The organism is Massilia rhizosphaerae, assembly GCF_016093545.1.
Lineage (GTDB): Bacteria > Pseudomonadota > Gammaproteobacteria > Burkholderiales > Burkholderiaceae_D > Telluria > Telluria rhizosphaerae.
Genome location: NZ_JADKYX010000007.1, coordinates 173,014 through 282,375, shown reverse-complemented (window position 1 = coordinate 282,375; position 109,362 = coordinate 173,014). Strand labels below are relative to the sequence as shown.

The 109,362-nt window shown below is 65.7% G+C and carries 87 protein-coding genes, 2 tRNA genes, 1 other RNA gene and 2 pseudogenes (1 of these 92 only partly in view); 61 read left to right on the top strand and 31 right to left on the bottom strand.

Going from position 1 to position 109,362, the window contains the following annotated elements; translation table 11 throughout:
* The 6 genes from ISF28_RS13400 to ISF28_RS13375 all read left to right on the top strand — a co-directional run.
* The coding region (locus ISF28_RS13400) for an RHS repeat-associated core domain-containing protein (RefSeq protein ID WP_198117673.1) at nucleotides 1–2,244 on the top strand (2,244 nt) is incomplete at its 5' end.
* Nucleotides 2,241–2,516: a hypothetical protein gene (locus ISF28_RS13395; protein ID WP_198117672.1), complete on the top strand. Its 276-nt coding sequence runs from the start codon at nucleotides 2,241–2,243 to the stop codon at nucleotides 2,514–2,516. The genes ISF28_RS13400 and ISF28_RS13395, both read left to right, overlap by 4 nt.
* Before the next feature lie 282 nt (nucleotides 2,517–2,798).
* On the top strand, nucleotides 2,799–3,626 hold the full coding sequence (locus ISF28_RS13390; RefSeq protein WP_198117671.1) for a hypothetical protein: 828 nt from the start codon (nucleotides 2,799–2,801) through the stop codon (nucleotides 3,624–3,626).
* Between the two features lie 132 nt (nucleotides 3,627–3,758).
* Nucleotides 3,759–3,840, top strand: a tRNA-Lys gene (locus ISF28_RS13385).
* Between the two features lie 798 nt (nucleotides 3,841–4,638).
* Nucleotides 4,639–6,513, top strand: a complete 1,875-nt coding sequence (locus ISF28_RS13380) for a LodA/GoxA family CTQ-dependent oxidase (RefSeq protein WP_198117670.1) — start codon at nucleotides 4,639–4,641, stop codon at nucleotides 6,511–6,513.
* Nucleotides 6,510–7,688: an NAD(P)/FAD-dependent oxidoreductase gene (locus ISF28_RS13375; protein WP_198117669.1), complete on the top strand. Its 1,179-nt coding sequence runs from the start codon at nucleotides 6,510–6,512 to the stop codon at nucleotides 7,686–7,688. Before ISF28_RS13380 ends, ISF28_RS13375 begins: the two co-directional genes overlap by 4 nt.
* Nucleotides 7,689–7,748: 60 nt before the next feature.
* Here the strand turns inward: ISF28_RS13375 and ISF28_RS13370 are convergent, their stop codons facing one another.
* From ISF28_RS13370 to ISF28_RS13360, 3 genes are all read right to left on the bottom strand, one after another.
* Nucleotides 7,749–9,329, bottom strand: coding sequence for a family 16 glycosylhydrolase (locus tag ISF28_RS13370; RefSeq protein WP_198117668.1), 1,581 nt, complete (start codon nucleotides 9,327–9,329; stop codon nucleotides 7,749–7,751).
* Between the two features lie 189 nt (nucleotides 9,330–9,518).
* On the bottom strand, nucleotides 9,519–12,194 hold the full coding sequence (locus ISF28_RS13365; protein ID WP_198117667.1) for a bifunctional diguanylate cyclase/phosphodiesterase: 2,676 nt from the start codon (nucleotides 12,192–12,194) through the stop codon (nucleotides 9,519–9,521).
* A gap of 199 nt (nucleotides 12,195–12,393) precedes the next feature.
* The gene (locus ISF28_RS13360; RefSeq protein WP_198117666.1) at nucleotides 12,394–13,320 is read right to left on the bottom strand and encodes a diguanylate cyclase; all 927 of its coding nucleotides are present in this window, start codon (nucleotides 13,318–13,320) and stop codon (nucleotides 12,394–12,396) included.
* 211 nt (nucleotides 13,321–13,531) lie between these two features.
* On the opposite strand from ISF28_RS13360, the gene ISF28_RS13355 reads away from it, so the two are divergent.
* The 8 genes from ISF28_RS13355 to ISF28_RS13320 all read left to right on the top strand — a co-directional run bounded on the left by ISF28_RS13355 (nucleotide 13,532) and on the right by ISF28_RS13320 (nucleotide 21,719).
* Nucleotides 13,532–13,607: transfer RNA gene (locus ISF28_RS13355), tRNA-Lys, on the top strand.
* 187 nt (nucleotides 13,608–13,794) lie between these two features.
* Nucleotides 13,795–14,313 (top strand): periplasmic heavy metal sensor, encoded by a 519-nt coding sequence (locus tag ISF28_RS13350; protein ID WP_198117665.1) that lies wholly within the window; start codon nucleotides 13,795–13,797, stop codon nucleotides 14,311–14,313.
* 14 nt (nucleotides 14,314–14,327) lie between these two features.
* Nucleotides 14,328–15,041 carry a winged helix-turn-helix domain-containing protein gene (locus ISF28_RS13345; protein ID WP_198117664.1) on the top strand — a complete coding sequence of 238 codons (714 nt, stop codon included), beginning with the start codon at nucleotides 14,328–14,330 and terminating at the stop codon, nucleotides 15,039–15,041.
* On the top strand, nucleotides 15,034–16,044 hold the full coding sequence (locus ISF28_RS13340; RefSeq protein ID WP_198117663.1) for a HAMP domain-containing sensor histidine kinase: 1,011 nt from the start codon (nucleotides 15,034–15,036) through the stop codon (nucleotides 16,042–16,044). The genes ISF28_RS13345 and ISF28_RS13340 overlap by 8 nt, the downstream gene beginning before the upstream one ends.
* 105 nt (nucleotides 16,045–16,149) lie before the next feature.
* Nucleotides 16,150–16,881: a hypothetical protein gene (locus tag ISF28_RS13335; RefSeq protein ID WP_198117662.1), complete on the top strand. Its 732-nt coding sequence runs from the start codon at nucleotides 16,150–16,152 to the stop codon at nucleotides 16,879–16,881.
* A 159-nt stretch (nucleotides 16,882–17,040) separates the two neighbouring features.
* Nucleotides 17,041–19,068, top strand: a complete 2,028-nt coding sequence (locus ISF28_RS13330; RefSeq protein WP_198117661.1) for a TonB-dependent receptor plug domain-containing protein — start codon at nucleotides 17,041–17,043, stop codon at nucleotides 19,066–19,068.
* A gap of 2 nt (nucleotides 19,069–19,070) precedes the next feature.
* On the top strand, nucleotides 19,071–19,619 hold the full coding sequence (locus tag ISF28_RS13325) for a YfiR family protein (RefSeq protein WP_229519062.1): 549 nt from the start codon (nucleotides 19,071–19,073) through the stop codon (nucleotides 19,617–19,619).
* A gap of 27 nt (nucleotides 19,620–19,646) precedes the next feature.
* Nucleotides 19,647–21,719, top strand: a complete 2,073-nt coding sequence (locus ISF28_RS13320) for a putative bifunctional diguanylate cyclase/phosphodiesterase (RefSeq protein ID WP_198117660.1) — start codon at nucleotides 19,647–19,649, stop codon at nucleotides 21,717–21,719.
* Nucleotides 21,720–21,723: 4 nt separating this feature from the next.
* Here ISF28_RS13320 and ISF28_RS13315 read toward each other — a convergent pair whose 3' ends face one another.
* A complete protein-coding gene (locus ISF28_RS13315) occupies nucleotides 21,724–22,404 on the bottom strand; it encodes a cyclomaltodextrinase C-terminal domain-containing protein (RefSeq protein ID WP_198117659.1) in 681 nt (226 codons plus the stop codon).
* Between the two features lie 111 nt (nucleotides 22,405–22,515).
* Nucleotides 22,516–22,704, bottom strand: a pseudogene (locus ISF28_RS13310) (transposase); the annotation flags it as partial.
* On the opposite strand from ISF28_RS13310, the gene ISF28_RS13305 reads away from it, so the two are divergent.
* Nucleotides 22,705–23,949 (top strand): RNA-guided endonuclease InsQ/TnpB family protein, encoded by a 1,245-nt coding sequence (locus tag ISF28_RS13305; protein ID WP_198117658.1) that lies wholly within the window; start codon nucleotides 22,705–22,707, stop codon nucleotides 23,947–23,949.
* Here ISF28_RS13305 and ISF28_RS13300 read toward each other — a convergent pair.
* Nucleotides 23,946–25,088 carry an alpha-amylase family glycosyl hydrolase gene (locus ISF28_RS13300; protein WP_198117657.1) on the bottom strand — a complete coding sequence of 381 codons (1,143 nt, stop codon included), beginning with the start codon at nucleotides 25,086–25,088 and terminating at the stop codon, nucleotides 23,946–23,948. The two genes, ISF28_RS13305 and ISF28_RS13300, sit on opposite strands and share 4 nt — an antisense overlap.
* A gap of 126 nt (nucleotides 25,089–25,214) precedes the next feature.
* Here ISF28_RS13300 and ISF28_RS13295 point away from each other — a divergent pair, with 126 nt between their 5' ends.
* Nucleotides 25,215–25,829 (top strand): IMPACT family protein, encoded by a 615-nt coding sequence (locus ISF28_RS13295; RefSeq protein ID WP_198117656.1) that lies wholly within the window; start codon nucleotides 25,215–25,217, stop codon nucleotides 25,827–25,829.
* 142 nt (nucleotides 25,830–25,971) lie between these two features.
* Entirely contained in the window at nucleotides 25,972–27,141 is a 1,170-nt protein-coding gene (locus ISF28_RS13290; protein ID WP_198117655.1) for an MFS transporter, read from the top strand.
* A 22-nt stretch (nucleotides 27,142–27,163) separates the two neighbouring features.
* On the opposite strand, the gene ISF28_RS13285 is transcribed toward ISF28_RS13290, so the two are convergent.
* Nucleotides 27,164–28,114 carry a choice-of-anchor A family protein gene (locus ISF28_RS13285; protein ID WP_198117691.1) on the bottom strand — a complete coding sequence of 317 codons (951 nt, stop codon included), beginning with the start codon at nucleotides 28,112–28,114 and terminating at the stop codon, nucleotides 27,164–27,166.
* Nucleotides 28,115–28,321: 207 nt separating this feature from the next.
* Here ISF28_RS13285 and ISF28_RS13280 point away from each other — a divergent pair, with 207 nt between their 5' ends.
* From ISF28_RS13280 to ISF28_RS13265, 4 genes are read left to right on the top strand one after another with little or no spacing between them, the layout of a single operon-like run.
* The gene (locus tag ISF28_RS13280) at nucleotides 28,322–29,098 is read left to right on the top strand and encodes an isocitrate lyase/PEP mutase family protein (protein ID WP_198117654.1); all 777 of its coding nucleotides are present in this window, start codon (nucleotides 28,322–28,324) and stop codon (nucleotides 29,096–29,098) included.
* Nucleotides 29,095–30,276 carry a DUF4331 family protein gene (locus tag ISF28_RS13275; protein WP_198117653.1) on the top strand — a complete coding sequence of 394 codons (1,182 nt, stop codon included), beginning with the start codon at nucleotides 29,095–29,097 and terminating at the stop codon, nucleotides 30,274–30,276. Before ISF28_RS13280 ends, ISF28_RS13275 begins: the two co-directional genes overlap by 4 nt.
* Nucleotides 30,273–31,064, top strand: a complete 792-nt coding sequence (locus ISF28_RS13270; RefSeq protein WP_198117652.1) for a DUF4198 domain-containing protein — start codon at nucleotides 30,273–30,275, stop codon at nucleotides 31,062–31,064. Before ISF28_RS13275 ends, ISF28_RS13270 begins: the two co-directional genes overlap by 4 nt.
* Nucleotides 31,065–31,112: 48 nt before the next feature.
* Nucleotides 31,113–31,925, top strand: coding sequence for a helix-turn-helix domain-containing protein (locus ISF28_RS13265; protein ID WP_198117651.1), 813 nt, complete (start codon nucleotides 31,113–31,115; stop codon nucleotides 31,923–31,925).
* Nucleotides 31,926–31,929: 4 nt separating this feature from the next.
* Here the strand turns inward: ISF28_RS13265 and ISF28_RS13260 are convergent, their stop codons facing one another.
* The 7 genes from ISF28_RS13260 to ISF28_RS13230 all read right to left on the bottom strand — a co-directional run bounded on the left by ISF28_RS13260 (nucleotide 31,930) and on the right by ISF28_RS13230 (nucleotide 41,084).
* Nucleotides 31,930–32,766: an HDOD domain-containing protein gene (locus ISF28_RS13260; protein WP_198117650.1), complete on the bottom strand. Its 837-nt coding sequence runs from the start codon at nucleotides 32,764–32,766 to the stop codon at nucleotides 31,930–31,932.
* A 127-nt stretch (nucleotides 32,767–32,893) separates the two neighbouring features.
* Entirely contained in the window at nucleotides 32,894–33,979 is a 1,086-nt protein-coding gene (locus tag ISF28_RS30510) for a BON domain-containing protein (protein ID WP_229519061.1), read from the bottom strand.
* 118 nt (nucleotides 33,980–34,097) lie between these two features.
* Nucleotides 34,098–34,796, bottom strand: a complete 699-nt coding sequence (locus ISF28_RS13250) for an NUDIX hydrolase (protein ID WP_198117649.1) — start codon at nucleotides 34,794–34,796, stop codon at nucleotides 34,098–34,100.
* A 160-nt stretch (nucleotides 34,797–34,956) separates the two neighbouring features.
* Complete coding sequence (locus tag ISF28_RS13245; protein WP_198117648.1) at nucleotides 34,957–36,681, bottom strand: DUF8614 domain-containing protein; 1,725 nt, start codon at nucleotides 36,679–36,681, stop codon at nucleotides 34,957–34,959.
* A gap of 95 nt (nucleotides 36,682–36,776) precedes the next feature.
* Nucleotides 36,777–38,273: an efflux transporter outer membrane subunit gene (locus tag ISF28_RS13240; protein WP_198117647.1), complete on the bottom strand. Its 1,497-nt coding sequence runs from the start codon at nucleotides 38,271–38,273 to the stop codon at nucleotides 36,777–36,779.
* A 24-nt stretch (nucleotides 38,274–38,297) separates the two neighbouring features.
* Entirely contained in the window at nucleotides 38,298–39,899 is a 1,602-nt protein-coding gene (locus ISF28_RS13235; RefSeq protein ID WP_198117646.1) for a DHA2 family efflux MFS transporter permease subunit, read from the bottom strand.
* Between the two features lie 12 nt (nucleotides 39,900–39,911).
* Nucleotides 39,912–41,084: an HlyD family secretion protein gene (locus tag ISF28_RS13230; protein WP_198117645.1), complete on the bottom strand. Its 1,173-nt coding sequence runs from the start codon at nucleotides 41,082–41,084 to the stop codon at nucleotides 39,912–39,914.
* A gap of 112 nt (nucleotides 41,085–41,196) precedes the next feature.
* On the opposite strand from ISF28_RS13230, the gene ISF28_RS13225 reads away from it, so the two are divergent.
* From ISF28_RS13225 to ISF28_RS13195, 7 genes are all read left to right on the top strand, one after another.
* The gene (locus ISF28_RS13225) at nucleotides 41,197–41,862 is read left to right on the top strand and encodes a TetR/AcrR family transcriptional regulator (RefSeq protein WP_229519060.1); all 666 of its coding nucleotides are present in this window, start codon (nucleotides 41,197–41,199) and stop codon (nucleotides 41,860–41,862) included.
* Between the two features lie 125 nt (nucleotides 41,863–41,987).
* Nucleotides 41,988–42,173 carry a hypothetical protein gene (locus tag ISF28_RS13220; protein WP_198117644.1) on the top strand — a complete coding sequence of 62 codons (186 nt, stop codon included), beginning with the start codon at nucleotides 41,988–41,990 and terminating at the stop codon, nucleotides 42,171–42,173.
* 119 nt (nucleotides 42,174–42,292) lie between these two features.
* Entirely contained in the window at nucleotides 42,293–43,402 is a 1,110-nt protein-coding gene (locus ISF28_RS13215) for a sensor histidine kinase (protein ID WP_198117643.1), read from the top strand.
* A gap of 31 nt (nucleotides 43,403–43,433) precedes the next feature.
* A complete protein-coding gene (locus ISF28_RS13210; protein WP_370663430.1) occupies nucleotides 43,434–44,222 on the top strand; it encodes a LytR/AlgR family response regulator transcription factor in 789 nt (262 codons plus the stop codon).
* A 263-nt stretch (nucleotides 44,223–44,485) separates the two neighbouring features.
* Nucleotides 44,486–46,720 carry an NADP-dependent isocitrate dehydrogenase gene (locus tag ISF28_RS13205; RefSeq protein WP_198117642.1) on the top strand — a complete coding sequence of 745 codons (2,235 nt, stop codon included), beginning with the start codon at nucleotides 44,486–44,488 and terminating at the stop codon, nucleotides 46,718–46,720.
* 289 nt (nucleotides 46,721–47,009) lie between these two features.
* Entirely contained in the window at nucleotides 47,010–47,552 is a 543-nt protein-coding gene (locus tag ISF28_RS13200) for a PEP-CTERM sorting domain-containing protein (RefSeq protein ID WP_198117641.1), read from the top strand.
* Between the two features lie 24 nt (nucleotides 47,553–47,576).
* Nucleotides 47,577–51,140: a pectinesterase family protein gene (locus ISF28_RS13195; protein WP_198117640.1), complete on the top strand. Its 3,564-nt coding sequence runs from the start codon at nucleotides 47,577–47,579 to the stop codon at nucleotides 51,138–51,140.
* A gap of 46 nt (nucleotides 51,141–51,186) precedes the next feature.
* Here ISF28_RS13195 and ISF28_RS13190 read toward each other — a convergent pair whose 3' ends face one another.
* Nucleotides 51,187–52,773 (bottom strand): DUF4139 domain-containing protein, encoded by a 1,587-nt coding sequence (locus ISF28_RS13190; RefSeq protein WP_198117639.1) that lies wholly within the window; start codon nucleotides 52,771–52,773, stop codon nucleotides 51,187–51,189.
* A gap of 197 nt (nucleotides 52,774–52,970) precedes the next feature.
* Between ISF28_RS13190 and aqpZ the strand changes: the two genes are divergently transcribed.
* Complete coding sequence (aqpZ, locus tag ISF28_RS13185) at nucleotides 52,971–53,699, top strand: aquaporin Z (protein WP_198117638.1); 729 nt, start codon at nucleotides 52,971–52,973, stop codon at nucleotides 53,697–53,699.
* Between the two features lies 1 nt (nucleotide 53,700).
* Here aqpZ and ISF28_RS30505 read toward each other — a convergent pair.
* The 3 genes and pseudogenes from ISF28_RS30505 to ISF28_RS13165 form a co-directional block, all read right to left on the bottom strand.
* Nucleotides 53,701–54,909, bottom strand: a pseudogene (locus ISF28_RS30505) (metal-dependent hydrolase family protein).
* A 31-nt stretch (nucleotides 54,910–54,940) separates the two neighbouring features.
* Complete coding sequence (locus ISF28_RS13170; protein WP_198117635.1) at nucleotides 54,941–55,588, bottom strand: CCXG family PEP-CTERM protein; 648 nt, start codon at nucleotides 55,586–55,588, stop codon at nucleotides 54,941–54,943.
* Between the two features lie 126 nt (nucleotides 55,589–55,714).
* Nucleotides 55,715–56,596: an NAD(P)-dependent oxidoreductase gene (locus tag ISF28_RS13165; protein ID WP_198117634.1), complete on the bottom strand. Its 882-nt coding sequence runs from the start codon at nucleotides 56,594–56,596 to the stop codon at nucleotides 55,715–55,717.
* Nucleotides 56,597–56,974: 378 nt separating this feature from the next.
* On the opposite strand from ISF28_RS13165, the gene ISF28_RS13160 reads away from it, so the two are divergent.
* The 15 genes from ISF28_RS13160 (at nucleotide 56,975) to ISF28_RS13090 (ending at nucleotide 75,551) form a co-directional block, all read left to right on the top strand.
* Complete coding sequence (locus tag ISF28_RS13160) at nucleotides 56,975–59,389, top strand: discoidin domain-containing protein (protein WP_229519058.1); 2,415 nt, start codon at nucleotides 56,975–56,977, stop codon at nucleotides 59,387–59,389.
* Between the two features lie 166 nt (nucleotides 59,390–59,555).
* The gene (locus ISF28_RS13155; protein WP_198117632.1) at nucleotides 59,556–59,813 is read left to right on the top strand and encodes a hypothetical protein; all 258 of its coding nucleotides are present in this window, start codon (nucleotides 59,556–59,558) and stop codon (nucleotides 59,811–59,813) included.
* 577 nt (nucleotides 59,814–60,390) lie between these two features.
* Nucleotides 60,391–62,844, top strand: coding sequence for a discoidin domain-containing protein (locus tag ISF28_RS13150; protein WP_229519057.1), 2,454 nt, complete (start codon nucleotides 60,391–60,393; stop codon nucleotides 62,842–62,844).
* Nucleotides 62,845–63,134: 290 nt separating this feature from the next.
* Nucleotides 63,135–63,629, top strand: a complete 495-nt coding sequence (locus ISF28_RS13145; RefSeq protein ID WP_198117630.1) for an Hcp family type VI secretion system effector — start codon at nucleotides 63,135–63,137, stop codon at nucleotides 63,627–63,629.
* 12 nt (nucleotides 63,630–63,641) lie between these two features.
* Nucleotides 63,642–64,022, top strand: a complete 381-nt coding sequence (locus tag ISF28_RS13140) for a CHAP domain-containing protein (protein ID WP_198117629.1) — start codon at nucleotides 63,642–63,644, stop codon at nucleotides 64,020–64,022.
* The gene (locus ISF28_RS13135; RefSeq protein WP_198117628.1) at nucleotides 64,003–64,521 is read left to right on the top strand and encodes a DUF3828 domain-containing protein; all 519 of its coding nucleotides are present in this window, start codon (nucleotides 64,003–64,005) and stop codon (nucleotides 64,519–64,521) included. Before ISF28_RS13140 ends, ISF28_RS13135 begins: the two co-directional genes overlap by 20 nt.
* 250 nt (nucleotides 64,522–64,771) lie before the next feature.
* A complete protein-coding gene (nosZ, locus tag ISF28_RS13130) occupies nucleotides 64,772–66,703 on the top strand; it encodes a TAT-dependent nitrous-oxide reductase (protein WP_198117627.1) in 1,932 nt (643 codons plus the stop codon).
* A gap of 99 nt (nucleotides 66,704–66,802) precedes the next feature.
* Nucleotides 66,803–69,028, top strand: a complete 2,226-nt coding sequence (locus tag ISF28_RS13125) for a 4Fe-4S binding protein (protein WP_198117626.1) — start codon at nucleotides 66,803–66,805, stop codon at nucleotides 69,026–69,028.
* Nucleotides 69,025–70,305, top strand: coding sequence for a nitrous oxide reductase family maturation protein NosD (locus tag ISF28_RS13120; protein WP_198117625.1), 1,281 nt, complete (start codon nucleotides 69,025–69,027; stop codon nucleotides 70,303–70,305). Before ISF28_RS13125 ends, ISF28_RS13120 begins: the two co-directional genes overlap by 4 nt.
* Complete coding sequence (locus tag ISF28_RS13115) at nucleotides 70,295–71,224, top strand: ABC transporter ATP-binding protein (RefSeq protein ID WP_198117624.1); 930 nt, start codon at nucleotides 70,295–70,297, stop codon at nucleotides 71,222–71,224. The genes ISF28_RS13120 and ISF28_RS13115 overlap by 11 nt, the downstream gene beginning before the upstream one ends.
* Nucleotides 71,208–72,032: an ABC transporter permease gene (locus tag ISF28_RS13110; protein WP_198117623.1), complete on the top strand. Its 825-nt coding sequence runs from the start codon at nucleotides 71,208–71,210 to the stop codon at nucleotides 72,030–72,032. Before ISF28_RS13115 ends, ISF28_RS13110 begins: the two co-directional genes overlap by 17 nt.
* On the top strand, nucleotides 72,029–72,514 hold the full coding sequence (locus ISF28_RS13105) for a nitrous oxide reductase accessory protein NosL (RefSeq protein WP_198117622.1): 486 nt from the start codon (nucleotides 72,029–72,031) through the stop codon (nucleotides 72,512–72,514). The genes ISF28_RS13110 and ISF28_RS13105 overlap by 4 nt, the downstream gene beginning before the upstream one ends.
* Nucleotides 72,515–72,559: 45 nt before the next feature.
* Nucleotides 72,560–73,048 (top strand): c-type cytochrome, encoded by a 489-nt coding sequence (locus ISF28_RS13100; RefSeq protein WP_198117621.1) that lies wholly within the window; start codon nucleotides 72,560–72,562, stop codon nucleotides 73,046–73,048.
* Nucleotides 73,049–73,054: 6 nt separating this feature from the next.
* A complete protein-coding gene (locus tag ISF28_RS13095; RefSeq protein WP_229519056.1) occupies nucleotides 73,055–74,080 on the top strand; it encodes an FAD:protein FMN transferase in 1,026 nt (341 codons plus the stop codon).
* Nucleotides 74,081–74,519: 439 nt separating this feature from the next.
* Nucleotides 74,520–75,551, top strand: coding sequence for a S41 family peptidase (locus tag ISF28_RS13090; RefSeq protein ID WP_198117620.1), 1,032 nt, complete (start codon nucleotides 74,520–74,522; stop codon nucleotides 75,549–75,551).
* Nucleotides 75,552–75,617: 66 nt separating this feature from the next.
* Here the strand turns inward: ISF28_RS13090 and lpdA are convergent, their stop codons facing one another.
* The 3 genes from lpdA to aceE all read right to left on the bottom strand — a co-directional run bounded on the left by lpdA (nucleotide 75,618) and on the right by aceE (nucleotide 81,542).
* On the bottom strand, nucleotides 75,618–77,423 hold the full coding sequence (gene lpdA / locus ISF28_RS13085) for a dihydrolipoyl dehydrogenase (protein WP_198117619.1): 1,806 nt from the start codon (nucleotides 77,421–77,423) through the stop codon (nucleotides 75,618–75,620).
* 9 nt (nucleotides 77,424–77,432) lie between these two features.
* Nucleotides 77,433–78,770 (bottom strand): dihydrolipoyllysine-residue acetyltransferase, encoded by a 1,338-nt coding sequence (gene aceF, locus ISF28_RS13080; RefSeq protein ID WP_198117618.1) that lies wholly within the window; start codon nucleotides 78,768–78,770, stop codon nucleotides 77,433–77,435.
* A gap of 75 nt (nucleotides 78,771–78,845) precedes the next feature.
* Entirely contained in the window at nucleotides 78,846–81,542 is a 2,697-nt protein-coding gene (aceE, locus tag ISF28_RS13075; RefSeq protein WP_198117617.1) for a pyruvate dehydrogenase (acetyl-transferring), homodimeric type, read from the bottom strand.
* A 315-nt stretch (nucleotides 81,543–81,857) separates the two neighbouring features.
* On the opposite strand from aceE, the gene folD reads away from it, so the two are divergent.
* From folD to ISF28_RS13045, 6 genes are all read left to right on the top strand, one after another.
* Nucleotides 81,858–82,715 carry a bifunctional methylenetetrahydrofolate dehydrogenase/methenyltetrahydrofolate cyclohydrolase FolD gene (gene folD / locus ISF28_RS13070; protein WP_198117616.1) on the top strand — a complete coding sequence of 286 codons (858 nt, stop codon included), beginning with the start codon at nucleotides 81,858–81,860 and terminating at the stop codon, nucleotides 82,713–82,715.
* A gap of 151 nt (nucleotides 82,716–82,866) precedes the next feature.
* Complete coding sequence (locus ISF28_RS13065) at nucleotides 82,867–84,969, top strand: M3 family metallopeptidase (RefSeq protein WP_198117615.1); 2,103 nt, start codon at nucleotides 82,867–82,869, stop codon at nucleotides 84,967–84,969.
* Between the two features lie 10 nt (nucleotides 84,970–84,979).
* Nucleotides 84,980–85,654: a glutaredoxin family protein gene (locus ISF28_RS13060; protein WP_229519055.1), complete on the top strand. Its 675-nt coding sequence runs from the start codon at nucleotides 84,980–84,982 to the stop codon at nucleotides 85,652–85,654.
* An 8-nt stretch (nucleotides 85,655–85,662) separates the two neighbouring features.
* The gene (locus ISF28_RS13055; RefSeq protein ID WP_198117685.1) at nucleotides 85,663–86,088 is read left to right on the top strand and encodes a DNA polymerase III subunit chi; all 426 of its coding nucleotides are present in this window, start codon (nucleotides 85,663–85,665) and stop codon (nucleotides 86,086–86,088) included.
* Nucleotides 86,085–86,453, top strand: a complete 369-nt coding sequence (locus ISF28_RS13050; RefSeq protein ID WP_198117614.1) for a DUF2486 family protein — start codon at nucleotides 86,085–86,087, stop codon at nucleotides 86,451–86,453. The genes ISF28_RS13055 and ISF28_RS13050 overlap by 4 nt, the downstream gene beginning before the upstream one ends.
* A 158-nt stretch (nucleotides 86,454–86,611) precedes the next feature.
* On the top strand, nucleotides 86,612–87,748 hold the full coding sequence (locus ISF28_RS13045) for a branched-chain amino acid ABC transporter substrate-binding protein (protein ID WP_198117613.1): 1,137 nt from the start codon (nucleotides 86,612–86,614) through the stop codon (nucleotides 87,746–87,748).
* Between the two features lie 76 nt (nucleotides 87,749–87,824).
* On the opposite strand, the gene ISF28_RS13040 is transcribed toward ISF28_RS13045, so the two are convergent.
* Entirely contained in the window at nucleotides 87,825–88,139 is a 315-nt protein-coding gene (locus tag ISF28_RS13040; RefSeq protein ID WP_198117612.1) for a c-type cytochrome, read from the bottom strand.
* A gap of 174 nt (nucleotides 88,140–88,313) precedes the next feature.
* Here ISF28_RS13040 and ISF28_RS13035 point away from each other — a divergent pair, with 174 nt between their 5' ends.
* Nucleotides 88,314–88,538, top strand: a complete 225-nt coding sequence (locus tag ISF28_RS13035) for a TIGR04438 family Trp-rich protein (protein ID WP_198117611.1) — start codon at nucleotides 88,314–88,316, stop codon at nucleotides 88,536–88,538.
* Nucleotides 88,539–88,800: 262 nt separating this feature from the next.
* Here ISF28_RS13035 and ilvD read toward each other — a convergent pair whose 3' ends face one another.
* Nucleotides 88,801–90,486, bottom strand: a complete 1,686-nt coding sequence (gene ilvD, locus ISF28_RS13030; protein WP_198117610.1) for a dihydroxy-acid dehydratase — start codon at nucleotides 90,484–90,486, stop codon at nucleotides 88,801–88,803.
* 124 nt (nucleotides 90,487–90,610) lie between these two features.
* Here ilvD and ISF28_RS13025 point away from each other — a divergent pair, with 124 nt between their 5' ends.
* Together ISF28_RS13025 and lgt are read left to right on the top strand one after the other, a co-directional pair.
* On the top strand, nucleotides 90,611–91,498 hold the full coding sequence (locus ISF28_RS13025) for a LysR family transcriptional regulator (protein WP_198117609.1): 888 nt from the start codon (nucleotides 90,611–90,613) through the stop codon (nucleotides 91,496–91,498).
* A 1-nt stretch (nucleotide 91,499) separates the two neighbouring features.
* The gene (gene lgt, locus ISF28_RS13020; RefSeq protein WP_198117608.1) at nucleotides 91,500–92,315 is read left to right on the top strand and encodes a prolipoprotein diacylglyceryl transferase; all 816 of its coding nucleotides are present in this window, start codon (nucleotides 91,500–91,502) and stop codon (nucleotides 92,313–92,315) included.
* A gap of 82 nt (nucleotides 92,316–92,397) precedes the next feature.
* Here the strand turns inward: lgt and ISF28_RS13015 are convergent, their stop codons facing one another.
* From ISF28_RS13015 to ISF28_RS13000, 4 genes are all read right to left on the bottom strand, one after another.
* Complete coding sequence (locus tag ISF28_RS13015) at nucleotides 92,398–92,859, bottom strand: EVE domain-containing protein (RefSeq protein WP_198117607.1); 462 nt, start codon at nucleotides 92,857–92,859, stop codon at nucleotides 92,398–92,400.
* A 70-nt stretch (nucleotides 92,860–92,929) separates the two neighbouring features.
* A non-coding RNA gene (gene ssrS, locus ISF28_RS13010) (6S RNA) lies at nucleotides 92,930–93,110 on the bottom strand.
* A 44-nt stretch (nucleotides 93,111–93,154) separates the two neighbouring features.
* Nucleotides 93,155–93,466, bottom strand: a complete 312-nt coding sequence (locus ISF28_RS13005) for a cell division protein ZapA (RefSeq protein WP_198117606.1) — start codon at nucleotides 93,464–93,466, stop codon at nucleotides 93,155–93,157.
* On the bottom strand, nucleotides 93,463–93,690 hold the full coding sequence (locus ISF28_RS13000) for a hypothetical protein (protein ID WP_198117605.1): 228 nt from the start codon (nucleotides 93,688–93,690) through the stop codon (nucleotides 93,463–93,465). Before ISF28_RS13000 ends, ISF28_RS13005 begins: the two co-directional genes overlap by 4 nt.
* A 366-nt stretch (nucleotides 93,691–94,056) precedes the next feature.
* On the opposite strand from ISF28_RS13000, the gene groES reads away from it, so the two are divergent.
* The 5 genes from groES (at nucleotide 94,057) to ISF28_RS12975 (ending at nucleotide 98,220) form a co-directional block, all read left to right on the top strand.
* Nucleotides 94,057–94,347 carry a co-chaperone GroES gene (gene groES, locus ISF28_RS12995; protein WP_056130611.1) on the top strand — a complete coding sequence of 97 codons (291 nt, stop codon included), beginning with the start codon at nucleotides 94,057–94,059 and terminating at the stop codon, nucleotides 94,345–94,347.
* A gap of 40 nt (nucleotides 94,348–94,387) precedes the next feature.
* The gene (gene groL / locus ISF28_RS12990; RefSeq protein ID WP_198117604.1) at nucleotides 94,388–96,034 is read left to right on the top strand and encodes a chaperonin GroEL; all 1,647 of its coding nucleotides are present in this window, start codon (nucleotides 94,388–94,390) and stop codon (nucleotides 96,032–96,034) included.
* 113 nt (nucleotides 96,035–96,147) lie between these two features.
* Nucleotides 96,148–96,564, top strand: coding sequence for a hypothetical protein (locus tag ISF28_RS12985; RefSeq protein WP_198117603.1), 417 nt, complete (start codon nucleotides 96,148–96,150; stop codon nucleotides 96,562–96,564).
* A gap of 149 nt (nucleotides 96,565–96,713) precedes the next feature.
* Complete coding sequence (locus tag ISF28_RS12980; protein ID WP_198117602.1) at nucleotides 96,714–97,163, top strand: hypothetical protein; 450 nt, start codon at nucleotides 96,714–96,716, stop codon at nucleotides 97,161–97,163.
* Between the two features lie 61 nt (nucleotides 97,164–97,224).
* Nucleotides 97,225–98,220: a hypothetical protein gene (locus ISF28_RS12975; protein WP_198117601.1), complete on the top strand. Its 996-nt coding sequence runs from the start codon at nucleotides 97,225–97,227 to the stop codon at nucleotides 98,218–98,220.
* Nucleotides 98,221–98,328: 108 nt separating this feature from the next.
* Here ISF28_RS12975 and ISF28_RS12970 read toward each other — a convergent pair whose 3' ends face one another.
* Complete coding sequence (locus ISF28_RS12970) at nucleotides 98,329–99,159, bottom strand: AraC family transcriptional regulator (RefSeq protein WP_198117600.1); 831 nt, start codon at nucleotides 99,157–99,159, stop codon at nucleotides 98,329–98,331.
* An 84-nt stretch (nucleotides 99,160–99,243) separates the two neighbouring features.
* On the opposite strand from ISF28_RS12970, the gene ISF28_RS12965 reads away from it, so the two are divergent.
* The gene (locus ISF28_RS12965) at nucleotides 99,244–100,455 is read left to right on the top strand and encodes an MFS transporter (protein WP_198117599.1); all 1,212 of its coding nucleotides are present in this window, start codon (nucleotides 99,244–99,246) and stop codon (nucleotides 100,453–100,455) included.
* A 75-nt stretch (nucleotides 100,456–100,530) separates the two neighbouring features.
* Here ISF28_RS12965 and glk read toward each other — a convergent pair whose 3' ends face one another.
* Both glk and ISF28_RS12955 read right to left on the bottom strand, forming a co-directional pair.
* Nucleotides 100,531–102,405: a glucokinase gene (gene glk, locus ISF28_RS12960; RefSeq protein ID WP_198117598.1), complete on the bottom strand. Its 1,875-nt coding sequence runs from the start codon at nucleotides 102,403–102,405 to the stop codon at nucleotides 100,531–100,533.
* A 1-nt stretch (nucleotide 102,406) separates the two neighbouring features.
* On the bottom strand, nucleotides 102,407–104,035 hold the full coding sequence (locus ISF28_RS12955) for an alpha-amylase family glycosyl hydrolase (protein ID WP_198117597.1): 1,629 nt from the start codon (nucleotides 104,033–104,035) through the stop codon (nucleotides 102,407–102,409).
* Nucleotides 104,036–104,240: 205 nt separating this feature from the next.
* Between ISF28_RS12955 and ISF28_RS12950 the strand changes: the two genes are divergently transcribed.
* A complete protein-coding gene (locus tag ISF28_RS12950; RefSeq protein ID WP_198117596.1) occupies nucleotides 104,241–106,964 on the top strand; it encodes an alpha-1,6-glucosidase domain-containing protein in 2,724 nt (907 codons plus the stop codon).
* A 7-nt stretch (nucleotides 106,965–106,971) separates the two neighbouring features.
* Here the strand turns inward: ISF28_RS12950 and ISF28_RS30890 are convergent, their stop codons facing one another.
* Nucleotides 106,972–107,097: a hypothetical protein gene (locus ISF28_RS30890; protein ID WP_267876952.1), complete on the bottom strand. Its 126-nt coding sequence runs from the start codon at nucleotides 107,095–107,097 to the stop codon at nucleotides 106,972–106,974.
* Between the two features lie 138 nt (nucleotides 107,098–107,235).
* Here ISF28_RS30890 and ISF28_RS12945 point away from each other — a divergent pair, with 138 nt between their 5' ends.
* Nucleotides 107,236–109,362 carry the 5' portion of a DUF4214 domain-containing protein gene (locus ISF28_RS12945; RefSeq protein ID WP_198117595.1) on the top strand. It continues 177 nt past the right edge of the window, so only the first 2,127 of its 2,304 coding nucleotides appear in the window; its start codon is at nucleotides 107,236–107,238; its stop codon lies beyond the right edge, outside the window.

Here is a 109,362-nt window from a genome sequence, read left to right as displayed (position 1 = left end):
CTGATCGCGAAGCGTATCGACGCCGTTGGACACAGTCTGCGCTATCAGTGGGACGCGCTCGGCCGCCTGTCCGCGCTGGAAAACGAAAACGGCAGCGTCTACCGTTTCCAGTACGACCCGGTCGGCCGCCTGCTGCAGGAACAGGGCTTCGACGGCAAGGTCACCGAATACCGCTACGACGAAGCCAGCGGCGTGCTGGCAGAAACCGTCGAAGCCGGCGTGATCACCCGGCTCGACTTCGACCCCATGGGCCGCCTCGTCCAACGCCGGGCCGCAGCCCCCGGCCAGCCAGAGCAAATCGAAACCTTCGCCTACAACGCCAACGGCCAATTGGCCGAAGCGAAGAACGAACACGCCAGGTTGCAATGGTTCTACGACGTTGCCGGCAACCTGGTGCGCGAGCTCCAGCACTACCAGGGTCCATTCCACCCCGACAAACGCACTGCGGTCTGGCACCACCACTACGACGAACTCAACCAGCGCACCGGCACCACCCGTCCCGACGGCCACCGCATCGACTGGCTGACCTACGGCGCCGGCCACGTGCACGGGCTGCTGCTCGACGGGCAAGACCTTGTCTCCTTCGAGCGCGACGCGCTGTACCAGGAAATCGGCCGCACCCAGGCCAACGGCCTGCTGCAAACGATGAAGTACGACCCGCTTGGGCGCCTGGTCGAACAGCAGCTCGGTGCCACCGCGCAGGCCGGCCGGAAAGACCGGCCTCCCTACCCCGACCCGTACCGTTCCGGCGTACAGGCCGGCATGCAACCCGAGATCCTGCGGCGCTACCGCTACGACGCATCCGGCCAGTTGACCAGCCTCGAAGACAGCCGGCGCGGCCTTGTCGAATACCGCTACGACCCGGTCGGACGGCTGCTGGCGGCAAACAGCGCATTGGGTCATGAAACCTTCGCCTTCGACCCGGCCGGCAACATCCAGGCAGCCGATACCGCGCAGCAGGAGCCGATCACCCGTCGCGCCCCGCTGCCGAAACTGCTGGACAATCTGCTCAAGGAATATGCCGGTGTCCGCTACCGCTACGACGAACGCGGCAACCTCGTGGAACGTACACAGAACGGTCTTCGGGCCGAGTATGCATGGGATGCGTTCAACCGGATGACCCGCGCCACGACCGATCATGGCGTCACCACCTTTGCCTACGATCCGCTGGGGCGGCGCATTGCCAAGCACAGCCAGGCGGTGGAGGGCACCGTCTTCCGGGAGACGACCCGGACCATGTACGGTTGGGACGGCGACACGCTGGCGTTGGAAAGCAGCGTGCGCAAGGGCCATGCGGCCAGCGAACGGACGGTGCACTATGTGTACGAGCGCGACAGCTTCGTGCCGCTGGTGCAGGCCAGCCGAAGTCAGGCGCTTCGGCTGGCGCCCACCACCGATGTGAAAGCGCTGATGGCGGGCAACGACGGCAAGTACGATATTGCGCTCGATCCGCTGTGGAGCGGTGAGTACGAGCAGGAAGCCGAGCCGTTCGGTAAGGATGAGATCGCCTTCTATCAATGCGATCATCTGGGTACGCCGCAGGAGTTGACCGACCATGAAGGCAAGGTCGCGTGGTCGGCGCAGTACAAGGCGTGGGGGCAGGCGAAGGAGGCGATCAGCGAGGCGGCGCGCAAGGCCGGGATACGGAATCCGATACGGTTTCAGGGGCAGTATTTTGATGACGAGACGGGGCTGCACTACAACCGGTATCGGTATTACGATCCCGATACAGCAAGGTACCTCACCCGAGACCCAATTGGGCTCAATGGCGGTGAGAATCTCTATAAGTACGCGCCTAATCCAACGGGATGGATGGACCCGCTGGGGCTTACCACATGCCTAGGAATTCCGATAAAAAATAACTCTGCAAGAAGCCTTTTGAAAGCACGAGGACTTTCAAAAACGCAGCAGCAGGAGGTAGTAAACAGCTTTGACGGTCAAATTTATGCTTCTCACGGTCGCGCCGGTGAGCAGTTTATAATTACTGAATCCGCCCCAGGAGCAGCGTCAGGAGTATTTGTGACACGATGCTCGGCTGGAACAACACCTGCGGAAAGACGTCAAAGACTTGCGCTTCCACCAAGCAATACAGCAGAAGTTGAAAGTCCTGTTGCCCTAGCTCGGGATCAAATGCTACTTGAAGGAAAAGTGGCACCTCAGCCACTGTGGGGATCTGACAAAACCGGAGGGGGCTGGCAAGTCGTAACCGCTGGGGGCAAATACACAGGAGCAGTCAAACGATGACGACATTTTCAGAATTAATTGCCAGCATCGCCTCCGATTTACGTCAAGGAGGATTTATTAAAGATGCTGATGAGTTGCAGCACCTTGCTGATTTGGCGTTAGACCAAACTTTGTTGGCGGATGCGCGTAACGAAGCTCTTAAGCAGATAGAGATGCGTTGCCACGTGAAGTGGCTTGGAGATTTTTACTTACCTCATTTATCGCAAAAAGATTGGTGGGGTAGGCTTGAAAAACTTAGTAGGACAACCAAGAAGTATGTGCAATCCATTTGATAGCTCCATGGGCAGCATGTGGATGAGGAAACAGGGCACTATTACAACCGGTATTGGCATTACGATCGGGACGGCGCACGCTACAAGGCCGGGATACGGAACCCGATACGGTTCCAAGGGCAGTACTTTGATGATGAGGCATGGCTGCATTACAATCGGCATCGGCAAAATTTCCTCACGGCGATACAACATTTTTTCGCTTGCTGAACGCAGAAGCGGTCGCGAGCGTGCGAAGACCGCCGAGAAATACAACGTCAACCCCATAAGAATGCCAGAGCAAACATGAAACGATATCGCATCCTCTCCTTTGATTTTGATTCCCGAGCGAGAAGCTTCGACCCCATCCCGGACAACTGGGATGAGAAGGTCAAAGAAGCGCACCTCAAGAACCGCGAGAATACCGTCCTGGGACTATCGAGCCAATATGGGGAACGGGATTTAGACCATAAGGTGAAGAATTTTGCGGACCTTGGTGCGAAGCCGATTTCGCTAGCGGCGTTCCACAACCGGTTTCTGGAGCAGATAAGGAACGCTTACGTGGTGGGAAGCTACTATCCCGCGTTGACGGGTGCATGCGCCCTCGGCGAGCGAATACTGAATCACATGGTATTGCTGCTCAGAGACCATCACAAAGGTTCACAGGAGTACAAAAAGCTGTATCGCAAGGATTCGTTCGACCAATGGCCAGTAGCGATTGACGCCTTGGCGTCGTGGGACGAATTACTTCCCGAGGCGGCGACAAAGTTCAGGGAACTAAACGAGATGCGGAACCGGGCAATACACTTCAATCCGGAAACCGATCACAACGACAAGGATCTCGCATTAAAAGCAATACATGTGCTGCAAGACATCGTCAGTGCCCAGTTCTCGGCGTTTGGGAGCCAACCTTGGTATTTCTGCATTCCCGGCGAGATGTATGTGAAGAAAAATTGGGAAGAAAAGCCGTTCGTGAAACACATAGTCATTCCAAACGGCGCGCTCGTCGGACCAAGACACGAAATAACAAGTGCCGTTCCTCAATTCGTCATAAATGATAGGCATGAGTATCCAAACGCGGAAATCACCGACGAGGAGTTCACCGCGCTGCGCGAAAAACGCCTTCCAAAGTAAGCGAACCTGCAGTTTTCGCATCCTCCCGAACCAGCGACAGTGGGAAATAATATCGACAAGAAAGCTGCTCTCATGGGGCAAAATCCACCGAAGAATAGAAGAAAATATTATCCAGTAATTTGATCCAGAGTGAGGACACATGCGGCTTGTGGGCCGCTAGCATCGCGGACTTTTAATCCGTTGGTCGCTGGTTCGAGCCCAGCACGGCCTACCAGATACATGCAAAAAGCCCGCGCATTTCGGTGCGTGGGCTTTTTGTTTTCTGCTCGCGCTCCGGTCGCTTCGGAAAGTTTCCGGTCTTGCCCGGTCCACATCCTGAATCGTCGAATACGTGGCGTTCCCGATGCGAGGAAAATACGCGCTTTTGTTTTCGAATTTTTCGCATGAATTAAGGTCTTGCCGATAGCCTCCAAATAGCTTGCGGCATCATCGACAAAGATAGCTGCGCTCTCATCTGCCGCAAGGAAGTCAGCAACGCTCTGCGCATTAAATCGTCTTAGTTTAAACAGGAAGGATTAATATTCACCTCGTTAGACACAAGCTGATCATGCATGATGTCGCTGTAATGCTGGCATCATCTTGACTCCGACTCGCCGCATACCGTTATACACATTTTCTACCATTAAAATCAATGGGTTGCAGACGATTGTTCGATGTCTCCTCTGACATGGTGGCGAGTGAATAATTATTTATTTTGAAACAAACATCTGTTGTTTGCCTAATTGTCAGGAGAGTCCTCATAAAAATCGCCACTCCGGAGCGAGGTGGCGCGGAGCGGAAAAATGTATATACGATATGGCCTCGGTCTGGCCTCTTGCATTCCTTCCCGTTTTTCTCCCATGCACAGAGAAAAATGGTACAGTAAGTAACACAAAGAAACATTTCCCTTGGGAAACCGCAAAAACGGACAAGCACTCGGGCTAAAAACTGGATTTCCTTCGGCGCATGCCGATGAAACGAGGCCAATTGCCATAATTGTCCGAACAACACCACCATCTTGAAAGGGGCCGTCTTGAGCAGTGAAAGCAAATTTGCCGAGCAGATCGCATACGCGAAAATTCATCCGTCGATTGGCATCGCGCGGGTGGGAAATTCCCGGAAAGAGGACGGATTCTACATCGGGCCCCAAGTGGTCGATCCGCTGCCGAAGCCCGGGAATTTTTATCGTGATGGTACTGGAGCGCTTAAACGCGAAGTGGCAGAGTTCCGCATCTATGGTTACGACGCCCAGGGGCGCGTAGTGTGCGAGCTGGACATGCAAGAAGGCGTCGAGATTACATGGACGGTCGAGCTGGCCAATCACAAATCGGCGTGGTACAACTTCGAGCTGGCACTGGACATCCCCGAAGCGGCGACCGCGACGCCCTCCACGCGCCGCAATGCGAACGTGCCGTTGCCCGAGCGTGGCGCGTTGTCGATCCAACCCGGTCCCCGCAGCATCAGTGAGCCACGCGCGTCCGGCCAGCAGTACCACTTCGACGGCGGCAGCTTCCTGGGCATTCCGGTTCCGCTGGGCGAGTTGCGCACCGATCCGCGCGGTCGCTTGTGGGTATTTGGCGGACACGGCAAGTCGGCGTCGATCGACGGCAGCACGCCCACCACGTTCGCAAACAACGATGGCTGGTATGACGATACCAGCGACGGTCCGGTGACGGCCAGCGTGCGGCTGGGCGGACGTGAACTGCGGGTAGCGCCGGCATGGGTGGTCGTGGCGCCGCCGAACTACGGACCGCAACAAAAGTCGGTGCGCACGATGTACGCCTTGATGACCGATGTCGCCATCCAGTCCGGACAACTGCCGGTACCGACACGGCCTTCGTTCAAGAACGATCTGCTGCCCATCTTCAAGGCGATGTGCGACCTTCAGTGGATGAACGCCGGCTTCGCGGCGGGCTTCGGCTATGGCATGCCCCAGTATTTCCTGGCGCCGGACTATTTGCGCAAGCTCTCGCAAGAGGGTAATACGTACGCGCAACTGCGCAGAACGGTCGCCAACGCGTTCCGTAACCCGCAGTACGAGGATGCATCGATGAAGCCCTGGCCCTGGATCTACGGCGATGCGATGAATGTGCCGATGCCGCCGATCCCGCGGGCCATGAATACGCTGACCACCACGCAGTTGGCGATGCTGGCGCGTTGGGCGGAGGGCGAGTTCATCGCCGATTACGATCCCGACGCCGGTTTCGACGGCACCCGGGACATCGCCGATGTGCCGCTGGCGGAACAACCGGCCATGCTCGATCGCGCCGCGCTCGAGTTCTGCCTGGCCGATGCATTCCATCCCGGCTGCGAGATGACCTGGCCGGTGCGCCACGCCTCGATGTACAGTGAGCCCTATCGCTGGCGCCACCGCGCCAAGGACGATCCCGAGCCGGACTACGGCAAGACGCTCACCCCGGCCGAGGCGAACTCCTTCAACGGGCCGTTGTACGGGCAGTTCCCCGGGTCGATCACGCGCTGGATGGCGATCCCTTGGCAAACCGACAGCGCAAGCTGCCGGTCGGGCTATGACCCGCAGTACGACCCCTACCTGCCTACCTTCTGGCCGGCGCGCGTGCCGAACCAGGTGCTGAGTGTCGAGAACTACAACAAGGTGATGGACACGGAACTGCCGCGCGCGGATCGGCTGGCGGCCTTCAACGAACGGATGGACTGGGACCGGACGCTGGGTGCCGGGTATCAGCAGCAATTGCAGGCCATGGTGGATCATTTCGACCGCCAAGGAATCGTCGAGGTGCGCGAAGGCATCCCCGACGACCCGGACTTTCCGCCGCTGATGCAGGTCGAGGATCGCGGCGGCCAGCCGATGTCCGCGGCCGAGCGCAAGGCCACCGACAGTCAGATGCGCCAGGTCGCGCGCCGCGGTACGCCGAAGCCTTCGAAGTGAGCGCGCGCCCGCCTGGCCACTCGACGGCGGAGTGGGATGCGATCATCGTGGGCGCCGGGCCGGCCGGCTCGGCGTTGGCCCGGCGCCTGCGGCCCAGGTATCGGGTATTGCTGCTGGACCGGCCGCAAGCGAGAGCGGCCGGCGCCGCACGCATCGGCGAGTCGCTGCCGGGCGCCGCCCGCGTGCTGTTGCAACGCCTGGGAATCTACGACCGTTTCCTGGCCCAAGGGCATGCGGAACGGGGCGCGTCGGTGTCGCAGTGGGACCAGGACACGCCGACGTGGTTCGATCCCGTTCGCGATCCCCATGGCTTGGGATGGCACCTCGATCGAGTACGTTTCGATGCGGATCTGCGCGCGGCCGCCGTGGCGGCCGGTGCGGCGTTGGTCGACCAGGTCCGGCACCTGAAGGTGTCGGCGATGGGCGGGCGGTGGCGGGTCGATCTGGCCTGTCTTGGACAGGCCGGTGCGGCCCCATCCGTTCGAACGTACGAGGCGCCAGTGCTGGTCGATGCCACCGGCCGGAGCATGACGGCCGCCAGGCAACTCGGGCTGGTACGGCACGGCCAGGACCGGTTGATCTGCCTTTACGCGCACCTCCCCCCGGACGAGCGCGATGAAGACCAGGCCACCCGCATCTGCGCCGACACCAACGGCTGGTGGTATAGCGCGCGCGTGCCGTCCGGGAAACGGGTGCTGGCATTTCACCTCGATGGCGACGATGCCGAACTAAAATCACTGCGCGATCCGGCACGGCTGCTGGCCAAATCGCACCGCCATCCGCTGTTCGCCGGGATCCGACCGGCAACGATGGATTTTCCGGTGCGCGCGCAGCCGGCCGGGGGAGGCGGTCTGGATCCCGACGCGCTGGCCGCGCTGCCTGAAGGTTTTTTCGCGATCGGCGATGCGATGCTGGCCTTCGACCCGATTGCATCCCAGGGGCTTTTCAACGCCTTGGCCACGGCCGAGAGCGCCGCCCATGCGATAGAGCGCTACATCGATGGCGTCGACGATGCACGCGTCCGCTACCTTGAGGAAATGCGCGCGGTAGCTGCCCGGTATCACCAGCATCTTGGCGAGACCTATGCGGCAGTGACCCGCTATTCCCAGGAGCGGTTTTGGCGGCGGCGGACCTCGTGGCGTGCCGGCGCCGGCGAAATCGCATCGCCGATATAGCGACTTCAGCGAAAACGCCAGCCCTCGGACTGGCGTTTTGCTTTTCAGACGAGCACGCGCTTACTTGGCGTAGATCGCCTCGTTGTCGAGATAATAGGTGTCGCCCGTGTACGAGTTCGGATTGAACATCAGCACGATCTGGTTGACGGCGGTGTCGGCCGTTTCGCCGTCGATGCGATCGTTCATCAGGAATTTGAGACGCTGCCATCCATTCTGAACCGTCGTCGTCGCCAGGTATTTCGAATGGCGCCCGGATGGATAGTTGGATGCGGTCGCCACCTTGTTATTCTCGAGCTGGAGCAAGATCGGCGTCCCGACCGGCGCCGCGCTGTACACGTCCAGATAGAACGCCTTCTCGCCACGCACGAACGGTCCCGCATCCGGAATCGCCGTCGTGGTGGCCGTGATCAGATCGTACTGCTGGGCGCTGCTGCGCACGTATTGGCCGACGGTCGTGGACGAATTCACCGCGTCCGGCGCCGGATTCGCCGCGCTCCGGTTGAACGTGCCGGTCACCGTCGTGTAGGCCTGGTTGTGGATGGTCTCGAAGTCGTCCAGCACGAGCGACTTGGTCAGCACCGGCGACACGGTCACGTTGACCGTCTTGGTGAAGGTGCCGCAGCTGTTCTTGACGGTCAGGTTGACCGGACCGCTCGTCGTGCCCCAGTTCACCGTCAGCGCGTTGCCGGTCGACGTCTGGCCCGTCGGCGCGGTCCAGCTGTAGGTCGATCCGCCGGCACTGTCGTCCGCCACGCTGTAGGTCGCCGTGCTATTCGGCTCGACGATGTATTTGCCCGAGATCGACGGTTGCGGCACCGCATACACGTGCACATAGTCGACCTGCATCGTTTGCGGCAACACCGTGGTGTCCACCGTTCCGCCGAAATTGCCCCCAACCGCCAGGTTCAGGATGAGATAGTACTGGTAGTTCTCAAACGTCCAGTCGGCGGGATTGGCGAGATCGAATGGCGTCTTGGTCGCATACAGCAGGTCGTCCACATACCAGCTGATCCGGTTCGCGCTCCACTCGACGGCGTAGACGTGGAAATCGTTCGCCCAGGTGTCCGGCTGCTTGAGGATCTGGCTGGTCTGAAATTGGGCGTTGGAACTCGAGGATCCATAGTGGATCGAACCGAGTTGATACATGGATTTCTGCCCGGTCGCTTCCTGGATGTCGATCTCGCCGCTGGTCGGCCACGCCACCGAGGTATTCGGCAGCATCCAGAACGCGGGCCACATGCCGTGTCCGCCGGGGATCTTGATGCGGGCTTCGAAACGGCCATGCGTCCACTGTCCTCCGCCGGGACGGTTCAGCGTACGCAACCGTGCCGACGTATAGGATTTCGAGCCGACCCGCTGCTTTTTCGCGGTAATGGTGAGCAAGCCGTTCGCGACGGTCGCATTGGCCGTCTGGTACGACTGCAATTCGTTGTTGCCCCACCCGCACAAGCCGTAGCTGCAACCGTCGCCGGTCTGGAATTCCCATTTGTTGGTGTCGACCGCCGTGCCGTTGAATTCATCGGCAAAGACGGGCGTCGTACTGGGGCATTGCTGCGCGGTTGCGGCACCGGCCGCCAATGCCAATGCCAATGCCAAGGCGAGTGGGCACGCCGGGGGCGTGGACGATAAACGTTTGTGCATGTCGAGTCTCCGAATGTAATTATTGGTATGTCGTCCGAACGCGCGCGATGCGGCGCTCGGCACGTCGACCACGGCGCCCATCGCACCGGGCCGACGGCGGAATTGGAAACGATTCCAATCCAGCTCGCTCATGGTGAACTGAAGCGTTGCCGGTGTCAACGGAAATCACGCATGCCTTGCCGGCGGCTGTTACGAATCCTGCGCCTCCATCAGCACGAAATTGCGCGCCACCGGCTGCGACTGCGCCGGCGGCATCGCCTTCGAGATCAGGTAGCCCTGGATCTCGTCGCAATCGAGCGCGCGCAGCATGTCGACCTGCTCCATCGTCTCGACGCCTTCGGCGACGACCCGCATCGCGAGCGCGCGCGCCATCGTCACGATCGCCCTGACGATCACCACGCCGCCTTCCGTCTTGCCGAGCTGGACGATGAAGGCGCGGTCGATCTTGAGGCCGTCGAAATTGAGCTTGTACAGCTGCGACAGCGACGAATAGCCGGTGCCGAAATCGTCCAGCAGCACCTTGATGCCGGTCTGGCGGATCGCCTGGATGGCGCCGACGACCGACGTCGTTTCGTTCATCACGGACGACTCGGTCAGCTCGACTTCGACCAGGCGCGGATCGACCTCGTGAAGTTCCAGTGCCCGGCGCAGCGTCTGCGCGACGTCGGTATCGTTGAACTGGCGCGGCGAGATATTGATCGACACGGGCACCAGCTTGTCGCCGTTCTTCGCCCACAGCGCCAGCTGGGCGCAGACCTTGTCGATCACGAGGTCGCCCAGTTTCAATACCAGTCCCGTTTCCTCGACGAGGGGGACGAACTCGGCGGGCGAAACGACGCCCCGCGTCGGGTGGATCCAGCGCACGAGCGCCTCCAGGCTGGTGATCGATCCGTCCGCCAGGTTCACGCGCGGCTCGTAGTACATCACGAACTGGTCGTCCGCCAGCGCATGGCGCAGTTCGCGGATGCGTTCGAGGCGGGCCTTCAACTGGTCGTGGAACTTGCCGTCGAAGAAGCGATAGGTGCCGCGTTCGTGCGTCTTCGCGGAATACATCGCGACGTCCGCATTCTGCAGCAGCACGCGCGGCTCCTTGCCGTCGGTCGGGAACAGGCTGATGCCGATCGAGGCGCCCACCACGTATTCGCCATACGACATGCGGATGGTGCGGCGGAAGGCGCGCTGGATGCGCTCGCTCGCCTGGGCCGCATCGAAGGCGTCGGCAATGTCCTCGATGACGATCACGAATTCGTCGCCGCCGAACCGCGTCACGCAATCCTGGGGCCGGACCGCTTCCTTGAGGCGGCACGCCGCCGTGCGCAGGAGCTCGTCGCCGGCGGCGTGGCCCCAGGTGTCGTTGATCGCCTTGAAGCCGTCCAGGTCGATGAACAGCAAGGCGAACATCGTGTCCTCCCGCTCGGCCCGCGCGATGGCGTCGCGCAGATGGCCTTCCACCCAGTAGCGGTTGGGCAGGCGGGTGAGCGGGTCTTCGTTGCTGCGCCGGATCAGCTCTTCTTCGTGGGCGCGTTCTTCCGTGACGTCGCGGGCCGAGACGGCCAGGTTGTCGCCGTAGCGGAACATTTTCAGCTGCACCCACTTGGCCGGAAAACTTTCCTGCGGGCGTCCCAGCGTCACTTCGTTGTAGCCGGTTTCCATGGCACGCCGCAGGCTCTCCATGCGCACTTCCAGGGTGTGGCCTTCGTACAGGTCGGCCAGCCTCTTGCCGATCAGGTCGCAGCGGTCGCGCGCCACCAGTTCGGCGGCGCGCCGGTTGCAGTCGATCACCTCGAAGTCCTCGAGCGCGCCCCGCTCGTCCCGCTGCGGACGCAGCATGTAGAAGCCTTCGTTGCTGGCCTCGGTGGCCATCCGGTACGTGTCGCGGATCACGCGCAGGTCGCGGTCGCGGCGTGCCAGGCGCAGCGAATTGCTCATCGCCAGCAGCGTGAACAGCAGCACCGTCACCGTCCCCAGCCACGCGCTGCCGATCCACGCGCTGCGCATCGCATACCACGGCGCGAGGGCGGCTTCGTAGTCGAGTCCCACCACCGCGCTCACGCCGTGCTGGTCGACATGCTGCCAGCCGACGTAGCGCGGCCGGCCGTCGCCGAACCACACTTTCCCGTCGGCCAGTGTGCTGCCGGACGACAGCCGCAGCGGCGGCGCATGGACGAAGGCCGTCCGGCGGATGGTGCCCGCCGGTCCCTCCGACCGCAGCGCGCGCGTGCGCCCGTCGTCGCCGACGATGGCCAACAGGCCGTTCTGGCGGAACACGGCTTGCGCATCGCCCATGGTGAAGTAGGCGGGATCGACCTCGATGACGACCGCGGCCGCGAACCTGCCGTCCCGGTCCGACAATTCCCACGCGAAGAGCAGCCGGTGTTTCGGGCCGCCGCGTCCCTTGATCGGCACCTCGTCCAGGAAAAAATAGACCGGCAAGCCGCTGCGCACCCGGGGCAGGATGTAGGCCGCCGCGGCAGTCGACATCGTTGTCGGCGCACTGGACGTCAGTACCCGGCCCTGACCGTCGATCAGCGCCACGAGCAGGCGCGATGGGTCGAGGAACAGCCCTTGCTCGTCCGCATAGCCCAGGTGGACGTCGCCCTGCCTGGATTCCCAGTCGTATTTCACGAACCGCGCGGTCTGTTCGACCGTGTCGAGCTCACGCATGATCTGCTCGGCATAGCCGCTGGCGAGGGTGTGGGCGTCCTGCAGCGTCCTGAGTTCGAGCCGCCTGCGCTCCGTGTCCAGTTGCTGGAACAGGAAGAACCAGCCGAGTCCCAGCACGATCAGCGCGCCGGCCGGCCAGACCAGCAGGCGCCGGAGCTGCTGCTTCCAGAACGCAGGGATGCCGTCTTGCCCGCGACGCATCGTCGCAACGCGTTCTCGCAAGTACGTCATGAGTCTGCGAACCATGCCTCGCCCCTGTCTGACCACCCTCCAATTGGAAAGTACTGCTGGTTCCGGAAAAATTCAACTTCCGTCCGTACAGGCGCGTGCAGAAACTTATCGTGCTATGGCGATTCCGGGAACGACAACGCGGGCCCCGTGAGTCCGATGTGCTGGCCGCTTACGCCTTCACATCGCCGTCTATCACGACGCGGTTGCGGCCGCCATGTTTTGCCGCATACAAGGCCTTGTCCGCAGCCTCGATCAATGCGGGAACCTCGTGCAGGCGTTCGCGATCAAAGCTTGCGACACCGATGCTCAGCGTGACCATGGGCCAGTGCGCCGCCGGTGCGTGCGGCAGCGCCAGCCCCGCCACGTGTTCGCGGATCGCGTTCGCGTGCAGCCGGGCCTGCTCGAGCGACGTGTCGGGCAGGATCGCCGCGAATTCCTCGCCGCCATAGCGCGCCGCCACGTCGGCCGGGCGCTTGAGCTTGGCGGCCAGGGCCTGGGCCACCGTGGCCAGGCAGGTGTCGCCCTGCTGGTGGCCGAAGTGGTCGTTGTAGGCCTTGAAGGAGTCGATGTCGATCAGGAGCAGCGACAGCTCGCTCTTCATGCGTTGCGCGCGGCGCAGTTCGCGGTCCAGCGCGACGTCGAAGTAGCGGCGGTTGGCGATGCCGGTGAGGCCGTCGACGTAGGAGCGGGCGCGCAGCGATTCCGCGTGGTCGAGCAGGCGCTTTTCGCGCTCGACGGTCCCGCTGACGTCACGGATCTCGATCATGCAGTAACGCTGCTCGCCTTCGCGGAACGGCGTCACCGTCACGGCCTGGTCGATGCGCGGCCCGTCGAAACTGCCCGCCTCGCGCAGCGGGAATGGGGCCCGGCTTTCCGTTTGCGGGATGGCCGTGCTCGTGTCATCGGTCAGTGCCGCCAGCACGGCCGCTTCGACGCGCGAACCGCGCAGTTCGGGGAAGACCTCGAACAGCGAGCGCTCGCGCACGCGCGCGGCGGCGCGGGCGGAACGGGGCACCATCCAGCCGTTCCAGAGCACGATGTTGTGGTGGGCGTCGAGCACGATGATCCCGCTGTTGACGAGATTCAGTGCACGCATGGACAGATCAGTGGCGGTATCGGAGTCGGTCGGGATCACGGCACGTTTTAGTATCTGATAATCAATTGATCATACCGTAATTCAACAGCAATGGCGGGATTTCCGCAGGCCCACGTACGCCCGACATCTGCCCGCGTCTGCGAACAATTGTTGCCAATTTTCACGAAAGCACTTGGCTGTGCGCTGCTGAGCCGCTATAATGCGGGCCGTCGGGTCGTTAGCTCAGTTGGTAGAGCAGCGGACTTTTAATCCGTTGGTCGCAGGTTCGAGCCCCGCACGGCCTACCAGTATTACCAGGAAGCCCACGCATTTCGGTGCGTGGGCTTTTTGCTTTTCTGCGGGGCTCATCCGCCCTTACGAATCCGCTTTACATTTCCGCTTTACATTTCCGCTTTACATTTCTTTACGCGCCGCACACAGAGCGGCAATCCGGCAACCTTAGAGTGAGAACCTCCACTCACAGAAAGGTTCCCGATGAACACGCACAACGACAACCAGCCCGGCGACACCACCGTTCCCGCAGCACACCCCGGACGGCGCTGGCTGATCGCCGCCGCGCTGGCCGTGGCGGCCGGCGCCGCCAGTATCAGCCTCGCGAACGCGCTCCCCGCACTGCCCGGCCACCACGGCCACGCCGAACTCATGGCGATGGACCCGGCGGCCATGGACGCGCATATCGATGCGATGGTCGAACGGTTCGCGGCCGACGCGAGCCCGGACCAGAAGGCACGCGTGGCGGCGATCGCCAAGGCCGCGCTGGCGGACTTGCGGCCGACGCACGAACAGTTCCGCCAGGCGCACGCCCGCGCGCATGCCCTCCTGACGGCGCCGGTGATCGACCGCGTCGCGCTCGAACAGCTGCGCGTCGAACAGATGCAGCGGATGGACCTCATGAGCCGGCGCGCGCTGACCGCCATGGAAGACGCCGCCGAGGTGCTCACGCCCGAGCAGCGGGTCAAGTTCGCCGAGCACATGAAGGCCCACATGCAGTAAGGTATGATGCCCGCATGGTCCAGCAAGTCCTGATGATCGAAGACGACGAGCGCCTGGCCGGCATGGTCGCGACCTATCTCGCGCCGCACGGTTTCGAGGTGCGGCATGCCGCCAGCGCGCAGGCAGGCATCGCCGTGCTGGAGGCGGACGGCGACGCCGTCGCGCTCGTCCTGCTCGACCTGATGCTGCCGGATGCCGACGGCCTCGACGTGTGCCGTCGGATCCGCACGCTCGCCCCGCCGCTGCGCGCGATCCCGATCGTGATGCTGACGGCGAAAGGCGATCCGTTCGACCGCGTCGTCGGTCTCGAAATCGGGGCCGACGACTACCTGCCCAAGCCGTTCGAACCGCGCGAGCTGCTGGCGCGGCTGCGCGCGGTGCTGCGCCGTCCGCCGCTGGCGGCGGAGCCGGCGTCGCGCGTGCTGCGTTTCGGCCGTCTCGACATCGACCTGGGCGCGCGCGTCGCGCGGCTCGACGGCACGGCGCGCGCGCTGACCGCCTACCAGTTCGACCTGCTGGTCGCGCTGGCGGAACGGGCCGGCCGCGTGCTGTCGCGCGAGCAGCTCCTCGACGCCGTCAAGGGCGAAGCATTCGATCCGTTCGACCGCTCGATCGACGTCCATATCGGCCGCCTGCGCGCCGCGCTCGAGGACGACGTGAAGCAGCCGCGCCGCATCATCACCGTCCGCGGCGTCGGCTACGTGTTCGCCAAGGTGCACGATGCGTGAGGTGGCCCCGGGGCAGCGCCTGTTCGTACGCTTCTATTTCGCGTTGCTGGCCAGCCTGGTCACGGCCGCCCTGCTGTTCGGTCTCGCCCACCTGCGCTTCGATCCGGCCCGCGCGGGCCTGGCGATCGTCGGCCCGCGCATGCACGCGCTGGGCTTCGTCGTGCTGCTCGTCGCGATCGCGCTGGCCGTCGCGGCGGGCGCCTACCCTGTCGTGCGCCGGCTGACGCGCCGCCTCGAACGGCTGCAGCGCAGCGTGGAAGCGTGGGGCGACGGACAGCTCGCGACGCGCGTGGCGGTGGAAGGCGAGGACGAGGTGGCGCGGCTCGCGGCCAGCTTCAACGACGCGGCGGCACGCATCGAGGCGCTGGTCGGCGCGCAGAAGTCGCTGCTGGCCAATGCGTCGCACGAACTGCGCTCTCCCCTCGCGCGCATCCGCATGGCCGCCGAATTGATGGCGGAGCAGGCGGCGCCCGCCATCGGCGCCGAGCTGCGGCGCAACGTCGCCGAGCTCGATCAACTGATCGACGAGGTGCTGCTCGCCAGCCGCCTCGACGCCGTCGACGTCGCCATGCAACCACCCGAGGAAGTCGACCTGACCGGCCTGCTGGCCGAGGAATGCGCGCGCGTGGGCGCGGCGCTGCAGGCGGGCGCGCACACGGCGATGGGCGACCCGAAGCTGCTGCGGCGCATGGTGCGCAACCTCCTCGAAAACGCGGTGCGCTACGGCGCCGGCTCCGCCGTCGAAGCGCGCCTGGCCACCGCCGGCGACGGCGCGTTGTGGCTCGACGTCTGCGACGGCGGGCCCGGGGTTCCGGCGCCCGAACGCGAGCGCGTCTTCGAGCCGTTCTACCGGATCGCCGGCGCGAGCGAAACGGCCGGCGGCGTCGGCCTCGGCCTGTCGCTGGTGCGCCAGATCGCGCGCCGTCACGGGGGCGATGCGCACTGCCTGCCGAACGGCGCGCGCGGCTGCTGCTTCCGCGTGACGCTGCCGCGGATGCGCTGAACTTTACACATCTTTACGGAGCCGACATGCGGGCGACAAGCCCGTCCCCGACAGTGGATGCCGCACGCGAACCGCCGTGCGGTTACTCACTGAAAGGATGCACGCATGACTGCCCGTCAAGAACAAGAATCCGATTCCACCGCGCGCTGCGCGGGCATTACCATCGCCCTGTCCGCGCTCGCATCGATCGCCGCCGTGGCGCTCGACTCGTCGGCCAGCGGAAGCGACCCGCTGGCCATCCTGCAAAGCATGGTGAGCCTGCGCGGATCGCACCAACTCGTGCACATCGTGGCGATGGCCTGCATCGGCGGCCTGATGTTCGGCTTTACCGTGCTGTCGCAACGCCTCGACCTACGGCGCGCGCCGGTGCTGGCCGGCCTGATCGCCTACGCCGCCGGCAGCATGCTGATGCTGGTCGCGACCACCATCGACGGTTTCATCAGCACCGACGTGGCGGCGCTGTTCGCCACGAAATCGCCGGAGGCGGTGCGGGTCGGCTACTGGATGATCCAGGCGCTGGCGGGCGTCGCGCTGACGGACATCGCGCGCGTGGCGTGGGTCTGCCAATCGCTGGCGGCGGTCGCGTGGTCGCTGGCCATGGTGCGCGATGCCGGACCTGCGCGCAATGCCGGGCTGGCCGGGCTGGCGACCGGCGTACTGCCCGGCGTGGCCGTCGTCGCCGCCGGCGCGCACATGACGGAGACGGTGGTCGTCGGCATCCTGCTGGTGCAGGCGATCTGGAACCTCATCGCCGCCGCCTGGCTGTTACGTGGCGCCAAGCCTGGGAAACACGCTTTCCGCGTCGACACCCCTTCCGCTCGAACGTTACCCAATTAAGTTCATTCGACAATTAATTGGTTCTTGTCAACAAATGCACGTCTGCAGGTCCTTACACTAGGCGGCTCGGGCACACTGTTAACGCAAAACAATGTTCCCGTAACAATCCTGCGCATCCGTCCGCACCGCAGGCAAGCTGCTTCCCGTCAAGGACCTGTCATGTTGTCGAACAAGGTAACGCCGCTGTCCCGTCACCTGTCGCGCGCACTCGGCCTGCTGGCCGCCGGGCTCCAGGCCGGCGCACTGGCGCAGCAGAGTCCCGACCTGAACGCCATGCCGCTCGAGCAATTGCTCAATCTCGATGTCGTCACGGCGTCGAAGATTCCGCAAAAGATCAGCGAAGCGCCGTCGTCCGTGTGGGTCATCACGGCGGAAGACATCCGCCTGCGCGGCTACCGCACCCTGACGGACGTGCTGCAAAGCGTGCCCGGCATGACGGTATCCTATGACCGCAACTACAATTACGCGAACATCCGCGGCCTGGGCACGCCGGGCGACCTGAACACGCGGTTGCTGATCCTGATCGATGGCCGGCGGCTGAACGACGTCGTCTACGACCAGGGCGCCATCGGCACCGAATTCCCCATCGACCTCGCCCTGATCGAGCGCGTCGAATTCGTGCCCGGCCCCGGTTCCGCGATCTATGGCAGCAGCGCGTTCTTCGGCGTCGTGAACGTGATCACGAAAAGCGGCGGGGCAGTCCAGGGGACGACCACCAGCGAGGGCCGGTTCTCGAACGGCGGCCGCGAGGAACGCGCCGCATACGGCCGCGGTACGCCGGGCGGCGTCGAGCTGCTGCTCGGCGCCTCCGCGTACGACAACCCGGGGCGCAACCTGTACTTTCCCGAATTCGACGACGCGGCCAGCAACCACGGTGTCGCCGTCGGTCTCGACTACGATCGCTACCACCGGCTGTTCGCCAAGCTGGGCGCGGGCGGCTTCGTCGCGGAAGCCTATGTCAGCAGCCGCACGAAGGGCATCCCGACCGCATCCTACGGCCAGCAGTTCAACGATCCGCGCCCGTGGACGCTGGACCAATACGCGGGCGCCGCCCTGTCCTGGCACCGCGCCGTCTCCGACACGCTCGACGTGTTCGCCGGCGTGAACGTCGCCCGCTACCGCTACCGGAGCGTCAACGTGACCGAGCCGCCCGCGCAGGGCACGACCAGGAACGTCGACACGGCCGAGAGCCTCGCCAGCGGCGCGGAGGTGCGCATCATCAGCAGCGCCGTGTCGGGCCACAAGATCATCGCCGGCGCGGAATACGTGCGCGACAGCAAGCGCGAGATGGGGAACTACGACCTCGATCCGTACGCCCTCCACCTCGACGTGGCCCATCCCAAGCGGCAGGCGGCGGCCTACCTGCAGGACGAGATACGGGTCGGCCAAAGCGTCATCCTGAACACGGGCGTGCGCCACGACGTCGATTCCGAAGGCGGCGCCACGACGAACCCGCGCGTGGCCCTGCTCTACAAGACGGCGCGCCAGGTGACGCTCAAGGCGCTGTACGGCACCGCCTTCCGCTCCGCCAACGCCTACGAGCGCTATTACACGTTCGACTACAAGGCGAACCCCACGCTGCGCTCCGAGCGCATCAAGACCTATGAGCTGATCGCCGACTACTTCCCGACCGACCGCTTCCGCGCCACCGCCTCGGTGTTCCAGTACCGCATGCGCGACATGCTGGCGCTGGCCACGGACCCGAACACCGGATTCCTGGTGTTCTCGAACATCGACGCGGCGCGCGCCACGGGCGTGGAACTGGAGGCGGAATGGCTGCGCGAGGACGGCAGCGCGCTCACGGGCAGCGCAAACGTGCAGTCGGCGCGCAACGACGCGAACGGTGCCTGGCTGCCCAATTCGCCGCGCCGGCTGCTCAAGCTGAACTACGCGTTGCCGCCGCTCGGCGAGCATCTGCGCGCCGCCGCCGCGTACCGCTTCACGAGCCGGCGCCGCACGGTGCTGGGGGGCGAGGTCGGCGGGTTCGGCGTCGTCGACCTGAATCTCGTGGGCACCATGATCGGCTCGCACGTGGAGGTGTCCGCCGGCGTGTTCAATCTCCTCGACAAGCGCTATGCCGATTCCGCGAGCGAGGAACACTTCGACAACAGCACGCCGCCGCGCCACCTGAACGCCATCGGGCAGGACGGGCGCAGTTGGCGTGTCGTGGCGACGGTCAAATTCTGACGATGATGCCCGCCCGCCTCGCGCGCCTGCGCCGGTTCGTGCCCCTCCTGCCCCTGTGCTGCGCGCTGCTGGCGGCGGCCGTCCACATGCAGGCGCAGGCGCAGGCGGCCGACGAATACGCGGCCAAGGCCGCGTTCATCTACAACATCGCGCAGTTCAGCAGCCTGCCGAACATGAACGGCGTCGCGCGCCTGTGCGTGCTGGGGCGCGACCCGTTCGGCAGCGCGCTGGCCGCGCTGGAAGGCAAGCCGCTGGGGAACGCGCGCCTGACGGTCCTCTATCCGCGTTCGGGGCCGGAAGCGCTGATGCAATGCCACATCCTGTACATCAGCGCCTCCGAAGCCGACGACATGGCGGCGCTCGCCGAGGGCGCGCGCAAGGCCGGCGTGATGACGATCGCCGATACGCGCGGGGCGGCGCGCAAGGGCGTGATGCTGGAACTGTATCTGGACGACAGGCGCATCGCCTTCGAATTCAACGGCACCGCCGCGCGCGGCGCCGGCGTCGCGGTCAGCTCGAAAGTATTGCGGCTGGCGCGCGCCATTTATTGACACGAACGGCCATGGCGGACGGAAAGCATGGAACGACTCATCGAATGGATCAACCGGCAAGCACTGAGCACCAAGCTCAAATGGACCTATCTCGTCACCAGCGGCGGCGTCATGTTCCTGTCGACGCTGTTCCTGATCGGGATCCAGCTGTACTTCTTCACGGCCGCGCTGATCCGGCAGACGCAATCGCAGGCGACGATGGTGGCCGAGAACCTGACGGCGGCCATGGCCTTTACCGACGCCGAAGCGGCCGGCGACATCCTGTCCGCCCTGCGCCTGGCGCCGGACGTGCAATCCGCCGTCGCCTACGACGCCCAGGGCAAGCGCTTCGTCAACTTCACGCGTGACCCCGACACGCGGACCGCCGCGCGCGATCCGCATGCACCCGACACGGTGCTGGATTATCGCGGCATCCAGGTCACGCGCCCGATCCAGGTCGGCAACCGGCGCCTCGGCACGCTCGTCGTGCAAAGCAGCGTGACGAGCGTGTACCAGCAGCTCGCGCTGTACCTGGCGCTGGCGCTGCCCGTGATGCTGGCCCTGCTCAGCCTGTCGTACTTCGCGCTGTCGCGCCTGCAGCGCTACTTCACCGCGCCGATCCTCGCGCTGTCGGCGGTGAGCCAGCAGATCTCGCGCCAGGGCGATTATTCGCTGCGCGCCGAGGTCCCGCCGGCGGCCGACATCGGCCTGCTGGCCCACACGTTCAACGGCATGCTCGACCGCATCCAGAAGCGCGAACGGGAACTGGAAGCGGAGATCAACGAGCGCAAGCGCATCGAGATCAAGCTCGACCGGCTGGCGCATTACGATCCCGTCACCCAGCTCACCAACCGCCACTTCTTCAACGAGCGGCTGGAAGCCGTCATCGCGCGCTCGCGCAAGTTCGAGGAGCGCACGATCCTGATGTTCATCGACCTGGACAACTTCAAGACCGTCAACGACACGCTCGGCCACGACATCGGCGACGAGCTGCTGCGCCTCGTGTCGCGCCGGTTGTCGGAGACGCTGCGCTTCGGCGACGTCCTGTCGCGCATCGGCGGCGACGAATTCGGGATCATCATCGAGAACGTGGGGCAGACCGGCGTGGCGTCGAAGATCGCGGAAAAATGCCTGGCCAAGCTGGCCGACCCGATCCACATCCACGGCCACGACATCCACATCGGCGCGTCCATCGGCATCAGCATCTATCCGGACGACGCGACCGACATGCACGCGCTGCTCAAATACGCCGACACGGCCATGTACTACGCCAAGAACGGCGGCAAGAACGCCTGGCGCATGTTCACGCCCAGCATGCGCGACGACGCGCACAAGCGCTTCAAGCTCGACACCAACCTGCGGCGCGCGCTGGAGCGCGACGAATTCGTGCTGCACTACCAGCCGCAGGTCGACCTCAGGAGCGGCGACATCGTCGGCGTCGAAGCGCTGATCCGCTGGGTCCATCCGCAACTGGGCATGGTCAGCCCGAGCGACTTCATTCCCGTCGCCGAGGACACGGGCATGATCGTGCCGATCGGCGAATGGGTGCTGCGCGAAGCGTGCCGCGACCTGAAACACTGGCGCGACCAGGGCCACCTGCTGCGCGTGGCCGTCAACCTGTCGGGCCGCCAGCTCAAGGAAAGCGCCCTCGTCGTCACGGTACTGGCGACCTTGCGCGAGGTCGGCGTCGATCCGGAATGGCTCGAGCTGGAACTGACGGAGAGCATGCTGATGGACGCCTCCACCGACATCCTCGATCGCCTGCACGCGCTGACGGATGCCGGCATCCAGCTTGCGATCGACGACTTCGGCACGGGGTATTCGTCGATGAGTTACCTGAAGACGTTCCCCGTGCGCGCCCTGAAGGTGGACAAGAGCTTCGTGCGCGGCCTGCCGCAGAATCCGGAGGACGCGGCCATCACGCGCGCCATCATCGCGATGGCGCGCAGCTTGCGGATGGAGATCGTGGCCGAGGGCATCGAGACGCAGGAGCAAAGCGACTTCCTGCGCGCGAACGGCTGCGACAAGTCGCAGGGTTATCTGTACGGCCGCCCCTGCCCGGCCGCGCAGATCGGCGAGATGCTGGGCGAGGCGCGCACGCGCGCCTGCGCCGTCGACTGAAGCGCTACCACGCGATCACGGCCGACGTCAGCGCCGGCAGCGCCAGCGGCGCGCGCAGGTCGACGGTGGCGCCGGTCAGCACGTTCCTGCCCTGGCGCGCACCCTTGATCATGCCGGCAAAGCGCGCCAGGTCCAGCCGCGTGGCCGCGCGATTCTTGTTCAGGACGACCATCACCGTCTGCTTGCCGTCGTGGCGGAAGTAGACGTAGTGGCCGTCGCTGGGGATGTAGTGGGTCAGCTTGCCGTACTTGACGGCGGAGCTGGTCTTGCGCCAGTTGAACAGCGTGCGCACGAGGTGCTGCATGTCGCGCTGGGCCTCCGACAGGCCGGCGCCCGTGAACGCATTGACCTTGTCGCCCGCCCAGCCGCCCGGCATGTCGGCGCGCAGCACGCCGTCGTTGCGCTCCTTCGGCCCCTGGATCAGCATTTCCGTCCCGTAGAACATCTGCGGGATGCCGCGCGTCGTCGCCATCAGGATCAGGTCCGTCTTCAACAGGTCGACGTTGCCGTCCAGTTGCGCCAGCGCGCGCGGGCGGTCGTGGTTGTCCGGGAAGACCATCAGTTTCAGCGGGTCGGCGTACAGGAAGTCGGCCGCGATGGTGTCATAGATCCTGATGAGGCCCTGGCCGCTCTCTTCCGGCGCCGTCAACGCCTTGGGAGCGACGTCGACGAGCGGGAAGTCCATCACGGACGGCAGGCCGGAACGATAGCCGTCGCGGTTGACCTGGTGCGCGACAAGCCTCGGCCTTCAGGCCGGGGAAGAATGGCGCGGATGCCGTAGGCGTCCTTTGGGCGGTCAGTGTGGCGTCTGCTGTTGCTCGATGTACTGGCGGATGATCTCGATGGGCGCACCGCCGCAGCTACCGGCGAAGTAGGACGGCGACCACAGCGCACCGCACCACAGCTTCTTGCGGATGCTCGGGTGGTTCTTCTTGCGGATCATTCGGCTGGAAACGGCCTTCATAGACCAAAGTATACTGAGGACATGCAACGGCTCCAAGCCTTCAAGTACGAACTGATGCCGACTGGTGAGCAGCGGCGCGACATGCGCCGCTGCGCCGGATCGTGCCGTTTCGTATTCAACAAGGCGCTGGCGGTGCAGAAGGAACGCTACGAGCGGGGCGAGAAGAAGCTCGGCTACGCGGGGCTATGCAAGCTGCTCACCGAGTGGCGCAACGGCACGGAAACGCCGTGGCTCAAAGATGCTCCGACGCATCCTCTGCAACAGACGCTCAAGGACCTGGAACGGGCCTACGCCAACTTCTTCGCCAAGCGGGCCGACTTCCCGCGCTTCAAGAAGAAGGGACAAGGCGACAGCTTCCGCTATCCCGATCCAAAACAGATCAAGCTCGATCATGGCAACAGCCGCATCTTCCTGCCCAAGCTGGGCTGGCTGCGCTACCGCAACAGCCGGGACGTGCTTGGCACCGTGAAGAACGTTACCGTCAGCCAGTGCGGCGGCAAGTGGTTCATCGCGATCCAGACCGAAAGGGAGGTCGAACAACCCATCCCACGAGGCGAAGCGGTCGGTATCGACATGGGCGTGGCCCGCTTCGCCACGCTTTCCGATGGCACGTTCTACGCGCCACTCAACAGTTTTAAGCGGCATGGGACTGCATTGCGCAAGGCGCAGCAGTCCATGAGTCGCAAGACCAAGTTCAGCAGCAACTGGAAGAAGGCGAAAGCCAAAGTCCAACGTATCCACGCCCGCATCGGCAACACCCGCCGCGACTACCTGCACAAGGCCACGACCACGATCAGCAAAAACCACGCGATGGTGTGTATCGAGGACTTGCAGGTGCGGAATATGTCCAAGTCGGCGGCAGGCACGGCGGATGCGCCGGGAAGAAGCGTTCGGGCCAAGTCCGGCCTGAACAAATCCATCCTCGACCAAGGCTGGTTCGAGTTCCGGCGTCAGCTCGATTACAAGTTGGCATGGAACGGCGGACATCTCATCGCCGTCCCGCCGCGGAACACGAGCCGCACCTGCCCTTGCTGTGGTTACGTGTCGGCGGACAACCGCCAGACACAAGCACGGTTCGAGTGTGTGGACTGCGGCTTCGAGGAAAACGCCGATGTCGTCGGCGCGATCAATGTTTTAAGGGCGGGACACGCCCGGTTAGCCTGTGAAGTGAGCGGTGCGGTAAAGCCGCCAGCAGCAGGAGCCCACCGAAGCGACTCATCCCGGCTCGATGTCGCGGTGAGCGCCGTAGGAATCCCCCGACTTTAGGCGGGGGAGGATGTCAAGACGCCCTTCTGCCAATACGCGACCATGTACGGGCTGTCGTCCATTTCCTCGCCGACGACGTTCAGGTGCGGGTATTCCGCAAACACGGCGCGGTTCCAGTCGTTCAGGAAGGCCGGGTCGGCATACGAATACGTGTCTTCGCGGATGCCGGACAGGTTGGCGTACTCGATCCACCACAGAGTGTTCTGGATCAGGTAGCGGGCCACCAGCTTGTTCTTCTGGTTCACGTCCGGCATCGACGCGTCGAACCAGCCGTCGAAAAAGCCCGCCTTGTCTTCCGGCGCCGCGTGGATGTCCTGCGCCACCGTGTGCTGGTTGTTCGTCTTGACGAACGTCTTGCCGTGGTTGATCCAGTCGGACGACGGCATGTCATGCATCCACCAATGTCCCGTGCCGATGTGGTTCAGCACGACGTCGTGGATGACGCCGATGCCGCGCGCATTCGCCGCCGCCACGAAGTTGCGGTAGTCCTCGTTGCTGCCGAAGCGCGGATCGACCTTGTAGTAATCGGTCAGCGCATAGCCGTGGTACGAGTACGCCGCCTGGTTGTTTTCCAATAGCGGCGTGGGCCAGACCATCGTGAACCCGAGGTCGTGGATGTAGTCGAGCTGCGCCCGCATGCCCGCCAGGTCGCCGCCATGGCGCTTCGTCGGGACGCTGCGGTCGCTCCGTTCGCGCATCCCGGCGTCGTCGTTGGCCGGATCGCCGTTGGAAAAGCGGTCGGGTACGATCAGGTAGATGGCGTCGCCGGAATCGAAGCCGCGGCGCTCGGCCGACCCTTTGCGCCGCGCCTCCAGCCGATACGGGTAACTGGTGACGACCTCCTTGCCGCGCTTGAATTGCAGCTGGACCTGGCCGGGCCGGGCGGTCGCGCCGATCTTCAGGTTCACGAACAGGAAATTCGGATTGTCCGTGCGCTCGACGCCGGCGATGCGCACGCCGGGATAAGCCAGCGCCGGCTCCAGTTCGGCGATCTTTTCGCCGTGCACCATCACCTGCAGGTCGGACCACTTCATGCCCACCCACCAGTTGGGCGGTTCCACGTGCTCGATCGCGTACGGCGCGGCCCCCGCCCACATGGCGGGCAGCCAGGCCGAGATGGCCAATATCCATGTCTTCATGATGTCCCCTGAGTACTTTGTAGTAAAGTAACATCATGAATCGCCAAATTCAAGCGTATCCGGCCGGCAAATGTAGTTTTACTTCTACATGCGATCTGCGCGGAAATACAGTAAGCTGTACGCCCCATGCCGCAGACCATCCTCACCCCCGTCCATCACGAACTGATCATCAAGAAGAGCCGCTTCATCGCCTGCGTCCAGCCGATGCCGGACCGGGCCGGCGCCCAGAAAATCGTCGCGGGACTCAAGGCCGCGCATCCGGGTGCGGCCCACGTATGCTGGGCGCTGCTGGCGGGCGGGCAATCGGCGGCCGTCGACGACGGCGAGCCCAGCGGCACGGCCGGACGGCCCATGCTGGACGTGCTGCGCCACCAGGACCTGGAAGGCGTACTGGCGACCGTCGTGCGCTATTTCGGCGGCATCAAGCTGGGCGCGGGCGGCCTCGTTCGCGCCTACACGGACAGCGTGGCCCAGGCGCTGCTGGCCGCGCAGAAAATCCCCATCATCCGCCAACGCCACCTGCGCTGCGAAGCGCCCTACCCGCTCGAGGGCCTGATCCGGCGCGAACTGGAGGCGGCCGGCGCGACGCTGGACGCCGTCCAGCACGCGGATGCCGTCTCGTTCGCCTTCCACCTGCCGGACGACAAGGCTGCGCCGCTCATCGCCCGCCTGAACGAGTCGGGCAACGGCCGCATCCGCTGGATCGCGGACGACGAGGACCCGCAAGCGGACTCGGCCTGATAACGCTATCATCCGGAGCTATACCGGACATCACGACTCGAAAGCGGACTCGCCCGCCGTGTGTCGCCATAATGGCCGGTTTCCCGCATTCCCCGCGCGACCATTGCGAGCGCGCGGGTCGTCATTACAAAGCGACAAGACAATGATCAAGAAGAGCCTGGCTCCCCTGGCCCTGGGCGGTTTCGGTATCGGCATGACGGAATTCGTCATGATGGGCATCCTGCCCGACATCGCGACCGGCCTGCACATCTCCATTCCCCAAGCGGGCTATCTGATTTCGGCGTACGCGGTCGGCGTCGTCGTGGGCGCGCCCACGCTCGTCAGCATGCTGGCGCACCGTCCGCCGCGCAGCGTGCTGATCTGGTTCATGCTGATGTTCACGGCGTTCAACGCGCTGTCCGCGTTCGCGCCGAATTTCCAGACGATGCTGCTGTTCCGCTTCCTGGCAGGCCTGCCGCACGGCGCCTTCTTCGGCGTCGGCGCCGTCGTGGCCACCCGGCTGGCCGACAAGGGCAAGGAAGCGGCCGCGCTCGCCAGCATGTTTTCCGGCCTCACCATCGCCAACGTGCTCGGCGTGCCGGCCGGGACCTGGCTCGGCCACAACATGAGCTGGCGCTTCGTGTTCCTGATCGTGGCCGCCATCGGCCTCGCGACGATGATCATGCTGCACAAGCTGGTGCCGTATTTCGAAGCGGCGCCGGGCGCCGGCCTGCGCCAGGACCTCAGGATCTTCCGCAAGCCGAGCCTATGGCTGGCGCTGGGCATCACGTCGATCGGCACGGGCGGCTTCTTCGCCTGGCTCAGCTACATCGCGCCGCTGCTGACGGACGTCACGCACTTCCACGCCAACACCATCCCGCTGATCATGACCGCGGTGGGCGTCGGCATGACGGTCGGCGTGCACGCCGGCGGCAAGCTGGCGGACCGCGTGCCGCCCCTCACCGCCATCATCGTCCTGTTGACGACGATGGTCGCCCTGCTGTGCATGAACGCCCTGCTGGCGTGGTCGCAACCGGTCATGATGGTGCTGGCGTTCGCCGTCGGCGCGAATGCGCTGGCGCTCGGTCCGCCGATCCAGATGCTGTTGATCGACCACTCGCGCGAGGCGGAGATGCTGGGCTCGTCGCTGGGCCAGTCCGGCTTCAATATCGGCAATGCGACGGGCGCCTTCCTCGGCGGGATTCCGCTGACATTGGGATTTTCGTATGCGTCGCCGCAGTGGGTGGCGGCGGGACTCGCGCTGTCCGGCGTCGTGCTGGCGCTCGCGATGCGCGCGCACGGGCGCCGCGCCGCGATCGCGGTGCCGGCGTAACGCGGCCGCTGCCGGCCGTCCTTCAGGCCCGGCGGTGCCGCCTTCTGGCCACGCCGGCCGCGGCCAATCCCGCCAGCATCAGCGCGACGCTGCCCGGCTCCGGCACGTGCCCCGACGGGGTGTCCCCACCGGTATCCAGCTTCATCCCGGCGATGTCGACCGGGTTGAAATAGTGATTCGCATTGACCTGCACCGTCGACGACCAGGTGTCGACGATCACGTCGCCGTTGATGACGCCCCAGTTCGCGGTCTGCGTCGCGTGCGGCGCCAGCACGCTGCCGATCACGCCGCGTACGTCGACGCTCGTCGCCTCGTAAAAGTTGAACAGCACGTTGTAGCCGGACAGCGGCTCGAAGCTGATGCCGCCGTTGTTGAAGGTCCCGGCCTGGCCGCTCACGTTGAACACGAGCGTCTGGCCCGGCACCAGCTGTTCCAGGGTCCAGCTGCTGGAATTCGCGAACAGGTCCGACGACACGTCGAAGACGTCGACGCCGCCCTGCCCGCCGCCCGTCACCTTGACGCCGCTCCACAGGCGCGTCACCGCGCCCGTCGGGTCGAGGTGCGACAGCGCATCGGCCACGCCCTTGTAATAACCGGCCGCGGCGGCGAAATCGACGGGATTCTGCGTCGACATGGCCGGCGTCGCGGCCCAGGTCAGCGCGCTCGTGCCGCCCACATAGGCCTTGCCGTTCTCGATCGAACCGCCTTGCAACGTCAGGTTGCCGCCCGCGACGAGCGCATAACCGTCGGCACCGAACGCATCCTTGTCGTTGTGATTGATCGAATAACTGGAAATCGTGACGTTGCCGCCGGCCACGACGGCGCCCTCGACGTCGCTCGACGTCGCGCTGACGTCGTGGATCGCGTACAGGTTGGCGCCGCCGACCGGTGCCATCAGGTTCAGCACGGCCGCGTGGGCGGTACCGCCACCAAGGACGGCGAGAGCGAGGACGATGGGCCGGACAGCGCGCATGATATTTCTCAAGTGAAATTATTGATGCAATACAGTATCATTGTTATTGACTGTTCCTCAAGGAGTTTTTCTTCTAAACGGTAGCAAGCATGGCGGGCATTCTGCACAATCCATGACCTCCGAGATCAATTCTTCATGATCTCGCGGGTGATTGAGCCCGCCCCGCCGAATCGCGACACTGTGGCCTCCACCAACGCAGGAGTCCCCATGTCCACTCAAACGTCCACTCAAATCGTCAAAGCCCACGCCTTGCGCGCGCTGCATGCGCCGGGCGCGCCGCTGGTCCTGTTCAATTGCTGGGATGCCGGCAGCGCCCGCGCCATCGCGGCCGGCGGCGCGCGGGCGATCGCCACGGCCAGCTGGGCCGTCGCCGCGGCCAACGGCTACGCGGACGGCGAGCAACTGCCGCGCGACCTGGCCATCGCCAACATCGGCCGCATCGCGCGCGCCGTCGACCTGCCCGTGACGGCCGACCTGGAACGCGGCTACGGCGCCACGCCGGATGACGTGGCCGACACCGTCACGCAAGCCGTCCGCGCCGGCGCCGTCGGTTGCAACCTGGAAGACGGCGACGATGCCGGCGGCCTGCGTCCCGCCATCGACCAGGCCGCGCGCCTGCAAGCGGCGCGCGCGGCGGCCGAGCGGCTCGACGTTCCGCTCTTCATCAACGCCCGCACGGACGGCTTCCTGCTGGCCGCGCCGGACGCGCACACCGACGCCCTGCTCGACGCGACGCTGGAACGCGCCCGCCTGTACGCCGCCCACGGCGCCGACGGCTTGTTCGTGCCCGGCCTCGTCGACGCGGCGCTGATCGAACGGCTCGTGCACGCGTCGCCGCTGCCCGTCAACCTGATGGCCGCCGCCGGCACGCCGCCGCTGGCGACGCTGCGCGCACTCGGCGTCGCGCGCCTGAGCCACGGTCCCGGCCCGTACCTGCAGGCGATGCGCGCGCTGGAAGACGCCGCGCGCGGAGCGGCGGCGTGAAGCGCGCACGGCTCGCGCTCGCGCTCGCGGCGGCCCTGCTGGCCCCGGCCGCGCCCGCATCCGACCATCTCGATTCGCCGCAGGTCATCGCCGACCCGCGCGTGGACATCGGCGACATCTACGCCTGGACCTCGGCCGACGGCCGCCGGCTCAACCTCGTGATGACCATCGTCGGCCACGTGTTCGACAAGGACGCCGAATACGCCTTCCACGTCGACAGCGGCCCGCGCTTTCCCGACACCACCGCGCGCACGGACATCGTCTGCCGATTCGCGTCGATGACGCAGGCCGATTGCCTGATCGGCCGCGACGAAACGATCCAGGGCGACCCGGGCCGCCCCGCCGGCCTGAAAAGCGCGAGCGGCCGCAGCGTGCTGTTCGCCGGCCTGCGCGACGACCCGTTCTTCAACAACGTGAAGGGTTCGCGCGCCGCGTTCGACCTGGCCGCGGCCACGCTCAAGCAAGGCGTGCCGCGCGACGCCGCGGGCTGTCCCGCGTACACGCCGGCGCAGACGGCCGCCATCCTCGACCGCTGGCGCCACACGGACGGCGGCCCGGCCCGCAACTTCCTCGCGGGCTGGACGCCGGCATCCATCGTGCTGTCGGTCGACCTGTCGCTCCTCGACCGCGGCGGCCCCGTGCTGGCCGTGTGGGCCGACACGACCGTCGACGACGTCCGCATCGACCGCATGGGCCGGCCGCTGACGGGCAACGGCCTGCTCGCCCACCTGGGCAGCGACGAGGAAGCGGATGCGTACAAGCTCGCCTACAACGCGGCGACGCCCGAGACGGCGGCGCAGTTCGTGCCCGTCATCGCGCGCTCGCTCGCGCTGTACGACGGCTACGACGGCCATTGCGGCAATCAGTTGATGGTCGATCATGCCGCACCGCCGGCGCAGCGCTACATGCCGCTGGCGCGGTTGCTGGCCGACGACCGGTTGTGGGTCAACAGCGCATCGGCCACGTGCACCCAGCTGTTCGGCGTGGAGATGGCCGCGCTGCCGGGCGGCGCGCGCTGGCGCGACGACTGCGGCGGCCGCACCCTGCACTACGACGCCGTGAACGTCTACCGCTCGCTGCTCGCCGGCGGCACGAACGATGCCGTCACGGACGGTGTGCGCACGGACGACCGCCAGCATTCGGACACCGTGTTCCCGTTCCTCGCCGCGCCCCGATGATCGCGCGCCTGTTGACGGTTGCCGCGCTGTGCCTGCCGCTGTGGGCCGGCGCCCACGATTTCTGGGTGAATCCGGACCGCTTCGTCGTCGCCGTCGGCGCCAGCACGGCATTGCGCATGCAGGTCGGCCACGGCGACGCGCGCCGGACGTCGCCGATCCCGTCGCGCCGCATCCTGCGCTTCGCGGCGTGGACGCCGGGTGGCGACGTCATCGACCTGCGCGGCGACGGCAAGCTGGCGCCGGCGGAGGCTGGGCTGCACCTGCTGGCGCTGGAAACGGACGCGAACGCGCAAAGCCACCTCCCCGCCGGCCGCTTCAACGCCTACGTGAAGGACGAAGGCCTGTGGCCGGCGGCGGCCGAGCGGGACAAGCGCGGAACAAAGGGCCAGGATGCCATCGAGCGCTACCGGCGCGTGGCGAAAGCCCTCGTGCAGGCCGGCGAACCCGGCGAAGGCAGCCAGGACCTGGCGACGAAGCGCGTCGGCCTGCCGCTGGAAATCGTGCTGGCGCGGCCGCTGTCCGATCCGGACGGCGGCGACACGCTGGCCGCGCAGGTCTTGTTCCAGGGCCGTCCGCTGGCGCGCGCGCTGGTGAAACTCACGGACCTCGACCACGACGCGCAACCCGCCGCCGCGCGGACCACGGACGGCGCCGGGCGGGTCGTGTTCCGCCGGCCGCCGCCGGGTCACTGGCTGCTGAACGTCGTGTGGACGACGCCCCTGTCCGGCGACGACGGCATCGATTTCGACACCGTCTTCTCGAGCCTGAGTTTCGCCGTCCCGCCATGACCTCCGACGTCATGGCCGTGCGGATCGCGGCCGGGTTATCATCGGCCCATGGCACCTCTCGACCTCGCCCCCGTCCCCGTCCCCGTCGGCCTTCTCCTGCGCGAATGGCGGGCCGCGCGCCGTCTCAGCCAGCTCGACCTGTCGCTGGACGCGAACATCTCCGCGCGCCACCTGAGCTGCATCGAAACGGGCAAGGCCCAGCCCAGCAGGACTCTCCTGATGCGCCTCGCCGACGTGCTGGACATGCCGCTGCGCGAACGCAACGCGCTGCTGCGCGCGGGCGGCTATGCGCCGAGCTATCCGGAGAGCGGCCTCGATACGCCGGCGCTGGGCCGGATCAACCAGGCCATCGCCTTCATCCTCGAGCAGCAGGAACCGTATCCCGCCTTCCTCATGAACCGGCACTGGGATATCCTGGCCGCGAACAAGGCCGCGCAGCGCGTCAACGATTTCCTGCTCGACGGCCGGCCCGGCAAGCATGCGAACATGCTGCGCACGGTGTTCGATCCGGAGGACCTGCGCGGCCGCATGACGAACTGGGACGATGTGGGGAGCACGCTGATCGGACACCTGCACGCGCTGGTCGCAGGGTCGCCGACGGACACGAAGGCGCGCGCGCTGCTCGACGAAATCCTGGCGTATCCCGACGTGCCGCCGCGCTGGCGGCTGCGCAACCTGGACACGCCGCCCGCGCCGCTGCTGACGACGGAATTCAGCCACCGCGGCGTGGCACTCAGCTTCTTTTCGACGATCACGACGTTCGGCACGCCGCGCGACATCACCGTCGACGAGCTGCACATCGAATCGTGCTTCCCGATGGACGAGGCGACGGCGCGGTTCTGCCGCGAACTCGGCGCGTGAACGGTCAGACGAGCAGCGCGCCGCCCATCGAGGCGCTGATCTCGGCCGCTTCGTCGATCATGCGATTGAGGCTGTCCTCGTCGAGCAGGTAGTCGAGCGCGCTCTCGCTGTGTTCGGGCAGCGGCGCGCGCGCCGTGCCGAGCGGCGACGGCACGCTGGCGTACAGGTTGGCCAGCAACAGGGTATCGAGCAAGGTGGCGGGGGGCATGTGCAGCCAGGCGCCGCGCAGTTCGAAGATCGCGTCGGCGACGGGCTCGGGCAGCGCCAGCTTGCGCGCCACTTCGCGCGTCACGACGTCCTCGCACAGCTCGGCCCATTTTTCCGGATCGTCGTCGAGCAGCCCCGGGAAACCGTCGGCGCGCGACAGCAGGTAGAAGCCGCCGACTTCGTGGACGATGCCGGCGAACATCGCCGTGTCCGGATTGACGAAGGTGACGCGGCGCGCGAACACATGGGCCAGCGCGGCCACCTGCACCGTGTGTTCCCATAGCTGCTCGGCCTTGGCGCGCAGGTCCGGGTCTTCGATGCGGGCGCCGAACTGGCGCACGACGAGACTGGCGACGAGCATCTGCAGGTTGCGGTAGCCGACCCGCGTCACGGCCGAGCGCACATTGGTGATCGGCTTGCCGCCCGTGTTGAACGTCGAAGAATTGGCCAGCGCGACCGTGCGCGCGGCCAGCTGCGGCTCGCCCAGCACGAGGCGGATCGCATCCTCCAGGTGGCAATCGGGATCGTTCAGCGCGTGTTGCAGGCGCAGCACGGCGTTCACGCTGGTGGGAAAGGAAATCTCACCGCGCGCGGCTTGGGCGGCGATGGTTCCGAAGGCTTCGAGTCTGTTCACGGCCGCGATTATACCGTGCCCTATCTACCGTCGAAGCAAAACCCGGCGGCTTCGCAACGACCTGTGGTAGATCAGCAAAAGCGACGGCCGGTCCCAAACCCGGCCGCCGACGGGCACACAGCGGTGCTTATTTGACCTTGATGGCGCTCCTGACGCGGGTCACGCCCTCGACGCCCTTCGCGACTTTCACGGCCTTGTCGGCCTGTTCCTTCGAGTTCACGAAGCCGCTCAGCATCACGACGCCCTTCTCCGTCTCGACGTGGATGCCGAGCGAATCCAGGTTCGGCTCCTTCACGAGGCCGGCTTTCACCTTGGTGGTGATAGCGGTGTCGGACGCAGCGATGCGCGTGCGGCCGGCGGCGTCGTGGGTCTTGTCGGCCGTCTCGTCGCCGGCGCGGTCCATCGCGTTGTCGGTCTTCTGGGCAACGGTCGAACCGGCCTGCTTCGTCTTGTCGACGGCGGCGTGCGCGACTTCCCGCGTCTTTTCAGCAACTGTCACGGCCGCGGCCTTCACTTTGTCGGCGGCGGTCGCGGCAGTGTCGCGCGTCTTTGATGCAACGTTTTCGGTCGCGTTCGCGGTGCGGTTGGCCGCATCGGCGGCGTTGTCGCGCACGGCCGACGGCTTCGTCTCGACCAGGCAGCCGGTTTTCGCATCGGCCCCCATCCGGGCGCATTTGTCGACCGCGGCGGCCTTGGCCGGGTCGCGCGTGTCGGTGCCGGTCACGAGACCGCCGGAAGCCGTGCTGCCGCCGCCGCTGGCGCCGGTCGCGCCGCCGGCGCTGGCACCCGTGGCCGTCCGCTCGTCGCGCTCGGCCTTGGCGTCGGCCAGCGCGGCCGTGTGCACGGATTTGGCGTTGTCCATGCAGCTGTCCTTGTCGGCGCCGCTCCTGGCGTCGCATTTCGCCTTGGCAAGGTCGTATTCGGCGTCGGCGACGTTGACGCGCGCGTGGGCGCGGCTGGCGGCCGTGTTGTGGTACTTGGACAGCACGTCGGCTTCGGTGCGGGTGCGCGCGAGCCGGGCTTCAGCCATGCAGACGTCCTTGTCGTTGCCGCTTTTCGCGTCGCATTTCGCTGCTGCCGCCCGGTATTCCGACTCCGCCTTGTGCGTGAGAGTACGGTAAGTGGCCGGATCGTGGTTCAGTGCCGCGGTCGGTGCCGCGGCAAAGCTCGCGCCTGCAGCCGTCGCGAGCAAGGTCGCAATCAGCGTTTTCATGGTCTTGTCCCTTGTGTCGTTTGTTGTGACAGCCAGATTTAACGCCCGCACGACCGCGACCTCTGTGCGGCACCGTACGCTTGTCGGACAAACCATGGCCGGGCTCACCGGCGCTCGCTCAATCGTCGCTGAGCAGGCCTTCGCGCCACAGCGGCGCCACGTCCTCGAACGGCTTGCCGCCCGCGCCGAACCGGGCGCCGTCGCGTGCCAGGCGCACCCAGGCGCGGGTGTCGTGGCCGTTGTGCGCGACCGGCTGGTCCTGCCTGAGTTTTTCCAGCCAGGCATAGATGCGGCCGTAGTCGGCCGGGTGGCGGTCGTGGATCCAGGCCAGCGCGACGAGGTCGGCATAACCTTCCTCGCGGCGGGTCTCGCGCATCGCCTTCGACGCCGCCAGCAGCGATGGATCGTCGGCCGTTTCCTCGCCCGTCTCGACGAAGCCAGCCGGCAACGCATGCCAGGCGCCTTGCGCATAGCGCCAGCAATGGGCGAACTCGTGGGCGGCCATGGCCTCGATCAATTCGCCCTGCTGGGCGGCCGGCACGCCTTCCAGCTGGCGCTCGGCGTCGGGATTGCCGCGCAGCGACAGCACGAGCTTGCAGCGGCCGCCGGCGAAGCCCATCGCCATCGGCACGTCGTTCGGGCCGGCCTGCGGCTGCACGACGATGTCGACGGGCAATTTCAGGCCGCGCGCATAGTCGAGGACGGGAAGCGCGGCGCCCAGCCAGCGCTGCTCCAGCGGGGTGAGGTCGGCGGCGGCGGCCGGGACGGCCTGGGCGGCCGCGCACAGGAAGGTGGCGGCGATGAGGACTTTGGACATGGAGAGCTTCCCGCTAGGATATTTAAAATTCCTAACGGCAATTTTAGCCTTCGCTCAACCCTCGTGGCCGGCAATATTTTCGTGGATGTCCAAAAGCGTAATGTTGCCGGAAAAGCTCGTCGCCCATGGCGGGACGGCGCGCTTTTCCGGAACCGGCCGGTCAGCGTTGCGCCGGCACCAGCCTGGTCGCCGTCACAAACGCGGGACGGATGTCGTTCGGCACCGCCTTCATCTTGTCCAGCGCCTTCTGCACGTCGGGACGGATGACGACGTAGCGCTTCATGAGATCCTGCGCGCGGGCGTAGTCGCCGGTCGCCTCGATCGTCAGGAATTCGCGGTCGAGGTCCGCCACCGCGCCCTTGATCTTGGCAAAGTCGACGGAGAACGTGCCGTCGCCGTGCGACACGAAGCCGCCCTTGTCGAGCAGGTAGTTCATCTGGATCGCCATGCCGCGCGCGTGCGAATCCGTCAGGCCGAAGTGCAGGGTGCGGAACGCGGACGCGAGGTAGGTGTCGTACAGCTTGCGCTCGGCCGCCTCGCCCTGCCCCAGCGAATCCTTCAGCTCACCCTTGTCCATCATGTACGCGAGCGCCCACAGGCCGGTGACGTCGGCCTTCGCTTCCTCGATGGTCGAGTAGGTGTCCTTCAGGTCCTGGCGCGGCGTGGACGGGCGGCCGTCGCGCGTCGTCGCGTGCGGGCCCAGGCCGTGCATGATCTCGTGCGCGAGGATGTGCGTGAAGAAGGAATCGAAATCGAGGTTCTTCTGGTCGGCGGGGCGCAGCACGAGCTTCGAGATCGGGGTCAGGGTCGCCTCGAACTTGGCTTCCTGGACGTTCTTCAGCATCACGCGCTTCGAGCCGCGCTGGCGGATGATGCGCTCGTCGTTCGGCAGGTTGTAGGCGGCCGTCTGCACGCCCATATTGCCGTCGCCGGCGCCATAGACCTGGTTCACGACGACCATCGGCGCGATCGCCCCGACCTTAGGATTGCGGTATTTCGGATCGAGCGGCAGGTTGTTTTCCAGCTCCTGCATATGCTTGCCGAAGAAGTTCAGCTTGGCCGTTTCCTTCTGGTCGCGCACGTTCACGTACGCCTCGAACGCGGCCTTGTAGCCGAACAGTTCGTCGTTATACGTCTCGTACGGGCCGATCGTGACGTCGACCGGGGAATCCAGGTCCATCCACGCGAAATCGGAGGCGAGGTAGTCGTTCGACAGGAAGGCGTCGGCGCGCAGGTTCAGGAATTTTTTCAGCGACGCGTTGTCGGTGGCGCTGGCCGCGTCCTTCAGCAGCTTGGCCAGCTTCTGCAGCTCGGCGCGGTATTCGTCGGAGTACTTCACGATCGTGAATTTGCCGGCCCGCTTGTCATCCTTGTCCTTGCGGATCACGGTGAAGAACCACCGCGCCTGTTCCTTCTCGGCCGGCGGCAAGCCGTTCATCCACGTCTCGAGTTCCTGCTTGCTCGCCCCTTCCGGGTAAAAATTCGCGCCGGGCGGTTTCGTGGCCGGGATCCGGATGCCCGCATACTCGGCGGGCATGAAGGACTGGTTGCCGTCGATGATCGACCACGGTCCCTTGTTCAGCCAAAAGTAGTCGCGGCGCGCACGGCCCAGCGGCGTCGTGTCCTTTTGCAGCGCGGCCCACAGCGCCTCGTTGCCGGACCAGCGCTGGCGCAGCTGCAGGACGTCGACGATTTTCGCCGCTTCGATCAGCTTGGCGATGGCGACACGGTCGCCGGCGGACAGCTTGGCCGTATCGGCCGTCAGGTCGACCGGGGCGAAACGCCTGGCCATCGCCTGCAGCTCGGGCGCGGTGGCGGGGGCGGCATGGACGGTGGCGCACAGGGTCGCTGCGGCCAGGGCCAGGGGGGCGAGAAGATGCTTCATTGAGGTCCCTTGTGAGGTTTGCAATCCCGCGATTGTAATCCTGTTCAGGGACGAAGAGGCCGGTGCCGCCGAAGGATGGCGGCGCCGGCGGGCGCTCAGCGCGACGCCTGGGCGACCGTCGCCTCCGGCGCCGCCTGCTGCCAGCCGCCGCCCAGCGCGCGCGCGACCGACACCGCGGCCAGCAGGCGCTGCGTGCGGATCTGCGCGGCGGCGCGGTCGGCGGCCAGCGCGGAACGCTGGGCGTCGGTGACGTCCAGGTAGGTCGACACGCCGCGGTCGTAGCGCGCCTGCGCCACCTGCACGGCGCGCGCCGCGGCCTGCTGCGCCTGGACCTGCACGTCGCCCTGCCGCTTGCGCTGCTGGACGTCCGACAGCGCATCTTCCACGTCGCGCAGCGCCGTCAGCAGGCGCGCCTCGTGGTTGGCGACGGCTTCGTCGTAGCGGGCCTTGGCGACGTTGACGTTGGCCCGGATGCGGCCGCCCTCGAACACGGGCAGCGACAGCGCCAGCGGCCCGACCGAGAACTGGCGCGCGTTGCCCTTGGTCAGATTGCTCAGCGTTTCCGACGCAAAGCCGAAGTTGCCGGTCAGCGACACGCTCGGGTAGAACGCGCCCTCGGCCACGCCCACCTGGGCATTCAGGGCACGCAGCGTGGCGACGCTCGCGGCGAGGTCCGGACGCTGACCCAGGATGCTGGCCGGCAGGCCGACGGGGATCGCGGGCGGCTGCGGCAACGTGGCGGCCACGTCGCCGGCGGCCGGCGCCAGGATGGGCTGGCTCGGCGAAGCGCCCACCAGCACGGCCAGCGCATGTTCCAGCGTGTTGCGCTGGCGCTGGGCTTCCTGGATGTCCGCCTCGGCATTCGCGCGCTCGATGCGGGTGCGCGAGACGTCCAGCTCGTTCGAAAGGCCCGCGTTGAAGCGCGCCTCGATCAGCTGCTGCGACTCGCGCCGCGTGGCCAGCGCGTCGTTCAGGATGGCGATGTCGGCGTCGAGGCCGCGCAGCTGCCAGTACGTCGTCGCGACCTGGCCGGAGAGCATCAGCATGACGCCGTCGCGGTCGTCCTGCGCGGCCAGCGCCTGGGCGTCCGCGGCTTCCACGGCGCGGCGCACGCGGCCCCACAGGTCCAGCTCGTACGAGAAATTGGCGCCGACCGAGTATTCGGTGCCCTTGATCGACTTGTGGCCGAACGTTACGCCCATCGGCGTTTCGGCCGACGTGCGCGAGTTCGAGACGCCGGCCGACACGCCGACGGTGGGCATCTGGCTGGCGCGCGTCACGCCCAGCTGCGCCTGCGCCTGCACGAGGCGCTGCGCGGCGGCGCGCACGTTCGGGTTGTCGCGCAGGGCACGCTGCTCGAGCTGGTCGAGCTGATTGTCGCCGAACACGGTCCACCATGCGGAGGGCAGGCGCGCGGCCTGGTCAACAGGTTCGGCCGCGGCGTGGCGGTATGCCGGCGTGGCGACGCCCTGCGGCGCGACGAAATCCTTGCCGACGGTGCCGCACGCGGAGAGCAGCGCGGCCACGGCCAGCGCGATTGCGGTACGAACGACGGCTGTATGAACGACAGGTTTGAAATAAATAGTTTTCATTGTTTTGTCCATGAATCCTTGGGTTCAGTGGCCACCGCCACCGCCGCCGCTGGGCGACTTGATCTTGTCCGAGAACCACAGCGGGATGATCGCCCCCAGCAGAATGGCGCCGACGATGAAGAAGCCATCGTTGTAGGCCATCACGAACGATTCCCTGCGCACGATGCGGTCGATCGCGCCGATGGCCTGCTGGGCCGCGGTCGCCGGGTCGAAGCCCTTGGCGATGAACGACGCCGTGAGCGCGTCGAGGCGGGCCTGCGTGACGCTGGAGAAGAGCGACACCGACTCGCCCAGGCGCTCCGAGTGGAAGTGCTCGCGGTTCGTGAGGGCCGTCGCCAGCATGGCGATGCCGACGGAGCCGCCCAGGTTACGGGTCATGTTGAACAGGCTCGACGCCGACGGCATGTCCTTCGGCTGGATGCCGGACATGGCGAAGTTCGACAGGGTCAGCATCACGAACGGCTGGCCGAGCGCGCGGATGATCTGCGACAGCATCAGCTGGTCGTAGCCCGTGTTGGCATCCATGTACGCGTTCATCAGGCACGAGACGCCGAACAGCGCGAGGCCGAACGAGCACAGGAGGCGGTTATCGATCTTCTGCGACAGGCGCGCGACGAACGGCATCACGAACAGCTGCGGCAGGCCCACCCAGGCGATCACTTCGCCGATCTGCATCGGCGAATAGCCCGCGATCTGGCCGAGGAACAGCGGCAGCAGGAACGACGAGCCGTACAGGCCCATGCCGATCACCGCGGATAGCCCCGTCGCGACGAGGAAGTTGCGGTGGCCGTACAGGCCCAGGTTCACGAACGGGTCGCTGCGCGAAAAATTCGTCACGACCCAGCCGAGGATGCCGACGATCGCCAGCGCCGCGAAGGTGATGATGAAGGTCGACTGGAACCAGTCGTTCGAGTTGCCCTCTTCCAGGAAGATCGTCAGGCTCGCGAGGCCCAGCGCCATGAAGGCGATGCCGAGCCAGTCGGCCTTGTACAGCGTCTGCAGGTTCATCGGCTCGCGGTCGATGCCCCAGTACATGCCGGCGATGAGCAGCACGCCCGGCACCCAGTTGATGTAGAAGATCGACGGCCAGCCGTACAACTCCGTCAGGTAGCCGCCGAGGGTCGGGCCCATCGCGGGCGCCAGCGTGGCGGTCAGGCCGAACATGGCCATGCCGACGGCGCGCTTGGCCGGGGGCAGGCGCGTCATCACGAGGGTCATCGCCATCGGGATCAGCGCGCCGCCCGTGAAGCCCTGCAGCATGCGGAACACGATCATGCTGGAGAGGTTCCACGCGGTGCCGCACAAGGTCGAGAAGCCGAGGAAGAACGCGGTCGTGAGCATCAGGTAGCGGCGCTGGCCGAGGGCGCGCACGAACAGCGCCGTCATCGGGATCACCACGATCTCGGCGCACAGGTAGGCGGTCGAGATCCACGAACCCTCTTCCTGCGTGGCCGACAGGGTGCCGAGGATGTCGCGCAGCGAGGAGTTGGTGATCTGGATGTCGAGCACCGCCATGAACGCGCCGAGCATGCCGGCCAGCACCGCGATCCAGGTGCGCGCGTCGACGCGCGCGCCGTTGGCCGGGGCCATCGGCGGCGCCATCGGTTTGGTGATCGTCGTGGACATGATCGGTTCCGGTTATTGGGCGGCTTGCTGCGGGGCCTTCTGGCGCAGGTCGATCTCGACGACGGTCGACATGCCCGGCACGAGGCGGCCCGCGTACTTCCTGAGGTCTTCGGGCGCGAACGTGATCTTCACGGGCACGCGCTGGACGATCTTGGTGAAGTTGCCGGTCGCGTTATCGGCCGGCAGCAGCGCGAACTGGTTGCCCGACGCCGGCGAGAAGCTGTCCACGCGGCCGACCAGTTCGTGCTTCGGCAGCGCGTCCACTTCGATGTCGACCTTCTGGCCCGGCACGAGGCCCGGCAGCTGCGTTTCCTTGAAGTTGGCGACCACCCACACGTCGTCCTGCACGATGGCGGCCAGTTGCTGGCCCGGCTGCACGCGCGCGCCGACTTCCACGCTGCGCTTGCCGATGCGGCCGGAGATGGGGGCGACGATGCGGTTGTAGCCGAGCTGCTGCTGGGCGTCCTGCAACTGGGCCTGCAGCACTTTCACTTGCGCCTTGAGCACGTCGCGCGCGGACGTCGCGGCCGTGATCTGGGCCTGGGCGGCGTTGGCGTTGTCGCGGCGCGCCGTGACGTCGGCCGTGGCGCCCGCGCGCGCGGCGGTGGCGGCGTCCACTTCGGCCTTCGAGACGGCCTTCATCTGGCTGTTGTACAGCTGGCCGTAGCGCTCGGCGTCCTGCCTGGCGCGCACGAGGTTGGCCTGGGCCTGCACGACCTGCGCGCGGGCGGCGGACGCCTGCGCCCTGGCCTGCTCGATGGCGGCGCCGGCCTGCACGATCTGCTGCTGCACGCTGGCGATCTGGGCCTCGATCTGCTCGACCTTCACGCGCTGGTCGGCCGGGTCCAGCTCAGCCAGCACGTCGCCCGCCTTGACGACCTGGTTGTCGTCGAACATGACCTTCGTGACGACACCCGGAATGCGCGACGACACCGGGTGCACGTGCCCCGTGACGTAGGCATTTTCCGTCTCGACGAAATAATGGCTGCGATACCACATGCGGCCGCCGGCGGCCAGCGCGGCGGCGGCGATCAGGCCGACGACGATCAGCACGCGCTTCGGAGGTGCCTTGGCGGCGTTGGCGGGCGCACCCTGCGCTGCCGATGGGGCGGTGCCCGGGGCGGCACCGCCCGGCGGAACGGCGGCGGTCGGCTTGTGGTCGACCGTGGTTTGCGTATCTGGCATGTGAACTCCGAATGAAAATGAAATTGGTCAATCGCATTATTGGACAACTTTTTGGCAAAGTCAAGAAATGAAACGGTTGCATTTCATTCGAGATTGTTCTACAGTGGAGCCCATGGACAAACATATGCATGACGCGGCCGAATGCTCCGGCAAGGCCGCCGGCCGGCCCAAGGCCGCCGACGTGGAGGCGCGCACGCAGGAACTCCTGCAAATCGCCGGCACGCTGTTTCTCAAGAACGGTTATACGAAGACGAGCCTGGAAGCGATCGCCCGCGCGGCCCACGTCGCGGTGCGCACCATTTACGTGAAATTCGGCGGCAAGGCCGGGCTGCTGGGCGCCGTGCTGGCCGCCAAGCGCCACCGCTTCTTCCGCAGCCAGCCGATGGAAACGGACCCTCGTCCGCTGCGCGAGATCCTGGACGACTTCGCGCACCAGATGTACGCGCTGATCACGTCGCAGGAAGCCATCGACCTGCAGCGCATCGTGCTGGCCGAGGCGCCCACGAATCCGGAACTGGCCGAGGCGTTCTGGACCGGCGGCCCGCTCAAGACCCGCGAGATGCTGGCGCGCTTCTTCGACCGGCCGGACATCCGTGCCCAGATGCGTCCCGGCGTCCCGGTCGACCTGCTGCCCTGCCACCTGATGGCCACCATCACCGGCGAATTCCTCATGAACCTGATGCGCCCGCCCCGGACCGTGGATCCGGAAAAGGCCATGCGCGACCTCGAAGGCCGGCTCGACCTGTTCTATCACAGCATCCTGCCGCCGCAGTCCTGATTCCCCTCGGCAATGTGCGTCATCGCACCGACTCAGCCGGAGGGAAACGGCATCCTGTGCGCTTTGAAGGAGGATGTCATGAACAACAAAAGTACAAAGACGGCAGTTCGCCGCAAGGAGGGTGCATGAGCAAGTCATCCCGTTATGAATGGCGCGACCAGCAGGCCGCGCTGCACGAGAGCATGAAGGGGTTCCTCGCCAACCCGAGCAACGAACAACTCGAAGCCGTCGTCGCCGAAATGCGCGCGTACGCGGATGCCGCGCAGAGCGGCAGCATCGAGATTCCGCAGCGCTGGGTTGCCTACGGCTGACCCCGCACCGTTTCGATTCCATCGGCAGGAACGCCCCGCGTTACCTGCCGATTTCTTTTTGGCATTGTTTCCGTGGTAACGTTCCGGCTGCTTTTCCAGCTGCCCGCCACAGGAACGCCATGCCGACACCCGCCACGCCCCCGATGCATCCGCTGGACACGTTCGCGCCCTTCCGGCGCTGGCGTCCATCGCCGCTGCGCAACCTCGTCTATACCCTCGTGTGGAACAGCATCATCGGCGTCGCGCTGGCCGGCGCGGCCCAGCTGTTCGGCAGCAGCGCCCCGCTCGGCGCGCTGCTGGCCGAGATGCTGCTGGTGTCGAACGTCGTCGGCTTCCTCATCCACGGCATGGTGCGCCTGCTGCGCCGCGTCGCGCCGGCGCGCGGCGGCGCGGCGATGCGGGCCGCGCGGCTGCTGCTGACGGCATGCTGCGCCCTCGTCGGCATGGCCGCCGCCGACGCCATGCTGGGCGGACGCAGCACCTTCGACACCCTGCTGCACGCGGGCGCGCTGGCCCGCTACCTGCCGGGCGCCGCCGCCGTCGCGCTGCTGATGGCGGCCGTGCTGGCGGCAGGCGAGCGCCGCGCGGCGCGCGAGATCGAGGCCGCGCGCCAGCAGGAACGGATCGCCGAAGCCGCGCGCCTGCTGGCCGAAGCGAAGCTGCGCACGCTGCAAGCCCAGATCGAGCCGCACTTCCTGTACAACACGCTGGCCAACGTCGTCAGCCTGATCGGCGCCGATCCCGCTCGGGCCCGCGACATGCTCGAGCGCCTGATCGACTTCCTGCGCGCGAGCCTGGCGGCCAGCCGCGCGGACCACGCCACCCTGGGCAGCGAGATCGACCTCGCCCGCGCCTACCTGGACCTGCTGACGGTGCGCATGGGCGATCGGCTGCGCTTCGACATCGACGTGGACGCGTCCTGCCGCGACGCCGTCGTCGCGCCGATGCTGATCCAGCCGCTCGTGGAAAACGCCGTCATGCACGGCATCGAGCCCAAGGTGGCAGGCGGCACCATTGTCGTGCGCGCGCGCCGCATCGAGTCCGGCCTGTGCGTGGAAGTGCGGGACGACGGCGTCGGCCTCGTGCCGGCGGCGCCGCGGCCGGGCGGCGGGGTGGGATTGTCGAACCTGCGCGAGCGGCTGCGCAGCTTGCACGGCAATAACGCTCAAGTACAATTGCTTGAAAACCAAGACGGAGGCGTGACGTCGCGTCTGCTCCTCCCTGCATGAGACTTCCGACCGAGGTGCCGCCATCGCCCCCATCCGCGCCCTGCTTGCCGACGACGAACCGCACCTGCTGGCCTATCTCGAGGAACAATTGGCCGCCGCCTGGCCGGAACTGCACGTCGCCGGACGCGCCGGCAACGGCATCGAGGCGCTGCGCCTCATCGACGAGCTGGCGCCCGACGTCGTGTTCCTCGACATCCAGATGCCCGGCCTGAACGGCCTGGACCTCGCCGCCCGCCTGGTGGACGAACATCGGGCGCCGCGCGTCGTGTTCACGACGGCGCACGAGGCGTACGCGCTGCAGGCGTTCGAGCACGCCGCCTTCGACTACCTGCTGAAACCCATCCGCCTGGAACGCCTGCGGCGCACGGTCGACCGGCTCAAGGACGCGCTGGCGGCGCCGGCCCCGGCACCGGCCGCCGACATGCTGGCCGGCCTGCTGCGCCAGCTCGGCGTGGCGGGCGCGCCAACGCCTGCACCGGCACCCGCGCCGGCCGCGCCGCTGCAATGGATCCGCGCCGCGCAAGGCCAGGAGACGCGCCTGATCGCCATCGACGAAGTGATCTACTTCCAGAGCAACGACAAGTACACGAGCGTGTATCTCGCCGACGGCGAGCACCTGATCCGCACCCCGATGCGCCAGCTGCGCGAACAGCTCGATCCGCAGCAGTTCTGGCAGATCCACCGCAGCGTGATCGTCGCGGCCCGCCACGTGGCCGGCACGCGCACGGATTTCCGCGGCCGCCTGCTCGTCAGGCTCAAGGGCCGGGACGAGCAGCTCGTCGTCAGCCGCAACTACGTGGACCTGTTCCGCCAGATGTAGCGGCGGCGCAGCCGCCTCACCCATCCCGCATCGCGAAAAGGTTTACCACTATCCGATCCGCGAAGGTCGTGCAATAATAGCGCCTGTCCTATGTCTTATATAAGACTTAGTCTCGTGATAACAAACGTTCGAGGCCGCCGGATCGATGTTTGACGGAGTATGATCCCTCGATCCGTTCACCACGCTGGCACCCGTGGCCTGGACAGCCGACGTTTTTTTAGTACTAGTATTCGAAACCTTCCCGCACATCGAGGAACAAGCGTATGAGCAGTGATCAGACCATCATCTACACCCTAACCGACGAGGCGCCCCTGCTGGCCACCCACGCCTTCCTGCCCGTCGTCGAGACGTTTGCCAAACCCGCCGGCATCCACATCGAAGAGAGCGACATCTCCGTCGCGGCGCGTATCCTCGCCAACTTCGCCGACTACCTGTCGCCGGACCAGCGCGTGCCGGACACGCTGACGGACCTCGGCAAGAAGACGCTGCAGCCCGAGACCAATATCATCAAGCTGCCGAACATCTCGGCGTCGGTGGGCCAGCTGCAGGCGGCCATCAAGGAACTGCAGGGCAAGGGCTACAACATTCCCGACTATCCGGCCGACCCGAAGACGGACCAGGAAAAAGAGATCAAGGCCCGCTACGGCAAGTGCATCGGTTCCTCGGTGAACCCGGTCCTGCGCGAAGGTAACTCGGACCGCCGCGCGCCGAAGGCCGTCAAGGAATACGCACGCAAGAACCCGCACTCGATGGGCGAATGGTCGCAGGCATCGCGCACGCACGTGTCGCACATGACGCACGGCGACTTCTACCACGGCGAAAAGTCGATGACGCTGGACCGCGCGCGCGACGTCAAGATGGAACTGGTCACGAAGAGCGGCGCAACCATCGTGCTGAAGCCGAAGGTCGCGCTGAAGGACGGCGAGATCATCGACTCGATGTTCATGAGCCGCAAGGCCCTGCTCGAGTTCTACGAACAGCAGATCGAAGACGCGCACAAGACCGGCGTGATGTTCTCGCTGCACGTGAAGGCGACCATGATGAAGGTGTCGCACCCGATCGTGTTCGGCCACTGCGTCCGCACGTTCTACAAGGAGGCGTTCGAGAAGCACGGCGCCCTGCTGGACAGCCTGGGCGTGAACGTCAACAACGGCATGGCCGACCTGTACAACAAGATCGCCAAGCTGCCGGATTCGCAGCGCGAAGAAATCATCCGCGACATCCACGCCTGCCAGGAACACCGCCCGGCGCTGGCGATGGTCGACTCGGCCAAGGGCATCACCAACTTCCACTCGCCGAACGACGTGATCGTCGACGCGTCGATGCCGGCGATGATCCGCGCCGGCGGCAAGATGTATGGCGCCGACGGCCGCCTGAAGGAAGTCAAGGCCGTGATCCCGGAATCGACGTTCGCCCGCATCTACCAGGAGATCATCAACTTCTGCAAATGGCATGGCGCCTTCGACCCGCGCACGATGGGCACCGTCCCGAACGTCGGCCTGATGGCCCAGCAGGCCGAGGAATACGGCTCGCACGACAAGACCTTCGAAGTGCAGGAAGACGGCGTGGCCAACATCACCGACCTGGCGACGGGCGAAGTGCTGCTGTCGCAGAACGTCGAGAAGGGCGACATCTGGCGCATGTGCCAGGTGAAGGACGCGCCGATCCGCGACTGGGTCAAGCTGGCCGTCACCCGTGCCCGCAACTCCGGCATGCCGGCCGTGTTCTGGCTGGATCCGTACCGTCCGCACGAGAATGAGCTGATCAAGAAGGTCAAGACCTACCTGAAGGATCACGATACGGAAGGCCTGGACATCCAGATCATGTCGCAGGTGCGCGCGATGCGCTTCACGCTGGAGCGCGCGTTCCGCGGCCTGGACACCATCTCGGTGACCGGCAACATCCTGCGCGACTACCTGACCGACCTGTTCCCGATCCTGGAACTGGGCACCAGCGCCAAGATGCTGTCGATCGTCCCGCTGATGGCCGGCGGCGGCATGTACGAGACGGGCGCCGGCGGTTCGGCACCGAAGCACGTGCAGCAGCTGACCGAGGAAAACCACCTGCGCTGGGACTCGCTGGGCGAATTCCTCGCGCTGGCCGTGAGCTTCGAGGACCTCGGCATCAAGACCGGCAACGCGAAAGCCAAGCTGCTGGCCAAGACGCTGGACGCCGCCACGGGCAAGCTGCTGGACAACCGCAAGTCGCCGTCGCCGAAGACCGGTGAACTCGACAACCGCGGCAGCCAGTTCTACCTGTCGCTGTTCTGGGCCCAGGAACTGGCCGCGCAGACCGAGGACGCCGAACTGGCCGCCTACTTCGCGCCGCTGGCCAAGCAACTGGCCGAGAACGAGCAAAAGATCGTGTCGGAACTGATCGAGATCCAGGGCAGGCCGGTCGACATCGGCGGCTACTACAAGCCGGACAACGCCAAGGTCAAGGCCGTGATGCGTCCGAGCGCCACGTTCAACAAGGCGCTGGAGAGCGTGGGCGGCTGATCGCTTTCAGCTAATCCAACAAAGACCCCGGTTCCGCGTCATGCGGGCCGGGGTTTTTTGCATATTGGTGGGCACGTTTCATTTGAGGCCTGAGGCCTAAAATGAAACGTGCCCACCTTTTTTGGTCAAACCAATTTTCATTCCGGTCCAAAAATAATTTCAACTGGCCCGACCAATTTCAATATCTTCGTGCTAACATTTCCCGACCTGGCGACCCGGCATCCGGCCAGGCACCGCCACGGCTCACTCGGGAATAACAATGAAAACGACTACAATCTTGGAGACCCTGGTGCTGGCAGTCCTTGCCACCGGCCAGGCACAGGCAGCACCGCTTTCCCTGCAAGACGCCACCATCACCGCCACCTACGACGGCAGCGCGGCCGACGTCCTCGGACTCGACCACCTGTTCGCCCAGGAACCCGGCAGCAACACGAGCACGCTCGACCCGACCGACAGCGGCGTCGAATTCCTCACGGCCGACTACCTGTTCGGCTTCGATTTCGCGAAGGACGGCAAGCTCACCATCTACGAGAACATGCCCATCCCCGCGGGCGACTACAAGTTCACGTTCGACTTCGGCACGACCTTGCCCGCGGCCATCGCGAGCTTCACGCTGCTGGACGGCAGCGCGGCCGACGGCGTGCCGGGCCTCGACGTCGTCGACGGCCACACCATCGCCGTCGACCTGGGCGGACTCGCGTGGCACGGCGACTACGCGTCGATCACGACGCAGATCGGCGCGGCCAGCGTGCCGGAACCGGCCGTCCCCGCCCTGCTGCTGGCCGGCGCGTGCGGCCTCGCGATCAGCCGCCGGCGTGACCGCCGCGCGTAAGCCACCGTCTGCCAGGAGACCTTCATGAGATACGCACGTATCATGGCGACGCTCGCCCTCGTCGCGCTGAGCGCCGCAGCCAACGCCGCCACCGACCCCGCCCGCGCCACCGCCCCGCTCGACGGCTGGGCGAGCCAGGGCGGCGGCACCGTCGCCGGCGCCAACGCCGCGACCGACCAGATCTACACCGTCACGAACCGCGCGCAGCTGCTGGCGGCCATCGCCAACGGCGGCACGACGCCGAAAATCATCAAGCTGTCCGGCATCGTCGACATGACGGAAGGCCGGCCGTACACGAGCACCGCCGACCAGTCGGCCCGCGGCGCCATCCGCCTCAAGAACAACACGACCCTGATCGGCGACGGCGCGAATTCCGGTTTCGTCAACGGCCACATCATCCTGTCGAACGTCAGCCAGATCATCATCCGCAACCTCAAGATCCAGAACCCGTGCGACGTCGAACCGGTATGGGACCCACAAGACGGCGCGACCGGCAACTGGAACGCGGCGTACGACGCCATCGGCATCTCGGGTTCGGACCACGTCTGGATCGACCACAACTCGTTCACGGACGCGCCGGTCACCGACAACTACCTGCCCATCGAGAACGGCCACGTGAAGCAATGCCACGACGGCGCCGTCGACATCACCAACGCGTCCGACTACGTGACCGTGTCGTACAACGTGTTCGGTGAACACGACAAGAACGACCTGATCGGCTCCAGCAGTTCCGCCACCGCGGACGAGGGCAAGCTGCGCGTCACCTTCAGCAACAACGTGTTCCGTGCCATCCAGTCGCGCGCGCCGCGCGTGCGCTTCGGCCAGGTCCACCTCTTCAACAACTACTACACGGGCAGCAAGACGGCCGCCGTGTACAAGAACAGCTACAGCGTGGGCCCCGGCGCGAATGCGAAGATCCTGTCGAACGCGAACGTGTTCGAGATCGCGGGCGCGGCCGGCTGCGACAGCGTGGTCCGCAATCCGGGCGACGCCACGGCCGGCACCTTCAAGGACACGGGCTCGCTGCTGAACGGCGCGCCGCTGGGCGCATGCGCCGTGTCGAACGCGACGACGTGGACACCGCCCTATGCCTATACGCCGCGCCCCGCCGCGCTCGTGAAAGCGAACGCGCTGGCGCAGGCCGGCGGCGGCAAGCTGTCGACCACGATCACCGGCACCGGCAAGACCACCATCGACACCGGCCCCGCCCTGAACTGCCCGGCCTCCGGCCTGTACTTCTGCGACGATTTCCAGGACGGGAGCACGGCCAAGTGGAACCTGCTGCCCTTATCTGCTCCAACCTCGGGCCCGAACGGGACCTTCGGCGTGACGGACGAAGCGGCCGGCAGCGCCAACAAGGTGCTGCAGTACACGGCCGCGACGACGGGCGGCGTGCTGGCCCTCGTGAATCCGGACGCCTTCACTGGCGTACCGTCGGCCGATTACTACGTCGAAGCGCGCATCCGCCCGATGGCCAACGGCACCACGGGCAACAAGCTGCTGTACCTCGTCGCGCGCTATGCCGACGCCGGCAACTGGTATGGGGCGGGCCTGAACGTCCAGAACAGCACGACGAGCACCCAGGTCGAAATCGCACGCATGCTGAACGGGACGCTCAGCCGGCCCAAACAAGTGAAGACGCCGATCGCGATGGACGCCCAGTTCTACACGGTCCGCTTCGAAATGATCGGCAGCACGCTCACCGTCTACCTGGACGGGAAAAACCTCGGCGCCATCACCGACGCGTCGTTCGCGCAGCGCGGGCTGATCGGCCTGTACACGTCGAACAAATCGTTCCAGATCGACGACGTGCGCGTGGGCGACCCGCGCCAGAAGCCCGTGCAGCTGACGCTCGATCCGGCCGCGACGACGTACGCGGCCGAAGCGGGCGACGCGCCGCTTGCCGTCGCCGTCACGGCGGTCACGGCGGACGGCACGGCGGACAGCTTCACGGTCGCCTCCAGCAACCCGGCCGTCGTCAGCGCCGCCGCGAGCGGCAATACGGTCACGCTCACGCCGCTGTCCGCCGGCACGGCCAGCATCGTGTTCACGAGCGGTTCCGAGCCGGGCCTCACGCGCACGATCGCGGCAAGCATCGCCCCGCAATTCGTCCAGCCGACGCAGACCTATCCGCTCGCGGGCGTCAGCAGCCCGGCCGCGCAGGCGGGCGCCGTCAACGTCGACACGGTGCTGACACTGACCTTCGACAGTCCGCCGACCCTGGGCTCAAGTTCGAGCACCGGCGGCAGCATCCGCATCTTCCGCAAATCCGACGACGCGCTGGTCGACGTGATCCGCACGAGCGGCGAGACGGACGTCCTCGGCTATCCGGGCCAGGCCCTCGTGCGGCGCGTGAACACGGCGCCGATCCGCATCGACGGCAACACGGTCCGCATCGCGCCGCACACCGGCAAGCTCGCCTACGGCACGGCGTATTACGTCGCCATCGCCGACGGCGTGTTCACGAATACGACCCTGGGCGGCCTGCCGTTCGCCGGCATCGGCAAGCTGGGCGACTGGTCGTTCACGACGCAGGCCGCGGCGCCCACCGCCGGCACGGTGACGGTCGACGACGACGGCGGCGCCGACTTCCGCACCGTGCAGGGCGCGCTGGACTACGCGATGCAGAACTTCGCGAAGACGGCGCCGGTGACCATCAACGTGAAGAACGGCGCCTACGACGAGCTGCTGTACCTGAACGGCAAGGACAACGTCACGATCAAGGGAGAGAGCCGCGACGGTGTCGTGATCCGCTACACGAACAACGACACGCTGAACCCGGGCACCGGCACGAGCCAGTCGCCGACGGTGGCGGGGTCGCCCGCCGGCGGACGGGCCGTCATGCTGGTCGAGAACGCGGACATGCTGGTGCTCGACACGCTCACCATCGACAACACGACCATCCGCTCGCCCGCCATCTCGGGCCAGGCGGAGACGGTGTACTTCAACAGCGACAAGCGCCTCGTGGCCAGGCACGCGAACTTCATGAGCGAGCAGGACACGCTGAACCTGAAAGGCTGGTCGTGGTTCTACGACACGCTCGTGGCGGGCAACGTGGACTTCATCTGGGGCGGCAGCCATGCCGCGCTGTTCGAGAACAGCGAAATCCGCAGCGTGGGCGACAGCGCCAACGCGTCCAGCGGCGGCTACGTGGTGCAGGCGCGCGTGCCGGCGGCGACGGACGTCGGCTACGTCTTCCTGAACAGCGCGCTGACGCACGGTCCCGGTCCCGGTCCGAACCACGGCGACGTGCCGCTCGGCGCGACCTATCTCGCGCGCAGCCCGGGCACGACGAGCACGTGGGACAACGTCGCGTTCGTGAACTGCCGCATGGATGCGCACGTGGCCCCCGCCGGCTGGGCGGGCCAGGGCGTGAACGGGCAGCCGGCCCCGAATCCGGCCGTGGCCACGGCGGACGCGGGCTGGCGCGAGTACGGCACCACGACGCTCGCCGGCACGCCGCTCGACCTGTCCACGCGCGTGGGCGGCTACGTGCTGTCCGACGCCGACGTCGCGGCCCGCTTCGCGAACCGCGCCCTGGTCTTCGCGGCCTACGGCGGCGGCGCGGGGTGGAATCCGCAGCCGTGACGCCATGCCGCCGGCGCCGCACGCGCGGCGCCGGCGGCGCTTCCGGTCACGGCAATCCCTGCACGTACCCTTCCTTCGGATAGTCGATGACGTAGTCGACGTCGAAGCGCGCCGTCTCGTTCGGCTTGAGGGTGCGCGACCAGCCGACCAGCCCGCGCCGGTGTTCCCAGTCGCGCACGTCCGGTTCCGGATGCAGGGCCGTCTTGACGGTCACCTTGTCCGATTCGCTGACGGGCGTCGGTTCGAGCAGCAGCACGGCGACGCTCTGGCGGTGCGTGCTCGTCACGACGTAGGTGTCGGCGATATGCTTCCGGTTGGCGCCGTTGAAGAAGCCCGTCTGTCCCGACTTGCGGTCGAGGTGTTCGACGGTCACGCGCACGAGCGGATCGCGGCCGAACGCGAACAGGAAACGGTCGCCGGCCTGCGCGTCCCATTGCTGCGCGCCGACGTACGCGCCGTCGCGCTGCAACTGCACCTGGCCGGGCAGCCACACGCCATCGGGCCGGCTCGCGCGCGCCGTCACGACCGCGACGTCGTTGCCGCTGCGCGGCACGATCAGGTCGCGCTGCTCCGCCTGCAACGTCTGCCGCGACAGGCCGACGGTGACCTCGCGCCCGTCCGACGCCAGCGTGACGCGGGCGGGCACGTCGAACTCGGTCGTGAACGTGCCCTGCGTTTCCACGGTCGGCGCCACGTAATCGTCCTGCTCGAGGGCCGGTGCCGGCTTGACCTCGACCAAGGGAAGCTCGGGCGGCGGCGCGGGCATTGCGCGGTACAGGGCGCTGGTGTCGACCGGCGGCCGGTAATTCAGCAGCCACGGGGACGGATCGGGCGCGTACACGGCCAGGTCGGGCTGGCCGGTCGACAGGCGCAGCTTGACGTTGCTCCAGTCCTCGCCCGTCTTTTGCGAAATGGTCGCGAGCCGCTCCAGGTCGATGGTCGACGCCGCCGAATCGAGGGAAGCCCGGTACGTCGGCTTCCAGCCCGCGCGGCCGACCTGGTAGGTCAGCACCAGCTTGCCGCCCTGCCGGGCCGCCAGCTGCACCGTGATCGTCCGGCTGTCGCGCGCGCCGGCCTGCGCCCTGGCGAGGTCGCGCTTGGCGGCGTCGAGCTGCTTCGCCAGCGCCCGCTTCTTGACGTCGTCGTTGCGGACGCGTTCGAGCGCGTCCAGGGCGCCCTTGCGGATCGCGTCGAGCGTGCCCGCCAGGTTCTTCGCGTCGACCGGCGCGGCCTTGTCGCCGCCTCCGCCCAGGCGCTCCAGATAGCCCTGCGCGATCCGGGCCGATTTGATGTCCGCGTCGATCGCCGCGACCTGGTCCTGCAGCGCCTGCACTTTCGCTTCGAGATCCGCCTCGCGCGGGCTCGGGCTGTCGGCGCGCGCGACGTCGCGCGTGACGACCTGCCCCACCTGGATGCCGGGATCGGCCTGCAGCCGGATCGTGTCCTTGTCGAAGTTGGCCAGCAGGCCCGTGATCTCGACCTGCGCCGCGCCGGGCGCGACCTGCACGACGCGCTCCACCGTGGCGCTGCCGGGATACAAAGTCACGCTCCGGATCGGGGCGTCCGTTGCCCCAGCGGCGGTCGTCACCGCGGCGAGCGCGATGCCGACCGCTCCCATCTGCCTGAATGCCATGTCATTCCTTTCGAGGTTGAACCGTCGAGCATATCAAACGGCGGCGTCGTAAAAGCCGCAAAATGTCACGATGTCGATCGTCATCCTATGACGATGTTGTTGTTGTACAATTTCTTTTGCGACAACTCAGGTCGCACCCGAATGCATGACGCGCCATACCGGACGCGACGCAGTCCCTATCGTTTTGGAGATCACACATGTTCCGTAAATGTTTTGCCGAATTCCTCGGCACGTTCTGGCTCGTGCTGGGCGGTTGTGGCAGCGCCGTCCTGGCCGCCAAGTTCGCCGACGTCGGCATCGGCCTCGCGGGCGTCTCGCTCGCGTTCGGCCTGACGGTGCTGACGGGCGCCTACGCCTTCGGGCCCGTCTCGGGCGGCCATTTCAATCCGGCCGTCACGGTCGGCCTGTGGGCCGGCGGCCGCTTCCCCGCGCGGCACATCGTCCCGTACGTCGTCGTGCAGGTGGCCGGGGCGATCGCCGCCGCGGCCGTCCTGTATGCGATCGCGAGCGGCAAACCCGGCTTCGACCTGGCCGGCGGTTTTGCCGCCAACGGCTATGGCGAACACTCGCCCGGCAACTACTCGCTCGGCGCGGCGCTCGTCACGGAACTGGTGATGACGTTCATGTTCGTGCTGATCATCCTCGGCGCGACGCACACGCGCGCGCCGGTGGGCTTCGCCGGCCTCGCGATCGGGCTGGCGCTGACGCTCATCCACCTGGTCAGCATCCCGGTGACCAACACGTCCGTCAATCCGGCCCGCAGCACGGGCCCCGCGCTGTTCGTCGGCGGCTGGGCGCTCGCGCAACTGTGGCTGTTCTGGCTCGCGCCGCTGGTGGGCGGCGCGCTGGCCGGTGCGGTGTACCGCGCCGTGCTGGAACGCGACGAGACCGAACCCGCGGTGGAAGGCCGCCCGGCCCAGCGCTGATTCAAGGCTTGGCGTCCCGTCGCACGACGACGCCGTCCTTCATCACGAACACCGGATGCTCGGTGACCGTGATGTCGGCGATGGGATTGCCCGGCACGGCGACGACGTCCGCCAGCTTGCCCGCCTCCAGCGTGCCGACACGATCGATCGTGCCCAGCAGGCGCGCGGCGTTGGCGGTGCCGGCCAGCAGCGCCTGGGCGGGCGCCATGCCGTTGTCGACCATGTAGCGGAACTCGCGCGCATTGGTGCCGTGGACGCCGACCGCGGCGTCCGTGCCGAGCGCGATCGGCACGCCGATCTGCACGGCGTGGCGGAACGTCTGGCGCACGTGCGCCGCCGCGGCCCGGCCCTTGGCGGCGATCACGGGCGGGAACGTCGCGATCTTCTCTTCCACGTGGACCGTGGCGGACAGCGTCGGCACGAGGTACACGCCCTTCGCCTTCATCATGCGCAGGGTGTCGTCTTCAATGAAGCTGCCGTGCTCGATCGAATCGACGCCGGCCGCAATCGCCATCTTCGCCGCCTTGTCGCCGTGCGCGTGCGCCGCGACCTTGCGGCCCTACGCGTGCGCTTCGCCGATCACGGCATTCATTTCGTCCTGGGTCAGCTCCGGCGCGTCGACGGGATCGGACAGCGACAGCACCCCGCCCGACGGCATGAACTTGATGACGTCGGCGCCGTACTTGATCTGGTAGCGCACCGCGGCACGGCACTCTTCCGGTCCGTTGCACACGCCCTGCAGCGGCCCCGCCAGCGGCAAGCGCTGCGGCGGCACCGGGTCCTGGTCGGCATGGCCGCCCGTCGAGCCGATGGCATAGTTCGACACGAGCATGCGCGGCCCCGGCACCATGCCCGCATTGATGGCGTTGCGCAGGCCGAGCGCGATCCAGTCGGTCGAGCCGACGTCGCGCACGGACGTGAAGCCCGCCTCCAAGGTGATGCGGGCGTAATGGGCGCCGTACAGCGCCTGCTCGGCCGGGAAGCGCATCATGTTGTCGAAGAAATCGTGATACCAGTCGTCGCTCGACTGGCCGGACAGGTGCACGTGGGCGTCGATGAAGCCGGGCAGCAGCGTGGCGTCGCCCAGGTCGATGACGTCGGCGCCGGCCGGCAGGTCGGCCTTGTCGTCCTGGGCGACGCGCACGATCTTGTTGCCGACGATGGTCAGTTGCGGATGGTCGACCAGCTTGCCGCTGGCGCCGTCGAACATGCGCGCGGCGCGCAGGACGACGGTGTGCGCGTCACGCCGGCTTGCGGCGGCGGCGCATGAGAGCCAGCGCGCCCGCACCCAGGCCGAACGTCGCGATGCCGGCCGGTTCCGGCACGGCGTTCAACGTGTCGCTGGCGGCAAAGGTTGCGTAGGCGACGGCGTTTGCGGCCTTGAACTGGGCCTGCTGGCCGCCGTCGCAGCAACCCTCGATGCCGTAGACCTTCAGGACGTGGTTGCCGGCCGCGAGGTCGAGCGCACCCTGCAGGCTGCCGTTGGGCGTCGCGTAGCTGTTGGCCCACCACATGTCGTGCGTGTCGTAGCCGAGCGCGACGCCGTCGACGAACAGCGCGCCGCCGTAGCCGAAGTCGACGCCGGTGCGGAAGTTCCACGTGCCGGCCTGTGCGGCCGTGACACCGAAATCGATCGTCGACTCGAACGCGTAATTGCTCAGCGAACCGTAGAAATTCTTGACCGACAGGTTGTCGTAGGCGGCCACGGACTTGCTGCCCTTGTACGCGGCCGGATTGGCGATGGCCGCGTCCACCGCGAGCTTGTATGCGGCCGCGTTCGCTTGTGCCGCGGGGGTGACGGTCGCGACCTGCAAGGTGATGACGCTGGCGTTCGCGTCGAGAACGAGGCTGGCGAGCAGGACAAGACCGAGTTTGGCGCGCAGAGTCATCGCGGATTCCCCTTGGAAGAATTTGATATGTATCAATATATCATTCCAAAAAGAATTTTGTCGTTACATAATTGTAATTAAATTGTTTTTATTTCATTTTCGTCGGCACGGCGCCACACGCGGCCGCTAGCCTTTCAGGCCGCCCCGCCGCGCCGCGTGCTTGCCCAGCGCTGCCAGGTCGAGGTCGGCATCGCCCTGCGCCACGGCATCCTGCAACGTCGCCTGCAAGGTCGCGCCGAACGCCAGCGGCAAGCCCTTGTCCCGGCCCGCCTCCACCGCGAGCCGCACGTCCTTCAGGCCCAGCGACAGCTTGAAGCCGGCGGGAGAATAACGCTGCTCGGCGATCATCCCGCCATAGCCCTTGTAGACGGGCGAGCCGGCGAACAGCGTGCTCGTGACCAGGTCGACGAAGTCCCCGGCCGCCACGCCATGCGCCCGCGCCAGGGCGGCGCCCTCGCCCGTCGCCTCGATCGCGCACGCGAGCATCAGGTTGCACGCGAGCTTGACCGCGTTCGCCTGCTCCGGCGCGCTGCCGAAGCGCCACGTCGTCTGTCCCATCAGGTCGAACAACGGCTGCACGCGCGCGATCAATTCGTCGCTGCCGCCGGCCAGGATGTTCAGCTTGCCCGCCTGCGCGACGTCCACGCGGCCCAGCACGGGCGCGGCGACGTAGCCGACGCCGCGTTCGACGTGCAGCGCCGCCATCTCGCGCGCGAACGCGACGGAAACGGTCGCCATGTTGACGTGGATGCTGCCGGGCGCCATCGCGGCCAGCACCCCGCCGTCCAGCAGCACGGCGCGCGTGGCGGCGTCGTCCGCGAGCATGGTGAAGACGACGTCGGCGATGCCGCATTCGGCGGGCGTCGCGGCCGGCTTCGCGCCCTGCGCCGCCAGCGCCCGCACGGGTTCCGGACTGCGGTTCCAGACATGCACGGGCCGGCCCGACTTCAGCAGGTTGGCGGCCATGTGGTGGCCCATGCTGCCCAGGCCGATGAATGCGATGCTCATGCGTGTTCCTTTGTCCGAATGTCTGCCCGCCCTCGGGCCACAGCGATATTAAACCAGCGGGAGGATGCGGGCCGTGTCGTGACGCGCGCGTGCCGCGCGGCGAATATGTCTCAAAAGTTGTTATCGTTAACTTGATATAACTTAAATGTACATACGAACCATAACGTGCACGGCGATATGTCCGCCATAATCCATCAGTTTTTTGCTCGAACAAATATCTCGCAGCCTTGCGAGACCACGGCCAAGGCAACGGGGACGCCCGCGACGCTCTTGAACGTGACAGTCCCGGCGCGATGTCGTGAGGCTGACGTTGTCGCCGGTTAATGATGTTCACCCATGAAAGGGGTACCGATGAAAAATAGTTCTAGAGAACAGTCTTTGGGCATCCGACACATCCTGGCAACACTCCTCCTGGCGGGCACCACCGTGCTGCCGGGTCACGCCACCGCGCAGGTCACCGGGTTCACGCATCCGGGCACGCCGCTCACCCTCTCCGATCTCAGTACGCTCAAGACGTACGTCGATCAAGGCAAGCAGCCATGGAAGTCCGGCTATGACCAATTGGCGGCCGACGGCAAATCGCAGCTCACCTACGTCATGGCCGGTCCGTACGCGACCGTGAGCCGCAGCCCCGACGTGAATCTCTGGCCATGGCGCAATGACATGGTCGCGGTCTGGAATCTCTCGCGGATGTGGTATTTCACCCGCAACGACGCCTACGCCAAGAAAGCGCACGACATCCTGATGGCGTGGGCCACCACCCAGACTTCGTTCTCGGGCAGCGAGTCGATGCTCGACCTGGGCGACTATGCCTTCAGGTTCGTGGGCGGCGCGGATATCCTGCGCGGCACCTGGCCGGGTTGGACCGCCAGCGATACGGCCACGGTAAAGAACTATTTCACCAATGTCCTGCTGCCGGCGGCGAACCCGTATGGCGAAAACATGTTCGGCGCCGCCAACAAGGGGGCGCTGGCCCTCGTTGCCCTCGGGTTGATGGACATCTTCGACGACGACGCCGCGGCGCTGGACAAGGTCGTCTACCAGCTCCGCACCCTCGCCCACATCGGCCTGCGCAGTTCCAACGACATCGGCATGCTCGGCGACTCCCTGCGCGACCAGGGGCACGCCCATGGGCAACTGCTGTCGCTGACCATGCTCGCCGAGGCGCTGTGGAAACAAGGCATCGACGTCTATTCCGAGCTGGACAACCGGCTGCTGGGGGCCGGCGAATATTTCGCGCGCGTGAACGAACTCGCGCCCACGCCGTTCCTCCCGTTCGGCACCACCGATGCCTACTACATCGCCGACAATACCAACCGCGGCTGGGGCGGCGGGAACATCGTACTCAACCAGATCCATGGCGCCTACGTGGTCCGCAAAGGCATGCAGGCGCCGTATATCGCGCAGCGGCGCCTCTGGATGCCGGTGGACAGCACCAGCTTCATGTTCATGAAGGACGTCGACACCTCGACGGCGGCACCCGCGCCGGGGCTCGCCATTCCCGCGACCACCTCGCTCACTTCGCCATTGAATGATATCGATATCGGTGGCGCCACCCCGGCCGGCAGGTCGTCGTACGCCAACGGCAAATGGACCGTGGTGGGCGCCGGCGCGGACACGTGGAGCACAAGCGACAGCAGCCACTTCGCCTACCAGGCCCTCACCGGCGACGGCGCCATCGTCGCGAAGGTCGAGTCGATCCAGAACACCAGCATCTATGCCAAAGCGGGCGTGATGATGCGCACGAGCCTGGCCCAGGGCGCGCCGCGCGCCCTGATGGTCGTCACCAACCAGGTCAAGGTCGAGCAGAACATGCAAAACCTCTCGGTGTACGGCGGCTCGAACTACGGCAACAAGGGCTATGCCATCGCGAACACCGTGCCGTCCTACTGGGTCAAGCTCGAGCGCATCGGCAACATGATCACCGGCTATGTGTCTCCCGACGGCACCAACTGGGCCGCCACCGACGTCGGCCGCATCGACGGCACGCTGCCCAACACGATCTATGTCGGCCTCGTGGTCTGCTCGCACGCCAACGGCACGCTGAACACCTCCGTCTTCAGCAACGTCCAGGTCACGGGCGGCGACGGCGGCGCGCCGGCCGCCATCCCGGCCGCGCCCGCGACGCTGCTGGCCGAGCCGGGCGATGGCGCCGTCCCGCTGCGCTGGCAGCAGTCGTTCGGCGCCACCAGCTACACCGTCAAACGCTCCACGTTCAGCGGCGGCCCCTACACGACCGTCGCGTACGGCATCACGGACGGCAGCTACACGGACACCGCGGTGAGCAACGGCATGACCTACTACTACACGGTCACGGCGACCAACGCCGCCGGCACGAGCGCCAATTCTCCCGAGGACAGCGCCACGCCGGCCCGCGCAATGATCAACGTCGCGACCGGCGGCACCGCCACCGACAGCGCGAACAACGCGAACAACGCGGCACAAGCCTTCGACCAGAACTCAGCGACGAAATGGCTCTACGCGGCCCCGACCGGCTGGCTGAAGTACGACCTGGGCCACACCGCGGTGATCCAGCGTTATACGATCATCAGCGCCGATGTGGCCGCACGCGATCCGAAGGACTGGCAGTTCCAGGGCTCCAACGACGGCGTCAACTGGACGACGCTCGACGCGCAAAGCGGCCAGGTGTTCGCCAATCGTCTTCAGCTGAAAGGCTACCCGGTCGCGGGTGGAAGCGCGTATCGCTACTACCGGCTCAACATCACGGCCAATAATGGCGACACCGCCTCGACGGCGGTCGCCGACCTGGGGCTGTTCGTTCCCAGGCCGTAAGACGCATGAACCGAACCCCAAAAGCTGGGCACCGGCTCTTGGGGTTCATCCGCCGACGGTGCGGGCCGGCGCTTTTCAACCCGGCTTGCTCGTTTCCTATTGTGTTCAGGCCCGGACGTCCCATGTAGGAGGCACCGCAAAACACCCTGATCCATGGAGGGAAGCCATGAAACGCATCTTTGCATTGTGGCGCGTCGTCGCCGGCCAGGACCTGCGCCTGCTGTGGTTCGCCCTCCGGCACGAGAAACGTCCCGGGTGGTTGTTGCCCGGCCTGGCCGGCCTCGCGCTGTTCGCTGTCGAGCCGTTGAATTTCACGCTGCCCGTGATCGGCGCGGTCGATGAGCTCGTGCTCGTGCCGCTCGTCCTGCACGCCATGGTGAAAATGCTGCCCGCGCACGTCCTCGACGGTTTTACGCGCCCTTAGGCCGGCATGCCGGCAACGTTGCCCGGACCGCGTGTCGGCCAACGACAGCGCCAGGCCGTGGTTGAGGAATTGCTTCACGCCGCTGAGCGCCATCGCCTTCAGCACGCTACCGAGGAAGTCTTCGTCCTTGTCGTGCGCGTCTTGCGGTTCCTCGACCTGCTTCATGCCGTAGTCCGTCAGCTGCAAGTACACCGTATCGCCCTTCAGCATCATACGTGCTTGTCGCGGCCTGTGTCCCACAGGTATTCATCGATGCCATTCGTTAACACAAACTGAACGTCGCGCTGGAAAAATTAATGTTAAATTAATTCTTCGCAATATTTATACATACGAAAGCTATTGCCGTACGGCAATATGACTGCCATAATTTAACAGTTTGACGCTCGAACAAATTCCTCGTGTCCAAGCGAGGCTGCGGGCAAGGCGACGGGGACGCCCGGGACGCCCTTGAACGTGACGGTTCCGGCGCACGACGCCGTATTGCCGAGGTTGTCGCCTCGGCTTCACGATCGACGCGCTGGTGAGTGATGTTTATTAACGAAGGGTACCGATGAAAAACAGTTCCAAAGAATGCTCCATGACGATCCGAACGACGGCCCGCAAGTTCAAGCGAACCGGTGTCGCCGCTGCGCTGCTCGCGTTGAGCACCGCGATGCTGCCGGGTTACAGCGCCGCGCAGGCCACCGGTTTCACGCATCCGGGCGCACCGCTCACCCTCTCCGATCTCCAGACGCTCAAGACGTACGTCGACCAAGGCAAGCAGCCATGGAAGTCCGCCTACGACCAATTGGCAAACGACGGCAAGGCCAAGCTCACCTACGTGATGGCCGGGCCGTACGCGACCGTGAGCCGCGCACCCGACATGAATCTCTGGCCATGGCGCAACGACATGGTCGCGATCTGGGACCTGACGCGGATGTGGTATTTCACCGGCAACAAAGACTACGCGAAAAAGGCGCACGACATCCTGACGGCGTGGGCCACCACCCAGACCGCGTTCTCGGGCCGCGAATCGATGCTCGACCTGGGCGACTACGCCTACGCGTTCGTGGGCGCCGCGGACATCCTGCGCGGCACCTGGCCGGATTGGACGGACAGCGACACGGCGACGGTCAAGAACTATTTCGCCAACGTGCTGATGCCGGCATCGAACCCCTACGGCGAAAACATGTTCGGCGCCGCCAACAAGGGCGCGCTGGCCCTGAACGCCCTCGGGTTGATGGCCATCTTCAACGACGACGCCGATACGCTGAACCGGGTCGTCGCCCAGACCCGCACGCTCGCCCACATCGGCCTGCGCAGTTCCAACGACATCGGCATGCTCGGCGACTCCCTGCGCGACCAGGGACACGCTCACGGGCAGCTCAAATCGCTGACGATGCTGGCCGAAGCGCTGTGGAAGCAAGGCATCGACGTCTACTCCGATTTCGACAACCGCCTGCTGGCGGCCGGTGAATACTTCGCGCGCGTGAACGAACTCGCGCCGACGCCGTTCCTCCCGTTCGGGACGACCGATGCCTACTACATCGCCGACAATACCAACCGCGGATGGGGCGGCTGGGGCGGCGGCAACATTGCGCTCAACCAGATCTATGGCGCCTACGTCCTGCGCAAGGGCATGCAGGCCCCGTATATCGCGCAGCGGCGCCTCTGGATGCCGGTGGACAGCACCAGCTTCATGTTCCTGAAGGACGTCGATACCTCGACGGCGACGCCCCCGCCGGCACTGGCCATTCCCGCGACCGCATCGATCACCACTGGCTTGACCGATGTCGATATCGGCGGCGCCGCTCCGGCCGGCTCGGCCACCTACGCCGACGGCAAATGGACCGTAAAGGGAGGCGGCGCCGAAATCTGGGGCACGAGCGACAGCTGCCACTTCGCCTACCAGACCCTCACCGGCGACGGCGCCATCATCGCGAAAGTCGAATCGGTCCAGAACACCAACATATCCGCAAAGGCGGGCGTCATGATGCGCACGAGCCTGGCCCAGGGCGCGCCGCGCGCCTGGATGGCCGTCACCAACCGGATCCAGGCCGAGCAGAACATGCCGAACCTCTCGGTGTACGGCGGCACGAACTACGGCAACAAGGCCTTCAACATCGCGAATACCGTGCCCTCTTACTGGGTGAAGCTCGAGCGCATCGGCAACATGATCACCGGCTACGTGTCCCCCGACGGCACCAACTGGGCCGCCACCGACGTCGGCCGCATCGACGGCCCGCTGCCCGACACGATTTACGTCGGCCTCGTGGTCGCCTCGGTTGCCAACGGCACGCTGAATACCTCCACCTTCAGCCACGTCCAGGTCACGGGCGGCGACGGCGGCGCGCCGACCGCCATCCCGGCCGCGCCCGCGACGCTGCTGGCCGAGCCGGGCGACGGCGCCGTCCCGCTGCGCTGGCAGCAGTCGTTCGGCGCCACCAGCTATGAGGTGCTGCGCGCCACATCGAGCGGCGGCCCCTACGTGACGGTCGCGGATAACGTCAAGGGCGGCAGCTACACGGACACCACGGTGACCAACGGCACGACCTACTACTACACCGTCATGGCGATGAACGCCGCCGGCTCGAGCGGCAGCTCGCCCGAGGACAGCGCCACGCCGGTCCATCCGCTGGTGAACGTCGCCACCGGCGGCACCCCGAACGACAGCGCCAACAACCCGGCCAACGCCAAGTACGTCTTCGACCAGAACTCGGGGTCGTACTGGTTCTACTCGGGCGTGATGGGCTGGCTGCAGTACGACCTCGGCCGCACGGAGACGGTCCAGCGCTACACGGTCATCAGCTCCACCGACAAGATCGGCCGCGACCCGAAGGATTGGCAGTTCCAGGGCTCCAACGACGGCGTCAACTGGACGACGCTCGATACGCAAAGCGACCAGGCGTTCCCCAACCGCATCCAGATGCACAGCTACACGGTCGCGAGCCCGGGCGCCTATCGCTGGTACCGGCTCAACATCACGTCCAATAACGGCGACACGAGCTTCACGACGCTGTCCGAGATTGGACTGTACGCTGCCAAGCCGTGAGACCCGGTAGACGTCGGGAGCACGTGAACAACCGTCCTGCCTGACCTTGGTGACCCGGCTCGAGTACGCCGGGTCATCGACGCCGCCGGCGTTCGCGCTGGCGGCATGACGTTAGCAATCTGCTGCTCCATTGATCCGGCTCATCTGCGAACCTGCCTGACACCCAACTGCCTATCAAGGGGACACGCAACAATCACGCTTTGACCGCTCGGCCGACATCGTGCGAATGGCGAGTTCAACGCGTGCCGAGTCACTTCCCCATCAATAATCCTGCTTTTCTGGAGACAGCAATGGCATTTGACGTGTACCTGCAAATCGATGGCATCAAGGGCGAGTCCCAAGACGACAAACATAAGGATTGGATCGAGGTGACGGGCGTCCATTGGGGCGTCTTTCAACCAAAGAGTGCCACGTCATCGACTGCAGGCGGTCACACCGCCGAGAGAGCCGAACTGGACGACGTCTCGTTTACGAAGTTGGCCGACCTTTCTTCGCCGATCCTTGCTCAGACCTGCGCGATGGGTAAAACCATCCCGAAAGCCAAGTTCGAATTTTTCCGTGCTGATGGAGACGGATCGCGAGTCAAGTATTTTGACATCGAACTGGAAAATGTATTGATCGGAATGGTGAAGCCGCATCTGGGTGGCGATGAATCGTATCTTTCCGAGATCGTCAACCTGAAATATTCCAAGATCAAATGGAAGTACACACAACAGAAGATCGGTGGCGGAAGCGCCGGCAACACTGCGGGAGGTTGGGATCTGGCAGCCAATAAGATTGCGTGATCGGAGGTGATCATGCCATTCGACACGATCAAATTTGCGACCTACCTGCGCGAGCACGCCGGCAAGCATAGCCAGTCGCATTGTGCAAAATTCGTTCGCCTGGCTCTTGAGGCAGGCGGTGCGGACACCAAGGGTCATCCGACGCCAGCCAGACTGTATGGTCCCACACTACTGAGCAATGGCTTTCATGCCATTTCGGTTGATAATCCCGACACGTTCCCGTTCCAGCGAGGCGATATTGTCGTGATTCAGCCAACCAAGCATGGTAACCCGGCCGGCCACATTGCCGGCTACGATGGAAAGGACTGGATCTCGGATTTTATCCAGCACGGCTTTTGGCCGGGAACCGCATATGCAAAGGAGAAGCCGAGTTATGCCGTCTATCGCCGTTAAACGTCTCGCCCTGACCGCTGCGGCTGCCCTGGCAATCGGATGGACCGGCCCGGCCCTTGCCACGAAAGCGGATAGCGAAGCCGTCGTGGTCGCGAAGCTGTACAAGGATTTTGCGTGGCAGGCTGTGGCAAGCCAGGCGGACCTGTTTGGAGACGACCTGTCGCACCAGGGCAAAGCGACGCTTGAAAAATACTTCGCTCCCGCACTGGCGGATTTACTGGTCAAGGACGCGGCATGCCAGACCCGATACCAGGGCATCTGCAATCTCGACTTCGACTTGCTGTTCGATTCGCAGGATCCGCGGGTGACGGACCTGGACGTGACGACGACGTCGCCGGGTGTCGTATCCGTGGTCTACACGGATCCGGTCGATGCAAAGAAAACGCAAATCGATTTCGAAGTAGCCCGGGTGGGCGGCCTCTGGAAGATTACGGATGTCATCTACAGAAGGACCGACAAAGTGTCCCTGAAACAGGTCTTGTCCCGGAAGGTTCCGTAGCCTCCCGAGCGTCAGCAAAAAAAACGGGACACGCAGTCCCGTTTTTTTTTGCAGCACGCAGCGCGAAATCGGCGCTTGCGCGGAACCGCAGGCCGGCGCGCAACTTTGTTCTTCCCAAAAAAATATACTTGATCTAAGTCATTTGGATTTTTTTCATTCCTACGGACAATGCATCCCAATCGGGTTGGTCATGAAGGCTGGGTAAAAAGCGCCTCGCCAGCCGAACGAACATTACTTTGGGAGCAATGCGATGGGCAACGGAAAGAACACCATAACAACTGACGATTTGCCGCAAACGAGCCGCCGCCGATTCCTCGGCACGGGCACCATGCTCGGCCTGGCCGGCGCGGGCGTGTCGCTGCTGTCCGGCTGCAAGGAGGATGGCACGAAGGCCGCCCTCGCGGAATCGGCTCCCGGCGCCAAGACTGCCGGCGGCTTCCACGAAGTCGCACCGGGCCAGCTCGACGATTACTACCTCTTCGCCAGCGGCGGCCACTCGGGCGAAGCGCGCATCATCGGTATTCCGTCCGGCCGGACGTTACGCCGCATTCCGGTGTTCAACATCGATCCGATGGTCGGCTGGGGCATCACCAATGAATCGAAGGCGATTCTCGGGACCAATCCGGACGGCAGCCTGAAATACGTGACGGGCGACACGCACCACGTCCACGGCAGCTACAAGGACGGCACGTACGACGGCCGCTGGCTGTTCGTCAACGACAAGATCAACGCGCGCCTCGCCCGCATCCGCATGGACACGATGGAATGCGACAAGATCACGCAGTTGCCGAACGTGATGGGATTCCACGGCATCTTCCCGGACAAGCGCGATCCGGTCGACCCGAAAATCAATTACACGACGCGCGTATTCTGCGGCGGCGAATTCCACGTGCCGCTGCCGAACGACGGCCACGATCTCGACGATCCGAGCAAGTGGGGCGTGCTGTTCTCGTGCGTCGACGCCGCGACGATGGACGTGCGCTGGCAAGTGCGCATCGACGGCAACTGCGACCTGGTGGCGACGTCCTACGACGGCACGCTGGTCGCGTCGAACCAGTACAACACCGAGAATGCCGCCGACCAGGCCGGCATGATGGCGGCCGAGCGCGATGCCTGCGTCTTCTTCAACGTGGCCCGCATCGAACAACTGGTCAAGGACGGCAAGTTCACCACGATCGGCCACTCGAAAGTGCCGGTCGTCGACGGCCGCAAGGCCGCCAACGGCGATCCGAAGACGGCCGTCACCTGCTACGTCCCGGTCGGAAAAAATCCGCACGGCGTCAATGCCAGCCCGGACGGCAAGTATTTCGTCTGTTCCGGCAAGCTGTCGCCGACGGCCACCGTCATCGAACTCGCGCTCGTCACCAAGTGGTTCAACGGCGACCTGAAGACCGAACGCGACGCCGTCGTGGCGGAGCCGGAAATCGGCCTGGGCCCGCTGCATACCGCCTTCGACGGCAAGGGCAATGCCTATACCACGCTGTTCCTCGACAGCCAGATCGTCAAGTGGAACGTCGACAAGGCGATCGCGCAGTACAAGGGCGACAAGTCGGTCAAGCCCGTGCTCGACCGCGTCGACGTGCACTACCAGCCGGGCCACGGCTATATCTCGATGGGCGAAACGAAGGAAGCCGACGGCAAGTACTTCAACTCGGGGAACAAGTTCTCGAAAGACCGTTTCCTGCCGGTCGGCCCGCTCCATCCCGAGACTGAACAATTGATCGACATCACCGGCGACAAGATGCGCATCGTTTCGGACCATACCGCGTATCCGGAACCGCACGATGCCATCATCATGCGCCGGGACATCGTGAAGACGCGTCAGATCTACAACATGGACGACTTCCCGAACGCCGTCAAACCGGAGAACGCCGGCATCGAGCGCAAGGGCAACAAGGTGCATGTGCGCATGATGTCGCAGGCGCCGACCTACAGCCTGCCGCTCATCAAGGTCAAGAAGGGCGACGAAGTCACGATCACGCTCACCAATCACGACAAGGTCGAAGACTTGACGCACGGTTGCGCCATCCCCCACTACAACATCAACTTCATCGTGAATCCGCAGGAAACCAAGTCGGTCACCTTCAAGGCCGACAAACCCGGTGCGTACTGGATCTACTGCACCCACTTCTGCCACGCGCTGCACCTGGAGATGCGCAGCCGCTTCCTCGTGGAAGCCTGAGCAGGCATCGAGACGATTTACCGGTAGCTCGCAGCAGTTCGCAGGATGGGCGCAGCCTGTCCGTCCTGCGTTTTTTCCCCAATCGAAGGTGAGATGTCCATGTATCGCAGCCGTTTGCCGTACCATCTGGCGCTGGTCCTCTGGATCGCGCTCTGCGGACTGCTGCTCGCGACGGGCGCCAAGGCGTCGATGTACAACGCCGAACTGTCGCAGGAAACCATGAGCGGTCCGGACCTGTGCGCCGGCGCCCCCTGCCGCGACGTCATGCCCGCGGCGCAGTCATTCTCCAAGCGCAAGGGCATGCCCGCCTATGTCGAGGCCTATGCCAACGATGCCAACGATGGCGCGAAACGCCGCCTGGTCGGCTACGTGTTCCTGTCGACCGACGTGGTCGACATCCCCGCCTATTCCGGCAAGCCGGTCATCACGTTGATCGGCATGGATACGCACGGCATCATCACGGGCGTGCGCATTCTCAAGCATTCCGAACCGATCCTGCTGGCCGGCATTCCGGAATCGGTGCTCACCACATTCGTTCATCAATACATCGGCCGGGCCGGCAATGCCAAGCTCGAGATCGGCCACGGCGCCGACGGCGACGACAAGGCGGGGCTCGACGCGATCAGCGGCGCCACCGTGACGGCGATCTCCGAAAACCAGGTGATCGCGCAAAGCGCCTATGAAATCGGCAAGGAAGTCGGCATCTTCAAGCGCGCGGCGCGGCCGCGCGCGCATTTCACGCAGTTGGCGGACACCCTCGACTGGGCCGCGCTGGCACGGGAAGGCGCCGTGCGGCACTTGCTGGTGCAGGCCGGCGACGTCGGCGCCGGCGACAGCGCGCAGCCGTACATGGACCTGTATTTCGGCTATCTCAACGTGCCGACCATCGGCATCAGCCTGCTCGGCAAACATGGCTACGACCGCCTGATGCAGGACTTGAAACCGGACGAGCATGCGATCTTCATCGTCGCCAACGGCCAGGTGTCGTTCAAGGGATCGGGCTTCGTGCGCGGCGGCATCTACGACCGCGTCCAGGTGCTCCAGGATACCGACCGCTTCACCTTCCGCGACACCGATTACGAGAACTTGTACCACCTGGAGCCGGCGGACACGCCGGGTTACAAGGAATCGGGCATCTTCATCATTCGTTCCGCCAACTTCAACCCGGCATGGCCGTGGCAACTGAGCTTCCTGGCCAACAAGCGCGACGCGCAGACCGGCGCCAAGGTGTTCGCCCACTTCGACCAGGATTACTGGCTGCCGGCCCGCTATCTCGAAGGCGGACGGCCGAAGGTCGTCGTCCCGGAACCGGCATGGAAGCGGGCATGGACCGGTAGAAAGGTCGAGATCGCCCTGTTCCTGCTGGCGCTGGCCGCGACCGCCGTGTGGTATGCGCAGCGCGACCGGCTGGTGCGCGCATCGAACCGCAAGAGCAAGCCCTGGATTTCCATCCCGCGCCACACGCTGTGGGTGGTCGCCGTCGGCTACATCGGCCTGCACCTGAAGGCACAGCCGAGCATCACGCAGGTGCTGACCTGGTTCCATTCGATGCTGCACCAGTGGAAGTGGGAACTGTTCCTGTCGGACCCGTTCATCTTCCTGTTCTGGTGGTTCATCATCGTCACCGTGTTCATCTGGGGACGCGGCCTGTTCTGCGGCTGGCTGTGCCCGTTCGGCTCGCTGCAGCACCTCGCATTCCGCGTCGGCCAGGTCATCGGCCTGAAACGCTTCCAGCGCTTGCTGCCGAAGGCGTGGCACGATCGCCTCAAGTGGGTCAAGTACGTGGTGTTCGCGGTGCTGCTCGGCGTGTCGCTGTATTCGATGGAGATGGCCGAGACGCTGGCGGAAATCGAGCCGTTCAAGACCACCTTCCTCGTCGGCGTGTGGAACCGCTCCTGGCCGTACGTGACCTTCGTCGCCGTGATCCTCGGCATCTCGATCCTGAGCGAGCGGCCGTACTGCAAGTATCTGTGCCCGCTCGGCGCCAGCCTGGCGGTGCCCACCGTGTTCCGCCTGTTCGGCCTGAAGCGAAAAAAAGAGTGCGAGACCTGCCATGCCTGCGCCACCGGCTGCGGCTCGCACGCGATCGACGCCAAGGGCAGGATCGACCAGAAGGAATGCCTGCTGTGCCTCGACTGCATGGTGATGTACTACGACGACCATGCCTGTCCGCCGCTGGCCAAGGAGCGCAAGGCGCGCGAGCGCGCCGGCCTGCCGTTGACGCCGATCGATGCCAAGGGCTACTTCATTTCTCTGGACGACGTGCGGCGCAACCTGGCGGAAAAGACCGCCGACCTGGCGGCCAAGGCAGAGCGGTCGTCATGAACACGCTCAGCCCCGGTGCCGCGTGGATCGCAGCCTGCCTCGTCGTGATCGGCGGGTTCGGCGGGTTCGGCACCACTGCACGCTGCGCGGTGCTGCAGGTGCGGCCCGGCGAATCCGTCGCGGCGGCCGTGCAGGCGGCACGTGCCGGCGACACGGTGCGCGTGGCGCGCGGCACGTACAAGGAGAACGTGACGATCGACAAGCCGCTCACCCTGCAAGGCGTCGATCGCCCCACCCTCAGCGCCGCGAACCGGGGTGACGTCATCCGCGTGCGCGCGGCCGACGTGACGATCGAAGGCTTCGTCGTGCGCGACAGCGGCACCGACCTCGGCGCCCAGAACGCCGGCATCTACATCGAACCGCATGCCGACCACGCGCTGGTGCAGGACTGCGAACTGGTGGCGAACCTGTTCGGCGTCTGGCTGGAAAATTCGACCGACTCGACGCTGCAGCACAACGTGATCATCGGACGGCGCGACCTGCAATCGGTCAATCGCGGCAACGGTATCGAGGTCTACAACACGACCAACTCGCGCATCATCGACAACCAGGTCAGCTACACGCGCGACGGCATCTACGTCGATTATTCCCGCCACGCGCTGTTTCGCGGCAACCGGATCCACCACGTGCGCTACGGCACGCACTACATGAACACCAACGACAGCACCTGGGAAGACAACGAAGTCTACGAGAGCCACGGCGGCCTGGCGTTGATGGAGGTGCGCCGCCTCACCGTGCGCAACAACGTCGCCTGGGGTAACGAAAAGCACGGCATCATGCTGCGCACGATCCAGGATTCGGTCATCGAAAACAATGTGGTGGCCGGCAACGGGCTCGGCTTCTTCATCTACGACGCCGAGTACAACACGGTCAGGAACAATCTCGTGATCCGCAACCGTATCGGCATCCACCTGACGGCCGGTTCGGTCAACAACGCGTTCGACGGCAACGACTTCATCGACAACCAGGAACAAGTCAAATTCGTCGCCGTACACGACGTGGAATGGGGCCGCGCCAAGGGCAATTACTGGAGCAATTACAGCGGCTGGGACCAGGGCGGCGACGGCGTCGGCGACATCGTCTACGAAGCGAACGACGTGGTGGATCGGCTCAACTGGCAATACCCGCTCGTCAAGCTGCTCTTGAACAGCCCGGCGATCCAGACGCTGCGTTTCGTGGCGCGCCAGTTTCCGATATTGCGCTCACCGAGCGTGATCGACAAGCATCCGCGCATGCGGCCGTGGCGCCGCGACTGGAGCAAGTGGAATGGCAAGTAATTCAATCGACGTCAGGCACGTCGCCAAGCGCTTCGGCGACGTGGTCGCGCTCGACGACATCAGCCTGTCGATCGGCAAGGGCAGCATGGTCGGCCTGATCGGCCATAACGGCGCCGGCAAGAGCACCTTGTTCAAGCTGATGCTCGGCTTGATCGCACCGAGCGCCGGCGAGGTCCTGATCGACGGCGTGCCGACCGGCGGGCGCGATTTCCGCCACGTGCGGCGGCGCATCGGCTATCTGCCGGAAACCTTCGTCACCTACGACAACCTGACCGGCCACGAGGTGCTGCACCTGTTCGCCGACCTGAAAAAAGTCCCGCGCGCCGCGTGCGCCGAGGTGCTCGAACGGGTGGGAATGGGCCACGCGGCGGGGCGGCGCGTGCGCGGCTATTCGAAGGGGATGCGCCAGCGGCTCGGGTTTGCGCAGGTGCTGCTCGGCGCACCCGACCTGATCTTCCTCGACGAGCCGACCAACGGCCTCGACCCCGAAGGCATCCACGATTTCTACCGCATCCTGCGCGACGTCCAGTCCCAGGGCGCCACCATCGTCATCACGTCGCACATCCTGGCCGAGATCCAGGAACGCGTGGACCACCTGGTGATCCTGGGCGGCGGACGCGTCGCGGCGCAAGGCACGTTGGCCGAACTGCGCGCGCAGATGGTGCTGCCGTCCGAGATCCGGATCACGCTGCACCATGGCGAGGGGTCGCGCATCCACGCCGCGCTGGCGCAGCTGGCGGGCCTGGAACTGACCATCGAACGCGATTGCGTGCGGGTCGCCTGCCTGCCGGGCCAAAAGCTCGCGGTACTCAACATTCTCGCGGCGCTGGCCGACGTCGTGCGCGACGTCGCGATTCATGAGCCGTCGCTGGAAGACCTGTTTCTCGGATATGGAGGCGCACATGTTCGGCAGCGTTGACTGGTCGCAGGCGTTCGTCATCGCCGGCAAGGAATTCCGCGACCGCATCCGCAACCGCTGGGTGCTGGCCGTGGCGCTGATCTTTGCGTTGTTCGCGCTGGCGATCGCCTACTTCGGCTCGGCCCAGCAGGGAGAAGTCGGCTTTCGCGGCATCGACGTGACCGTCGCCAGCCTGGTGAGCCTCGTCATCTACCTGGTGCCGCTGATCGCCCTGATCCTCGGCTACGACGCCATCGTCGGCGAGAAGGAGCGCGGCTCGCTCGACCTGCTGCTGTCGATGCCGATCACGCGGTTCGAGATCTTGCTCGGCAAATTCCTCGGCCTGTCGGCCGCGCTGGGGAGCGCCACCGCGCTCGGCTTCGGCGCCGGCATGGTGGCGCTGGCCGGGCAATTGACGGCGCGCGACGTCCATCACTACCTCGGCTTTGCCGGCAGCGCGATCCTGATGGGCATGGCGTTCCTGAGCCTGTCGATGCTGGTCTCGGTGTTGTCGCTGGACCGTGTCCGCGCATCCGGCACGGCGATCGGCCTGTGGTTCTTTTTCGTCCTGATTTTCGACCTGCTGCTGATGGGCGTGCTGGTGGCAAGCCAGGGCCTGCTGGGCAGCGGCCTGTTCGGCGCATTGCTGATGCTGAACCCCGCCGACGTCTTCCGCCTGCTGAACATCTTCAGTTCCGAGCAGGTGCAAAACATGTATGGCCTCGCGACCGTGATGCCGGACAACCTGACCAATCCGGCCGTCCTCGTCGCCGTCATGCTGGCCTGGATCGTTGCGCCGTTCACCGTCGCCCACTGGAGATTCAAATGACATCGATTACCCGGCAGTTGGCCGGCCTCGCCCTGCTCGCCGCGCTCGCCGCCTGCAGCCACACGCCGGCCAAGGTGCACCCATTGGAGCCGGGCGACGACACGGCCTGCGCGCTCGACGGCATGGTGCTGAAAGACTTTGCCGGCCCGAAGGCGCAGATCCACTACACCGAAGGCAAGCCGGACTTCTTTTGCAACCTGACGGAACTGTTCGACGTCGTGCTCGCGCCCGAAAGCCGCCGCGCCGTCGCGGCGCTGTTCGTGCAGGACATGGGCAAGACGGATTGGAATCACCCGCAGGCCCACTGGATCGACGCCAGGACGGCCTACTACGTCGTCGGCAGCCGCAAGCCAGGCTCGATGGGGCCGACCTTCGGCAGCTTCGCGAACGCCGCCGACGCCGCCGCATTCGCCGCCAAGGAAGGCGGCAAGGTGCTGCGCTTCGACCAGATCACCGCCGCCATGGTGAAGACGCCCACATGAACTGACATGTCATTTTTTTAGCCCACCCGAAAACGAAGAGGAACCATGAACACCTTGAAATTGCTGCCACTGGCATCTGCATTGGCATTGGCAACCGCATTGACCGCTTGCGGCCAGAAGAACGCACAACAAGCGCAGGCATCGACCGCGCCGCCCGCGCCGGCGGCGGATACGGCTGCCGCCGCGCCCGCCGCTCCGCCCGCAGCGGCACCCGCCGCCGCGGAACCGGCCGCTCCCGCCGCAGCGACCGCACCCGCCGCAACGACCGCGAGTGCGGCGGGCGGCGGCGACCTGGTGCTCGGCGAAAAAGTGTTCGGCACCACCTGCGTCACCTGCCACGGCGCCGGCGTGCTCGGCGCGCCCAAGGTCGGCGACAAGACGGCCTGGGGACCGCGCGTCGCGCAAGGCAAGGATACGCTGTACACGCACGCCCTCAACGGCTTCAAGATGATGCCGGCCAGGGGCGGCAACGCCGCGCTGAAGGACGACGAAGTCAAGGCCGCCATCGACTACATGGTCAGCAAGGCCGGTTGATCCATCATGAAGGCGACCGTCCGGCTGGGAATGTTGATATCGGCGGTGCTGGTGCTGCTGGCCCTGTTGCCGGGCTGTCGCCCGAACGATGCGGTCTACCGTGTCCAGGGCCATGTGTTCGGCACGCAGGTCGAGGTCAGCATCTACGGCGAATCCGAGCAGCGCGCCCAGGCGCTCGGCGACGAGGTCCTGCGCGAATTCGACCGCCTGCACCGCAAGCTGCATGCATGGCAGCCGAGCCAGTTGACGGCGCTGAACGATGCGATCGCGCGCGGCGAAACCTTCCAGGCCGATGCCGAATTGGTCGACCTGCTGAAATCGGCGACCGCCCTGTCCGAACAGTCCGGCGGCATGTTCAATCCCGCCATCGGTCACCTGATCCGGCTGTGGGGCTTCCAGAGCAGCGACATCACGGAACACGGCCCGGCGCCGCAAGAGATCCGCCGCTGGGTCGACGCCAATCCGCGCATGACGGACCTCGTGTTCGACGGCACGCGCATCTCGAGCAGGAACAAGGCCGTGATGATCGACCTCGGCGGCTATGCCAAGGGATACGCGCTCGACCGCGCCGCGCAGATCCTGCGCGCCGCGCACGTGAAGGCGGCGCTCGTCAACACCGGCGGCAACATCATCGCCATCGGCCAACCGGGCGCGCGGCCGTGGAAAGTCGGCATCCGCGACCCGCGCGGCGACGGCACCGTCGCCAGCGTGGAACTGCACGACAACGAAGCGATCGGCACCAGCGGCGACTACCAGCGTTATTTCATGAAGGACGGCAAGCGCCATCCGCACATCATCGATCCGCGCACCGGACAGACGGTCGACCTGGTGGCATCGGTCACGATCCTCGTCTCCGGCGGCGCCGACGTCGGCCTGCGCTCCGACGGCAATTCGAAGCCGCTCTTCATCGCCGGGCTGCGGCACTGGCGAGATATGGCGCACCATCTCGGCTTGCAGGAGGTCATGCTGATCGGCGCGGACCGGAAGGTCGAGATGACGCCGGCCATGCAGGCGCGCATGGCGGCGAGATAGCCAAGCCACCGGGGGGCGTTGCCCGCTTCCCCGTTACCAAGCCTTGGTTCTCGGCGCCTTGTACGAATCGCACGCCGTCAAGGACATGACACCCAGGAATATCGCCATGCCCTTCCACGGCGCGTTTTTCAGATTACGCATGCATTTCTCCATTCGATGCTCAAGCACTGCCTATCGTCCGGGCGACAGGTTGGCAGACTGTGAAATCAAGAAATGCGCTGTTTGTCACAGTTAAACGCGATGCCGCATCTTGAAGGCCACGATGGGGCCCTCGGCCGGGTCCAAGGCTGCATCCGCAGCATCAACTTACCATTCGGTATGCAGGATGGGTGATTGCCAAAGATATTACTATCAAATGGTAATTTTTATGCTACGCTCATCCCGCTTCATTACCCTTGCGATGAAGTCGTCATTTCCTACACACCGCCAAAGGAAACAAATGAAAAAGAAATGGATCGTCGTACCGTGTCTGCTGCTGTTCACCACGCTCGGCGCCTGTGCCGCCACGCCCGAGCCGCCGCCCCCGATTGCTGTCGACAGCGCGATGCGCGTGGAGGCAATCGATACGCTCGTGGCAAAGCTGAACGATCACTATGTCTTTCCCGACAAGGCCAGGCAGGTCGGCGCGGTCCTGCACCAGCGCCAGCGCGAGGGCAAGTACGATGGGATCACGGATGGCGAACAGCTGGCAAAACAGCTGACGGCCGATGTTGCCGACGTCCTTCATGACAAGCATATATTCGTGGGATTCGACTCCGGGCTGGTGCAGCCCGAGCGTGACATCGGGCCGCGCCCCACGACGCTGGCCGAGTGGGAACGCATCGCGCCCCCTGAGGCGCGCAAGCGTATCCTCGCGTCCAACCTCGGGGTGGAAAAAGTCGATCACCTGGGCTCCAGGATCGGCTACCTCGACCTTTCCGGCTTCCCGCCGCCCTTCCTTGTGGCCGCCAAATATGCGGCGGCGATGGACAAGCTCGCCGACACCGACGGCCTGATCATCGACCTGCGCAACAACCACGGCGGCGCACCGGACGGGGTGGCTTTACTGGTCAGCTATTTCGTCGACGAACGCACGCGCCTCAACGACATCTGGGATCGCGATACCGGTGTCTCCACGCCGCATTGGACGGTCGATCAGCTGGACGGCAAGCGCTATGGCGGCAAGAAGCCGGTCCTGATCCTGACGAGCCCCGGCACGATGTCGGCCGGCGAAGACTTCGCCTACACGATGCAGGCGCTGAAACGCGCCACGCTGATCGGCGAGCGGACCTGGGGCGGCGCCCACCCCACGCGTCCCTTCCGCCTTGCCGACCATTTTTTCGCCGCGATACCCAGTGCACGCACCATCAGTCCCATCACCCACACCAACTGGGAGGGCGTGGGCGTCCAACCGGATGTCGCAGCGACGCCGGACCGGGCGCTTGCGGTGGCGAAGGACATGCTGCAGCGCCGGCTTCAGGGAACGAATTGACCGTGGATCCGGCATAAAAAAGCCGGGACGCAGGGTCCCGGCTTGTTACGACGGACAGCGCTTACATCAACGCTTGCGCGGCGGCGGCAAGTCGGTGCAGACGCCTTCGTAGGCTTCTGCCGCCATGCCGATCGATTCGCCCAGCGTGGGGTGCGGGTGGATCGTCTTGCCGATGTCCACGCCGTCCGCGCCCATCTCGATGGCCAGCGCAATCTCGCCGATCATGTCGCCGGCGTTCGTGCCGACGATCGTGCCGCCGATGATGCGGTGGGTCTCGGCATCGAACAGCAGCTTCGTGAAGCCTTCCGAGCGGCCGTTGGCGACGGCGCGGCCCGAGGCGGCCCACGGGAAGTGGCCCTTCTCGACCTTGACGCCCTTCGCTTTCGCCTCGTCTTCCGTCAGGCCGACCCATGCCACTTCCGGATCGGTGTACGCGACCGACGGGATCACCTTCGCGTCGAAAAAGGCCTTCTCGCCGTGCGCGGCTTCGGCGGCGACGTGGGCTTCATGCACGGCCTTGTGCGCCAGCATCGGCTGGCCCACCAGGTCGCCGATGGCGAAGATGTGCGGCACGTTGGTGCGCATCTGGCCGTCCACCGGGATGAAGCCGCGGTCGGTGACCGCGACGCCGGCGGCTTCCGCGCCGATCTTCTTGCCGTTCGGGCTGCGGCCCACGGCCACCAGCACGAGGTCGTAGACCTGCGCGCTTGGCGCCGGCTGGCCCGCCTCGGCGGCTTCGAACGTGACCTTGATCCCTTCCGGCAGCGCTTCCACGCCGACAGTCTTGGTCTTCAACATGATGTTGTCGAAGCGGTGCGCGTTGAACTTCTGCCAGACCTTGACGGCCTCGCGGTCCGCGCCCTGCATCAGGCCATCCATCATCTCGACGACGTCGATGCGCGCGCCCAGGGTCGAGTACACGGTCGCCATCTCCAGGCCGATGATGCCGCCGCCGATGACGAGCATGCGCTTCGGCACCTGGCGCAGTTCCAGCGCGCCGGTCGAATCGACGATGCGCGGGTCTTCCGGCACGAACGGCAGTTTTACCACGGCCGAACCGGCCGCGATGATCGCCTTCTGGAATGCGACGACCTTCTTGGCACCGTCGGCGCCGGTCACTTCGATGTGGTTCGGGCTCAGGAACTTGCCGACGCCCTGCACGACATTGACCTTGCGCGACTTGGCCATGCCGGCCAGGCCGCCGGTCATCGTCTTGATGACCTTGTCCTTGTAGGCGCGCAGCTTGTCGATGTCGACGTCCGGCTTGGCGAACGACACGCCGAGGTCCGCCATGTGCGCCGTCTCGTCCATGATGTGCGCCACGTGCAGCAGCGCCTTGGACGGGATGCAGCCCACGTTCAGGCACACGCCGCCCAAGGTGGCGTACTTCTCGACGAGGACGGTGTTCAGCCCTAAGTCGGCCGAGCGGAACGCGGCCGAGTAGCCGCCGGGACCGGCGCCCAGCACCATCATCTCGCATTCGATGTCGACGGGGCCGGTGTAGCTGGCCGCGTTCGGGATCGGTGCTGCCGGTGCGGCGGGTGCTGCGGCCGGCGCCGGAGCGGCGGGTGCGGCCGCCGGAGCCGGGGCCGCGGCGGCGCTCGGCGCAGGCGCCCCGCCCGAAGCGCCTGCGCCGGCTTCATCGACGGTCAGCAGCAGCGAGCCTTCGCTCACCTTGTCGCCGACCTTGACCTTCAGTTCCTGCACGACGCCGGCATGGGTCGACGGGATCTCCATGCTGGCCTTGTCCGATTCGACGGTGACCAGCGACTGGTCGACCTTGATGGTGTCGCCGGGCTTGACCATCAGCTCGATGATCTCGACGTCCTTGAAATCGCCGATGTTGGGGACTTTGACTTCAACGGTGCTCATGGGCTCTCCTTACAGCAGCGTCTTGCGCAGGTCGGCCAGGACATCGGCCAGGTAGGTCGTGAAGCGGGCGCCGGCGGCGCCGTCGATCACGCGGTGATCGAACGACAGCGACAGCGGCAGCATCAGGCGCGGCTGGAAGGCTTTGCCATCCCACACCGGTTTCATCGAGGACTTGGACAGGCCCAGGATCGCGACTTCCGGCGCGTTGATGATCGGGGTGAACGCGGTGCCGCCCAGGCCGCCCAGCGACGAGATCGTGAAGGTCGCGCCCTGCATGTTCGCCGGGGACAGCTTGCCTTCGCGCGCCTGCGCCGACAGCTCGCCCATTTCGGTGGCGATCTGCGACACGGACTTCTTGTCGGCGTCCTTGATGACCGGGACGACGAGGCCGTTCGGGGTGTCGGCCGCGAAGCCGATGTTGTAGTACTTCTTGAGGATCAGTTGGCCGTTGGGTTCGTCCAGCGACGCGTTAAAGTTCGGGAACTTCTTCAGCGCGGCGACGGAAGCCTTGATCACGAAGGCCAGCATGGTCAGCTTGACCGGCGACTTGGCCTTGGCGTAGGCGGCGTTCGAATCGACGCGGAGCGCTTCCAGGTCGGTCACGTCGGCTTCCTCGAACTGCGTCACGTGCGGGATCATGACCCAGTTGCGGTGCAGGTTCGGGCCGGAGATCTTCTTGATGCGCGACAGCGGCTGGGCTTCCGTTTCGCCGAACTTGGAGAAGTCCAGCGACGGCCACGGCAACAGGTTCATGCCTGCGCCGCCGCCCGCACCGGCCGGTGCCGCGGTCGGGCCGGCGGTGAGCGCGGCCTTGACGAAGCCCTGCACGTCCTGCTGGGTGATGCGGCCTTTGGGACCGGAACCCTTCACCTGGTTCAGGTCGACGCCCAGTTCGCGCGCGAACTTGCGCACGGACGGCGACGCGTGGGCGGTCGAGAAGCTCGGTGCCGGGCCGGCAGCCGCTGCTGCGCTCGCCGCCGGTGCCGCGGCAGGTGCCGGGGCCGGGGCGGGTGCGGCGGCAGGCGCCGGTGCCGGCGCGGCGGCCGGAGCCGGTGCGGCGGCGGGTGCCGGCGCGGCTTCCGCGGCCGGTGCCGACGGCGCGGCGCCGGCCGCTTCCTCGAGCAGCAGCACGAGCGAGCCTTCGCCGACCTTGTCGCCGACCTTGACCTTCATTTCCTTCACGACGCCCGCATGGCTGGACGGGATTTCCATGCTGGCCTTGTCCGATTCCACCGTGATCAGCGACTGGTCGACCTTGATGGTGTCGCCCGGCTTGACCAGCAGCTCGATGATTTCGACTTCCTTGAAGTCACCGATGTCGGGGACTTTGACTTCCACAATGCTCATCTTTGTTAGCTCCGTATTATTGTCAGCTCAGTCATGCGTCGCCCCCGCACGGGCAGGGGCGACAGGCTCAGAGCATTACTGGGTCACAGGATTCGGCTTGTTCGGATCGATGCCGTACTTGGCGATCGCGTCCGCCACCACCTTCACGTCGATCTTGCCTTCCTCGGCCAGCGACTTCAGCGCGGCGACCGTGATGTAGTAACGGTTCACCTCGAAGAACTCGCGCAGCTTGGCGCGGGTGTCCGAACGGCCGAAGCCGTCGGTGCCCAGGACCTTGTACGTGCGGCCGCTCGGGATATACCCGCGGATCTGCTCGGCGAACAGGCGCATGTAGTCGGTCGTCGCGACGACCGGGCCTTCGGTGCCCTGCAGCAGCTGGGTCACGTACGGCAGGCGCGGCGCTTCGGTCGGGTGCACCATGTTCCAGCGGTCGGCGTCCTGGCCGTCGCGGGCCAGCAGCGTGAACGACGGGCACGACCACACGTCGGCGGCGACGCCCCAGTCGTTCTTCAGCAGCTCGGCGGCGAACACGGACTCGCGCAGGATGGTGCCGGAGCCCATCAGCTGCACGCGCTGTTTCGCAGACTTGTCGCCTTCCTGGAACAGGTACATGCCCTTCAGGATGCCCTCTTCCTGGCCTTCCTTCAGGCCCGGCTGCTCGTAGTTCTCGTTCATGATGGTGATGTAGTAGAACACATCCTCCTGCTTCTCCACCATGCGGTGCAGGCCGTTCTGGATGATCACCGCCACTTCGTGCGCATAGGTCGGGTCGTACGGGACGCAGGTCGGGATGGTCGCCGCGATGATGTGGCTGTGACCGTCCTCGTGCTGCAGGCCCTCGCCGTTCAGCGTCGTGCGGCCGGCCGTGCCGGCCATCAGGAAGCCGCGGGCGCGGATGTCGCCGGCCAGCCAGGCCAGGTCGCCCACGCGCTGCAGGCCGAACATCGAGTAGTACGTGTAGAACGGGATCATCACGCGGTTGTTCGTCGAGTACGACGTCGCCGCGGCGATCCACGAGCACATGCCGCCCGCTTCGTTGATACCCTCTTGCAGGATCTGGCCCGCCTTGTCTTCGCGGTAGTACATCACCTGGTCCTTGTCGACCGGCTCGTACAACTGGCCTTCCTGGTTGAAGATGCCGATCTGGCGGAACAGGCCTTCCATGCCGAACGTACGCGATTCGTCGACGAGGATCGGGACGATGCGCTGGCCCAGGTTCTGGTCCTTCAGCAGCGTGGTCAGCGTGCGGACGTAGGCTTGCGTCGTCGAGATCTCGCGGCCGGCCGCGGTCGGATCGGTGACGGCCTTGAACGTCGCCAGCGGCGGCACCGGCAGCTTTTCGTCGGTCTGCTCGCGGCGCTGCGGCAGGTAGCCGCCGAGGGCCTTGCGGCGCTCGTGCAGGTATTTCATCTCGGGCGCGTCGTCGGACGGCTTGAAGAACGGGATCTCGGGCAGCTTGTCGTCCGGGATCGGGATCGCGAAGCGGTCGCGCATTTCGCGGATCGCCTCGTCGTCCAGCTTCTTGGTCTGGTGCGCCGTGTTGCGCGCCTCGCCCGACTTGCCCATGCCGAAGCCCTTGACGGTCTTCACCAGCAGGACGGTCGGCGAACCCTTGTTCTCCTGGGCGTTCTTGAAGGCGGCGTAGATCTTGTGCGGGTCATGGCCGCCGCGGGTCAGGCGCCAGATGTCGTCGTCGGTCATGTTGGCGACCATCTTCAGCAGCTCGGGGTGCTTGCCGAAGAAGTGCTTGCGCACGTACGCGCCGTCCTTCGACTTGTAGTTCTGGTATTCGCCGTCGACGGTTTCCATCATCACGCGCTGCAGGATGCCGTCCTTGTCCTTGGCCAGCAGGGCGTCCCAGCCGGGGCCCCAGATGACCTTGACGACGTTCCAACCGGCGCCGCGGAAATCGGCTTCCATCTCCTGGATGATCTTGCCGTTGCCGCGCACCGGGCCGTCCAGGCGCTGCAGGTTGCAGTTGATGACCATGACGAGGTTGTCGAGCTTTTCGCGCGCGGCCATGCCGATCGCGCCCATCGATTCCGGCTCGTCCATCTCGCCGTCGCCGCAGAAGACCCAGACCTTGCGGTTGTCGGTCTTGGCGATGCCGCGGGCTTCCAGGTACTTGAGGAAGCGCGCCTGGTAGATCGCCATGATCGGGCCCAGGCCCATCGACACGGTCGGGAACTGCCAGAAGTCCGGCATCAGTTTCGGGTGCGGGTACGAGGACAGGCCCTTGCCGCCCACTTCCTGGCGGAAGTGCAGCAGCTGGTCTTCGGTCAGGCGGCCTTCCAGGAAGGCGCGCGCGTAGATGCCGGGCGACGAGTGGCCCTGGATGTACAGCAGGTCGCCGCCGTGGTCTTCGGTCGGGGCGTGCCAGAAGTGGTTGAAGCCGATGCCCAGCATGTTCGCCAGCGAGGCGAACGACGAGATGTGGCCACCCAGGTCGCCGTCGAAGCGGTTGGCCTTGACGACCATCGCCATCGCGTTCCAGCGCATCCACGAGCGCAGGCGCTCTTCGTATTCCAGGTTGCCCGGGCAGTGCGCTTCCAGGTGGGCCGGGATCGTGTTCACGTAGGCGGTGTTGCTCGAGAACGGAACGTGGGCGCCGCGGCGGCGCGCCAGATCGACGAGGCGCTCCAGCAGGTAGTGCGCGCGATCGGTACCTTCGAATTCGATGACCGCTTCAAGCGCGTCGAGCCATTCCTTGGTCTCGAGCGTATCCGGGTCGTTGGCGGCTTGTGCCGTCAACTGGTCGAGTTGAGCTGACATTGCTACGTCTCCTTGAGTGTGGTGCCCCACCCGATCCTGAATTCGTCACGGACGTTTGGTGGCGAAAAGTCTATCCCTTGATAAAAGCCCGACGATTCTACCAGCGGAGCACGCAATTTTCAAAATATGATATTCAATTTCATAATGCGGTAAGAGGTCCATGCGGAGCGCATGGCATGCGGGTTTCGCGGCCACCCGCCCGGTACAGGCACGTCTATAAATATGACGACGAATGCCGCCAGGCGGCGCGCGATACCCCGCGTGACACCTTGCCGCGCTTATAATTTCGTTTTTGTCCAGCACACGAGTCCCATCATGACCGCCCAACTGATCGACGGAGTCAAACTTTCCCAGCAACTGCGCGCCGACATCGCCGCCCGCACCGCCGCCCTTACCGCCAGCGGCCACCAGCCCGGCCTGGCCGTGATCATCGTCGGCGACGATCCGGCCAGCCACGTCTACGTGCGCAACAAGGTCAAGGCCTGCGGCGACGTGGGCTTTCATTCGGTGCTGGAAAAATACGAGGCCGATTTCCCGGAACAAGCCCTGCTCGACCGGATCGCCGCGCTGAACGCGGACCCGGCCATCCACGGCATCCTCGTGCAGATGCCGCTGCCCAAGCACATCGACGCCTCGAAGGTCATCGAAGCCATCGCCACCAGCAAGGACGTGGACGGCTACTCGGTGCTTTCCGCCGGCGAACTGATGGCCGGCCTGGAAGGCTTCCGCCCGTGCACGCCGTACGGCTGCATGAAGCTGATCGAGACGACCGGCGTCGACCTGCGCGGCAAGCACGCCGTCGTCATCGGCCGCAGCAACACGGTCGGCAAGCCGATGGCGCTGCTGCTCTTGCAACAGAACGCCACCGTCACCATCTGCCATAGCGGTACGCCGGACCTGGGCTACCACACGCGCCAGGCGGACGTCGTCGTCGCGGCCGTCGGCCGCCGCAACACGCTGACGGGCGACATGGTCAAGCCGGGCGCCATCGTGATCGACGTGGGCATCAACCGCAACGATGAAGGCAAACTGTGCGGCGACGTCGACTTCGACAGCGTCAAGGAAGTCGCGTCCCACGTCACCCCGGTGCCGGGCGGCGTGGGGCCGATGACCATCACGATGCTGCTCATGAATACTGTGGAGTCGGCCGAGCGCGTCGCGAAACGTAGCTGACTGTAGGGTGGGCACCCCGTGCCCACCAAACGCATGCGGACTGCAAACACATGGTGGGCACAGGGTGCCCACCCTACGCGTTCGTGAATGCCCGAATTCGGCCGGCCCCGGGTAAGATGGCGGTGAGATTGAATACACAAGGAAGCGAACCATGACGACCGAAACGACCAATCCCCTCCTCGACTTCTCGGGCTTGCCCCGGTTCGACCTGATCCGCCCGGAACACGTCACGCCCGCGATCGAGCAACTGATCCTTGACGCGCGCGCGGCCGTGCGTCAGGCCGAGGCGCCCGCGCAAGGCAGCGTCACCTGGGACAACTTCGTCGTCCCGCTCGAGGAAGCGACGGAACGCCTCGGCCGTGCCTGGGGCGTCGTCAACCACCTGAACCACGTGATGGACACGCCCGAGCTGCGTGCCACCTACAACGAGAACCAGCCGAAGATCACCGAGTTCTGGACGGAGCTGGGCCAGAACGAGGCGCTGTTCGACAAATACAAGCAGCTGCGCGCCAGCGCCGACTTCGCGAACCTGTCGCCCGCGCGCAAGCGCATCGTCGAGAACGCCCTGCGCGACTTCCGCCTGGGCGGCGCCGAGCTGCCGGAAAAGCAGAAGGAACGCTTCGCCGAGATCCAGGAAGAGCAGGCCAAATTGTCCACGCGCTTCTCGGAAAACGTGCTGGACGCGACCAACGACTATAAATTGCTCGTCACGGACGAAGCCGACCTGTCCGGCCTGCCGGACGACGTGAAGGCTGCCGCGCGCGCTGCGGCCGAGCGCGACGGCAAGACGGGCTGGCAATTCAGCCTGCACTTCCCGTCCTATTTCCCGATCCTGCAATTCGCCGACAAGCGGGAATTGCGCGAACAGATCTACCGCGCCAACGCCACCAAGGCGTCCGAGATGGGCGCCGTGTTCTCCGAGCTGGAGAAGTGGGACAACACGGGCAACATCGCCCAGCTCCTGAAACTGCGCGACGAGGAAGCGAAGCTGCTCGACTTCCGGAGCTTCGCCCACGTCTCGCTGGAACCGAAGATGGCCGAGACGCCGGAACACGTGATCGAGTTCCTGGAAGACCTCGCGCGCCGCGCCCGTCCGTACGCCGAAAAAGACCTGGCCGAGCTGCGCGCATTCGCCAAGGACGAACTGGGCATCGCCGACATGCAGGCGTGGGACGTGGCCTATGCGTCGGAAAAGCTGCGCGAGAAGCGCTACGCGTTCTCCGCCCAGGAAGTGAAGGAATACTTCCCGGAACCGAAGGTCGTCGCCGGCCTGTTCGGCCTGATCTCCAAGTTGTTCGACGTGACGATCGCGCCCGACGACGCGCCCGTGTGGCATCCGGACGTGCGCTTCTTCCGCATCGAAAAGAGCGGCCACTCAGGTACTCAACTTGTCGGCCAGTTCTATCTCGACTTGTACGCCCGTCCGGGCAAAGGCCAGGGCGCGTGGATGGACGACGCGCGCGGCCGCCGGCTCACCACGGGCGGCATCGTGCAGACGCCGATCGCTTATTTAACCTGCAATTTCACGCCGCCGGTGGCGGACATGAACGGCAAGCTGCAACCGTCGCTGTTCACGCACGACGAGGTAACGACCTTGTTCCACGAATTCGGCCACGGCCTGCATCACATGCTGACGGAAGTGGACGAGCTGTCCGTGTCCGGCATCTCGGGCGTGGAATGGGATGCCGTCGAGCTGCCCTCGCAGTTCATGGAAAACTTCTGCTGGGAGTGGGACGTCCTGCAAGGCATGACGGCGCACGTGAAGACCGGCGAACCGCTGCCGCGCGCCCTGTACGACAAGATGCTCGCGGCGAAGAACTTCCAGTCCGGCATGCAGACCTTGCGCCAGGTCGAGTTCTCGCTGATCGACATGCACCTGCACTACGACTTCGACCCGAACAGCCAGCAGACGGTGCAGAACCTCGTCGACGAGGTGCGCAACAAGTTCTCCGTGCTGATTCCGCCGTCGTTCAACCGCTTCCAGCATTCGTTCGGGCACATCTTCGCGGGCGGTTACGCGGCCGGCTATTACAGCTACAAATGGGCCGAGGTGCTGTCGGCGGACGCGTATGCCGCGTTCGAGGAAGCCGTCGAAGCGGGCGGCGGCCAACTGCTCGACGAAACGGGCAAGCGCTTCCACCGCGAGATCCTGGCCGTGGGCGGTTCGCGCCCCGCGCTGGAATCGTTCAAGGCCTTCCGCGGCCGCGAACCGACGATCGACGCACTGCTGCGCCACAACGGCATGCAGTCTTGACGGAACGGAGATGATGCCGAAGCACGGCGCACATCGGGCGGGACGGCAGGCCGGCATGCTCGTCCTGGCCGCGCTCGTCGCGGCCTGCGCCGCCGGCGCCGTCGCCCAGGACCGGATGTACAAGTGGAAGGACGCGGCCGGCGTCACGCATTACAGCGACACGCCGCCCGCGCGGGGCCAGGCCAGTGTGCTGCAGGCGGACGGCCGGCCCGACGCGGCGCCGGCGCTGCCGTACGAACTGGCGCGCGCCGTGAAACTCCATCCGGTGACCCTGTACACGACGGCGCACTGCGACGCCTGCGACCAGGGCCGCGCCCTGCTGCGCGCGCGCGGCATCCCGTTCGCGGAAAAGACCGTGACCACGCCGGAAGACCGGCAGGCGCTGCACGGCATCGGTGGCAAGGACGAGCTGCCGCTGCTCGTCGTCGGCCGCCGCCAGGTGACGGGCTTTGCGGCCGCCGCGTGGAACGAAGCGCTCGATTCGGCGTCTTATCCACGGGAGGCGATGCTGCCGCCGGGCTACCGGACGGGCGCCGCCGAAGCGGCCGCCCCGGCCAGCTTGCCGGCGCCGCCGCCGCGCGTGCCGGTGGCACCGGCGCCGGACGCGGCCGCCGCGCAAGCCGGGCGGCAGCAACCCAGACAGCAACCCCAGCCGAAAAAATCGCCACCGGACTTCCAGTTCTGATGACTTCCATGACCCGGATCGACTTCCACACCAACATCCCCGACAAGCTCGGCTACGCCTGCCGCCTCGCGCGCAAGGCGTACGCGGCGCACGCGAAGCTCGTCCTGCTGGCCGACAGCCCGGCCCAGGCCGACGCCCTGAACGAGGCGCTGTGGACGCTGTCCGGCACCGACTTCATCCCGCACGTGATGGCCGGCGATCCGCTGGCGCCGGAGACGCCCGTGATCGTCACGGCCGACGAACAGGTCGAGCTGCCGCACCGCGACATGCTCGTGAACCTCACGCGCCGCACGCCGGCCGGCTTCGAGCGGTTTGCGCGCGTGTTCGAAATCATCTCGACGGACGAGGAAGACGCCGCCGCCGGCCGCGCGCGCTACGTCGCATACAAGAAGCAATCGTATCCGTTGACGCACTTCGTGGCGGGCCAGTCATGAGCGATGTTCCCTTCAACGACGAAAGCATCCCGGTCCTGACCGAAGTCGTGGCCGAGACCGCGCCCGCGCCTGCCGCCGCCGACGTCCCCGCCCCGGCGGCCGGCGCCGAACCGCCCTCCGGCGCGCTCGACGACGAGGCGTGGCATGCGCTCGAGGAACGCATCGTCGCGCGCGTGCTCGACCGCTTGCAGGACCGCGTCGAACTCGTGCTGGAGGACCAGGTCCGCACCAGCATGGCCCCCGTGCTGGACCACGTGGTGACGCGGCTGGCGACGGAATTGCGCGACGGCTTGCAGGTGACCGTCGAGCAAGTCGTCGCGCGCGCCGTCGCGCAGGAGCTGGCGCATCTGCGCACGCGCAACTGAGCGGGCCGGACGCACGGTTTGCGGGCACGGCCGCGCCGGCGGCGTGCATCGTCAACGCTCTGTGCCGGAACCCTTTGCGCCGGCGATAAATTAGGGTAACTTTGCCCTGCGCACACAACATGCGGCATCAAGCTGCCCTATTCCTTCCTGGAGAGAACATGCAGGTCACTCAGAAACTCATCCCCTTCGCCATCGCCCTCGCCTTCGCGGGCACGGCCGGCGCGCAACAGGTCGTCAAAATTGGCCACGTCGCGCCGATTTCCGGTCCCAGCGCCCACCTCGGCAAGGACAACGAGAACGCCGCGCGCATGGCGGTCGACGAGATCAACGCGAAAGGCTTCACGCTGAACGGCCACAAGGCCACGCTGCAACTGATTTCCGAAGACGACGGCGCCGATCCCAAGCAGGGCACGGCGGTCGCGCAGAAGCTGGTCGACGCCAAGGTCAACGGCGTCATCGGCCACCTGAATTCCGGCACCACCGTGCCCGCGTCGAAAATCTACAACGACGCCGGCATCGTGCAGATCTCGCCCGCCACGACGGCGCCCGTCTACACGCGCCAGCACTTCCCGGGCGCGTTCCGCGTCGTCGCCAGCGACGCCAAGCTGGGCAGCGCGCTGAGCAAGTACGCCATCGGCACGCTGCACGCGAAAAACATCGCCATCATCGACGACCGCACGACGTACGGCCAGGGTGTGGCGGACGAGTTCGTGAAAGGCCTCAGGAAGCCGGGCATCAAGGTCGTCGGCCGCGAATTCACGAGCGCCACGGCCACCGACTACACGGCCATTCTCACGTCGATCAAGGCCAAGAAGCCGGACCTGATCTTCTTCGGCGGCATGGATTCCGTCGCGGGGCCGATGCTCAAGCAGATGAAGGCGCTCGGCATCACGGCCTTGTTCATGGGCGGCGACGGCATGTGCACGGACGCGCTGGGCCGCCTGGCCGGCGACGGCCTCGTCGACGGCCGCGTGTATTGCGCGGAAGCGGGTGGCGTCAAAGGTCCGCAAGAGAAGGTGATGGAAGACTTCCGCGCCCGCTACAAGAAGAAATTCAATATGGACGTGCAGCTGTACGCGCCGTATGTCTACGACTCCGTGATGGTGATGGCGAAGGCCATGCACGACGCCGGGTCGGCCGATCCGGCCAAATACCTGCCGGTCCTCAAGAACATCAAGTACGAGGGCGTGACGGGCACGATCCAGTTCGACGCGAACGGCGACATCAAGGACGGCGCGCTGACGCTGTACACCTACCGGGGCGGCAAGCGGACGAAGCTGGACGTCATCCGCTGATTCCGGCGACTCAATAAAAAACGCGCCGGCTCAAGCACGGCGCGTTTTTTTTTCGGTTTTTTTCGGTCAGCAGCAATTATTTCTGCGACAGGACCCACTTGACCAGAGTGTGGGCTTCCGCTTCGGTGACCTGCGGGTTGGCCGGCATCGGGACCGGACCCCAGACACCCGAACCGCCCTTCATGACCTTCGCGACCAGTTTGTTTTCGGCATCTTTCTGGCCGGCGTATTTGGCGGCGACGTCCTTGTAGGCCGGGCCGACCAGCTTGGATTGCACGGAGTGGCAAGCCAGGCAATTCTTCGATTTCGCCAGCGCGGCCGCGTCCTGCGCGAAGGCGCCGGTGGAAGCCAGGGCAGAAACTGCAGCAAACAACATCACGGTACGTTTCATCACTTATTCTCCAGTTTGGGGATTCTTCTAATATCGATTCTATCGTGTTTCCCGGCCTACAGTGGCATGGACATATTCAGTAACGGATGATACAGATTGTGGTTGACCAGTTGGCAGGATTCCGTTGCTTTACGGCACTTCTGTTGTAACATGGCCGCTTGAAAGGAATACCAAATGCCCCTGATCCTCCTGATCCTCGTCCTCGTCGTCCTGCGCTTCTTCGAGGTCTGGCGCTTTGCCGGGCTGTCCTGGTGGTGGATCGTCGGCCTGATGGTGGTCGCCTTCATCTGGTTCGAATTCATCGAAAAGATGCTGGGCCTGGACAAACGCAAGGCCCACGACCTCGACGGCAAGCGGCGCAAGGAGCGCGTGAAGCAAAGCTTCGGCAAGCGCAAATGACGCTCCCGGCAGCTTAGCACGCCATCGAACCCAAATTCGGGGTCAGAGCACAAATTCGGGGTCAGAGCACTTTTTTGCGCAATTGTTCCTGCCCAAATTGCGACCGCAAGACGGCAAACGAGACGGGCTTCCCGGCAAGAAGCGAGGGCAATACAGCCATGTGCGCGTCGGCGAAGTGTGCTCCGGCTATTGCACGAAACTGTGCTCTGACCCCGAATTAGCGAAAAAAATGCTCTGACCCCGAATTTTGACCGCGAATTTTTCAGCAGGTGACGGCGCCTTTGCTGGCGGGCTGGGCCAGGGCTGCGAACTTGGCCAGGACGCCGCGGGCGTAGCGCGGCGCCGGGCGCACCCAGGCTGCGCGGCGGCGGGCGATTTCGTCGTCCGGCACGTTCAGCTGGATCAGCTGGCGGTGCGCGTCGATCGTGATCGAATCCCCTTCCCGCACGAGCGCGATCGTGCCGCCCTCGAACGCTTCCGGCGTCACGTGGCCCACGACCATGCCCCAGGTGCCGCCGGAAAACCGGCCGTCCGTGATCAGTCCCACCGATTCGCCGAGCCCCTTGCCGATCAGCGCCGCCGTCGGCGCCAGCATCTCCGGCATGCCCGGACCGCCGCGCGGCCCCAGGTAGCGCAGCACGAGCACGTCGCCCGGGTTGATCTGGTTGGCGAGGATCGTGTCCATGGCGCCGTACTCGTCGTCGAACACGCGCGCGGGCCCCGTGATCACCGGATTTTTCAGTCCGGAGATCTTGGCCACGCAGCCTTCCGGCGACAGGTTTCCCTTCAGGATCGCCAGATGCCCTTCGTCGTACAGCGCGCGGTCCAGCGGGCGGATGACGTCCTGCCCGGCCGGCGGCACGGACGACACGTGCGCCAGTTCCTCGGCCAGCGTGCGGCCCGTGATGGTGATGCAGTCGCCGTGCAGCAGGCCGGCGTCCAGCAGCAGCTTCATGACTTGCGGGATGCCGCCCGCCCGGTGCAGGTCCGTCGCGACGTATTCGCCGGACGGCTTCAGGTTGCAGATCACGGGGACCCGGCGGCGCACGCGCTCGAAATCGTCGATGGTCCACTCCACCTCGGCCGCGTGCGCGATGGCGAGGTAGTGCAGCACGGCGTTCGTCGAGCCGCCCGTCGCCATGATCAGCGCGACCGCGTTTTCGATGGAGCGGCGCGTGATGATGTCGCGCGGCTTCAGGTCGCGCTTGACGGCGTCCACGAGCACGCGCGCCGACTGCGCCGCGGACTCCACTTTCTCGTCGTCCGGATTGGCCATCGTCGACGAGTACAGCAGCGACATGCCGAGCGCCTCGAACGACGACGACATCGTATTGGCCGTGTACATGCCGCCGCACGAGCCGGACGACGGGCAGGCGTTGCGCTCGATGCCGTCGAAGTCTTCCCGGCTCATGCGCCCCGCCGTGAATTCGCCCACGGCCTCGAACGCGGATACGATGGTCAGGTCCTTGCCCTTCCAGTGCCCCGGCTTGATGGTGCCGCCATAGACGTAGATGCCGGGGACGTTCGTGCGCGCCAGCGCGATCATCCCGCCCGGCATGTTCTTGTCGCAGCCGCCGATCACGACGACGCCGTCCATCCACTGGCCGTTGACGCACGTCTCGATGCAGTCGGCGATCACCTCGCGCGAGATCAGCGAATACTTCATGCCCTCCGTCCCCATCGACATGCCGTCGGAAATGGTCGGCGTGCCGAACACCTGCGGATTCGCACCCGCGTCGCGGATGGTGGCGATGGCCACGTCGGCCAGTTTCTGCAGGCCGGAATTGCAGGGGGTGATCGTGGAATGGCCGTTGGCGACGCCGATCATCGGCTTGTCGAAATCGGCCTCGCGGTAGCCCATCGCGTAATACATCGAGCGGTTCGGGCTGCGGGCGACGCCTTCGGTCACGTGGCGGGAACGGCGGTTGTAGCGCGCTTGATCGGACATGGTCGGCTCCTGGCTCCTGATGGGACGATTTTTCCAGCATGCCGCGCGGCCCCGCCCGCGTCAAATGGGCACTCACGCGTGCTTCTGATATGCTACGCGAATCACAGACCCATCACCCATATCGATGAACGTGGAATTGCGCCAGCTGCGCTACTTCGTCACCGTGGCCGAGGAATTGCATTTCGGCCGCGCCGCCGCGCGCCTGCACATGACGCAGCCGCCGCTGTCGCAGGCCATCGCCGCGCTGGAGGATGGCCTGGGCACAGCGCTGTTCCTGCGCAACCGGCGCACGGTCGCGCTGACGCCGGCCGGCAGCGCCCTGCTGCCGGAAGCCCGCCGCATCCTGCTCGAAGCCGCGCTGCTGCCCGACCTGGCGCGGCGCGCGGCCAGCGGCGAGGCGGGCCGGCTGGCCCTCGCGTTCATCACGTCGGCCGACTACAGCGTGCTGCCGCCTTTCCTGCGCCGCTACAGCGAACGCTATCCGGGCGTACAGCTCGCGCTGCAGGAAGCGACGTCGGACGTGCAGGTCGACGAACTGCTGCGCGGGCGCATCGACGCGGGTTTGCTGATCCCCCCGCTGCCCGACCGCGCGCGCGCCGAACTGGATTACATGAAGGTGCTGGACGAGCCGCTGATCCTGTGCGCGCCCACGGGCCTGCTGCGCAGGAAGGGCGCCGTCGCCCTGCGCAACCTGCCCCCTCTGCCGTTGATCATTTTTCCGCGCGAGATCTCGCCGGCGCTGCACGACGCCATCCTGTCGTGCTTCCGCGGCGCCGGCATCACGCCGGCCATCGGCCAGCAGGCGATCCAGATGCAAACCATCGTCAGCCTGGTATCCGCAGGCATGGGGCTGGCACTTGTGCCACAATCGGTGTCGAACCTGATGCGGCCGGGCGTAGAATACCGTGCCCTCGCCGACGCGACCCCATTGGTCGAGACCGGCATCGCATGGCGCCGCGACAATCCTTCGCCGGTGCTCAGGGGCTTCCTGGAACTATTGAGGACTATTTAATATGCTCGTTCATCCGCAACCGAATCCGGTCGCTTTCAGCATCGGCCCCGTCCAGATCCACTGGTACGGGATCATGTACGTGATCGCCTTCGCCCTGTTCATCCTGCTGGGCCGCGTGCGCATCAAGACGCAGGCCCACGTCCAGGCGCAAGGCTGGACCTACGGCGACCTCGACGACATGCTGTTCTACGGCATGCTGGGCGTGGTGATCGGCGGGCGCCTCGGCGAAGTGCTGTTCTACCGCCCCGACTTCTATTTCTCGCATCCGGCCGAGATCTTCATGACGTGGCACGGCGGCATGTCCTACCACGGCGGCTTCCTCGGCGTGCTGATCGCGATGGCGCTGTGGGCCAGGAAGCGCGGCCGCAACCTGCTCGACGTCTACGATTTCATCGCACCCATGGTCCCCATCGGCTATGCGTGCGGGCGCCTCGGTAACTTCATCAACGCGGAACTGCCGGGCCGCCTGGCCGATCCGAACCTGCCGTGGGCGATGATCTGGCCGGGCGTGGAAGGCCCGCGCCATCCGTCGCCGCTGTACCAGATGCTCGTCGACGGCATCCTCGTGTTCATCATCATGTGGCTGTTCGCCCGCAAGCCGCGCCCGCGCCTCGCGGTCGGTGCGCTGTACACGCTGCTGTACGGCTGCGCGCGCTTCTTCACGGAGTACTTCCGCGTGCCGGATTGGGAAACGCATGTGATGGGGATGCCCATCACGTCGGGGCAGGTGCTGTCGCTGCCGATGATCGTGGCGGGGCTCATCATGCTCGGGTGGGCGTATTCGGACGCGAACAAGCGGCGGACCGTGCACGCGTAACGATCGCGCGAACGTTTTGGTGGGCGCAGGGCGCCCACCCTACGCGTGACATACCGTAGGGTGGGCACCCCGTGCCCACCATTCACACGCCCATCAGCTCCAATACCTTGTCCCACTGCCCCTGGGTGACCGGCGAAATCGACAGCCGGCTGCCCTTCTGCAGCAGCACCATGTCCTCCAGCGCCGGCACCCCGCGCATCTCGGTCAGCGGCAGGTAACGCCCTTCCGCCACCGCCGTCACGTCGACGGAAATCCAGCGCGGCTGCTCGCGCGTCGCCTTCGGATCGAAATAATGGCTGTCCGCGTCGAATTGCGACGCATCCGGATACGGCCCGCCGGCGACCTTCGCGACACCCGCCACGCCCGGCACGGCGCAGCTGGAGTGGTAGAACAGCACGCCGTCGCCGACCTGCATCTGGTCGCGCATGAAATTGCGGGCCTGGTAGTTGCGCACGCCGAACCAGGCGACCGTCTTGCCGGGCGCTTCGAGCACGTCGGCGAAACTCACTTCATCGGGTTCGGATTTCATCAACCAGTAGCGCATGCGCGGGTCTCCAAGCGGCAGCACGAATGAAAAAGCGGCTGCGAACATTTCGTACGCAACCGCTTTGGATTATTTCCCCGCCTGTGCCGTTTCTGCCGGCATCCCGAACCTGACGGCTCAAGGTGGTCGCGGTCAGCTCAGTTTCGGGTTCGTCGGACTAGCGACGATCGCGCCCACCAAACATGTTCCACAACCTATGCGAAAGAATGGTTCAAGGAATATATGGCAAATCTCGAACACCGCAGGGTAGACGGCAGTTTACTACGATGGCCGGACATGTCAAACGTTTTTGGGTTCAGGCCGGATTTTCGGCCGGCGCAAGCGCGGCATCCAACACCGTGTGCATCGCCTCGAGTTTTTGCTTGACTTCCAGGATCGTCATGTCCGACAACGGGCCTTGCGGCGCTTTCACGGACAGGAATTCGGCCGCCACCGACAGCGCCGCCATCACGGCGATGCGGTCCGTGCCCCTGACTTTGCCCGAGTCGCGCAGCGCGCACATTTTGCCGTCCAGATAGGCCACGGCTTCGCGCAGCGTCTTCTCTTCGCCGTCGCGGCAGGCCAGGCGATACGGCTGGCCCATGATGTTCACGTCCAGCTGGATCATTGCGTGGCCTCGGTGTCGTCGGAGGTTTCGGGAGCGGGTTCGAGGTGCGACAGCAGCGCTTCGACGCGCTGCTGGGCCGCGATCAGCCGGTTCTTGAAGTCGACGTTTTCCGCGCTGAGCAAGGCGTTCGCCTGATGCAGCAAATAATTCTCGCTGCGCAGCGCCTGGGTCAACTGGGCGAGCCGGTCGATCTTATCGGAGAGGTCTTGGAATTCGGAAATCATCCGTAACTATAGGATCGTCTTGAATTTTTCGTCAACAGGCGCGCGTTCGCGTGCTCCCGATCGTGCGCCCCGTCCGCGCGGATCGGTGTTACCCTCGCTGGATTATGCACTCATCAACCACCGCCGGGCATGGCCACGCGGTGCGCGTCCGCATTGTCCCAAACCGGTCCAGCCGGTTGCGCAGCCACAAAAAAGTCCGTGAAAACCCGAGCACAGTGGCTTGAAATGCCAAATTATCGTCCCTATAATTAGCACTCGTTAGTAGAGAGTGCTAACAAACCTTTCTACGCCACGGCCGGTCGATCTTCAGGATGGCCGGCCGGGGTCTTGGGAATAGCCTGTCAAATCAACTAAAAGGAGTTTTGCATGAACCTTCGCCCATTGCACGATCGCGTGATCGTGAAGCGTCTCGACCAGGAAACCAAAACTGCGTCCGGCCTGATCATCCCCGATGCGGCCGCTGAGAAGCCGGACCAGGGTGAGGTGCTTGCCGTGGGCAACGGCAAAGTGCAAGAGAACGGCAACGTTCGTCCGCTGGAAGTGAAAGTCGGCGACCGCGTCCTGTTCGGCAAGTACTCGGGCCAGGCCGTCAAGGTCAACGGCGAAGAGCTGCTGGTCATGCGCGAAGAAGACATCATGGCCGTCGTGGCCCAGTAATCCAGTCCAACACACTTTCCTGAAATCGGAGAAATAAAACATGGCAGCTAAAGATGTAGTGTTCGGCGACGTAGCGCGCGCCAAGATGGTCGAGGGTGTCAACATCCTGGCCAACGCCGTCAAAGTCACCCTGGGCCCGAAAGGCCGCAACGTCGTGCTCGAGCGTTCGTTCGGCGCCCCGACCGTCACCAAGGACGGCGTCTCGGTCGCCAAAGAGATCGAGCTGAAAGACAAGCTCATGAACATGGGCGCGCAGATGGTCAAGGAAGTCGCGTCGAAAACCAGCGACAACGCCGGTGACGGCACCACCACCGCGACCGTGCTGGCACAAGCCATCGTGCGCGAAGGCATGAAGTTCGTGGCCGCCGGCATGAACCCGATGGACCTGAAGCGCGGCATCGACAAGGCCGTCGCCGCCACCGTCGAAGAACTGAAGAAGATCGCCAAGCCGACCACGACCTCGAAAGAGATCGCGCAAGTCGGTACGATCTCGGCCAACTCGGATTCGTCCGTCGGCGAGCGCATCGCCGAGGCGATGGAAAAAGTCGGCAAGGAAGGCGTCATCACCGTCGAAGACGGCAAGTCGCTGAACGACGAGCTGGACATCGTGGAAGGCATGCAGTTCGACCGCGGCTACCTGTCGCCGTACTTCATCAACAACCCGGACAAGCAAGTCGCCGTCCACGAGAACCCGTTCATCCTGCTGTGCGACAAGAAGATCTCGAACATCCGTGATCTGCTGCCGGTGCTGGAGCAAGTCGCCAAGGCCGGCCGTCCGCTGGTGATCGTCGCCGAAGACATCGAAGGCGAAGCGCTGGCGACCCTGGTCGTCAACAACATCCGCGGCATCCTGAAGACCGTCGCCGTCAAGGCCCCGGGCTTCGGCGACCGTCGCAAGGCCATGCTGGAAGACATCGCCATCCTGACCGGCGGCCAGGTGATCGCCGAGGAAGTCGGCCTGACCCTGGAAAAGGTCACGCTGAACGAACTGGGCCAGGCCAAGCGCGTCGAAGTCGGCAAGGAAAACACCATCATCATCGACGGTGCCGGCCAGGCCGAAGCCATCGAAGGCCGCGTCAAGCAGATCCGCATCCAGATCGAAGAAGCGACCTCGGACTACGACCGTGAAAAACTGCAAGAGCGCGTGGCCAAGCTGGCCGGCGGCGTTGCCGTGATCCGCGTCGGTGCCGCGACCGAAGTCGAAATGAAAGAGAAGAAAGCACGCGTGGAAGACGCGCTGCACGCCACCCGCGCTGCCGTCGAAGAAGGCATCGTCCCGGGCGGCGGCGTGGCCCTGCTGCGTGCCCGCGCCGCACTGCAAGTGAAAGGCGACAACCCGGACCAGGAAGCCGGCATCAAGATCGTCCTGCGCGCGATGGAAGAGCCGCTGCGCATGATCGTCCAGAACGCCGGCGAAGAGCCGTCGGTCGTCGTCGCCGCGGTCATCAACGGCCAGGGCAACTACGGCTACAACGCCTCGAACGGCACCTATGGCGACATGGTCGAAATGGGCGTGCTGGATCCGGCCAAGGTCACCCGCTCGGCACTGCAGAACGCAGCGTCGATCGCCGGCCTGATGCTGACCACCGACTGCATGGTTTCGGAAGTCGTCGAAGACAAGCCGGCCACAGGCGGCATGGGCGGCATGGGTGGCATGGGCGGCATGGGCATGGACGGCATGATGTAATACGCCGTACCCGTCGTACCGAAAGCCCGCAGGGTTCGCGCCCTGCGGGCTTTTCGTTTGCGCCCCGCGCGCAAGCGCTGCATACTGGCGGCATCGACCGACACGGAGGCAACATGGCGGCAGTCAGACTGGACGAACTCGAACACGCGGCCCTGGTCGTCGACGACGGTGCCAAGGCGCTCGTCGCGCGCGCGACGGGCATGATCCACCTTCTCAACGACGATTACATGGACGAGGAAGCGCCCGTGCCGGCCGACCCGGACGGCGCCGGGGGCCATGACTACGTCGTCGTGCCGCCGGCCAGCCAGCTGGGCATCGGCGACCCGCTGGTGTTCCGCTTCGCGGCCGCGCACCTGGCGGACGACCAGGCCGCCGTCCGCGCCCTGGTCGACGCCAACGACATCGACGGCTTCGCGCGCCTGCTCGACGCGCGCGGCGCCACCGCGTCCTGGCAGCAGTTCCGCGGCGAGGAAACGAAGGCGGCGCTGCGCCGCTGGTGCGCCGAGCACGGCTTGCAGGTCAAGGACTGACGCCGCCGAGGCGGCCGGAGCACGGCCAGCGTGCGCGCTGTCGCCCCCGGTTCGCCACCGGTTTTTCGGTGCGCGTTCTTCAATGTCCGCCAAGTTGCCGGGCAACACCACTTGGTTTAGACTGGCTCTTTCCCTTGCGCCGAGCCACTATGTCCGCACGCCCCATCCGCCTGCTGAGCGTCACCCTCCTCGCCCTGGTTGCGCTCGCCGCCTGCAAAGGCGAAAAGCCGGCGGCGCCGCCGAAGCCGGCCGCCGTCCAGGCACCGGCCGCGCCCACGCGCACGCGCGACCAGGCGATCGCCGAATTGATGGCGCTGCCGGAACTCAAGACGTGGTCGGAACAGATCGAAAAGCGCTCGCACGGCGCGGCCCACGGCGCCGTCATCGAGGACGACCCGAACCCGCGCGTCATCGACGGCAAACAGTATTACCAGCTGAGCTTCGTGGAAGACCGCAAGCAGGACGTGCACCGCCGCGCCAGCTTCCTCGTCGCGCACCAGGGCGACGAAATCCTCGTCGAAGACGTGGACAATGACACCGTGCAATCGCTGTCCGAATGGCGGCGCAGCATCCGCAACATCGAGTTGAAGTCGGGTTGACAGGACAATGGACTAAATGAATTACTTCAGCTAGGATTTGCATTTTTATTGCAAAAACAGCATGAAAATTCGACTGTCATTCATTCTGTGCCTCGCCACACTCCTGCAGGGATGCGTCCCGATCCCGACCCGTAACACGGACGAGAAGTATTATTATCTTCCGACATCGAATGCGCCATTGCACAGCTATTCGAACGGCGCCGATCTGCATCGCTACTTCGACTGCTACCGCTCCCTCGACGGCGACCGGGAAACCTGTCATCCGCAATACGTGGTCGTCGAACACGGCGACAAACCCGACTGGCAACCGATCGTGTTGAACCACGATGCGGTGAATCTACGCTTGAGAGATGATTTACCGGGCTTCAAACCGGTGTTATCCGCATACAGCGGCACGACCCGGCGCGTAGTGGGACGATGGGAAGAAGACAGAAGTACGGAGAAGCCGAACGACTATTTCCCCAACGTGGCATTCGTCGACTACGACGCCGCGGCAAACAAAAAACTTGCCCAGGCTGAGCGCCGCGGCGGCATGGATTCCATCGACATCTGGTTCAACGAGCCCTGGTGCAGGTACAGGTCGAAGCCGACGCTGCCGATGCTGGTCGTCGAGGATGAGAGTTCCACCTGGATCTTTGTCGACATGGACCCCGCGTGCCAGTCGAGCGCGGCAGACTTGCGCGTTCCTGCCGACATGATGCGCTTCGACCGGCCCGAGCGCTTTGCGGACGTGCTGCACAAGCCCATGAACCTGTTTTACCTGCCCCGGCGCGACACGGATTCCAGACGGCCCCGCTTCGTCACCAGCGACCCCGTACGTCTGAAGAATCGACCCGACACCGTGATCGCCCCCGAGCACGTGCCGGTGCCGGCGGAGAAAGTCTTCAACCTCGAATACAACGAATTCCATGATCCGCTCGATGCCATGCCCGCATCGAACTTTCAGTGCAACTTTTCGAAAATACTGCTGGTCCAGTGGGTGGTCGGATGGGTCGATACCTACCCGACACTGGATGGATGCAAATCGATCGCCGCGCGGCTCCAGCATAAAAAATAAACGATGTTGATGCCGGCTCGGCATCGTCGTCTAGGTTGACCGAACTCAAACCGGCCCCCGGCAACGCGTCTATCGTGGACGCTGCCGCTGACCGTGCAGCGCCATCGTTCACGCCGCGTGGACGGTGGCGCCACTCCTCCCCCGGTCGGCGGCGCCTCGCCACTCGGCCAGGTAGTGCTGCGGCGTCTTGCCCAGCAGCTTGCGGAACATGCTCGTGAACGCGCTGGGGCTCGCATAGCCGAGCGTCTGCGCGATCGCGCCCACGCTCTCGCCGCGCGCCAGCATCTCGAACGCATGCGCCAGGTGCACCTGCTGCACCCACTGGCGGTAGTGCAATCCCGTCTCGCGGGGAAATAAACGGATCAGCGTGCGCGCGCTGGCCCCCGCGTCGAGCGCGTAGTCGTCGAGCCGGCGCTGGCGGGCAGGATGCGCCATGATGTCCGCGCACAAGGCCAGCAGGCGCCGGTCGCGCGGCCACGGCACGGCAATCGGCACCGTCTCCATCGCGGCCAGCTCCGACAGGATCAGCCGCGCCAGCGCCTCGCCGCGCCCGCCGGGCGGATAGTCGACGGGCTCGAGCGACAGCGCCACGATCAGCTCGCGCAGCAGCGGGCTCACTTCCAGCACCTTGCAGCCGTCGACGAGGTGGCCGGCCGCAAACGGTTCGATGTACAACGCGCGCATATTGACCCGGCTGAGCATCGTCAGCTCGTGCACGACGCCGGGCGCGATGAGCAGCGCGCGGCGCGGCGGGATGAGCCACACGCCCAGCTCCGTGCGCACCCGCATCACGCCCTCGCTGGCGTACAGCAATTGCACCCACGGGTGGCTGTGGGCTTCGACCAGTTCGCCATGCTGCACCTCCGACGGCACGGCCGTCACGCTGCGCGGGAGCTTGCCGAATTTCTGGCGGTAGGTGGGCGATGGCGCGAGTGTCATGGATGTCACTTGGGCGACGAAAAATGGAATATGCGCTGGAATTGCCCATATTACACTGATCCGCCATTCATCGAGAACACCACCATGACCACGCCCACTTCGCCCTCCATCGCGGCGGCCGGGCCGGCCAGCGCCGCGCCCGGGACCGTGCTCCAGATCCTGTTTTCCGTCGCCTTCGTGCACCTGCTGAACGATTGCGTGCAGGCCGTGCTGCCGTCGGTCTATCCGCTGCTGAAAGACGAGTTCGCGCTCACCTTCACGCAGGTCGGCCTGATCACGCTGACGTTCCAGTGCACCGCGTCGCTGCTGCAGCCGTGGATCGGCCTCGCCACCGACAAGCGCCCGCTCCCGTTCCTGCTGCCGGCCGGGATGTGCGTGACCCTGGCCGGCGTCGGGCTGCTGGCCGTCGCGGCCAGTTTTCCCATGCTGTTGCTGGCCGCCGGCATGATCGGCGTCGGCTCCTCGACCTTTCATCCGGAAGCGTCGCGCGTGGCGCGGTTGGCGTCCGGCGGGCGCTTCGGCTTCGCGCAATCGCTGTTCCAGGTGGGCGGCAACCTCGGCTCCGCATTCGGCCCGCTGCTGGCCGCCGCCATCATCGTCGGCCGCGGCCAGGGACGCATCGCCTGGTTCATGCTGTTCACGCTCGTCGCCGTGATCGTGCTGGTGGGCGTCGCCCGCTGGTACGGCAGCCATCTCCAGACCGTCACGCGCCGCGCCACCGCGCACGCCGGCCCGGCGCTGCCGCGCGCGACCGTCCTGCGCGCGCTGGCCGTGCTGGCCACGCTCGTGTTCTCGAAATACGTCTACATGGCGAGCCTGTCGAGCTATTACACGTTCTACCTGATCGAGAAATTCGGCGTCGCCGTCGGCACCGCGCAGCTGTACCTGTTTGCCTTCCTCGCGGCCGTCGCCGCCGGCACCTTCGCGGGCGGCCCGATCGGCGACCGCATCGGCCGCAAGCGCGTGATCTGGGTGTCGATCCTCGGCGCCGCGCCGTTCACGCTGGCGCTGCCGTACGCGGACCTGTTCTGGACGGGCGTGCTGTCGGTGGTGATCGGGCTCGTGATGTCGTCCGCGTTTTCCGCGATCGTCGTGTTCGCGCAGGAGCTCGTGCCGGGCAAGGTCGGCATGATCGCGGGGATCTTCTTTGGGCTGATGTTCGGCGTCAGCGGCATCGGCGCGGCGGCCATGGGGCATATCGCCGACGTGGCGGGGATAGCGACGGTGTATCGGCTGGCGTCGTTCCTGCCGTTGCTGGGGGTGCTGGCCGCGTTCTTGCCGAAGATCGAGCGGTGATTGTTGGCGGCTCCGGAATCGTGCGCGATATCGGAGTCGTCGCCTATCACCGCGTGGACGGGCTAGCCGTCCACCCTACGAATCAAGGTGCGAGATCAGAGCCCGCCTCCCCTCGCCCTCACCCTCTACCGCCGCCGGCGGCAACGTCCGCGCATGATGCACGTCGACGGAGATGCCGACCGCCATGATGTCGATGAGGAGCAGCTGCAGGATCCGCGAAATCATCGCGAGGAAATGCGTGCTGTCCTCGGCGTGATCCACCGCCAGCAGCACGTCCGCGCGGCGCGCCAGCGGCGACTGGCTGTTGCAGATGGCGATGACGTCGGCGCCGGCCGCGCGCGCCGCTTCCACCGCCGACAGCAGGTCCGGCAGGCGGCCCGAATTCGAGATCGCGACGACGACGTCGCCCGGCCCCAGCAACTCGGCCGCCAGCTTGAACAGGTGCGAATCGCCGTACAGCGCCGTCGGGATGCGGAAGCGGAAGAACTTGTGCTGGCCGTCCAGCGCGACCACGCGCGAATTCCCCATCGCGTAGAACTCCACGCGCTTGGCGCGGCTCACCAGTTCGATCGCGCGGTCGATGGCGCGCACGTCCAGCTGGTCGCGGAATTGCAGGATCGCCGAGATCGTGTTGTCGATGACCTTCGCCGACAGGTCGTGCGTGCTGTCGCTGCCGCGCACCTGGCTGTGGCGCACCGGGATGGAGCCCGTCAGGCTGCTCGCGAACTTCAGCTTGAAGTCCGCGAGGCCCAGGAAACCGAGCGAGCGGCAGAAGCGGATCACGGTCGGCTGGCTCACGTCCGCCAGCTTCGCGATGCCGGCGATCGGCTCGTTCAGCACGAGGCGCGGCTGGTCCAGCACGAGGGCCGCCACGCGCTGCTCGGCCGGCGTCAGTTCCGGCCGCAGCTTGTGGATACGGTCCATCAGCGTGTTGCCCCCGCTGCGGCCGCGCAGGTGTTCCGACAGGATGTTCGCGACGCCGTCGAACGCCACGTGCGGCGTCGAGATCACGTACGTCGGGATGTCCGACAGGTAGCTGGAAAAACGGCCCTTCGCCTCGAAGCGCGTGCGAAACGGCGACGTCAGGAACCACTCGCCCAGCCGCGGCACGATGCCCCCGCCGATGAAGATGCCGCCGAACGCGCCGAGCGTCACCGCCAGGTTCGCGGCCGCGCCGCCGAGCATGCCGCTAAAAGCATCCAGCACTTCCAGGCACAGCGGATCGTTGTCCTCGAGGGCGCCGGCGATGATCTCGGCCGAGGTGCGTGGCGCCACATCCACGCCGTTGCGCTCGGCCAGCGCGCGAAAAATGATCTCCATGCCGGGGCCGGAGATCAGGCGTTCGTTCGACACGTGGCTCCATTCGCGCCACGCGGCCTGCAGGATCGCGAACTCGCGCTCGTCGCTGGGCGCGAAGTTGACGTGGCCGCCCTCGCTGCCGAGGGTGACGAAGCCGTCGACGGTCGGGATGCCGCCCGAGACGCCCAGGCCCGTGCCCGGTCCGAGCACGCCCAGCACGGCGCCCGGCACGGGTTTGCCGGGGCCCACCTGCATCAGGTCCGATTCCTTCAGGCCCGGGATCGCCATCGCCAGCGCCGTGAAGTCGTTCACGATCAACAGCGTATCGAGGCCCAGTTCGCGCCGCACGGCGTCCGTGGAAAATTCCCACGGCCGGTTCGTCATGCGCACGTAGTCGCCGTCGACGGGGTTCGCGAGCGCGAACGCGCCGTGGTGCAGGCGCGTGTCCGCGTGCTCGGCAAGATAGAAACGCAGCATCGGCACGATGCCCGTGAAGTCGTCGCACTTGAGCACGCGCACCGAGCGATAGCTGCCGGGCGCGGTCTGCAGTGCGAAGCGTGCGTGCGTCGCGCCGATGTCGGCCAGCAGGCGCGGGCCGTCGGCGAACGCGGTGCGGGTGGGCTTGTCGCCCCCGTCCAGTTGTTCTTCCATGTCAGGCGACCTTGCCGAACCACGCGCCGTAAGGCGGCAGCGTGACCGTCGTCCCGTTCACGGCGCCCGGCAGGCCATGGCCTTCCAGCGGCGCCGCGCCAACGGCATCAAGCCAGTCGAACGTCAGCGGCGCGTCGGTCACGTTGAACACGGCCAGCACGGACGGATGGCCGTCAAGGTCGCGGCGCAGCGCCAGCGCCTGCTCCGGCACGTCGAAGAACACGATGTCGCCGCGCGTCAGCTGGGGCAAGGTGCGGCGCCAGCGGATGATGTTGCGCGCGAAGTTCAAGGTCGACTGCGGGTCCTGGTCCTGGCCCGCCTCGGCCAGGCGCAGGTGCTCGGGCGGCACGGGCAGCCACGGCTTGCCCGTCGTGAAACCGGCGTTCGGCGCGTCGTTCGTCCACGGCATCGGCGTGCGGCAGCCGTCGCGGCCCTTGAACTCGGGCCAGAACGTGATGCCGTACGGGTCCTGCAGCAGTTCGTACGGGACGTCCGCTTCCGGCAGCGCCAGCTCGTCGCCCTGGTACAGGCACGGCGTGCCCTTCAGCGACAGCTGCAGCGCCAGCACGAGTTTCGACAGCGAGGCAGTCCACTCCCCGCTGGACCAGCGCGTGGCGACGCGGGCCGAATCGTGGTTACCGACCGACCACGACGCCCAGCCATCCTTCACGCGCGCGTTGAATTCCTCGACCTGGCGGCGGATGTGGCGGCTGGAGAACTGCGGCGTCAGGAGGTTGAAGCTGTACGCCATGTGCAGCTTGTCGCCGCCCGTCGTGTAGTCGGCCATGACGGCCAGCGAATCGTCCGCGCCCACCTCGCCGATCGAGACGGCGCCGTATTCGTCCAGCAGCTTGCGCAGCCTTTGCAGGAACGCGATGTTTTCCGGCTGGGTCTTGTCGTGGATGTGGGCCTGCATGCCGTACGGGTTCACGTCCGTGACGGTCGACGTGTCGCGCACGAGCGCGGGCGGATTGCTGCGCAGCTCACGGTCGTGGAAGTGGAAATTGCAGGCGTCCATGCGCACGCCGTCGACGCCGCGCTCGAGCCAGAAGCGCAGCGAATCCAGGTGCGCCTGCTGGACTTCCGGATTGTGGAAGTTCACCTGCGGCTGGTTCACGAGGAAGTTATGCATGTAGTACTGCTTGCGGCGGCTGTCCCACTGCCACGCCGAGCCGCCGAACACGGACAGCCAGTTGTTGGGCGGGTTGCCGTCCGGGAGCGGATCGGACCACACATACCAGTCGGCCTTCGGGTTGTCGCGGCTCGAACGGCTTTCGACGAACCACGGGTGGTTCTCGGCCGTGTGCGCCATCACCTGGTCGATCATGATCTTCAGGCCCAGCGAATGCGCCTTGGCGACCAGCGCATCGAAATCCGCGAGGGTGCCGAACAGCGGATCGACGTCGCAATAGTCCGCGATGTCGTAGCCGAAGTCCTTCATCGGCGACTTGAAGAACGGCGACAGCCAGACGATGTCCACGCCCAGGCTGGCGATGTAATCCAGCTTGGCGGTGATGCCCGGCAGGTCGCCGACGCCGTCGCCATTCGTATCGAGGTAGCTGCGCGGATAGACCTGGTAGATGATGGCTTCGCGCCACCACGGATTCTTGTCGTGCGAGGAAGTGGTCATGTGCTGTCTCTCCAGTAATTTTACGCAATATACAGGATGATATGCGGCATGACAATCCGCGCGAAAATCACGATTACGGAGCAAATATCGCTTTAAATCATTGACTTACGAATTTTCATACAAAGTGGAAACGCTTCATTCGGTAGTCAAACTACATCAAAAGGTGTTAACCTGTCGCGCCAACCGAACACTCGCCGCGACCACCATGACACGAACGACCCTCCCCGCCGCCGGCGCCCTGCTTTTGCTGCTCGCCGGCGCCGCCCATGCCGCCATCGGACCGGACGCCTGCGACGCCGACGGCTTTCAGACCGTCCTGCATCCCGCCGCCGCCCGCTTCGACGCGCGCGCCGTCTGGCTCGACGCGCGGCTCGTCAAATGGCCGGGCAGCGCGTCCGATGGCGTGTTCCGCCTCTACCATTCGGCGCGCGGCGCGATCGCGGCGCCCGCGGGCGCCGCGGTGAGCGGCGCGGACGGCGCCCTCCGCCTCGACGTCTTCACGGGCCCTGTGCCGCCGGCGGCCGCCGCCCGCTTCCGCTACCTGGCCGGCGGCCCGGTGCTGCGCGTGGGCGCCGCCGCCGCCGCCTCGCTGCCCGATCTGCACCGCGGCCAGCTCGTGCTCGTGCGCGAGGATGCGGACGGCCGCGTGCTGGACGCCACGCGCATCCAGGCGGCAGGCGCCCTCGACGACCTGTACGCGCCCGCCGCCGGCCTGGCGCCGCTGGGCGTGGACATCAAAGCCGGCCGCACGCGCTTCACGGTGTGGGCGCCGACCGCGCAGCAAGCCGCCGTCTGCGTCTACGACGGCGGCACGGGCCGCGCGCGTGCCGTCTACCAGATGGACTTCGACCGCCGCACGGGCGCCTGGCGCGCCGCCCTGCCGGGCGATTCGACCGGCAAGTACTACCGCTACGCCATCGACGTGCCGGTCGATGCCGGCATCGTGCGCAACCTCGTCACCGATCCGTATTCGATCGGCCTGACGACGGATTCGACGCGCAGCTATATCGCGCGCCTGGATTCGCCGCGCCTGAAGCCGGCCGGCTGGGGCACGACACCCGCGCCGCGGACGGTCGAGCACCAGACGGACATGGTCGTCTACGAGCTGCACGTGCGCGATTTTTCGCGCGACGACGCCAGCGTGCCACCGGCCCATCGCGGCAAATACCTCGCCTTCACGGATACCGGATCAAGCGGCATGCGGCACCTGGCGGCGCTCGCGCGCAGCGGCCTCACGGACGTCCACCTGCTGCCCGTGTACGACTTCGCCAGCTTGCCCGAGGCGTCGTGCGCGGTGCCCGTGCCGGCCGGCGCGCCCGACGGCGACACCCAGCAGGCGCTGATCAAGAGAACCGCGGAGACGGATTGCTTCAACTGGGGCTACGACCCGTTCCACTACGACGCGCCGGAAGGCAGTTATTCGACCGACCCCGCCGACGGCGCGCGCCGCATCGTCGAATTCCGCCGGATGGTGCAAAGCCTGCACCGCATCGGCCTGCGCGTCGGGATGGACGTCGTGTTCAACCACACCTTCACGGCGGGACAGAACGAAAAATCCGTCCTCGACCGCGTCGTCCCCGGCTATTACCACCGCCTGAACGCGCGCGGCGCCATCGAGCGCTCGACCTGCTGCGACAACACGGCGACGGAAAACCGCATGATGGGCAAGCTGATGATCGACTCCGTCGCGCTGTGGGCGAAGGCATACAGGATCGATTCGTTCCGCTTCGACCTGATGGGCCACCAGCCGCGCGCCGTGATGGAACGCTTGCAGCGCGACGTGAACGCGGCGGCCGGCCGCGACGTCCAGCTGATCGGCGAAGGCTGGAACTTCGGCGAAGCGGCGGACGGCGCGCGCTTCGTGCAGGCGTCGCAGCTGTCCCTGAACGGCAGCGGCATCGGCACCTTCAACGACCGCCTGCGCGACGCCGTGCGCGGCGGCTCCGCCGGCGACGCCGGCGACGCGATGTTCGGCCGCCAGGGCTGGATCAATGGCCTCGTCTACGATCCGAACGCGCACGCGGGCACGCGTCCCGCCGCCGACCTGCTCGAGACGGCGGACCTCGTGCGCGCGGGGCTCGCGGGCTCGATCCGCTCGTACGCCCTCCGCACGTTCGACGACAGGACGGTGCCGCTCGAGGCCATCGACTACAACGGCCAGCCGGCGGGCTATGCGAGCGCGCCGGGCGAGGTCGTGAACTATGTCGAGAACCACGACAACCAGACCTTGTTCGACATCGACGTCCTCAAGCTGCCCCTTGCGACGACCGGCCGGGAACGAGCACGCGTGCAGGTGCTGGGCATGGCCGTCGACGCGTTCGCGCAGGGCGTCGCCTACTTCCACGCGGGCATCGACGTGCTGCGCTCGAAATCGCTGGACCGCAACAGCTTCAATTCCGGCGACTGGTTCAACCGGATCGACTGGACGTACCGCGACAACCACTTCGGCACGGGCCTGCCGCCTGCCGACGACAACGGCCGCGACTGGCCGCTGCTGAAGCCCTTGCTGGCCAACGCCGCCATCAAGCCGGCGCCCGCCGACATCGCGTTCGCGCGCGACGCGTTCCGCGACCTGCTCGCCATCCGCGCCAGCTCCACCCTGTTCCGCCTGCCGACGGCCGCGGCCATCCGGCAGCGCCTGCGCTTCTTCAACACCGGCAGCACGCAGATCCCGACGGTGGTCGCCGCGCACCTGGACGGCCGCGGCCTGGCGGGCGCGGGGTTCGCCGGCATCGCGTACTTCATCAACGTGGACAAGGCCGGGCACACGGTGACCGATCCGGAATCCATCGGCAAACGCCTGCACCTGCACCCCGTGTTCCTGTCCGACCACGCGGCCGACAAGCGCGCGACGCAGGCCACGTTCGACGCTGCGACGGGCGCATTCTCGATCCCGCCGCGCACGGCCGTCGTGTTCGTCGAGGACTAGCGGAACCTCACATCGGCCGGAAGCGCCAGGCGAACGTCTGGCTGACGCGGAAGACGTCGTCGCGCCGGGCGTCCAGCCACCAAACGGGCGCTACCAGCTGGCGATCATCAGCGGCTTCACGGACGGCTTTCACTTGCGATCCGGCGTGGGTACTGGGCGGGTGGCGGACGGCGCCGGAGACTGTCGTGCCGCACCGACCCTCAACTTTATATTTACACAATAGTTAAATTTCGAATAACATCAGGATTCCATTTCGCCACCACACATCGACATGCACAAGCCGCTCCTGTCCGCCGCCCTGGCCCTCGTCGTCGTCTTGCTGGCTTCCTGCGGTGGACAGGAGCAGCAACAGGTTCAACACGGCAGCGCGGCGCGCACCGCCGGCGCCGTGGGCGTCGCGGCGGACGTGGATGCGGATTACGAATACCTGGTGCAGCAGCTTTACCTCGGCTATTTCGGGCGGCCCGCCGATCCGGCCGGCCTGGCCTACTTCACGCACGCCTACCGCGCCGCCCATGCGCCGACGACGGTTGGAGAACTGCTCGGCGCTTACGGGACGAATGCCGCCGTACGCGACCTGGTCGACGCCTTCGCCGCGAGCGAGGAGTCGAAGCGGCTGTATCCGGTCTGCCAGACCACCTGTTACGACTCGCAATGGATATTCGCGCTGTATCAAGGCCTGTTCTCGCGTGACCCCGACCTGCCCGGCTACCAGTTCTGGGCCGACGCGCTCAACCTGCACGGCGCCACGCGGGCCAACGTCCTGTTGTCCGTCCTGGCCGGCGCCCAGGGGACGGACGCCGACCTGGCCGCCCGCAAGGTGCGGATCGCCATGCAATTCACCCGCGCACTCGACGCGACCGGGCAGCGCGCCGCCTACGACGGCCACCTCGCGAATGCCATCGCACGCGCCCTGATGCAGAGCGTACCCGGCATGGCCGACGACACCGCGGTCCAGTCGAATATCGACGCCACCATCGGACGCCTCGCCGATCTCGCCGCCGGCAAGTTCGACGAGGTGGCGGCGGGTACGCGCAGGATCCTCCTGCTCGCGTCACCGGAACGGCTGGCCGACAACGGCGCGCGCCTGGCGGCGCTGGCCGGCGCGATGAGCAGCGACTTGAACGGCCTGCGCCCCGACGGCCCGGCGTGGAGCGTGGACGTCGCCGGCGCCGCGGCGTCGATCGGCGCCATCCGCGCGCAGCTCAAGGGCTACGACGGCGCCATCCTCGTCGGCCGGGTCGCCGTTCCCACTGCCGCCGATGCGCCTTTCCTCGACGTGTATCGCCTGCCCGATTGCCCGGCCTTCGAGATGGATGACAGCGGCCATGTCTTCAATGCCACGGCCCCCCGCTCGGCCGATCCGCGTTGCCGGAACGGCCTGGTGATATCGGTCCTGCGCGGGACCAGCAGCGCAGCCGAATCGGGCGAAGTGGCGAACAAGCTGGACCAGATGATCGCCTACCACCGCGGCAGCAAGGTGGCGAACGCCGGCTGGGCCCAACGCTTCCGTCTCATCGAAGCCGGCTGGTTCGGCGGTCCGGCAGCCCAGTGGGGCGATCAATCGGCCAAGTGGGCGGGCATCGGCCTGTACCCGGCGAGCGCCATCAGTTACCTGAACGACGGCACGTCGGTACAGCGGCGCGACGCCTTCCTCGACTGCATCGGGCACGACAACGAGATGTGCGTCGCGAACCTGCATGGCGCGCCCGACTTTCTGCAATTCGAGGGCCCCGGTACGCCGGACGTCTTCTATTCGAGCGACAGCACCGACTGGCAGGCGTCGAGCCTGACCTCGCAATTCGTCAAGGCCAAGTACATCGAACTGGCGTCCTGCAGTACGCAGAACTTCCTGTTCGAGAACTCCGTCGGGACGACCCTGCTCATGCGCGGAAACGCGCTGCTCACGCGCGGCACGACCGACGTCACGCTCGTCACGAGCGCCTACGAAGAAGACATCATCAAGAACGATTATGCCTTGCTCCAGAACGGCAGCACGTTCGCGCAAGCCTCCTATGGACGCCTGGAAGGCTCGCCCGTGAGCCTGCAGGGCGATCCCTACATCACGATGCGTCCCGTACCGACGGGGCCCCAGCCGAAACTGGTCATCGACGGCAAACACCAGAACGGCGGCGCGCTGACCGTGCCGATCGTGATGCCCGATGCGGTCGGCGGCGCGAGCGCAAAGCGGGTCGTGACATTTTCCAATCGCGGCGACGCCGATCTGCACGTTCGTATCGATTCGATCTTCGCCGTGACGGGCGTCGGCTACGACACGCCCCAGGGCCAGTTCGAGTATGGCTACAACGCGCAGTTCGAAACGGACCTCCAGGAGAATTTTTCCGACGGCCGCGTGTTGCTCTGGCCGGACTTCCCGCTCGAGCAGAACGGCGGCGCC

Coding starts and splice junctions, on each gene's coding strand:
- ISF28_RS13300 (WP_198117657.1), bottom strand. CDS start 25,088: ATGAAGACATGGATATTGGCCATCTCGGCCTGGCTGCCCGCCATGTGG.
- groES (WP_056130611.1), top strand. CDS start 94,057: ATGAACCTTCGCCCATTGCACGATCGCGTGATCGTGAAGCGTCTCGAC.
- ISF28_RS13315 (WP_198117659.1), bottom strand. CDS start 22,404: ATGGACTTCCCGCTCGTCGACGTCGCTCCCAAGGCGTTGACGGCGCCG.
- ISF28_RS13295 (WP_198117656.1), top strand. CDS start 25,215: ATGCCGCAGACCATCCTCACCCCCGTCCATCACGAACTGATCATCAAG.
- ISF28_RS30510 (WP_229519061.1), bottom strand. CDS start 33,979: ATGAAAACGCTGATTGCGACCTTGCTCGCGACGGCTGCAGGCGCGAGC.
- nosZ (WP_198117627.1), top strand. CDS start 64,772: ATGGGCAACGGAAAGAACACCATAACAACTGACGATTTGCCGCAAACG.
- ISF28_RS13145 (WP_198117630.1), top strand. CDS start 63,135: ATGGCATTTGACGTGTACCTGCAAATCGATGGCATCAAGGGCGAGTCC.
- ISF28_RS13005 (WP_198117606.1), bottom strand. CDS start 93,466: ATGATCCAGCTGGACGTGAACATCATGGGCCAGCCGTATCGCCTGGCC.
- ISF28_RS13150 (WP_229519057.1), top strand. CDS start 60,391: ATGACGATCCGAACGACGGCCCGCAAGTTCAAGCGAACCGGTGTCGCC.
- ISF28_RS13335 (WP_198117662.1), top strand. CDS start 16,150: ATGACTGCCCGTCAAGAACAAGAATCCGATTCCACCGCGCGCTGCGCG.
- ISF28_RS13215 (WP_198117643.1), top strand. CDS start 42,293: ATGCCGACACCCGCCACGCCCCCGATGCATCCGCTGGACACGTTCGCG.
- ISF28_RS13240 (WP_198117647.1), bottom strand. CDS start 38,273: ATGAAAACTATTTATTTCAAACCTGTCGTTCATACAGCCGTCGTTCGT.
- aceE (WP_198117617.1), bottom strand. CDS start 81,542: ATGTCAGCTCAACTCGACCAGTTGACGGCACAAGCCGCCAACGACCCG.
- ISF28_RS13170 (WP_198117635.1), bottom strand. CDS start 55,588: ATGACTCTGCGCGCCAAACTCGGTCTTGTCCTGCTCGCCAGCCTCGTT.
- ISF28_RS13365 (WP_198117667.1), bottom strand. CDS start 12,194: ATGCGTCGCGGGCAAGACGGCATCCCTGCGTTCTGGAAGCAGCAGCTC.
- ISF28_RS13350 (WP_198117665.1), top strand. CDS start 13,795: ATGAACACGCACAACGACAACCAGCCCGGCGACACCACCGTTCCCGCA.
- ISF28_RS13270 (WP_198117652.1), top strand. CDS start 30,273: ATGATCGCGCGCCTGTTGACGGTTGCCGCGCTGTGCCTGCCGCTGTGG.
- glk (WP_198117598.1), bottom strand. CDS start 102,405: ATGGAAGAACAACTGGACGGGGGCGACAAGCCCACCCGCACCGCGTTC.
- ISF28_RS12965 (WP_198117599.1), top strand. CDS start 99,244: ATGACCACGCCCACTTCGCCCTCCATCGCGGCGGCCGGGCCGGCCAGC.
- ISF28_RS13360 (WP_198117666.1), bottom strand. CDS start 13,320: ATGCGTGCACTGAATCTCGTCAACAGCGGGATCATCGTGCTCGACGCC.
- ISF28_RS13015 (WP_198117607.1), bottom strand. CDS start 92,859: ATGCGCTACTGGTTGATGAAATCCGAACCCGATGAAGTGAGTTTCGCC.
- folD (WP_198117616.1), top strand. CDS start 81,858: ATGACCGCCCAACTGATCGACGGAGTCAAACTTTCCCAGCAACTGCGC.
- ISF28_RS12985 (WP_198117603.1), top strand. CDS start 96,148: ATGGCGGCAGTCAGACTGGACGAACTCGAACACGCGGCCCTGGTCGTC.
- aceF (WP_198117618.1), bottom strand. CDS start 78,770: ATGAGCATTGTGGAAGTCAAAGTCCCCGACATCGGTGACTTCAAGGAA.
- ISF28_RS13090 (WP_198117620.1), top strand. CDS start 74,520: ATGAAAAAGAAATGGATCGTCGTACCGTGTCTGCTGCTGTTCACCACG.
- ISF28_RS13235 (WP_198117646.1), bottom strand. CDS start 39,899: ATGTCCACGACGATCACCAAACCGATGGCGCCGCCGATGGCCCCGGCC.
- ISF28_RS13205 (WP_198117642.1), top strand. CDS start 44,486: ATGAGCAGTGATCAGACCATCATCTACACCCTAACCGACGAGGCGCCC.
- ISF28_RS12975 (WP_198117601.1), top strand. CDS start 97,225: ATGAAAATTCGACTGTCATTCATTCTGTGCCTCGCCACACTCCTGCAG.
- ISF28_RS13000 (WP_198117605.1), bottom strand. CDS start 93,690: ATGATTTCCGAATTCCAAGACCTCTCCGATAAGATCGACCGGCTCGCC.
- ISF28_RS13125 (WP_198117626.1), top strand. CDS start 66,803: ATGTATCGCAGCCGTTTGCCGTACCATCTGGCGCTGGTCCTCTGGATC.
- aqpZ (WP_198117638.1), top strand. CDS start 52,971: ATGTTCCGTAAATGTTTTGCCGAATTCCTCGGCACGTTCTGGCTCGTG.
- ilvD (WP_198117610.1), bottom strand. CDS start 90,486: ATGTCCGATCAAGCGCGCTACAACCGCCGTTCCCGCCACGTGACCGAA.
- ISF28_RS13155 (WP_198117632.1), top strand. CDS start 59,556: ATGAAACGCATCTTTGCATTGTGGCGCGTCGTCGCCGGCCAGGACCTG.
- ISF28_RS13265 (WP_198117651.1), top strand. CDS start 31,113: ATGGCACCTCTCGACCTCGCCCCCGTCCCCGTCCCCGTCGGCCTTCTC.
- ISF28_RS13060 (WP_229519055.1), top strand. CDS start 84,980: ATGATGCCGAAGCACGGCGCACATCGGGCGGGACGGCAGGCCGGCATG.
- ISF28_RS13045 (WP_198117613.1), top strand. CDS start 86,612: ATGCAGGTCACTCAGAAACTCATCCCCTTCGCCATCGCCCTCGCCTTC.
- ISF28_RS13135 (WP_198117628.1), top strand. CDS start 64,003: ATGCCGTCTATCGCCGTTAAACGTCTCGCCCTGACCGCTGCGGCTGCC.
- lpdA (WP_198117619.1), bottom strand. CDS start 77,423: ATGAGCACCGTTGAAGTCAAAGTCCCCAACATCGGCGATTTCAAGGAC.
- ISF28_RS12970 (WP_198117600.1), bottom strand. CDS start 99,159: ATGACACTCGCGCCATCGCCCACCTACCGCCAGAAATTCGGCAAGCTC.
- ISF28_RS13225 (WP_229519060.1), top strand. CDS start 41,197: ATGGACAAACATATGCATGACGCGGCCGAATGCTCCGGCAAGGCCGCC.
- ISF28_RS13110 (WP_198117623.1), top strand. CDS start 71,208: ATGTTCGGCAGCGTTGACTGGTCGCAGGCGTTCGTCATCGCCGGCAAG.
- ISF28_RS13290 (WP_198117655.1), top strand. CDS start 25,972: ATGATCAAGAAGAGCCTGGCTCCCCTGGCCCTGGGCGGTTTCGGTATC.
- ISF28_RS13035 (WP_198117611.1), top strand. CDS start 88,314: ATGCCCCTGATCCTCCTGATCCTCGTCCTCGTCGTCCTGCGCTTCTTC.
- ISF28_RS13370 (WP_198117668.1), bottom strand. CDS start 9,329: ATGCACAAACGTTTATCGTCCACGCCCCCGGCGTGCCCACTCGCCTTG.
- ISF28_RS13245 (WP_198117648.1), bottom strand. CDS start 36,681: ATGAAGCATCTTCTCGCCCCCCTGGCCCTGGCCGCAGCGACCCTGTGC.
- ISF28_RS13040 (WP_198117612.1), bottom strand. CDS start 88,139: ATGAAACGTACCGTGATGTTGTTTGCTGCAGTTTCTGCCCTGGCTTCC.
- groL (WP_198117604.1), top strand. CDS start 94,388: ATGGCAGCTAAAGATGTAGTGTTCGGCGACGTAGCGCGCGCCAAGATG.
- ISF28_RS12950 (WP_198117596.1), top strand. CDS start 104,241: ATGACACGAACGACCCTCCCCGCCGCCGGCGCCCTGCTTTTGCTGCTC.
- ISF28_RS13280 (WP_198117654.1), top strand. CDS start 28,322: ATGTCCACTCAAACGTCCACTCAAATCGTCAAAGCCCACGCCTTGCGC.
- ISF28_RS13190 (WP_198117639.1), bottom strand. CDS start 52,773: ATGGCATTCAGGCAGATGGGAGCGGTCGGCATCGCGCTCGCCGCGGTG.
- ISF28_RS13140 (WP_198117629.1), top strand. CDS start 63,642: ATGCCATTCGACACGATCAAATTTGCGACCTACCTGCGCGAGCACGCC.
- ISF28_RS13165 (WP_198117634.1), bottom strand. CDS start 56,596: ATGAGCATCGCATTCATCGGCCTGGGCAGCATGGGCCACCACATGGCC.
- ISF28_RS13305 (WP_198117658.1), top strand. CDS start 22,705: ATGCAACGGCTCCAAGCCTTCAAGTACGAACTGATGCCGACTGGTGAG.
- ISF28_RS13330 (WP_198117661.1), top strand. CDS start 17,041: ATGTTGTCGAACAAGGTAACGCCGCTGTCCCGTCACCTGTCGCGCGCA.
- ISF28_RS13390 (WP_198117671.1), top strand. CDS start 2,799: ATGAAACGATATCGCATCCTCTCCTTTGATTTTGATTCCCGAGCGAGA.
- ISF28_RS12980 (WP_198117602.1), top strand. CDS start 96,714: ATGTCCGCACGCCCCATCCGCCTGCTGAGCGTCACCCTCCTCGCCCTG.
- ISF28_RS13285 (WP_198117691.1), bottom strand. CDS start 28,114: ATGCGCGCTGTCCGGCCCATCGTCCTCGCTCTCGCCGTCCTTGGTGGC.
- ISF28_RS13050 (WP_198117614.1), top strand. CDS start 86,085: ATGAGCGATGTTCCCTTCAACGACGAAAGCATCCCGGTCCTGACCGAA.
- ISF28_RS12955 (WP_198117597.1), bottom strand. CDS start 104,035: ATGACCACTTCCTCGCACGACAAGAATCCGTGGTGGCGCGAAGCCATC.
- ISF28_RS13120 (WP_198117625.1), top strand. CDS start 69,025: ATGAACACGCTCAGCCCCGGTGCCGCGTGGATCGCAGCCTGCCTCGTC.
- ISF28_RS13340 (WP_198117663.1), top strand. CDS start 15,034: ATGCGTGAGGTGGCCCCGGGGCAGCGCCTGTTCGTACGCTTCTATTTC.
- ISF28_RS13230 (WP_198117645.1), bottom strand. CDS start 41,084: ATGCCAGATACGCAAACCACGGTCGACCACAAGCCGACCGCCGCCGTT.
- ISF28_RS13025 (WP_198117609.1), top strand. CDS start 90,611: ATGAACGTGGAATTGCGCCAGCTGCGCTACTTCGTCACCGTGGCCGAG.
- ISF28_RS13115 (WP_198117624.1), top strand. CDS start 70,295: ATGGCAAGTAATTCAATCGACGTCAGGCACGTCGCCAAGCGCTTCGGC.
- ISF28_RS13055 (WP_198117685.1), top strand. CDS start 85,663: ATGACCCGGATCGACTTCCACACCAACATCCCCGACAAGCTCGGCTAC.
- ISF28_RS13220 (WP_198117644.1), top strand. CDS start 41,988: ATGAGCAAGTCATCCCGTTATGAATGGCGCGACCAGCAGGCCGCGCTG.
- ISF28_RS13250 (WP_198117649.1), bottom strand. CDS start 34,796: ATGTCCAAAGTCCTCATCGCCGCCACCTTCCTGTGCGCGGCCGCCCAG.
- ISF28_RS13100 (WP_198117621.1), top strand. CDS start 72,560: ATGAACACCTTGAAATTGCTGCCACTGGCATCTGCATTGGCATTGGCA.
- ISF28_RS13325 (WP_229519062.1), top strand. CDS start 19,071: ATGATGCCCGCCCGCCTCGCGCGCCTGCGCCGGTTCGTGCCCCTCCTG.
- ISF28_RS13095 (WP_229519056.1), top strand. CDS start 73,055: ATGAAGGCGACCGTCCGGCTGGGAATGTTGATATCGGCGGTGCTGGTG.
- ISF28_RS13320 (WP_198117660.1), top strand. CDS start 19,647: ATGGAACGACTCATCGAATGGATCAACCGGCAAGCACTGAGCACCAAG.
- ISF28_RS13195 (WP_198117640.1), top strand. CDS start 47,577: ATGAGATACGCACGTATCATGGCGACGCTCGCCCTCGTCGCGCTGAGC.
- ISF28_RS13345 (WP_198117664.1), top strand. CDS start 14,328: ATGGTCCAGCAAGTCCTGATGATCGAAGACGACGAGCGCCTGGCCGGC.
- lgt (WP_198117608.1), top strand. CDS start 91,500: ATGCTCGTTCATCCGCAACCGAATCCGGTCGCTTTCAGCATCGGCCCC.
- ISF28_RS13065 (WP_198117615.1), top strand. CDS start 82,867: ATGACGACCGAAACGACCAATCCCCTCCTCGACTTCTCGGGCTTGCCC.
- ISF28_RS13395 (WP_198117672.1), top strand. CDS start 2,241: ATGACGACATTTTCAGAATTAATTGCCAGCATCGCCTCCGATTTACGT.
- ISF28_RS13105 (WP_198117622.1), top strand. CDS start 72,029: ATGACATCGATTACCCGGCAGTTGGCCGGCCTCGCCCTGCTCGCCGCG.